The sequence below is a fragment of the Ruegeria sp. AM9 genome (assembly GCF_056540565.1).
In genome coordinates this window covers 224985-335475 of the sequence record NZ_JBQFWY010000003.1, presented here as the reverse complement: position 1 = coordinate 335475, position 110491 = coordinate 224985, and the positions used below count along the sequence as shown (strand labels likewise).

Genomic DNA, 110491 nt, shown 5'->3' with positions numbered 1-110491 from the left:
TCAAAGCTTTTGATCGCAAGGTGGGCCAACACGATAAAGGCGGACAGGAAGATCGGGGCCATCGACGGGATGATGATCGCGGTATAGATGCGCCATGTGGGGATGCCATCGACCTGGGCGGCCTTGATGATCTCACCATCCACCGAGCGCAGCCCGGCCAGGAACAGCGCCATCACGAAGCCCGAGCTTTGCCAGATCGCGGCGATCACGATGGTGTAGATGGCGTAATCGGGGTTCACTAACCAGTCGAATTCGAAGTTTGTGAAACCCCAACCCTGCACCATGGATTCAATGCCCAGACCCGGGTTCAAAATCCACTTCCACGCGGTCCCGGTCACGATCATCGACAGCGCCATGGGATACAGGTAGATCGTGCGGATCGCACCCTCGACGCGGATTTTCTGATCCAGCAGGATGGCCAGCAACAGGCCCAGCACCATCGCGATCACGATGAACAGCGCGCCAAAGATATACAGGTTGTTGATTGCCGTATCCCAGCGGGGCGAGTCGAACAGGCGTTCATACTGGATGAAGCCCTTGATCTCGTATTTCGGCAATAGTTTCGATCGGGTCAGCGACACCCAGGCCGTCCATCCGATAAAGCCGTAGACAAAGATCAATACGGCAATGAACGACGGTGCCAGCACCACCTTGGGCAGGTGGTTTTCCAGCCATTCGGACATTTTTTCCTCCGGGAGAAAAGAGGTTCTGCCCCGCAGTATAGGGGCAGAACCGGTTCGGATCAGTAGCTGTTGGCCACCGCGTCCGCCAGTTGCTGAACCGCGTCAGCCGAGGACATGTCCGAGTTGAAATGCGCGGTCACAACATCGGTGATCGCACCAGCCTGCGACCCGCGCAGCGCCATGCCATGGGCATAGGACGGCAGCAGCGACCCGCCGGCCGAGGTTGTTCCCATGTCTTCGGCCGAGATTTTGGCGCAGATGTCGAACGCATCCAATGCCACGTCCGTCCGGGCTGGGATTGAGCCCTTGTTCAGGTTGAACACTTCCTGAAACTTGGGCGCAACGATCAGCTTGGCCAGCAGCTCCTGACCGGCACGATTGTCGTCACCTTCGACTTCGAACATGGCAAAGCTGTCAACGTTGTACAGATAACCGTCGCCGGGGGTCGAGGCGCACAGGAAGTCTTCGCCGGGGGTCTTGCCCGCCGCAAGGAATTCACCCTTGGCCCAGTCGCCCATGATCTGAAACGCCGCTTCGCCATTCATCACCATCGCGGTGGCAAGGTTCCAGTCACGGCCCGAGAAGTTCTCATCCACGTACCCGCGCAGCGTGCGCATCTGGTCAAAGACCTGAATCATCGTGTCCGAGGTCAGTGCCTCGGGGTCGAGATCGACGAATGCCTTCTGATAGAATTCAGGCCCGCCAAGGCCCAGCGCAACCGCTTCGAACACGGTCGCGTCCTGCCAGGCCTGACCGCCATGGGCCAGCGGGATCACCCCAGCGGCCTGCAGCTTTTCAGCAGCAGCGTTGAATTCGTCCCATGTGGTCGGCATTTCGATACCGTTGGCGGCCAGAATATCGGCGTTGGCCCAGATCCAGTCGATGCGGTGCACATTGACCGGGGCGGCGCACCATGTCCCTTCGCATTTCATATGACCGGCAATGGCGGCTGGCAGCACATCGGCCCAGCCTTCGGCCTCGGCCACGCCCGAAATATCGGCCAGAACGCCCTCTTCATACCATTCCTGAATGGACGGGCCTTTCAGCTGGACCGCGGTGGGCGCATTGCCCGCCAGAACCCGCGCCCGCAGCGCAGTCATCGCTGCATCCCCGGCCCCGCCCGCCACGGGCATGTCGGTCCAGGTGCCGCCATTCGAGGCGAACTCTTCCTGCAGAACGGCCACCGATTTGGCCTCACCACCCGAAGTCCACCAATGCAGAACCTCAGCCTGCGGCTCGGCCAGAACCGACGTTCCGGCCACCACAGCCAGTGTCGATGCTGTAGCAAGTGCAAAACGCTTCATTATGTGTCTCCTCCCTAGAGAACTTGGTGACTGCAAAAGCAGCGATGCCCGACATTCTGCGCCCGGGCGGCTGTCTGGCAACGCGGAATCCGCGCCAAACCCCTGCTAAGGTCCAATTTTTCACCGCTTTTGTTACAGCGTGTTACTTTGACATTGAATCTGTTTCCGTTCGTTACAATGCACGATGCCGGAGGCGCAGAAACTGGGAGGACAAGCCGCGTGAGCATTCCGCGACTACTGGTGGTGGATGACGACCCCGAGATGCGGTCGATGATGACCCAATTCCTGCAGCAGAACGGGTTCATCGCCCTGCCCGCCAGTTCGGAAAACGAAATCCGGTCGCATCTGACCGCGGGCCGGATCGACCTGATCCTGCTGGACGTGATGCTGGGAGATGAGAACGGCGTCGAGATTTGCGCCCGCCTGCGGGCCGAGCAGGATGTGCCGATCATTCTGGTCTCGGCGCTGTCCGCCGATCATCAGCGCATGGCGGGGTATGAGGTCGGTGCCGATGACTATATCGCCAAGCCGTTCAACCCGCAGCTGTTGCTGGCCCGCGTCCGCGCGGTGATGCAGCGTGCCCGCCGCACGCCGTCACTGGCCTATCGCCGCCGCACACGCAGCTTTCGGTTCAATAGCTGGATCTATGATGGCAAGCGGGACGAGGTGCACTCGCCCGACGGCTATCTGGTCTCTCTGTCACAACGGGAAACCGCACTACTCAAGGTTCTGTTGGCCAATCCGCATATCCCCCTGACCCGGGATGAGATTGCCGCCGCGCTGGACGTCACCGGCAGCGCCGACAAGCCCGAGGCGCAGGGCCGCGCCATCGACATGCTGGTCGGGCGGCTGCGGTCCAAGATCGAGGCCAATCCGAAAGACCCGCAAATGCTGCGCACCGAACGCGGCGTCGGCTATGTCTTTGCCGCCGAAGTCTCCGTGGACGAGGACGCATGACAGCGCGCGCGCCGCGCCTGCGCAGCCTGGGCTGGATCTGGACCGGGGCGGCCTTTGCCTCGGGCCTTTTGTCCGCAGGGTTGTGGTTTTCTTCGGCGCGCGCCTGGGACGATTTTCTGACCCGCGCCTATGTCGCGGGCTTTGCAGTCTACGAAGAATTGCGGGTCGGAATAACCCCTCCGCCCGGTGTCACGGTTACAGCCTTGTCGCCACAGGCGGTACACTTGGCCGATGCAGGCCAATTCGAACAACTGCCGGGCCTGTCGGACCGCAGCTTTGTCACCAACCTGTCGATTCTGACCGACAACACCGCCCCTTTGGCCGGGCGCGAGCTGACGCTGGCGGTGATGTCCGACCGGTTGGTCTATCCGGTATCCGATATCCTGTCGCGTATCGATCAGACCGGGGCCGAAAAGATGGGCAACCTGACCCGCCTGCTGGCCACCTATTGCAGCGAACCGATCCTGATCGCCCGGTTCGGGCGCAATGACTGGCGGCAGGTGGACGGCACCGATGTCTGGGGCTGCAAGGCCGCCCCCGCCGATCTGCGCCTGCCCGCCATTCTGGCCGCGGTCGTGGCGCTGGCGGTCATCCTGACCTCGGTCGGCAATGTTTCGGATACCTTTACCCGGTTTGCCAGCGCGCTGCGTGATCGCAAACGCCGGGGCGGACCGAACAGCTATGACGCCGATGGCCCGGCGGAACTGCGCGAGATCGTCTCGGCCGTCAACGATCATCTGGATGCCGAGCGCGCGCAGTTGGAAAAGCGCGCCACTGTTCTGTCTGGCGTCAGTCACGATCTGGGCACGCCCGCCACCCGCGTCCGCCTTCGGGCGGCATTGATCCCGGATGACGAGCTGCGCGAAAAGCTTGAGGCCGACGTGGATCAGATGACCGGCATGATCGAAAGTGTGCTGACCTACACGCGGTCCGAGCTGAGCGTCGAAGAACCGCGCCAGATCTCGCTGACCGCGCTGGTCGAGTCTCTGGTCGCCGATTATCAAGATATGGGCTTGCCGGTGACGCTGAGGAAAATCGCCCCGGTCGCGGTCGAGGGCGCGCCCTCGGTCTTCATGTCGCGGCGCGGACACGGGTCTCTGCCGGAAACGCGGCGGATGCTGGTGATGGCCCGGCCGATCTCGTTGAAACGCGCGCTGACCAACCTGATCGACAACGCCCTGAAATACGGCCGTCATGCCGAGGTGCAACTGGAAACCGATGCCCGCACGGCCACCATAACGGTCGAAGACAAGGGGGCCGATCTGTCCGTTTCAGATATCGAAGCGCTGATGGCGCCGTTCCGCCGCGGGTCCAATACCGGGTCCTCGGACGGGTTCGGCCTTGGCCTGACCATTGTGGCCACGATCGCCGAACAGCATGGCGGTTCGCTCAGTTTCGAGGCCGGGGATCAGGGCTTGCGGGCGCATCTGCAAATCACCCGGCAGTAACTGCTCTAGGTCATGTAACTGCGCACCAATGCTCCGGCGATCAGCGACCAGCCATCGGCGATGACGAAAAATGCCAGCTTGAACGGCAGTGATACGGTCGCAGGCGGCACCATCATCATCCCCATCGACATCAACACCGCCGCCACCACCAGATCGATGATCAGAAACGGCAGGAAGATCAGGAAACCGATCTGAAAAGCGCGGGCGATCTCTGACAGCATGAAAGACGGCATCAGGATCGACAGCGGCGCCTCGGGCGATAGCGCCATGGCATCGCCACCGGGGCGCAGGGCAGCCATGGAGTGAAACGTATCGGGGTCCAGCCGCGCAGCCATGAAGGCGCGGAACGGTTGGATAGCAATCTCAAGCGCTGGCTCAACCTCCATCGTTTCCTCGACCATCGGTTTGATGCCGGTGGTCCAGGCCTCGGTAAAGACCGGTTCCATGATGAAATAGGTCAGGAACATCGCCAGGCTGACGATCAGCATATTGGGCGGCGATTGCTGCAGCCCAATACCCTGCCGCAAAATGGCCAGAACGGTGATCAGAAACGGAAAACAGGTGATCATGATTGCCAGCCCCGGCGCGAGGCTGAGCACTGTGATCAACAGGATCAGCTGGATGGTCCGCGCCGAGATCGAGCCCCCCTCGCCCAGTGACAGCGACAACTCCTGTGCCGCAGCCAAGGATGGCGACAGGGTCGCAAGCGCAACAACCAGCCAAAGCAGAATCCGCATCAACCGATCCCGTTCTGCAAATCCGCGATCTCGGTCAGGCGTACGGCGAGCTGCCCGGCCTGATCGCCCTCCATCTCTTCCAGCAGGCCACGGGCGACCAGTTGATCACCGACATACAGGTCGACCGGATCCTCGATCCGCTTGTCCAGCGTCAGCACGGCGTTTTCGCCCATGTTCAACAGGTCGCGGATCAGGGGCCGTGCACGTCCGACCGAGACCGTAACCTCGATCGGGACGGCTTCGAACGGGTTGGCTTTTTCGGGTTTCGGGGTCTGGGAATCACTCATGGCTCACTGCCTCTTTTGCCTCAAATACATATGCGTCGAATGCCCCGGCGACCGAGGTGAGCAGCCCGCTGCAATCCACCTCACGCTGCGAGGTGCCGACCTGCAATCGCGCCTGTCCGGCCTCCAGCGACGGGTCTTCGATCACGCGCGTGGGTGAGGACAGGTCTTGCGGCAGCAGGGCCTCAACCTCGTCCGTGCGGCCCGCGGGTACGAATATCTGCATCGGTTGGCCAACCTGTTCACGCGCCATGTCGGTCAGTTGCTCAACCAGCCGTACGGCAAAGCCCCTATCCAGCGTCTCGGGCAGAACAACCTGCACCAGACTTTGAAACATCGGCTCCAGCGACAGGGTCATCCGGGTGACGGCCTCGTGATAGGTAAAGGACATGTCCTCCAGCGATTTGGCCAGTTCAGCCGAGACCTGCCCCCGGCTCTGCTCCTGTGCCTGAACCGCGTCTTCCCAACCGGCGCTGTAGCCTTGTTCAAAGGCGGCCAGCCGGTATTCTTCCAGCGCGTCCTCGTCCAGCAGGTGCAGCTTGCCGCCGCCGGCCTGCAGGGTGAAATCCTCAAGAAGATGGGCAATCGACATCAGACACGCTCCTCCCCTTCTTCGAGCCAGCTGCGCAGGATTTCGACGGTTTCTTCCTGTTTGTCGCCGATCATCGCCCGCAGCCGGTCCACAGGATCAGCGCCCTGCTGCGCGGCCAGCGCCGGAACGTCACCAGCAGGTGCCTGCCCCGGCAGCGAAGTGAATTGTCCATTCTCGTCGGTTGCGATTTCGCCGGTCAGATAGGCCTCAGGCTCCGGAGTGGTCTCCGCAGGCAACAGCGCGGTTACCATCGCCGGTTTCGTCAGAATCGGGCGGATCACGAACAGACCGAGCACCAGCGAGACAATCGCCAGAACCGCCATCTGGATCAGCGACATCGCGTCGAAATGCACCTTTTGCCAGATCGAGGCCGAGGCCATCGTGCCCTGCGGCTCAACCACCGGCAGGTCCAGAGATTTCAGGGTAATGACGTCCCCGCGCGCCTCATCAAACCCAACCGCCGAGGCCACCAGCTCTTTCAAAGCGTCCATCTCGGCCTCGGGCATCGGCTTGAATGCCTCAACCCCGGCCGCGTCCACCGTGCGCGTTCCGTTGACCAGAACCGCCACGGTCAAGCGTTTGATCGCACCGGGAGCGTTGTGAACCTCCAATTCAGTCTCGGAAACCTCATAATTCACTCGCTCGCGCGTCTGCGTCGCGTTGGAGTTCGATTCGTCGCCGCCAGCACCATCCCCATCCGGCAGGTTCGACGCCACCGTGACATCGGCAGACTGGTTGCGGGCACTATCCGAGCGTTCTTCGACATCGGTACTGATGGCGACGCGGCCATTGGGGTCAAAGCGGCGTTCGCGGATGGATTCGGTCTTGGTCACCGTATCGACACTGACCTCGACCACAGCATTCCCGGTGCCGACACGCGCCTCGACCAGCCTCATCACCCGTTCGCGCAGCTGTCGCGCCTTGTCATCCGCCGTATCAGCGGCAACGGCCGTTTCCTGCGCCCCTATCACCGCCCCGTTCGAATCGACGACCGTAACATTCTCGGGTGCCAGACCGCTGACGGCCGAGGCCACCAGAAACCGGATCGCCTTGGCCTGATCGGATGTGACCTGCGCCCCCGACGGCACCAGGTAGACCGAAGCCGTCGGCGCCACGCTGCGCTGGAACGGATTGGTCGACCCGTTGGCGATATGTACCCGCGCCTGGCTGACATGAGGGCTGCCGACAATGGTGCGGGCCAGTTCCCCTTCTTTCGCACGCCAATAGGCGGCATCGAACATTTGTGACGTGGTGCCAAAGCCGCTGAGCGAATCCAGCAGCTCATAGCCCTGATTGCCGTTGGCAGGCAGCCCCTCGCTGGCCAGGGTCATGCGCAGCTCATCCCGCTGCGCCCCGGGCACATAGATCGAGCCGCCCCTGATCTCGTACGTAACCCCGCGCTGTTCCAACGAGCGGACGATATCCCCGGCGGCGCCGCTTTCCAGCCCCGCATAGAGCAGGGTCATCGACGGTGCCGTCACAAGGCGCGACATCGCAAGGACCCCAAGAAATACCAGCACAACCGCACCGGCAACGATGATTTGTTTACGCCTGTCCAAACTTGCCCAGACAGTTCCGATCTGCTGCACGCTCACCTCCGACTCGCCGACATTCTGCCCGGCGCATCCCCTGTTTGGACGATTGCCCTTAACAATCGGTTAGTCCCTGCCGGGTTATGACGATTGCAGAACGGACAAATGAGGACGTCATGACTGACGCGACTGCAGAACAGGCAGAAGCCCCGGAAAAGTCGGGGAAAAAAGGGCTGATCATCGGGGTGATTCTGGCCGTGGCCGGGGCCGCAGGCGGGTATTTCCTGACCACGTCCGGACTGCTGCCTTTCGGCGGCAAAGCCACGGTGGAAGAGGCCAAGGAAAAGGATAAGGGCAAGCCGGTCAAGGCATTGCCGCAGGTGGGTTTCATCGACCTGCCGCCGGTGATCGTGTCGGTGAACGCAGGCGATTCGCGGCATCTGAAATTTCACGCTCAGCTTGAGGTGAACAGCGAATACGCCGCCGATGTCGAGAAGATGAAGCCGCGAATCATGGACATCCTGAACGGCTATCTGCGCGCGGTCGAAGTGTCGGATCTTGAGGATTCACTGGCCCTGATGCGCATCCGCGGCCACCTGCTGCGGCGCATTGAAATTGTCGTCGGCGAGGGGCGCGTGCGCGATGTCCTCGTGATGGAATTCGTATTGAACTAGGAGGCGAAGTTGGAGCTGATTGCAGATATTTTGCTGGTCGCCGGCGCGCTGGGTGCGGGTCTTTATTGTTTTGTGCTGTCCCGGCGGCTCAAGCGGTTCACCGATCTGGAAAAGGGCGTTGGCGGCGCGGTAGCCGTGCTGTCGACCCAGGCCGATGAGCTGAAAAAGTCGCTGGGCGCGGCGCGCGAGGCGTCAGATCAGTCCGGCGAGGTTCTGAAAGAGCTGACGCAACGGGCCGAATCGGTCGCTCAGCGCCTCGAACTGATGATGGCCTCGATGCATGACATCGCTCCGCCCGAAGAAAAGGCTACGAAGACGGCCGAATCGGAACCTGCCAAAACCGCAAAAGAGGCAATCGCACAGCCCGAGGCGGAAGAAGAAACAACCGCAGCAGAGACGGAAGATACGCCTGAGTCGAGCAAAAAGTCTGCTGAGACGGAAGACCGTGTTGAAGTGGCCGACAAGCCGGAAGACACCGCTGAAGCGACGGAAAAGCCCGCAGAGGCGGGCAGCGAAACACCTGCCGCAACCCCGGCCAAGCGGCCCGATGGCCTGATGTTTTTCCGGCACGACCGGTCTCGGGGTGAGGCAGCGACATGACCCGCAAGCCAACCGAAAAACGGCCAAAGAGTGGTGTGCTGGCGGTCATCTCATTGCTGATGATCGGGTCGGCCGCGATTCGCATCGGGTTGGAGGCAGGTCCCGCGCTGGCAAAAGGTGCCGAGCCTGCAATGCCCGAGGCCAAGCAGGCACGGGCCGATTTACCCGGTGCACAGGTTTTGCTGACCGAGTTGCTGCGCCGGGAAGAGACGCTGGAACAGCGCGAGGCGGCAGTCCTGGACAAGGAAAAGGCGCTGGCCATTGCCGATCAGGCGATCAAGACCCGTCTGGTTGCGCTGCAAGAGGCTGAAGAAGCCCTGCGCGAAACGCTCGCGATCGCTGAAAAGGCCGCCGAGTCCGACCTGACGCGCCTGACGGATGTTTATCAAAGCATGAAACCCAAAGACGCCGCCGCCCTGTTTGAGACGATGGACCCGAGCTTTGCCGCCGGCTTTCTGTCACGGATGCCGCCGGACGCGGCGGCGGGCGTTCTGGCCGGGCTGAGCCCCGAGTCCGCCTATACGATCAGCGTCATCATGGCTGGCCGCAACGCGGCAGTGCCGCAGGAATAACATTTCAACCCCGCACAGGGCTTTGCTGGAGACCACCCATGATCGGATTAATCGGAATTGTCGTCATTTTCGCCATGGTGTTCGGCGGCTATCTGGCTGCGGGCGGCAAAATGGCCATCATTATGAAGTCACTGCCGTTTGAGATGATGATGATCGGCGGCGCCGCCGTCGGGGCCTTTATGATCAGCAACGACATGAGCGCCGTCAAACACACCCTCAAAGACATGGGCAAGGTGTTCAAAGGCCCGAAATGGAAGCCCGAGGATTATCGCGATCTGCTGTGCCTGCTGTTTTCGCTGATCCGCATCGCCAAGGCCAACCCGGTCGAGGTTGAGCAACATATCGAAGACCCGGAAAACTCGTCTTTGTTCTCGGCCTACCCCAAAATTCAGGCCGACAGAGAAGCCGTTGATCTGATCTGCGACACGATGCGGTCCGCTTCGATGAACTATGACGATCCGCATCAGGTGGAAGAGGTGCTGGAAAAGCGGATGGAGACGAATTTTCACCACGCCATGCACTCCAGCCACGCCCTGCAAACGGTTGCGGATGGCCTGCCCGCCCTGGGCATCGTGGCGGCGGTTCTGGGGGTGATCAAGACGATGGGCTCGATCGACCAACCGCCTGAGGTATTGGGCAAACTGATCGGCGGCGCGCTGGTGGGGACCTTTCTGGGCGTGTTTCTGGCCTATGGTCTGGTCGGCCCCTTTGCGGGCAAGCTGAAAGCGGTGGTGGAAGAGGACAACCATTTCTATCAGCTGATCAAAGAGGTTCTGGTCGCCAACCTGCACAACCACAATGCCGCCATGTGTATCGAGGTCGGGCGTCAGAACACGCCGACCCATAACCGCCCGGATTTCACCGAGCTTGAAGAAGCGCTGAAAGAACTCAAGCAGGCAGCCGCATGACCCGGTTTGCGCTGATTGTTTCCGCCCTGATCACAGCAGCCACCGGCGCCACCGCGCGGGATGTGACCGTGCGCTCGGGCGAGCATGACGGCTATACAAGACTGGTTGTTCAGGTTCCGCCAGACACCGGCTGGGTATTGAAACAAACGAAAAACGGCGCGCGCCTGAACGTCGCGCTTGAGGATGTGGCGTTTCGAACAGGGGCGGTGTTTCAGCGCCTGACCCAGAACCGCCTGGCCACCCTTTCCCAGGCTGAACCCGGCGCGCCCCTTGAACTGGAGTTCGGTTGCGACTGTGTCGCCTCGGCCTTTCTGTTCAAGAATACGATGATCGTGGTGGACATCGCGCCCGGCACTTTCCTGCCACCGCTTACCAGCGACATTCCGGCTCTGGCTCTGCCCAAAGCCCCGAAGGAAAATATAACGCCCGGGCAGGATCAGAGTATCGCGGCACTTGAACTGCCCTTGCTGAACCTGAACGCGAGCGGGTTCGAAGACCAGCTTGCAACGCGCCTGCTACAGGGTGCTGACCGTGGCATCATCGATCTGAACATTGCCCCGGTGGGGCCACGTGCCTCGGTTGGCAACCAAGGCCTGCTCATGCCGGCTGACGTGGAACTGAACGTTCAGGTAACCTCGATTCTGGACACCCTGAACGGGCTTTTGGGTCCGGATGTTCCTCAGCTGGAACGGCGCCCCCCCTGCGTATCCAGCGCCGAGCTTGCTTTGGATGACTGGTCCGGTGAACACCCGTTTGCCGAACAGACGGCACAGCTGAGGGCGGATCTGTTTCAGGAGTTCGACGCCATCGACAAGACCCGCGCGCTGCAATTGGCAAAGCTCTACGCCTATTCCGGGTTCGGTGCCGAAGCCATCAGAGCACTGGATCTGCTAGGTGAGCGGTCTGTGGAAACCGAACGCATCGCTGCCATTGCCCGCGTTCTGGACGACGCGCCACTGACAGAACCAAATCCGTTTACGGGACTGCAGCGGTGCGATAGCGACGCCGCTTTGTGGGCTGCCCTGACCGAGGGCCGCTTGCATGAAGACGCCAATCTGATCGCGATTGAGCAGACCTTTGCACGCCTGCCAAACCATCTGCGCCGTCACGTCGGGCCAAGGTTATCGGACATTCTGGTGGACGGGCAGGAACTGGAAGCCGCCCGCCGTGTCTTGCGCTCGGTGGATCGTGTCGAGACTCTGGCCAGCGCAGACACCACTCAGGCCAAGGCAAAGGTCGCCACGGCCGAGCACGATGCCCCCCGGACCGAAGCTTTGCTGACCGAAGTGATCGGGGCCCCGGACGCCACGCTGGAAGCCCCGCTGGCGCTGGCCCGGCTGGTTGATAAACGCTGGCTGGAGCGTGGGGCTGTCTCACCGCAAGAGCTGGATCTGGCGGAATCCTACACGGTCGAGTTTCGCCGGTCGGATATCGGCCTGATGATGCAACAAACGCACGCGGTTGCCCTGAGCCTTGGGCAGGAATTCGATGCAGCGTTGGACGTGGTGGCAGAGCTGCCCGAGGATGACGGCTCAGCCGAGACGCTTAACCGCGTGGTGTTCGTTCTGACCGAACGGGCCGACGATGCCACCTTTCTGCGCCGCATCCTGAGCCTGCGCCAAGCCCAGACACAGGGGCTGACAACCGATGCGGCAATTGCGGTTGCAGACCGGTTGGCCGAGCTGGGGTTTGCAAGGCAGGCGCAGGCCCTGGCGAAACGCCCTCAGGACAGGCTCAAGCGCGGGGAACGGGCCCGGTTACGAGCCAAGGCAGCGCTGCTGGCGCAACGCCCGCATCAGGCGATGCTTGAGCTGGGCGATGATTCCACGGAGCAGGCCGTTTCACTGCGGGCCGCAGCCCTGCAGGCCGCGGGCGATTTCGCGGCGGCGGGCGAGTTGATGCGCGCTTCGGGACACGTGGAGGAAGCGAACCGGCTGTTCTGGCTGGCCGATCTGACGGAAAAGGCGGATCAAGATGACGGTACGAAATTCAGTCGTGTTGCGAAAGAAACCCAGAGTTTGAAAGCCTCACCGCTGCGCGTTCCTGAAAAACCACTGGCCGACGCGGAAGCCCTGTTGCAGGACAGTGCCGACACCCGACAAAGGATTGCCGACCTCTTCGCGATGTTGAAGGAATTATAAAACAGGCTCTAACACGCTAGAAAACCGGTACCAGAACGTAGTCACCCGGATCAGTGGCCGGTCGCCCACCGCTCAGGGGCCGAAAATAAAGGGCGACAAGTCAGCGTATCGGGAGTTCGGGGTAACCCAGCCCAGAATGACATTGCGGATCGCCTCGGCACGCGCCGCGCCGATGACCGGGGCGGCGAATTCCATGTATTTGGCGATCACCTCATCCCGGCTGATCGGAGCTTCGGGGCCGCCGCGGGCGTGAATGTCTCCGGATTCCAATACCCGCCCATCGGTGGTGGCGATGCTGACATCTGCCCAGCGGCCCTCGGGAAATCGGCAGTTGTGCCGGTCAGATTCAGCCACGCTGATACGCGTCATCAAATCTGCCACGGCCAGGTCAGACAGCCCCGAGCCGGAAATGTGCTCGACACCGATCCGGCCGTATATGGCCTGCACTGCCACGGCAAAGGGCAGAGAATACTGGGCCTGAGACGTCGTATCCGGCATTCCGGCGTACAGGCAGATCGCCTGGTGGAAGCTGTTGATCTGAATGGATTTAATTCGATCATGGGGCAGGGTGTTGTCCAGCATCACTGCCCGGACGCCATCTATCGCCGCATGGGCCCAGCGGCAGATCGGATAGGGTTTCACATATTGATGCTCAACCTGCCAGAACTGCCCCAGATCGGCCCAATAGGGGGCAGCAGCCTGGGCTTCGATTGTGATGGCAGGTGCGCCAGTAAAGCCACGCTCGGCCAGAATTGCGGCAGAAATACCAACCAACGCGCCCCAGCCCGAGCCGTCATGCAGCATCGTCGGGTTGGCAATCTCGCGCATCATCTGGCTGCGGGGGCCGTGGTACTCGGCAATCCCCATCGCCTGCCGCATCTGTTCGGATGTGAACCCCCGCAGCCGCGCCGCCATCGCCACCACGCCCAGCGCGTTCCACGCACCCGAGGTGTGGTAATCGCTGACCGACGCGTGCAACGACAACCCGGCGCGACCGGCGATTTCATAACCGGTGATCACAGCAGCCAGAGCTTCGGGCCCCGTCAGGTCAGGCCGATGTTCCGCCAGAGCGATCAGTGCCGGCAGAACCACAACCCCGATATGCCCTTTGGTCGGGTTATATCCATCATGCCCGTCCAGATTGTCGGTCTGGGTAGCGGCGGCATAGGCCGCACCTGCCATGCTGACCGGGCGGCCGTCGAACATCATCCGCGTGCTGTAGGCCGGATCGGAACTTGCATAGAGCAGCGCCGCCGTGTCGCGTGCAATCACCCCGGCCTCCATCGGGCCCGAGGCGATCAGGATGCCCATCGTGTCCAGCATCATCAGCGCCGCTGCCTCTTTGGCGCTGTCCGGCATCTGGTCAGCCGGGCGTTTCAGGGCAAAATCGGCAACGCGCATCATGGTATCGGTCATGAGGCGCCCTCTGTCACCGGGTGGATGTCGCGCAATCGGTGACCCTTGGGGTCAAAGGGCGGTTCCGCGAGAATTTTGGCCCTGTGCCGCTTGCCCAGGATGAAGATTTCGACCGTATCACCCGGACCAGCCACTTTGGGGTCAGCATATCCGATGGCCAGAGACTTGCCGACCGAATACCCATACGCGCCCGAGGTCACGCGCCCCACGGGTGTGCCGTCGGGGGTAAAAATCGGCTCACCGCCTGAGGCATCGGCAACATCAGCGTCGACCTCGAAGATCGACAGAACCTCGCGCGCCGGATTGTCCTTGATGGCAAGGTAAGCGTCTTTGTGCAGGAAGGTCTTGTCCAGCTTGATCAGGCCAGTCAGCCCCACCTCTTGCGGCCAGTATTCCTGGGAATACTCACGGCCCCATGAGCCATAGCCCTTTTCGATACGCAACGACCCCAGGGCGCGGCCACCGACCGGGCCGCCATTCATTGCCTTTGCGGCCTCTAAAAGCGCAGAATAGAGCCTGATTTGGTCGGATTCAGCGCAGTGCAATTCCCATCCCAGATCGCCGGTAAAGCTGACGCGGATGGCCAGACAGGTGACCCCGGCGACCTCGATCATGCGGGACCGCATAAAGCGGAAGCCATCGCTGCTCAGATCCGCATTGGTCAGCCGCTGCAACAGATCACGCGATTTCGGCCCCGCAACGTTGAAGCCAGCGATGCGGTTGGTAGCAACCTCAAAGGTAGTACCCTCGGGCAGATCGACCATGTTGAAGAAGCGCTGGTGATAGCGCTCGGCCATGCCCGAGCCGATCATCATATACTCGTCGTCAGCGACCTTGGTGATGGTGAAATCACCGGCCACCCCTCCGCGGACCGAGATCAGCGGGGTCAGGCAGGACCGCCCAACTTCGATCGGCACCCGGTTGGCGACCAGACGGTCGAGCCAGTCATATGCCCCCGGCCCCTTGATCACGTAATTGGCAAAGTTCGAGATATCGATGACCCCGACCGCATCGCGCAACATGCGGACTTCACGCCCCACGGGCCCCCACCAGTTCTGGCGGGTGAAACCGTTGGTCTCGGTCACGCCGGGCTGATTGGCAAACCAAAGCGGGTGTTCCCAACCGCAGTTCAGGCCAAAGACGCAGCCCATGTCCTTTTGCATCTGATAGGCCGGGCGCACACGGGCAGGACGACCGGCGCTGCGTTCTTCGTTCGGGAAGTGGATGGCAAAACGGTGTGTGTAGACATCCTCGACCCGTGCTTTAGTGAATTTCTTGTCGGCCCAGTCACCGAACCGAGCCAGATCCCAGGCGAACATGTCATATTGCGGCTCGCCCTCGATCATCCATTGCGCCGACAGCAGGCCAAGACCGCCGGATTGCGAGAATCCGGGGATGATCCCGGTGCAGCAGAAATAGTTCTGCAACTCGGGCACCGGCCCCCAAAGCGCGTTGGAATCCGGGGACCAGATCATCGGCCCGTTGATCACCCGCTTGACGCCTGCAGTCGCGGCCACGGGCACGCGTTCGGTGGCGCGGATGACGTTCTCCATGATCCGGTCCAGATCGTCGGGGAACAGGTCATGGGCAAAGTCCAGCGGCGTGCCGTTTTCGGCCCAGAACCGCATATCTTTCTCATAGGCGCCGATCAGCAGGCCGTTGCCTTCCTGACGGAAATAATACTCACCGTCCCGGTCCGCGATCGAGGGCAGACGGCGACCCAGATTGGCGACCTCATCAATGGCCTCGGTGACAAAGTACTGGTGTTCGGTCGGTTGCAGCGGCAGCTCGATCCCGGCCAGCGCGGCCACCTCGCGCCCCCAGAGGCCACCTGCGTTCACCACCCATTGCGTTTGAATGTCACCCTTTTCGGTGCGCACGATCCATGAGCCATCAAGCTGCTGATCAGTGCCTATTACAGGGCAAAACCGCTCAATCGTGGCCCCCAGAGCACGCGCACCGGTGGCATAGGCCATGGTCACACCGGACGGGTCCACGTTGCCGCCATCGGGTTCGTACATGATACAGCGGATGTCGTCGAACTGCGCCAGCGGGTGCAATTCCTTGGCCTGTTCCCGGCTGATCTCATAGAAGTTCAGACCGTAGAACTTCGCCTTGGCCTCTTGCAGGCGCAGCTGGTGCTCGCGATTTTCGGTCTGTGCCAGATACAGCGATCCGGGCTGGAACACACCGCACCCCTGCCCGGTTTCCTTTTCCAGCTCTTTATACAGGTTCATCGTATAATGCTGGATACGGGTGATGTTGTTGTTGTCGTGCAGCCCATGAATGTTGGCCGCCGCGTGCCAGGTCGAGCCCGAAGTCAGCTCATCCCGTTCCAGCAGGATCACATCGGTCCAGCCGAGCTTGGCTAGATGGTAGAGGATCGAACAACCAACAAGACCGCCTCCGATCACAACGGCCTGAGCGTGGGTTTTCATGGGCGGACCTCCTGCTTGCGAACTAAGCGCTTGTTGGAAAGTCAGCCACAGGTCAGGGGCAGCTTATGCTCTGTTCCCGACGCGAAATGTCGGGAACAGAGCGTGGATCGCCGGTTTTGATCAGTAAGGTGCCTCGACATCGTTCATCGAAACGTAAACCGTCTTCATCTCGCTGAAGTGGTTGATCGCCAGTTTCGAGTTCTCACGGCCAACGCCCGACATCTTGGACCCGCCGAACGGCGCCTCAACCGGGGCGAGGTTGTAGGTGTTGATATAGCAGGTGCCCGCCTCGAAACCCGCCACGATACGGTGGGCGCGGGTCAGGTCGTTGGTAAAGACGCCTGCGGCCAGGCCGAATTCGGTGTCATTGGCGCGGGCCATGACCTCTTCTTCGGTGTCGAAATCCAGCACCGACATGACCGGGCCAAAGATCTCCTCGCGTGCGATGGTCATGTCGTCGGTCACATCGGCAAAGACGGTGGGCTGCATGTAGAAACCATCGCCGTCGATCCGCTCGCCACCATAGACCAGACGAGCGCCCTCGGCCTTGCCCTTTTCGATATAGCCCAGCGCGATGTTCATCTGGTTTTCGCTGACCATGGGGCCAAAGTTGACCTCTTCATCCAGCGGATCGCCGATTTTCGCGGTTGCCAGACGTTCGGACAGGCGGGCAAGGAAGGCTTCTTTGATGCCTTTCTGCACGAACACGCGGGTACCGTTGGAACACACCTGACCCGAGGAATAGAAATTCCCCAGAATCGCGCCCGACACGGCGTTTTCGATATCGGCATCATCAAACACGATCATCGGGGACTTTCCGCCCAACTCCATGGTCACGTGCTTCATGCCATCCGCTGCGGCAGTATAGACCTTGCGGCCCGTCGGCACCGAGCCGGTCAGCGAGACCTTGGCGGCGCGCGGGTCGGTCACCAGCGACGCGCCGACATCGCCATAGCCTTGTACGACGTTATAGACGCCTTTGGGTGCGCCAGCCTCGATCAGAATCTCGGCCACCTGCAACGCGGACAGAGGCGTGGTTTCCGACGGTTTGAAGATCATCGTGTTGCCGCAGGCCAGCGCAGGCGCCCCCTTCCAGCAGGCGATCTGGGTCGGATAGTTCCACGCACCGATACCGACGCAGACGCCCAGCGCCTCGCGGATCGTGTACACGAAGTCGCCGCCGCCCAGCGGGATGTGCTCGCCGGTCAGCGAGGCCGCCAGACCGCCGAAATATTCCAGCGCGTCCGCGCCGCTGGTCGCGTCGGCCACCAGCGTTTCCTGAAGGGGTTTGCCGGTGTCGTGGGTTTCCAGAACCGACAGCTCGTGGTTGCGCTCACGCATGATGTCGGCGGCACGGCGCAGAACGCGGCCGCGCTCGGTTCCCGACATGGCCGCCCACTCAGCCTGCGCGGTTTTCGCACTGTTTAGAGCCTGATTTATGATCTCAGGCGTGGCGGAATGCAGCCGCGCGATGACCTCTCCGGTGGCCGGATAGATGACGTCGATCGGGGCGCCATTGGTGTCTTCGACATATTCGCCATTGATGAAATGGCTGGCCTTGGGCTGAAACTTCATGCCGCGTCCTTTTCTGTTCGGATGTCCCTTTGAGACAGGGAAATGAGTGCGTTGCGCACGGGAATATCTTTTATTGATTGGCCAGTCAATAAACGCGTAGGCAGGCGTGTTCTTGCTTAGCCAAAAGGGTCTACTCTTGAAATGAAAGGTTAATGTTCTATTTATGTTCTACACAGTCAGAGGATCACCCGATGACCCGGAACATGCGAAATTCTGCCTCAAGCGGCCCGACAAACGACTATCATCTGCTGCCCGTCACCGACCGGCAGATGCGCTATGCCCGCGCCATCGCGGAACAGTCGGCGCTGGATATTCCGGTCGAGGCACAGCGCGACCGGCGGTCGATGTCAGCCTGGATATCGGCGCAAAAACCGAATGATCCGTCGCCCTTTGCAAATTACCCGACGGGCAAGCAGATCGCTTTTGCCGAGCGTATTTCACGCAGCAAGCGCAGGCCGATCCCGTCCGAGTGCTTCCGCGACAAACAGATGATGTCGCGCTGGATCGATCACAACAAATAACCCTTGATCAGAGTCTATTCCTGGCTGTGTGTGCGGGCGTACAAAGCAACGGCAGCGGCGACAAACATGCCCAGCAGGATATATCCGGTCACGGCCTCGGCCACAGCCAGCCCGCGGCACAGGCCGGTGGGGGACATGTCCCCGTACCCGACCGTGGTGAAGGTGACATATGAGAAATAGAGGATATCCGCAGGCCCCTTCGCCCCAAGCACGCAATTGTCGGTGTATCCGAACGCGCCATAGACGGCAGCAAACAGGAAGGGAACAACCTGGATGAAGGACACCCCCATCAGGAACAAAAGCCGCCGCGGGGATTTCACCTGCGTCATGTAGAACCAGGATTGCGAGACGATCCACAGCACAAGCCCCACCGATGCGAATGTGCCGATCGTGTCCCCGGCGGCGGCCTCACTCAGACGCGACAGGCCGAACCACGCAAGGAAGCTGGCGACGACCATGCCTGCGGCGGCCAGAAACGTCGATTTCCATTCTGCCAAAGTCGTGGGCTTGCGGGCCATGGGGCCTCCAACACGCTGATATCGCCTGAATTATCCAGATTCCAATGCGTCGCTGCAACCGGAATTGCGAACAGGCCTAGCCGGCGCCCAGATGCTCTTGCCCGCGCGACCGCGCCAGCTGGATCTGTTTCTGCCGCTCACGGAACCGCATCTTGTCAGCCTCGGAGGTCTCGTTGATGCACTGATGGCAGGACACGCCATGTTCATATTCGGGGCGTTTCATGTCCTCGGGCAGGATCGGGCGGCGGCAACCGTGACACAGGTTGTGTGGTCCTGCGACCAGCCCGTGACCGACGGACACGCGGTTGTCGAACACGAAACACTCCCCCTGCCAGGTGCTGTCCTCGGCGGGCATCTCCTCGAGATAGCGCAGGATGCCGCCCTTCAGGTGATAGACATCCTCGACCCCCTGCCCCAGCAGGAAATTGGTGGATTTCTCACAGCGGATACCACCGGTGCAGAACATGGCGACGCGCTTGTTGTGGAAGCGGTCCTTGTTTTCCTCCCACCAGGCCGGGAAATCGCGGAAACTGGCTGTTTCAGGGTCTATTGCGCCCTCGAATGTGCCAATCGCCACTTCGTAATCGTTGCGGGTGTCGATCACCACCACATCATCCGAGCGGATCAGATCGTTCCAGTCCTCGGGCTCGACATAATTGCCGACACGGGCGCGCGGATCGATATCCGGCTGGCCCATGGTCACGATCTCTTTTTTCAGGCGCACTTTCATCTTGCCGAAGGGCGGGTGGTCGGCGGTGGCCTCTTTCCAGTCCAGATCGGCACAGCCCGGCAGCGCGCGGATATGGGCCAGCACCGCGTCGATCCCGGCGCGGGGGCCTGCGATGGTGCCATTAATCCCCTCTTGCGCCAGCAGCAGCGTGCCTTTGACCGATTGCGCGCGGCACAGGTCAAGCAGCGGCTCGCGCAGTGCGGCGGGATCGGCGAAACGGGTGAAATGGTACAGGGCAGCGATCGTATACATGCCTGTGATCTAAACCTGCAGGTCCAGTGCCGCAAGCCATCGGGTGACTGCCCGGCGCAAGATTGACGATCCCGCCCCCGCCCCGTACCGATAGAAAGCCCGAGGAGAGACCGCGATGACCCATGCCCTGATTGTAATCGACGTCCAGAATGATTTCTGCCCCGGCGGCGCGCTGGCCGTACCCGCAGGGGATGAGATCGTCGCCCCGATCAATGCGATGATGGGTGATTTCGACACCGTGATCCTGACGCAGGACTGGCATCCGGCGGGGCATTCCTCATTCGCCAGTTCGCATCCGGGCAAAAACCCCTATGACGTGACCGAAATGCCCTATGGCCCACAAGTGCTGTGGCCGGACCATTGCGTGCAGGGTACGCCGGGCGCGGCGTTTCATGCCGATCTGCGCACCGATGGCGACCTGATCATTCGCAAAGGGTTTCGCAGCGCCATCGACAGCTATTCGGGGTTTTTCGAAAACGACCAATCCACGCCAACGGGCCTTGAGGGATATCTGAGAACACGGGGCATCAACAAACTGACCCTTGTTGGTCTGGCGACGGATTTCTGCGTCCATTTTTCGGCCATGGACGCCGCGCGGCTTGGGTTTGACGTGACTGTGCGGATGGAGGCCTGCCGGGCCATCGATCTGGACGGGTCCCTGGCCGCGGCCGAAACCGCAATGCGCGCGGCCGGCGTGACACTGTGCTAGGGCGCGGTGCCCGCCGACGCCAGATATCTCAGAACCACGATCACAACCACCGCCAGCCCAAGTGCGAATCCGATTCTCCCCTGGATCGAACGCCTTTTGGGTTTCGGCCCGGAGGAGCCTCGTGGTTTGCTTATCAGCTCCTGAACTTCGGATGGCACGTCGTCCTGTGGCCGGGCTGTTTTCACGTCATCGATAAACTGCCGGATGTCGAAGGCGCCACAATATTCGCCCTTCACACCCACCGCCCTGATATTGGCGAACAGCGCCCGCAGGATGCGTTCCCGCTCGGCCGTGTCCTGCGGGCGGAAATACCCGTGTGCAAGATTGCTGTTGGTGGGTTCCAGGCCGAACCCGGCCTCTTCGAAAATCATACGGATTTTGGGAGAAGCCGCGCGCAGGGCCTCGGCGGTGCTGGCACGACGAAACTGCGCACGCGTTGCCCTGTCCGCGGGCGCTGCGAGCTTCGCTGATCCAGAATTCGTTTCGTCAGCATCAATCGTTACAATATCAAAGTCGTACTCGAGACCCATTCACCGACTTAACCTTGTTCTTCCATCCCCTTTTTCTACTAACCAATGAAAAGATCAAACAATATGCTCGTATTGTGTTCTGACCTTGTCATTGTCTTCAATCTAGCGACTCTTGCCAATCCACGCACCTATTGATCTAACAACGGAAATCGCAGGAGTTCCACAATGGTCGATATTGCGACACGCGTGTACAATCATAAATGGAAGATTGACCCGATTGTCCGGTCTTTGATCGACACTGACTTCTACAAACTGCTGATGTGCCAGTCAGTGTTTCGAAATAAGCCCCAAACGGATGTGGTGTTTTCGCTGATCAACCGATCGAATCACATTCCGCTGGCCCAGTTGATCGACGAAGGCGAACTGCGCGAACAGCTGGATCACATCCGATCGCTCAGCCTCAGCCGGGGCGAAAGCACCTGGCTGCGCGGCAATACGTTCTACGGCAAACGACAGATGTTCCGCTCGGATTTCATGGAGTGGTTTGAGAACCTGCGCCTGCCGCCCTATCATCTGGAACGCAAGGGTGATCAGTACGAGCTGACCTTCGAGGGCAAGTGGCACGAGGTCATGCTGTGGGAAATCCCCGCGCTGGCGGTGCTGATGGAGCTGCGATCCCGCGCGGTTCTGAACGACATGCGCCGGTTCGAGTTGCAGGTGCTCTATGCCCGCGCCATGACCCGCGTTTGGGAAAAGATCGAGCAGTTGCGCGACATCGATGGCCTCGGCATTGCTGATTTCGGCACCCGCCGTCGGCATTCCTTCCTGTGGCAGGACTGGTGCGTACAGGCGATGATCGAGGGGCTGGGTCCTGCGTTTTCCGGCACCTCGAACTGTCTGATCGCCATGCGCCGCGAGGTCGAAGCGATCGGCACCAATGCACATGAACTGCCCATGGTCTATTCCGCGCTGGCCGAAACCGACGAGGCGCTGGCACAGGCGCCCTATGAGGTCCTCAGCGACTGGCATGACGAACATGACGGCAACCTGCGCATCATCCTGCCCGACACCTATGGCACGCAGGGGTTTCTGGACAATGCGCCCGACTGGCTTGCGGGCTGGACCGGTATCCGCGTCGACAGCGGCGATCCGGCGGCCGGGGCCGAAATTGCGATCAACTGGTGGAACTCGCGCGGCGAAGACCCGACGCAGAAACGGGTGATTTTCTCGGACGGGCTGGACGTGGACAAGATCCGCGAGCTTCACGGCCAGTTCGCCCATCGCACCAAGGTCTCGTTCGGGTGGGGCACTTTGCTGACCAATGATTTCCGTGGACTGGTCCCCGACGACGCGCTGGCGCCGTTCTCGTTGGTCTGCAAGGCGGTGTCGGCCAATGGCCGCCCGACCGTGAAACTGTCGGACAACCCGGAAAAGGCGATGGGGCCGCAGGACGAAATCGAACGCTATAAAAGGGTGTTCGGTGTCGGTGCGCAGGAACCGATCGAGGTGATCGTTTAGACCCTAACCATGGAAGGCCGCGACGGTTTTCAGTTGCGAGAACCCGTAAAGGGCCTCGAACCCTTTTTCGCGGCCGTGACCTGATTTACCCACGCCGCCGAACGGCAACTCAACACCCCCGCCGGCGCCGTAATTGTTGATGAACACCTGACCCGAGCGCAGCCGTTTCGCAAGCCGCATCTGCCGCGCGCCGTCGCGGGTCCAGATGCTGGCGACCAGCCCGTAATCGGTGCTGTTGGCGATCTGGACGGCCTCTTCTTCGGTGTCGAAGGGGATCAGAACCTGAACCGGGCCGAAAACCTCGTCACGTGCCAGAACGTGGTCGGGTGGAACATCGGCAAACAAGGTTGGCCGGACATACGCACCCTGCGCCGGGGCGTGATCAACGATCCGCCCCTGCCCGGCGATGCTCAGATCAGAGCCCTTGGCCAGAAACCCGGTCACGATCTCTTTCTGCCGGGCCGAGATCAGCGGGCCAACCCGCAAATCCTCGTGCGCCGGACCAACGGTCAGATCGACATAGGCCGCCGCCATCCGGGTTTTGACCTGCTCATACACCCCCCGCTGCACCAGAATGCGCGATGAGGCCGAGCAGGTCTGCCCCGCGTTCTGAATGCCCGCATTGACCAGAAACGGCAGCGCGGCGTCCAGATCGGCATCGTCGAACACCAGTTGCGGGGATTTCCCGCCCAACTCCAGCGTCACCGGCACCACATTACGCGCCGCCGCCTGCTGCACCAGCGCCCCTGTCGCCACCGAGCCGGTGAACGAGATATGGTCGACGCCCGGATGCCCGGACAGTGCCGCCCCGGCCTCGGCCCCCAAACCGGGCACCACGTTCAACGCGCCCGCAGGCAAACCGGCCTCCTGCGCCAGATGGGCAAAGGCCAATGCGGTCAGACAGGCCTCTTCCGCCGGTTTCAACACGCAGGCATTACCCATCGCCAGCGCTGCCCCGACCGAACGACCGATGATCTGCATCGGATAGTTCCACGGCACGATATGGCCGGTCACCCCATGCGGCTCGCGCAGGGTATAGACGGTGTAGCCGTCCAGATAGGGGATGGTCTCGCCCATTACCTTGTCCGCTGCACCCCCGTAGAATTCGCAATACCGCGCCAGGGCTACCGCATCCGCCCGCGCCTGGGTCAGCGGTTTGCCTACATCCATCGCCTCGATCCGCGCCAGATCATCTACGCGCTCCAGAACCAACTGGCCCAACCGGGTCAGGATGCGGCCCCGTTCCAGCGCGGTTTTTTGCCCCCAATCGCCTTGCAGTGCGGCGCGCGCGGCCTGCACGGCGGTGTCGATATCCGCCGCGCACCCCCGCGCAATCCGGCAAATCTCGGACCCGTCCGACGGGTTGATCAATGGAATATCCGCCTGAGAGGCAGGGCTGACCCATTTGCCGCCGATCAGACACAGGTCGGGATTGAACCAGAGGGGGTTGGACATTTGGGCCTCCTTTCAGGCTCTAACAAAAGGATTTATGCGACGTTTTTGCCGATACCGGGCAAGATGGGCGCAGCTTCGATCAGGGTTTGGGTATAGGGGTGCTGCGGGTTGGCAAAGACCTGTTCGGTTTCGCCCTGTTCTACGATCCGGCCCGCCTGCATCACCATCACCCGGTCCGTGATCGTGCGCACTACGCTCAGATCATGGCTGATGAACAGATAGGTCAGGTCATAAGCGGCGCAAAGCTCGGCCAGCAGGTCGAGGATCTGCGCCCGGACCGAGACGTCCAGCGCCGAGACCGCCTCATCGAACAGGATCAGTTCGGGGCGTATGATCAGGGCGCGGGCGATGGCGATGCGCTGCCGCTGCCCGCCCGAGAATTCGTGGATGTATTTGCCCGCGTCGTCGGGGCTGAGGCCCACGGCGGTCAGTATCTCGGCGATGCGGTCCTGCCTGTCCGAACCTGCAGGCGGTGCGTCCAGCAGGTAAAACGGCTCGGTAATCAGCCGCGCGACTTTGTGGCGGGGATTGAAGCTGCCATAGGGGTCCTGGAACACCACTTGCATCTTGCGCCGCACCTCCGGGTTCGGCTTGTGGCTTGAAAAGACGGGGTGTCCATCCAGGCGAATATCACCGCTTTGCACCTCTTCCAGCCCCAAAATTGCCCGTGTTAGGGTCGATTTTCCACATCCGGACTCTCCGACCAACCCCAGCCGCTCACCGCGATTAAGGGTGAAGCTGACGTGATCCACAGCGCGATGCAGGCCCGGTTTGTCGAACATTCGCTTTCGCGGAAGGCGGTAATCCCGGACAACCTTTGTGACCGTCAACAGCGGAGTTTCAGCCGCCGTCTCGGGCAGCGCCACCTGATGGCCCGAAGCCTCAAACAGCATCCGCGTGTAAGGGTGCTGCATGTTGCGCATCAGGTCGATGGTGGCGCCGCTTTCGACCACCTCGCCGCGGCGCATCACCACGATCTGATCCGCCATATCCGCCACCACGGCCAGATCATGGGTGATCATCAGCAAGCCCATGCCGTATTCGCGCACCAGCCCTTTGAGCAGATCAAGTATCTGCGCCTGAGTGGTCACGTCCAGCGCAGTTGTCGGCTCGTCCGCGATCAACAGCTTTGGACGCAATGCGATGGCCATGGCGATCACCACGCGCTGGCGCTGGCCTCCGGACAGTTCATGCGGATAGCGGGACAGTGGGAAGCGGTCGGGCGGCAGACCGACGCGGGTCAGAACCTCCTGCGCGCGCGCCTGCGCTTGCGGGCGCGGCAGGGCCTTGTGGATCAGGATCGTCTCCATCACCTGATCGCCAATGGTCTTGACCGGGTTCAGCGCCGTCATCGGCTCCTGAAACACCATGCCGATCGCGGCACCGCGCAAGGCGCACATCTCAGCCTCAGAGCGGTTCAGCAGCTCCTGCCCCTCCAGCCGGATCGCGCCTCGCGTTTCAGCCCCGTTTGGCAGCAATTGCATCACGGCAAAGGCGGTCATCGACTTGCCCGAGCCGCTTTCCCCGGTCACGGCCACGATCTGACCGGGGTCGATGGACAGGCTGACCTGTTTCAGGATGTCCGCATCGTGGATCGACAGAGAGAGGTTTTCGATCTGCAACAAACTCATGCGCGCGCCACCCGTATCCGAGGGTCCAGCCAGTCGCGCAGCCCGTCGCCCAACAGGTTCAGGCCCAGCACCGTGACGATGATCGCCAGACCCGGAATCAGAGCCAAATGCGGGGCAAAACTGACCATTGTCTGCGCGTCGGCCAGCATCCTGCCCCAGCTGGGCGTGGGCGGTTGGGCGCCAAGGCCGACATAGGACAAGCCGGCCTCGGCCAGTATCCCCAGCGAGAACTGAATGGTGCCCTGCACGATCAGCAGGTTGGCAACATTGGGCAGGATATGTTCCGCCGAAATCCGCGCCGCGCCCTTGCCCGAGACGCGGGCGGCGAGGATGAACTCGCGCTCCCACAGCGACAGGGCCGCGCCGCGGGTGATGCGGGCGAAAACGGGGATGTTGAAGATGCCGATGGCGATGATGGCATTGATCGCTCCGGCCCCGAAAACAGCGGTGATCAGGATGGCGATGACCAGCGACGGGAAGGCAAAGACGAGATCATTGCCGCGCATGATCACCTCATCCAGCCACGACCCCTTGCGCGCCGCCGCGGTCAGGCCCAGCGGCACGCCAAAGCCGATGCCGATACCCACCGCCACCAGCGCCACCGCAATGGACGTGCGCGCGCCCACCATGATCATCGAGAACATGTCGCGACCGAAATGATCCGTTCCGAACCACTGCTGCGCATTGGGTGGCTGCAATTTGTTGGGGATATCCAGCGCCGCATAGTCGTAAGGCGTCCAAACGAAAGATACCAAGGCCGCCAGCAGAACCAGCGAAGACAGCACCGCGCCAAGGATCAGGTTGCGGCTCATGTCCGGCTCCTCAGGCGGGGGTCAACGGCGGCATAGGCCAGATCGACCAAAAAGTTCACGGTGATGACGGCGAAGACCAGCAGCATGACGACAGACTCGACCACAATCAGGTCACGAGCGGAAATGGCCTGAAACACCAGCCGCCCGAGGCCCGGCAGGTAGAACACCTGCTCGATGATGATCGACCCCGCCAGCAGGAACGAGAATTGCAGCCCGATGATGGTCAGTACCGGGATCAGAGCATTGCGCACCCCGTGCCGCCACAGCGCCTGACGGCGCGACAGGCCCTTGGCGCGGGCGGTGCGCACGAAGTCCTCTCCCAGAATGTCCAGCAGCGAAGACCGCATCACCCGCGCCAGAATGGCCGCTTGCGGCAGGGCCAGCGCAATGGCGGGCAGGGTCAGGGAATGCAGGCCGACCCAGGCCCCCTTGTCCCAGCCCGCGAACCCACCCGCATTGAACCAGCGCAGATTGATGGCAAAGATCAGCACCAGCATCATCGCAAACCAGAAATTCGGCACCGCGATGCCCAGTTGCGTCGCCCCTATCACCGTCAGGTCTCCGGGTTTGCCCCGGCGCGCGGCGGCGTAAATCCCGGCGGGAAAGGCGATCAGGGTAGAGAGCGTCAGCGCATACAACGCCAGCGGCAGCGAGACCCACATCCGGTCCGCGATCATCTGCGATACCGGCGTGCGATAGGTGTAGGAGGTGCCGAAATCCCCCATCAGCATCCCGCCGACCCAGTTGAAATACCGCTGCGCCTTGGAAACATCCAACCCCAGCTCGACCCGTAACGCCGCCAGTGTATCCTCTTGCGCATTAACGCCCAGCATGAACGAGGCCGGATCACCCGGCGCGACCTCAATCACCGCAAAGATGACAACCGAGGCGACGGCAAGGCTGATCAGCAGTGAAATCAGACGTTTGAGGGCATAGCGCAGCATCGAGGCCACGTTAGGCACACAACCCGCGCGGGTCCAGCGCCTAGGGCACCAGAAGATAGATGAATATCGCGTAGGCCACGATGGCGGCGTAGCCCAGCGGGTAAATCCACTTGATCGCGTAATTGTCCAGCTTTCTGGCCGCATCCTCGCGCCCGGACACTTTCAGTTTGCGCAGGGCAACGTTGAACACGATCAGCGCCCCGGTCATCAGGAACATGCATTGCAGGATGAAATCCAGAAAGGTCAGATAGCCCAGCTTGGGCAGATCGGCAGAGATCGCCCAGTTGAAGGCCACAAATACCAGCAGATTGCCCCCGGCGATTTCAATCCGGCGGCGGTATTCGTCCAGAAAGAACAGTGCCCAGCCGACGGTGATCAGAACCAGCATCGGCAGGAACACCCGGATCACGTAATAAGTCAGGTGCCGCTTGCCCTCGAAGGCCAGCGCGATCTGATCGCTGTCCCGGCCGGACAACCCGATCACGGTCGAGCGTTCGACCCGGGGGTTGTCCAGAATCCACTCTTCCTCGCCCAGCATGTCGCCAAGGCCCGAGTATTCGTCTAGCGGGTAGTAAGACACGTAGTCGGACGGGAAGACCGACACGACCTCGAAAAAGAACTCCTGCGTGTCGAACGGGTATTTGCGGAAATCGAAATGCGGCGCCTGCAAGGTCAGCGAGGATTTCTCGACATAGACCACATGCCCGTCATGGCGCAGCGAGGCCGCGGATTCGTGGATCCATTTGTTGGATTGCTGGTTGTGGATGACAAACGCAGGGACAATCGCGCCCAGCCCCCGCGCGTGATCGGCCATGGCCGGCGGGTTGAAGACCTGAAACTCGCGCCCGACCTCATCGCGATCAAAGGCCAGCGCAGGATCGGTCCATTCGGCCCGCAGAACAACGACGGCGCCATAATTCTCGGCCTTTTGATCGACGCTGGTGACCTGATCGATGCGAATGCCGATCCCCACCTGCAGCGGGTTTTCCGGCGTGCCGACCAGCGGTCCCACCCCGCCTTCCAACCCAATTTGCGCCTGCGCCTTACCACCAATGGCAAAGAGACAGGCAACAACAAGACAGAGGATGCGGACCAGGTTCATTGTCGGACTTACTCGGAAACAGGAAACCGGGGCCGGCTGCGGCCCCGGAACGGGTTACTCGGACCAGCTGATCTGGGTCAGGTCAATCGCGGCGGTCGGCGCGTTCTTCCACAGACCCTGCACACCGGCCTTGGCCACCCCCAGCTTGGGCAGTTGGAACAAATAACCGTTAACGTAGTCTGTCGAGATCAGCCGCTGCATGTCGCCCAGCAGTTTCTTGCGCTCATCCGGGTCGGTGGTGGCGTTCAGTGTCTCCATCAGCGTCTGGGCGTCCAGACTGTCATACTGGAAATAGTAATCCGGGCGGGCATAGATACCGATATCCATCGGCTCGGTGTGGCTGATGACGGTCAGGCCGTAATCCTTGCCCTTGAACACCGATTCCAGCCATTGCGCCCATTCCACGTTGATGATCTCGGCCTTGATGCCGACCTCGGCCAGTTGCGCGGCAATGATTTCACCTCCGCGCCGTGCATAGGATGGCGGCGGCAGGTGCAGCGTGGTTTCGAACCCCTCTGCATAGCCCGCATCGGCCAGCAGCTTGGCCGCCTGTTTCGGGTCATGGGCCGAAGTCCCGGTCAGATCGACATAAGCCGGGTTATGTGGTGCGAAATGGGTGCCGATGGGGGTGCCATATCCGAACATCGCCCCGTCGATGATCGCCTGCCTGTCAATGGCATGGGCCAGCGCCTGCCGCACTCGGATGTCATCAAACGGAGGCTTCTTGTTGTTGGTCGACAGGATCGTTTCTCCCTCGGTCGAGCCAACCAGCACCTGAAAGCGCGGATCGGCCTCGAACTGAGCCAGATTTTCCGGCGCGGGAAAGTTGTCGAACACATCCACATCCTCGGCCATCATGGCGGCGAAGGCGGCGGTCGGGTCCGAGATGAACTTGAACGTTGCAGTCTCTAATGCGGGCTGATCGCCCCAATAGTCCGGATTTTGGTTCAGCGTGATACTGTCGCCCTGAACCCAGTTGCCAAAGGTAAACGCCCCGGTCCCCACGGGGCTGGTCTTGATGTTCTCGATACTGTCGGGAGAGACGATCACCGCATCCCCCCAGGCCATGTTGAACAGGAAATTGCCGTTCGGCTCGGACAGGGTGACCTTGACGGTCAGCGGGTCGATCACCTCGACGGCTTCGATCCCGGCAAACAGCGGCTTTTGCGCGTTGGCACTGTCTTCGGCGCGGGCGCGGTCGAGGCTGAACTTGACGTCCTCGGCATCCATCCCGGTGCCATCATGGAAGGTCACACCATCCCGCAGCTTGAAGGTATAGACGGTGCCGTCCTCGGAAATTTCCCAGCTTTCGGCCAGCCCGGGCACGACCGAGCCATCGCCCATGAACCGGGTCAGCCCCTCGAAGATGTTGGTATAGACCACCGAGTCAATCGCCTGCGCCGCAGCACTTGTGGGGTCCAGATGCGGCGGTTCAAGCTGCATCGCAATGGTGATATCGGATTTGGCCAACGCCCCGGTGGCAAAGACACTGACCCCCAGCGCCAGGGCCGATGCAAAGGATTTCAACATCTGATTTGTCATAAAAATCTCCCACCGTTTTTATGGCTGAACCCGCTGTTTTACGGGCTATTCTGCGGTTAATGTCCCTTTAAACCTCGGGTCAATCAAGGAAATGTTCGCGCAACCGGGGTTTCTATGACCTTGTTCAATCTGCTATGCCGCGCTGCAACATGAACCCCGGAGGAGCAATCATGAGCGCCACCGCCCACAAAAAAGCCCCCAATGCCGAGGACATCCGCGCCCGCAAAGGCGGCACGCCGCTGGTCAGCCTGACCGCTTACACGACCCCGATGGCGCGGCTGATGGATGCCCATTGCGACTTTGTTCTGGTGGGCGACAGCGTGGGCATGGTGCTGCACGGGCTGGAATCGACGCTGGGCGTGACGATGGAGATGATGATCCTGCACGGCCAGGCCGTTGCGCGCGGGTTGGGCGAGGCGATGATGGTCATCGACATGCCGTTTGGCAGCTACGAACACTCTCCGGCGGACGCCTTCCGCAACGCCGCCCGCCTGATGGCGGAAACCAGCGCAGGGGCGGTCAAGCTGGAAGGCGGGGTCGAGATGGCCGAGACCATCCGCTTTCTGGTCAAGCGCGGCATCCCGGTGATGGCGCATATCGGCCTGACGCCGCAATCGATCAATACGCTGGGCGGCTACAAGGTGCAGGGCCGGGATGAGCAGGCCGAGGCCGTGCTGGCCGACGCCCGTGCCGTGGCCGAGGCGGGCGCGTTTTCGGTGGTGCTTGAGAAGGTGCCGCAAGGTCTGGCTGACCGGATCACGTCCGAGGTCGCCATTCCGACCATCGGCATTGGTGCCTCTGCCGGATGCGACGGGCAGATTCTGGTCGTCGATGACATGGTGGGTTTCTTCACCGCCTTTAAACCGAAATTTGTCAAACGCTATGCCGAACTGGGCCCGCAGGCCGAAGCCGCCATTGCCGAATATGCCGCCGAAGTGCGCGCCCGCGCCTTTCCGGCTGACGAGCATGTGTTCGCGGATCAGGCACCCTCCAAAGGATCCAAGACATGACCGCCCCCATCCTGCGCCGCTTGGCCGACCTGCGTGCGCTGACGACCGAATGGCGCCGCACCGGTGAAACCATCGGCGTAGTCCCGACCATGGGTGCGCTGCATCAGGGGCATCTGTCACTGGTCGAGGCTGCAAAGGCCGGTACCGACCGGGTGATCGTGACCATCTTTGTGAACCCCAAACAGTTCAACAACCCCGAGGATCTGGCCAAATACCCGCGCACCGAACACGAAGACGCGCAGAAACTGGCCCCCTTCGGTGTCGACGCGATCTACGTGCCCGAACCCGAAGAGATCTATCCGCAGGGCTTTGCCACCAACGTATCCGTCGCCGGCCTGACCGATGTGATGGAGGGCGAATTCCGTCCCGGTCATTTCGACGGCGTTGCCACCGTGGTCGCCAAGCTGTTCCTGCAGACACAGGCGGATCGAGCCTATTTCGGGGAAAAAGACTTCCAGCAACTGATGGTGGTCCGCCGCATGGCGCGCGATCTGGATATTCCCGTCGAGGTGATCGGCTGCCCCACGGTGCGCGAACCTTCGGGGCTGGCGATGTCGTCGCGCAACCTGCGTCTGTCGCCGGATGGGCTGGCGATTGCCGCCAACAAGCACCGGATCATGCAGGGCGTGGCTCAGTCGCTGAAAGCCGGTGCCGCCTTTGATCCGCTGGCCGCAAAGGCCGAAACCGATCTGCTGGCCGCAGGGTTTAGTCAGGTCGAATATATCCACCTGCGCTGCGCCGACACGCTGGAACCTCTGACACATGCCGACCGCCCAGCGCGGCTGTTTGCGGCGGCATGGGCGGGCGGGGTCCGGCTGATCGACAACATTCCGGTCTGAACGCTCTGGCCCCCGCGCCGATGTTTGCGCTAAAGTCCCGCAAAACCAACGGGAGGGGCGCGGGGAATGACCTATATTCTCGCCATTGATCAGGGCACCACATCATCGCGGGCCATTTTGTTCGACGCAGAATTGCAGCGCGCAGGCACCGCGCAGCATGAATTCACCCAGCATTTCCCGCAGGAAGGCTGGGTTGAACATGATGCCGAGGAAATCTGGGACAGCGTCCTGCGCGTCTGCCGCGAAGTGATGGAGACGACCGGCGTTACCCCCGATCAGATCGCGGGCATCGGCATCACCAATCAGCGCGAAACCACCGTGGTCTGGGACCGCGCCACCGGCAAGCCGATCCACAACGCCATCGTCTGGCAGGACCGCCGCACCGCCGAGATCTGCGCACGCTACAAGCAGGTGGGGTGCGAGGATGACGTCACCGCCCAAACCGGCCTGCTTCTGGACCCGTATTTCTCGGGCACCAAGGTGAAATGGCTGCTGGATACCGTACCCGGCGCCCGCGACCGTGCCGAGGCCGGAGAGCTGATGTTCGGCACCATCGACTGTTTCCTGATCTGGCGTTTGACCGAAGGGCGCAGCCACGCCACCGACGCCACCAACGCCGCCCGCACCCTGCTGTTCGATATCCACAAGGGCGAATGGAGTGCCGAGATCTGCGACCTTCTGGACGTGCCAATGAACATGCTGCCGGAGGTGCATGATTGTGCGTCGGATTTCGGAAATACGACCCTAATTGGCGGAAATATCCCGATTCTGGGCGTGGCCGGAGACCAGCAGGCCGCCACCATCGGGCAGGCCTGCTTCCAGCCCGGCATGATGAAATCAACCTATGGCACCGGCTGTTTTGCCCTTTTGAACACCGGGGACCAGCCGGTTGAATCGAAAAACCGCCTGCTGACGACCATTGCCTATCAGTTGGACGGCAAGCGAACCTATGCGCTGGAAGGCTCGATCTTTGTCGCCGGGGCCGCGGTGCAATGGCTGCGCGATGCGCTGCAGATCATCGAGTCCGCCCCCGAAAGCGGCGAGTTGGCGCAGCAGGCCGATCCGAACCAGCATGTGGTGTTGGTTCCCGCCTTTACCGGCCTCGGCGCGCCCTATTGGAAGCCGGACTGCCGCGGCGCCGTCTTTGGCCTGACCCGCAATTCAGGCCGCGCAGAATTCGCCAAGGCCACGCTGGAAAGCATCGCCTACCAGACCCGGGACCTGTGGCACGCCATGCAGGGCGACTGGGGCGCGGATACTGACGTGACCCTGCGCGTGGACGGAGGTGCCAGCGCCTCGGATTGGGCGATGCAGGGCCTGTCAGACTATCTGGGGGCCGAGGTTGACCGCCCCGTCATGCAGGAAACCACAGCGTTGGGTGCGGCCTGGCTGGCCGGGATGCGGGCGGGTGTTTATCCGGACCAACAGGGATTCGCGGAAACCTGGGCACTGGACCGACGGTTTGAACCGGAACTGTCAGCCGAGGACCGCGACGCCGCCTATGAGCGCTGGAAACGCGCCGTTTCGGCGGCAATGGCGTTCTGAGCCAGGGGAAGGATCAGCTGTGATCCTTCATCAGCCGCTGCTTCTGACGTGACCAGTCACGTTTGGCCTGGGTCTCACGCTTGTCGTGCAGCTTTTTGCCCTTGGCGATGCCGATCTTCAGCTTCGCCCGGCCCTTGTGGTTGAAATACAGGACCAGCGGCACCAGCGTCATGCCCTTGCGCTGGGTCGCATTCCACAGGTTGGCCAGTTCCTTGCGCGACACCAGCAGCTTGCGGCGGCGGCGTTCTTCGTGTTTGAACACCTTCGCCTGCTCGTAGGGCGCGATGTAGCTGTTGATCAGCCACAGCTCTCCGTCATCGACCGAGGCATAGCTTTCGGCGATGTTCGACCCGCCCGCGCGCAGGGATTTGACCTCGGACCCCTCCAGCACGATGCCGCATTCGATATCGTCTTCGATCGCATAGTCGAAACGCGCACGCCGGTTTTCGGCGATGACTTTGTAGTTCGGGTCTGAGTTCTGCTTTTGCTTGGCCATGACGCGTTGATTTAGGCGGCTTGGGCGGCCCTTGCAAGCCGTACCGTCAGGTCTTGGCCGAGATGATCAGATCGGGACCGAAAATCGTGTCGGCGTGATTGTGCAGATAGATCTTGAGCCATGGCGTGAACCGCGTCGGGTGACGCTGCACCTCGGCCAGCAGATCGTGATAGTCGATCCAGCGGATATCCATGACTTCGTCCGGATTAGGCTCGATTTTCAGCGGGCTGCGCACATGGGCCAGAAAGACATCGACCACCTCATGCTCGACCATGTTGTTGCCGACATCGGCGTGGTATTCCAAGCGGTGACGGTATTCGGGATACAGGCCCGTGATTCCAAGTTCCTCGCGCAGACGGCGCACGGCACATTCCGAGGGCGTCTCACCCCAATCGGGATGGGTGCAGCAGGTATTCGCCCACAGACCCGGCGTGTGGTATTTGCCCATCGCCCGGCGCTGCAGCAGAATCTCGGTGCCGCGGACGACAAAGACGGACACAGCCTTGTGTCTGAGGCCCTTTTCATGCGCCTCAAGCTTGTCCACGGGGGTCAATTCGCCATCAACCCAGGCCGGGATCATGATTCCCATCTGTCGTCTCCTGCTGCCGATCTGCCTGAAGGGCCATTAATTCGAAAGTGACTTGGGCCGGATCGGCGTGGCTTTGCGCAATCATGCGGGCAAGGCATGACGGATCGCGCATACCCAAGGTGGCGCTGATCTTTCCTGTGATCAAGCGCACGAAAGGCCGCAGGGGCTGCGGCCTTTTGTAACCTTAAGCGACGCGTGGCGTCAGATGTTATTCGCCAGAAACGCTGACGATATAGGCATAGACGTCTTCGCCGCCCTTCTTCAGCTTGAAGGTCATCTTGGATTTGGCAGCGGTGTCATCCAGATAGGTTTTCAGGAATGTCTTGGGGTCCTGAGCGTATTCGACAAAGGTGGCTTCGTCCCAGACCAGACCGTTTTCACCGGCTGCAACAATGCTGTCGCCATATTTGAAGCCTTCGACAGTGCCCGCAGTGCGGCCCGCGATGCCATAAAGGTTCGGACCGGTCTTGCCGCCTTTGACGATTGCCTCGCCGTCGGGGGTGGCGATTTGGTGACAGGATTTGCATTTGTTGAAGGTTTTCTTCCCGGCCTCGGCGTCGCCTTCGGCGTAAACGGGTGCGGCCAGAAGGCCGATAATTGCGGTAGCGAGGATGCGATTCATAGCTTGTGCTCCGATACAAATTGGCTGCGCCGAATGGACCGTCAGCGCAAGAAAGAGTCAACGCGCAGATTGCCGCGCGCCGGCACTGTGCCACTGCGGCATATTGGTCGTCCTTAACTTAAGTCATGTGGCGCCGACCAACAGGGCAAAAGATCGCCCGCTGCCGGAGTGGCCAGATAGATCGCGCGCGCGATCGCCCGCGCAAGGCAGACCGAGGCCGCATGGCCGATCAGCCCCAATTCCGATTCAGCCGTGACCGGACGTGCGCCTGTGCTGACCCCAAACACCAGATCGCCGTCGCCCGGCGTGTGGGCAGGCAGGATCGCCCGGGCAATGCCATCATGGGCCGCCACCGCCAGCCGCTGGCATTGCGGTTTCGACAGCGCGGCATCGGTGGCCACGATGGCGATGGTGGTGTTGCCTTTGTCCGGCTCGGTTAGGCGCATGGCCTGAGCCTTGAGGCTGGGCGCGGGTTGGCCCCGGCCGGCGATGGTATCAGGCCCTAATCCGCCGAATTCACCGTCAAATTCAAAGGGTGCGGCCCAGAAATGGCGGTCTCCGGGCGTGGTGACGCTGCCCAAGGGGTTGGCCGCGACCAGTGCGCCGACCGTAATCCCGTTGTCCAGCACCAACGAGGCAGAGCCCAGCCCGCCCTTGTGTCTGGAGGTCAAAGCGCCGGTGCCCGCCCCTGCCGTGCCCAGCGCGAAATCTTCGGCGGCGGTTTCAAACGCGGCCCGGCCCAAAGCGCGATAGGGGTTGTCGTTCCAATCCTTGTCACCGCCATTCAGCAGATCGAACAGGATCGCGCCAGGCACGATCGGCACCACGGTGTCGCCGACCCGATACCCCCGGCCCTGCGCGCGCAGCGCATCCGACACCCCGGAACAAGCATCCAGCCCGAAGGCCGACCCGCCGGACAAGGTTATCGCGTCCACCCGTGTGACCGATTTGTCCGGCGCCAGCAGATCGGTTTCCCGCGTTCCTGGTGCTCCGCCCATCACATGAACCGAGGCGGCAAAGGCCTGATCTGCTGCCAGCACGGTTGTGCCGGATTTCAGCGCTTGGTCCTGCGCATTTCCGACCAACAAGCCGGGGACGTCGGTGATCAGATTTCTGGGTCCGGGGGTCATTGCGGTCTTTGATGTTGAGGCCGGAAAGCGCGCAGGCGCGCTGCCTTCGGCGAAAGTATTTTGGAAAAGATGAAGCGCGGGTCAGATGCAGCGGCCACCGTCGACCTCCAGAGCTGCGCCGGTGATCATGCTGGCCTCATCCGAGCACAGGAAGCAGGCCGCGTTGGCCATGTCCTCGGGGGTCGAGAACCGGCCCAGCGGAATGGTCGACAGGAACTTGGCGCGCATTTCCGGGGTGTCTTCGCCCATGAAGGATTTCAGCAGCGGCGTTTCCCCTGCCACCGGGCAGATGGCATTCACCCGGACGCCCGAGGGGGCCAGCTCTACCGCCATGGTCTTGGTCGCGGTGATCATCCAGCCCTTTGAGGCGTTGTACCAGTTCAGGTTGGGGCGCGGCGACAGGCCCGCCGTCGAGGCCACGTTCAGGATCGCCCCCGCCCCGCGCACTTTCATTGCAGGCACCAAAGCGCGCGCGGTCAGGTAGACGGATTTCATGTTCACGTTGAAGACACGGTCGAAATCGTCCTCAGCGACCTCTTCCAGCGGCATCGGCATATGGGTGATGCCGGCATTGTTCACCAGAATGTCCAGATGCCCGAACCGATCCCGCACAATGTCCGCCATGGCCTGTACCGAAGCTGCGTCCGCCACGTCCACCAGTTGCGCAATCGCGTTGGGTCCGAGCTGCTTGGCCTGAACCTCGGCCGCGTCGCCGTTGACATCGGCAATCATCACACGCGCGCCTTCCGACAGGAATTTCTGCGCGATCCCGGCGCCGAACCCCGACGCGCCGCCGGTGACGATTGCGGTTTTTCCCTCCAACCTCATGATCTTGCTCTCCCTTGCGGGATCAGACTAGCAAGGCGCGACGAAACTGCCAGTTCAATCTTCGGACACCTTGCCGCGCAGCGCTTTGACGTCCCCGCGCGCCTTTTTCGCCGCCAGCCGCCGTTTGACCGACCCATAGGTGGGTTTCGTCGCAATGCGCCGCTTGGGTTTGACCAGCGCGCGGGTGATCAGTTCGACCAGACGGGCACGAGCGATCTCGCGGTTGCGGGCTTGCGAGCGGGTTTCTTCGCATTGGATGATGATCGCGCCGTCCTTGGTCCAGCGCCGCCCGGCTAGACGTTTCAGCCGGTTTTTCACCGGATCAGGCAGGGAGGGCGAGCGCGCGGCTTCGAACCGCAGCTCGACCGCAGTAGACACCTTGTTCACATTTTGCCCGCCGGGACCGGAGGACCGCACGAAGCTTTCCGTCATTTCCCAATCTTGCAGGGCGATATCGTCGGTGATGCGCAACATGGGGTGGACCTTATCCGGCACAGACAGAAACAAAAAGGGCCGCCCCGGCGGGACGGCCCTTCGAAAGTATAAGGAGGTCGGGTCGGTTAGATCAATCGACCAGCCGGAGCGAGTGCTCCGCCAAGGGCTGCCTTAACAGGCGATCCCCCCGGTTGTTCCGACACCTCTCTCCAATCTCTTTCTCGACACTGGATCACCTCCTTTTCTATCTGTTGCGGTTAACTTTGAGCCTGACACAAGATGCGCCATTCTCAAAGCGTTTTTTTACGCGGGCTGTGCAGACAGGCGTGCAACGATCACTTTGAACGGGATCAAGGCGATCAGCGCCAGCGACAATTTCACCAGCCAGTCGGCAAAGGCCAGCGTCACCCAAAGCGGGGCCATCGGGCCGGACAGCATGAAGGGCACGGGCTCCCACGCCCAGTTGATCGCGGCGTCTGCATTGGCCCCAAAGACCGTGACCGAGGCCGAAAACGCGATGGTGAAGAACAGCGCCGTATCCAGGGCCGAGCCGATCAGGGTCGAGACCAGCGGCGCGCGCCACCAGCGGCCACCGCGCAGGGAATTGAACACGGTCACGTCGGTCAATTGGGCGATCAGGAAGGCGGTACCGGACGCAACAGCGATCCGCAGCGGCACGGCGGCATAGGTGAAGCCGTCACCCTGCAGCATGATCTGGCTGCCGATCAGCGAGCAGATGATGCCGGTGATGAAACCTGCAAACACCACCTTGCGGGCGGTGGCCACGCCATAGACGCGGTTCATGATGTCAGTGACCAGAAAGGCCAGCGGATAGGTGAAGGCACCCCATGTCAGCAGCCCGTCAAAGATCAGGAACTGGACCAGGATGTTCGAGGCCACAACAATGGCGGCCATGGCAAGAATGCCGGGGATGTAAGCGCGTTGCATGTTCAGATGCCCGTTTTGACAAGGTAGCGGCGACTTGGCCAAGGGACCGTCCCAAGGCAAGCCGTGCGTTTAGACCCTTGGATGCCGCATGTCAATCCGGCAGCAGATATTCCACCAGTTCGGTGCGTTGCAGGGCCAGAAAGTTGTCGTCCGAGATCATCGTGGCCCGCAGACGCCCCTGATCGTCGCGCCAGACCGACAGCCCTTCGAGGTTGTCATGGGCGCCGGTGCCGCTGGTGAACAGGGTTTCCTCATCCCCGGGCACGTCCCCCGTGATCTGCCAGCGGCGCAGGCGGGTACGGAACCCTGTCAGCGACAGGCTGCGCTCCAACAGATAAAACCGGCCGTCAGGTCCGAAATCGGCAGAGACGGGCAGGAACTTGCCCCGCTGCGGCAGCACAAAAGGCGTCGACCAGCCCTGCCCGTCCCAGCGATAGACGGGGATGTCACCCTGCCGGGTGCGGCTTTTCTCGGGCAGGGTATAAAGCTGCCCCCGGTTGTCGATGGCCAGCGCCTCGAACGAACCGTTCTGTTTCAGGTCTTCAAACGCCTTGGGGCGCGGCAGCACCCGCGCATTGGCATCGGGGGATGTATAGCGGGCCACGCGATGCAGCCATTCGAATGAGATGTAATAGCTGCCATCCGGCGCGACCGCGATGCCCTCGGAATCCCCGGTACCGCCCGACAAGGGCCGACCCTTGCTGGACAGAACCGGCCAGTTTCCGATGATCCGAACCCCAGTGATCTGATCCCCATCCCGCGCGATGGCCGCGCGGACAAGAACCGCCCGGTCGCTAAGCGCGATCATCTGGCGCCCGTTATCCGAGACATGCAGCGCCGAAAACCCGCCGAACCACTCGGCCTTGTGCCGCCACGCAAAGCTGTTCAGTTGGGTAGCCGTCTTGACCTCGACCGCCCAGACCGATCCGGCCAGCAGAACAGCAATCAGTTGGACTGCAAGACGGCTGCGCATTGTTGCGGCAAATCAGTCAGAACATATTCCCGGCGTTTCTTCGGCGGCGGCGCGTTCGGATCGGGCGGCGGCGGGTTGAGGATATTGCGCACCCATTGCTGCGCCTCGGCACAGCCATCCCCCTTGGGCGGCGGGTCCTGATTGACACAACCGCGCGAGCCCCTGGGACAATTCAGGCGCACATGGAAGTGATAGTGATGGCCCCACCACGGCCTGATCTTGCGCAGATAGGCGCGATTGCCCTTCTCATCATTGCACATCTGAACCTTGGCACCGGGAAAGACGAAAATCCGCGCCACGCGCCTGTCCTTGGCGGCCTCGCGCAGCACTGCGTGGTGCTGTGCCGTCCAGTTACCATTCACATAGGCCCCGTTGGCGCGACGCAGGGACACAGACGAAATTTTCTCGCGCGCCTTTCGGCTGAGACGCATGTTGTCACCGGGCAGCATCCAGATATCGATATCCAGACCCAGTTGATGCGAGCGGTGGCCCGAGGTCATCGGCCCGCCCCGCGGCTGGCTGATATCCCCGATATAGAGACCATTCCACCCCGGCTGCCGCGCCGCAAACCGGCTGAGGTCCTGCACATAGTCGATCGCCACCGGATGGCCCCAGTTGCGATTGCGCGACAGACGCATGGCCTGCCATGTCGGCCCGGTTTCGGGCAGTTGCACCGACCCGGCGGCACATCCGCGCGAATAACTGCCGAACGCGGCCGGTTTTTGTTGTGAACTTTGCTTTTGCGCTCCGAACAATTGCTTGGCCAAGGGTTGCGCCCCGGCCGTTCCTGCCAATGTCATCGCGGCAATTAGTGCCAAAAAACGTAGTAAAATCATCTGCTCTGATCCCCTTCCGGTTTCACCCAGCGCATTAGGAACAGGCCCAGAATAAACAACAGAATGATCGGTGACACCCCTAGCCGTGCGCTACCGGTGGCAGCTGTGGCAATCCCGATCAGCAAGGGCGCAGCAAAGGCGGTGGCACGGCCCGAAAGACCATAAAGACCAAAGCTTTCGACCGGCGCCTTGGGATCGGTGTGGCGCACCATGAGCGAGCGGCTGGCCGATTGCAGAATGCCCCCCATACCGCCGATCAGAACGCCGCAGCCAAAGAACACGATGTCCGGCAGGCCCGAGCCTTCCGGCAGCGCGATGCCGTAAATCTGCGTCCGGTCCATCGACACCACGGTGATGCAGACAAAGATCAAAACCCAGATCGCCACCAGAATGACCGGTTTAGGGCCGTATTTCTTGTCCATCTTGCCGCCGATCCAGGCAAAGATGGCCGAGGCCAGAACGCTGACAATTCCGAACACGCCGATCGTAATCTCGTCCCACTTCAATACAAGTTTTGCATAGATGCCACCAAATGTGTAAAGCCCGTTCAACGCATCACGATAAAACATGGAAGAGCCGAGATAGCTGGCCAAACTGCCCCGATGGCGCAGGTCCGAGATCGATTTTCCCAACAAGCGCAATGCCGTTCCAAGACTGCCGGTTTTATTGCTGTCTGGATCGTCCCGCACCCACAGGAAATAGGGCACCATAAATAGAATGAACCACCCGGCGGTTAGTGGGCCTACAAAGCGCGTGCCTTCGCGGTCCACCGCATCGAGCCCGAACAGCGGTTCTATTCCAACTAGAGTTCTACCATCCGCCCGCTCCATAAATAATGCCAGCATAATCGCCAGCGAGATCAGCCCGCCGAAATAGCCAAAGGCAAAGCCCGAGCCCGAAATCTCTCCGACCTCGTTGTCATCGCCCAGATCCGGCAGCTGCGAGTTGATGAAGATCAGCGCGTATTCCGCACCCACAAAGCCCAGCCCAAAGGCCGACAGCATCAGCCACATGTTCGAGCCATCCGGCATCGTGAACCACAGCGCTGCCGAGCCCACCGCATACATCACCGAAAACGCAAATATCCACGGGATACGCCGCCCCGACACATCGGCCATTGCGCCCAAAAGCGGCGCCCCGAACGCGATGATCAGCCCGGTGATCGTCAGGCAGTTGGCCCAGACCGTCTGCGCCCGCGCCGCTGCCGCCTGCGGCTCTAACCCGGTGCCCGAGAAATACCCCGCCGCAACCCCGGCGAAATAGGGACCAAAGACAAAGGTGACCAGAAGAGTGTGAAAGGGTTGGCTGGCCCAGTCGAAAAACCACCAGCCCCAAATGCGCTTGCGCTTGGAAATCTCTGCCATGACCGCCCCTGATTATCGTTGCGTTCATAAGACGGGCCTTTGTCCCGTTTCGCAAGCGTTCTGTTGGCACGGGCTTGCTCTTTGACGCGGGGGCGCTTAGGTCTCGTCAAATCAATACTCCGGAGGCCCCATGCTGTCGCTGATCCAAATTCTGCTGCTGATCCTGGACATTGTCTGGTTCATCATTCTGGCCCATGTGATCATGAGCTGGCTGATCAACTTTCAGGTGCTCAACCTGCATCAACAGCTGGTCGCGCAAATCTGGTACGGCCTGAACCGCATTCTGGAACCGATCTATGGCCCGATCCGCCGCTTTCTGCCCGCGATGGGCGGGCTGGACCTGACGCCTCTGGTCGTGCTGGTCGGCGTTTACGCGCTGCGGATAATCCTGATCAACAATATGGTCTATTTCGCCTGACCTCTTGTTCACCGAATCCTAGTATGTGATTGTCCTGTCTTAAGAGCAGATAAACCTTAAAACAGGGCAATCCCCACATGTTCGACGCCGCGCCTTTGCTGCGAGATGTCTTTGGATTCGACGACTTCCGCCCCGGTCAGGAAGAGATCGTCGATGCCGTGACCGCAGGCGAGAACGTGCTGGCCATCATGCCCACGGGCGGCGGCAAATCCCTGTGTTTCCAACTGCCTGCCCTGCTGCGCGACGGGGTGACGGTGGTGATTTCCCCGCTGATCGCCTTGATGCGCGATCAGGTGCGCGGGCTGCAAGAGGCCGGTGTCGAGGCCGGCGCCCTGACATCCGGCAACACCCCCGAAGAAACCGATGCCGTGTGGGAGGCGCTGGAGGCCGGGCGGCTGAAACTGCTCTACATGGCCCCCGAACGGCTGGCCGCCGGGTCGGCTTTGGGGATGCTACGCCGGATCAATGTCAACCTGATCGCCGTGGACGAGGCCCATTGCGTCAGCCAATGGGGCCACGATTTCCGCCCCGATTACCTGCGGATCGGAGAGCTGCGGCGCGCATTGGGCGTGCCTCTAGCGGCCTTCACCGCCACGGCAGATGCGGAAACGCAGGACGAGATCGTCGAGAAACTGTTCGACGGCACCGCGCCGCGCAAGTTCCTGCGCGGGTTTGACCGGCCCAACATCCATCTGGCCTTTGCCGCCAAGGACGGGCCGCGCAAGCAGGTGCTGGATTTCGCCGCCGCCCGCAAAGGGCAGTCCGGCATCGTCTATTGCGGCACCCGCAACAAGACCGAGGTGCTGACCCAAGCCCTGCGCGCCGAGGGCCACGTGGCCTGCCACTATCACGGCGGCATGAACCCCGAAGATCGCCGCATAGTCGAGACCCGCTTTGCCCGCGAGGACGGTCTGATCGTCGTTGCCACTGTGGCCTTTGGCATGGGCATCGACAAACCCGATATCCGCTGGGTCGCCCACGCGGACCTGCCCAAATCCATCGAGGCCTATTACCAGGAAATCGGCCGCGCCGGACGCGACGGCGGCCCGGCCGAGACGCTGACCTTGTTTGGACCCGATGATATCCGCCTGCGCCGGTCTCAGATCGACGAAGGGCTGGCCCCGCCCGAACGGCGCATGGCCGACCACGCCCGCCTGAACGCCTTACTTGGGTTGGCCGAGGCGCTGGTCTGCCGCCGTCAGACCCTGCTGGGTTATTTCGGAGAACAGGCCGCGCCTTGCGGCAAATGCGATCTGTGCGACACCCCGCCCGAGGTGTTTGACGGCACCACCCCCGTCCGCATGGCCCTGTCTGCGATCCTGCGCACCGAGGAATGGTTCGGCGCGGGCCATCTGATCGACATTCTGCTGGGCAATGAGACCGATAAGATCCGCGCCCGGCGGCATGACAGCTTGTCCACCTGGGGCATCGGCAAAGAGTGGTCGCGCCCGCAATGGCAGGCGATCTTCCGGCAGATGATGGGCCATGATCTGGTCCGCCCCGACCCCGAACGCCATGGCGCCCTGCGTATGACCGAGGCGGCCAAGCCGATCCTGAAAGGCGAGGAACAGATCAACCTGCGCAAGGACACGATCCGTAAGGCAACCCGCCGCCCCGCCGTCAAAATGATGGTGTCCGAAGAAGACGCGCCGCTGCTGAGCGCCCTCAAGGCCAAACGCCGCGCGTTGGCAGAGAGCGCGCGGGTGCCGGCCTATGTCATCTTCCCCGACCGCACCCTGATCGAGATGGCCGAAAACCGACCCGTCACACTGGACGACATGGCCCGCATTGGCGGCGTTGGCGCGAAAAAGCTGGAACGCTATGGCGATACCTTCCTTGAGGTGATCGCCGGTGCGGTCGAAACCGTGCACCCTGCCCGCCGCAAATTGGCCGGGCGCGATCAGGGCGAGATTTATGACCGGCTGCTGGAAGTTCAATCGCAACTTTCGCGCGGCCCCGACGGGATCGACAAGCCGCTGACCTGCTCGGCCTCGCAATTGGCCAAGGTGGCGCAATTGCGCCCCGGCGATCAGCGCGGGTTGGAACAAGTGCTGGGCGATCGTCGTCACGAAAGGTTTGGGGCCGCTTTTCTGGACGTCTTGCAACAAGCGGACTAGATACCCCGAACAGGCAAGCGAAGAGGGCGGATATGCTGGTAGTGATTTCCCCGGCCAAGCGGCTGGACTGGGCAGAACGGGACGTCAAGGTCACGCAGCCAGACTTTCAGGACGACGCGATCCGGCTGTCGAAAACCGCCCGCAACCTGACGCTGGGCGATCTCAAGAAACTTATGGACCTGAGCGATGATCTCGCGCGTCTGAACCGCGACCGCTATCGCGCCTTTTCCGATGCGCCGGAAGCAGACGTCACCCGCCCCGCCGCGCTGGCCTTTGCAGGCGACACCTATCAGGGTTTGGAAGCGGCCTCGCTGGACGCCGAGGAAATGGCCTGGGCGCAGGATCATCTGCGCATTCTATCCGGCCTCTATGGTGTGCTGCGCCCGCTGGACGCGATTCAGGCCTATCGGCTTGAGATGGGCAGTAAACTGAAAACCCGGCGCGGCAAGAACCTGTATGAATACTGGCGCGATCAGCTGACCAAAGCCCTGAATGCGCAGGGCACCGAGATTGGCACAGACGTGCTGGTGAACTGCGCCAGTCAGGAATATTTCGGCGCGGTCGATCCCAAGGCGCTGAAACTGCGGGTGATCACTCCGGTCTTTATGGAGGACAAGGCAGGCACCCCCAAGATTGTCAGCTTCTTCGCCAAGAAGGCCCGCGGAGCCATGGCGCGCTACATCATCCAGCACCGCCTGACCGATCCCAAAGGCCTGCTGGATTTCGATACCGGCGGCTATGAATACCGCCCCGACCTGTCAGAAGAAGACAAACCCGTCTTCCTGCGTCCTTATCAGGCCTGATCCAGCATCGACCGGTCATAGGCGACCAGTTCGACCGTGTTGCCTTCGGGGTCTTCGGTGAAGATGCCGCGCCATCCGATCCAGCCGAACTGTTCGACGCGGTAAGGCTGGCCGATTTTGTCATACCAGCGCATCACAGCCTGTTGTTCCTCAAACGGCAGGGACAGCGCGATGTGGTGCAGCGAGGATCCGGCCCCGGTCGCGGGCCTGTTGGCACCGTTCGGGTGCAAACCGGGCCGCGGGGCAACCATATGATGAAACAAGGCCAGCACCTGCGTGTGGCCGCCAAACCCTTCGGCAATGCGAAAGAATGTGATGGCGCTGTTGTGATCGCCGGTCAGGCGTTCCAGCCCGATTACATTCTCATAAAATTCGACCATCGCACCCATATCGGCGCACCGGATGGCAATCTCGCCCAATCCACGGGGCTGAAATCCACGATCTGACATGGGATCAGGCTAGCTGGCGGTGGCGTCTTCGGCAATGACGGGCAAGGCCTCCTCGGGCTGGTGATCCAGAATCATCTGATGGATTTTCCGTTTCTGCAGCGGCTTGGTCAGATAGTGGTCCAACCCCGCCGACAGGATACCCTGATCATCCCCGGCCATGGCATGCGCGGTCAGCGCAACAATCGGCACATGGCGCCCCGTTTCGATCTCGCGCCGCCGGATTTCTGCCGTGGCCTGTTTGCCATCCATTTTGGGCATCGAGATATCCATGAAAATCAGATCCGGATCGAAGTCCTGATGTTTGTCCACCGCCTCGACTCCGTTGCCCGCGAATTGCAGGTCGATATTCAGGTCCTTGACCATCTTTTGCAGGATCAACTGATTGGTCCGGTTGTCCTCGGCGGCCAGCACGCGCATCTGCCGCTGGCGTTCGCTGGGCTGCGCAGGCGGGGTTTCTGGCGCCTCCGGTTCCGGTGCGGCAGAGGCCCGCCCCAGCGTGGTCAGGCGCGCATACAGCTCGGCCCGGGGGATCGGCTTCTGCAATACCCCTTCGATCAGGTGGCGGGCCGGGTTGGCGTGGATAACGCCCGGGTTGGCCGACATCACCACCACAGGCAAATCGCCCCAGCCCCTGTCCTTGAGCGTGGCCGCCAGCTCAAGCCCGTCCATGTCGGGCAGGTCATGATCGCACAGCAGCAGATCGACACTGTCATCGACGGCAGCCAGCGCCTCCCCCCCCGAGGCACAGACGGTAACCCGGGACCCCAGCCGCCCCAGCTGTTTCGAAAGGATGGCGCGGTTCACGGCCTGATCCTCGACCACGATCACATGACGCAGGCGATCCGCCAGATCGGGCGGCAAGGGTTGCGGGCCTTCGACGGTGGGCAGCGAAACCCGAAACCCGAAACACGACCCCTGCCCCGGTTCGCTCTCGACCCAGACCGTTCCGCCCATCAACGTCACCAGCCGTTTAGTGATGGCCAGCCCCAGCCCGGTGCCCTCGAATTCGCGGTTCTTCTCGTCTTCGACCTGATTGAATTCACCAAAGATATGCCCGATCTTGTCAGCCTCGATCCCGATGCCGGTATCCTCGATCGCCACATGGATATCGCAAGTGTTGGTGTCTGAATTCGGCACCCCGGTCACGCGGATCAGCACATGCCCCTCAGCAGTGAACTTGACCGCGTTGCCCACCAGATTGGTCAGCACCTGCCGCACGCGGCCGGGATCGCCGACAAACAGGGTCGGCAGGAACAGGTCATAATCCACCAGCAGCGACAAACCCTTGTCGCGCACGCTGGGCTGCAACAGCATCGCGACCTCAAGAATGCAGCGTTCGAAATCGAACTGTTCGGGGTGCAGGATCAGCTTGTCGGCCTCGATCTTGGAATAATCCAGCACATCGTTGATGATCACCAGCAACGCCTCGCCCGAGTTGCGGATGGTGTTGAGATACAGGCGCTGCTCCTCGTCCAGCGGGGTTTCCGACAGCAATTCCGTCATCCCGACAATGCCGTTCATCGGCGTCCTGATCTCATGGCTCATATTGGCCAGAAAGGCGGATTTGGCCCGGTTTGCGGCCTCGGCCCGTTCGCGGGCGGCGTTCAGTTCGGCCTCATGCCGGACCGAGGCGGTGATGTTCAGGCCCAGGCTGACCACGTCGCCGCCATTGCCGCGCTGGTCGATCATCTTGAAATATTCACCGTTCCACAGCTTGATCACCACCGGATCCGGATGCGGTTGCGCCCAGCGCGCCTGCATTCTTGCCTGCCAGTCCGCCGCCTTTTCCGCCCCGGTATCGACCAGCCCCTCATCCGTCAGAATTTCGAGGATACGGGCGTAGGTGATGCCGGGCTCTACCTCATCCAGACCGTCAAACAGGCTGAGGTAAGTCGCGTTGGCCCCGATCATGCGGTTTTGATGGTCAAAGAAGGCAAAGCCGTCCTGAATGGTCTGCATCGAATGCCACAAGCGGCGTTCGGCCACCTCGATCTTGGCATTGGCCTCGGTCAGGTCGGATTTGACCTTTTCATTCTCGTCCCGGACGGTTTCAACCTCGGCCTGGGTTTCGCCGATGCGTTTGGTCAGCGCCACCGCGTGCAGACCCAGCTTCCGATTGGCCGAGGAAAGCTCGGCCTGTTTCATCGCCAGCAGACGCTCGGCCACCAGCCGCGCGCGCCGTTCCTGTGCCAGTTTGTTTGCAAGACTCATCTTTGGTGATCCCGGACCGTTCCGCGACCAGCATCCGGGCAGAGCGTGAAAAAGTGTTTAAGCCGTTGCCGGACCCGCGCGCCCCGTGTCAAAGTTTCAAAACCGGAGGTCTGCCATGCGCATTTCTCTCGCCACATCGGCACTTTGTTTTCTTGCCTCAATCGCATCGGCGACCGATTGCGCCACGGATGCGCAGGTGGATCAATACGTGCAGGACTATCTGGCCAACACCCCTACGCCCGCCCTTTCTGCCGGTGGCAGTATAGAGGACGCGTTGTGCACCCAAGCCAAGATTATTGCCGCGTTAGAGCCACATCTAGGCCCGGTCATCGGCTACAAGGCAGGCCTGACCAGCGCCCCGGCGCAGGAGCGTTTCGGGGCATCCGAGCCGGTTCAGGGCGTCCTGTTCCGCGACATGATGCTTGAGGACGGCGCAACGGTGCCGATCACATGGGGCGCCCGTCCGGTGTTCGAGGCCGATCTGGTTCTGGTCGTCGGGGACGCGGGCATCAATCAGGCCACGACACCCGCCGAGGTCATGCCACACATCTCGGCCATCCGCCCCTTTATCGAACTGCCCGACCTGACACTGGCCGAGGGCGAACCGATCACCCCGGTGACCCTGACCGCCATCGCGGTTGCACCAAAACTGGGCGTGTTAGGCTCTGAAATACCGGTTTCTGACCCTGTGGCGATGACACAGGCGCTGGCGGACATGACCGTCACGCTCAGCGCCGCGGATGGAGAGGTTCTGGCACAGGCCCCCGGCACGGCGGTTCTGGGGCACCCGGCCAATGCAGCCCTGTGGCTGATGTCCAAAGGGATCGCGTTCAAGCCCGGAGACATGATCTCGGTTGGATCCTTCGGACCGCTTGTGCCGCCTGCCAAAGGCAAGGGCGGCGCATCGGCCACCTATTCCGGATTGCCCGGCGATCCGACAGTCAGCGTGATGTTCGAGTAATCAGCGCCGCCCCTCGCGCAGCCAGCCGGCCAGCAGGAACCCTCCGGCCAGCACCAGCACCAGCCACGGCGGCAGCAGCCCGGCCTGCGTCACGTCGCGCGTTTCATAGGCGTTGCGCGGGGTCAGGCCGATCCAACCGCGACCCGAGGCCGGACGCCCGGCGCGGACATTGCGGATTGACGGCAACCCGTCCTCCAACCGCATCGCACCGCCGCGCAGCTCGTCCAGCAGGGGCTCCAAAACCTCACTGGTCGCAATGGTGCGTTCAAATTCCTTCGGCGCGGCGGGGCCCAGCCCGATCACCGCCATCTGGTCACCTTCCTGCAGACGGTAAAGGCCGATCTCGGGACCGTAATACAGCGACTCGAACCGACCCGGCGACACCTCATCCAGCGTAATCTCAAGCGTTTCGCCATTCGGGCGGGTGATGGTGACCGGCCCAACCTGATCCTCAAGCGTCTGCCGGATGATACGCATGAATTGGCCGTTGGCCTCGGCCCACAGGGCTTCTTCCTCCAACTCGGGCTCTTTCATCATCCAATGGGCCAGACGGCGCAGCAGTTCCAGCTGCGGGCCGCCGCCCTCAAAGCCCCGGCTCCAGAGCCAGGCGTGATCCGAGGCCAGCAGCGCCACGCGCCCTTCGCCCACACGGTCCAGCACCAGCAGCGGGCGGTCATCCACGCCGGTCATCAACAGCTCGCCCGTGCGGTGGTTCACGTCGATCTGGCGCAGCCACGCGCCCCAATCCTCGGAATCGCCCAGATTGGTCGTCACCGGATGGCGATGTCCCAGATCGGTGACCATCGGCACAAAGCGTTCCTCGATCACCCGCGCGGTAGGTTGCGCCGGCAGGATCGACGCCAAGGGCGAGCGGAAAATACTGTCGGCACTGGCGAAATCCGGCCCGGCAGCAATCAGAACCGCGCCGCCTTCGTTTATGTAGTTGGTGACATTGTCCAGATAGATCGCTGGCAGGATGCCGCGCCGCTTGTAGCGGTCAAAGATGATCAGGTCGAAATCGTTGATCTTCTCCAGAAACAGCTCACGCGTGGGGAAGGCGATCAGCGAGAGTTCGTCCACTGGCACACCGTCCTGTTTCTCGGGCGGGCGCAGGATGGTGAAATGCACCAGATCGACCGAGCTGTCGGATTTCAACAAGTTGCGCCAGGTCCGCCCGCCGGGATGCGGCTCGCCCGAGACCAGCAGCACCCGCAGCCGGTCGCGCACGCCGTTCATCTGGATCAGCGCGGTGTTGTTGCGGTCGGTCAGCTCGCCTTCGGCCTGCGGCACCGTGAACTGGATGACGTTGCGGCCACCATGGGGCAGCGTGATGGGCAGCTCGACATCAATGCCGATGGGGATGTTCAATTGTCCCGGCTCGGCCCCGTCGACCGACAGCTCAAGCGGTGCGGTCACGGCCCCGGCGGGCGCAGCCCCGCTGTCCTCGATCCGCAGGGTCAGGGTCACGGGCTCACCGATAATGGCAAAGGCGGGGGCGTTTCGGACGATCAGGCGACGATCCCAGTCGCTGTCGCGCCCGGTCTGCAGCAAGTGCAACGGCGCGGGTAGGTCCGGGGCCTGATCGACGTCATGCACGATGCCATCCGACACCACCAGAATACCGGCGATCCGGGCACGCGGTTCCTCGGCCAGCGCCTCGTTCAGCGCGGCCATGACCTGCGTGCCTTCGTCGCCGTTGCCATCACCCACCCTGATCCGGCGCAGTTCGGTATTGTCGCGGGATTCGATTTCGACGGCTAGATCCTCGGCCGCCCGTGCTGTCTGATCCGCCCGGTCCGAAAGGGTCTGGCTGGCGCTTTCATCCTCGATCATCAGCACGATGTCGGTCAGCGGCGCGCGGTCTTCGACCTGATAGACCGGTCCCGCCAGCGCGGCGATCACGACCAAAGCCGCCAACCCGCGCAAGGCCCAACCGGACAGGCCGCGCCACAGAGCCAGAATGACACCCGCAACCGCAATTGCGGCAACGATGGCCAGAACCGGCCACGGGATCAGCGGATCGAAGATGACGGTTCCAGTCATTGTCCCAACCTGTCCAAAAGCGCAGGCACGTGGACCTGATCGGATTTGTAATTCCCGGTCAGCACATGCATCACCAGATTGACGCCAAAGCGATTGGCCAGCTCGCGCTGACGTTCACCCGCGTAACCACGCCCCACCGGCAACAGCGCCTGCCCGTTGCGGTCCACCGCCCAGGCCGACGCCCAGTCGTTGCCGCCGATCACCACCGGGGTCACATTGTCATTGAGATTGCGGAAGGGCATCCCTTCGATCTGTTCCGCATCCAACGGAGCGGCCTCGACCCAGACCTCAGTGCCCGCGTAACGGCCCGGGAAATCCTGCAGCAGATAGAACGCGCGGGTCAGCACGTGGTCGCGGGGAACAGGCTCTAACGAAGGAATATTCAGCGGCCCGGCCAGTTGTTGCAGCTTGCGACCATTTGGGCTGGCGGCGCCATACCGCGCCACATCCGCATCCCGCGTGTCGAACAGGATCATGCCGCCCGAGCGCAGATAGGCGTTGAGCTTGGCATAAGCCTCAACCGAGGGCTGCGGCTGGTCCGGTGTGATCGGCCAGTAGAGCAACGGGAAGAAGGCCAGCTCATCACGCTCCAGATCCACCCCGATGGGTTCGATCGGCTCCACCGAAGTACGATAGAACAGCGTTTGCGACAGGCCGCGCATCCCCGCGCCTGCCACTTCGTCAACCTGCGCATTGCCGGTCAGCACATGGGCCAGCACCAGTTCCTGCGTGGCGCTCAGGGCAAATTCGGTCTCTTCCGGCGTCTGCGCCTGTGCCTCGGGCACCAGCAGCACCGCGCCCAGCGCGACCGCCGCCGCTTTGGCCAGACCGAGACGACCGGACAGGGCCAGCGAGGCGATCACGTCCAAGGTCAGCAGCAACAGTGCAAGGCTGAGCAGCAGCCCCCCGATCGGTGTCTCGTTATTCACTTCCTGCCCCTTGATCGGCACATCCGAGGGCCAGGTCACCGGGTTCAGCACCGCATCCTCGGGCAGAACATTCAACGCCAGTTTCTGCTTGCCGCTTTCATAAAGGCCGGGCTGCAAATCCGGCCCGATGGAACCCGAAATCAGGTCAGAGCCCTCAACACCCGCCAGATTGCCCGCATCCGAAAGGGTGCCAAACCCGTTCATGACCTGTATCGGCTCCCACGTGGTGCCTTGCAACTGAGCCTCTTGCCGGGATTTAGCGGCCGAAGCCACGGCAAGGCGATCCAGCATTTCGACAAACAGACCGGACAGCGGCAGGCTGGACCATTCTGCATCGGCGGTCACGTGGAACAGCACCACCTGCCCCAGCCCCAGCGCCTTGCGCGTGACTAGAGGCGTGCCGTCCGATAGTGACGCAATGACCCGATCCGCCAGGTTAGGGTCTGGTTGCGCCATGACCTGCGTGGTCACCGTGACATCGTCGGGCACCTGCAGCCCGTAGAAAGGCGAGTTTTCCGGGAACGGCGCCAACCCTTTGGCCTCACCCCAGCTCATCGCGCCACCGACCGAGCGGCCACCACTGCGCAGACGAACGGGCAGCAGGGGATCCGCGGCATCGCGACCCATATCGCTGGCGGCCATACGCGGGCCGGCAAAGCGCAGCAGCAGCCCGCCCTGTTCCACCCATTCGATCAGCGTGGCCTGTTCGCCGTCGGACAGTTTTGCCACATCGGCCAGAACGATCACATCCGGGTTGGCGGGCAGAACCTCCAGCAGCCCGCCTTCGACAAAATCCGCCGTGGGTTTCAGAACCTGCGTCAGGTAATGCAGCGGCGACAGCAGCTCCAGCCCCTCGCGGTTCAGGGTTCCGGCGATCAGGGCGACCTCGCGCCGACGCAGGCTGTCATCGGTCAGCGTCACCGCTCCGGCGGAACGCTGGCCTTGAATTTCGAACCGAGTGATCCGGGCGCGCAGTTCGGATGGCAGGGCCAGATCCACTTGCGCCAGGGTTTCTCCGCTGGGGAATTCCAATTCAGCCGATTGCAGGACACGCATCGCACCGGCCGGATCGCGGCCCTGCGCCAGCACGGTAATTCGGTCGGCAGGCCCCGGCACCGCGCGTTGCGCGGTCAACTGGATCACGCCGTCCTGATAGGCAGCAGGCAGAATCGCAACCACCGGTGCCGCGGATTGATACACCGTCACCGCGCCCCGCGCCTGCGCCGCCGCCAGAAACCGGTCATGGCCTTCAAAGGCCAGGCGATCACTGAACCAATGGGTATCAAAGCCTCCGTCCAGTTGACCCAGCGCGGCCAGCGCCTGATCGATCTGAATTTCGGTGGGCTGCCACGGGGTCGGCGTCAGGCCCGGCAGGCGTCCGCGCCATGCCTCGGCGGCCTGGAACACCGGCACTTCGGGTTCGGTCAGGCGCAGGATGGCCACGGTGCGCCCGGCCCGCCCGGCCTCGGTCAACTGCACGTCGATCTGATCCAGCGTCGAAGACCACCGCGTCGCCCCCGCCCAGCTGGCATCCAGCACCAGCAAGAGTGGCCCTGTCCCGGTTTCATCCCGCGAGGGGTTCAGGACCGGACCGGCCAGCCCGATGATGATCGCCGCCGCCGCCAGCATCCGCAGTAACATCAACCACCACGGGGTGCGGTCCGAGACGCTTTCATCATCCTTCAGCCCCAGCAGCAGCGTCACCGCCGGGAACAGGCGGCGGACCGGGGCGGGCGGGACTGCGCGCAGGATCAGCCACAGGATCGGCAGTGTCAGCAGACCCAGCAGCACCCATGGGGCGGTAAAGCCAATGCCCGCCAGAATCGTCATCGCGTACCCCCGTCCAGCGCCCGATAAAGCCACAACAGAGCCGCTTGTGCGCTGTCCTCAGTATGGTGCAGACCCAACTGCCAGCCGGTCGCGCGGCACAGCTGCGTCAGCGCGTCCTTGCGCTTGGCAAGGCGTTCCAGATAGCGCTCGCGCAGGTCTCCGGCCTTCAGGGTTTCGTGCCGGACCGAGCCGCCAACGCTTTCAAAGATGGTCCGGCCGCGATAGGGAAAGGTCTCTTCGCCGGGATCGAGAACCTGCAATAGAACACCCCGAACACCACGGTCGGCGGCTTTGGTCAGGGCAAGTTCGACCTCGTCCAAAGGGCCAAGAAAATCGGAAATGAACACGGCGCGGGCATGCGGGATCATGGCCCGATGTTCGGGCGGGGTATAATCGGTGTCGGAATCTTCGGACCAGGCCTGCGCCAGACGGATGACCTGCGCATTGCCGCGCCGGGGCGGCAGGGTGGTGCCGGTCAGGCCGACCCTCTCGCCGCCACGCACCAGCAGGATGGCCGTGGACAGGCCCAGCAGCCGCGCGCGGTCGGCTTTGGTGGGCAATGACTTATCGGAGGCAAACCGCATCGACGCGCCCTGATCCACCCACAGCATCACCGATTGCGCAATCTGCCATTCGCGTTCCCGCACAAACTGCTGATCCCCGCGGGCCGAGCGCCTGTGGTCGATCATCCGGCGGCTGTCACCGATCTGCGCCGGGCGGTATTGCCAGAAATCGTCACCAAGCCCCGAGCGTCTGCGCCCGTGATCGCCCAGCAGCACCGTTCCGGCCAGATGTTCAGCCCGCGCTAAAAGGGGCGGCAGCCGGGACGCCTCGGCCTCGGATCTTTCGCGAAGGGTCAGCGCGGCATTCACGCCGCAGCCTCGGTGCGGATCAGCCCGGCCGCGGTCGAGTCGATCAGATCGGCCAGACTGTCACCGCGCGCCCGCGCCGCAAAGTTCAGCGCCATCCGGTGGCTGAGCACCGGGCGCGCCATGTCCAGCACATCCTCGGCATTGGGCGCCAGCCGCCCTTGCAGCATCGCCCGTGCCCGCACCGTCATCATCAGCGCCTGCGCCGCACGGGGGCCGGGGCCCCAGGCGACAGTTTCGGCCACCCGTTCGGACACGCCCGCCTCTTCGGGGCGGAAGGCGCGGACCAGATCGAGGATCAGTTCAACAACCGACTCTCCCACCGGCATCCGGCGCAGCAGGACCTGCGCGGCCAGCAATTCCTCTTTGGTGAAAATTTCGTGCGCGTCGTCTTCTTCGACACCCGTGGTCGCCAGCAGGATATCGCGTTCGGTCTGACGATCCGGGTAATCCACGTCGATCTGCACCAGAAAGCGGTCCAACTGCGCCTCGGGCAGCGGATAGGTGCCTTCCTGTTCAATAGGGTTCTGCGTGGCCAAAACATGGAACGGCTCACCCAACGAGCGATCCTCACCCGCCACGGTCACCGTGCGTTCCTGCATCGCCTGCAGCAGCGCCGACTGGGTGCGCGGGCTGGCGCGGTTGATCTCATCCGCCATCAGCAGCTGACAGAAGATCGGGCCGGGAATGAACCGGAAATGGCGGCTACCGTCATCGGCGGTGTCCAGAACCTCGGACCCCAGAATATCGGCAGGCATCAAGTCGGGCGTGAACTGGATGCGGTTGCCATGCAGGCCCATCACGGTCGAAAGCGTCTCGACCAGTCGCGTCTTGCCCAGACCCGGCAGACCGATCAACAATGCGTGACCACCGCAAAGCAACGCGGTCAGGGTCAGATCCACGACCCTTTCCTGCCCGATAAAGCGGCGGGTGATCGAGGATTTGGCCTCTTGCAGCTTGTTTTCCAGCGCTTCGATCTCGGACACGAGGTCGGCAGGTTCGGTCATGACTTTCCCTTCCGTGGACTATTATGATTGAAGTGTATCGCGCTGAGAGGAAATGGCAAAAGCAATGAGCGGACAAAAACCTGTGACACCTTCGCCTGATGGCCTGGCTGCATCAGTTCAAGCGGCCAAATCCAGGGGATTGCCCCCCGTTCACCTGTGGAATCCTCCGTTTTGCGGCGATCTGGACATCCGGATCGCAAAAGATGGCACATGGAGTTATTTAGGCTCGCCCATCAACCGGTTCGAGCTTGTGAAGCTTTTTTCCTCAATTCTTAAGAAAGAAGACGGAAAATACTATCTGGTGACCCCGGTCGAAAAGGTGGGAATCACCGTCGAGGACGCCCCCTTTGTTGCCGTCGATTTCGATATCAAGGGCGAAGGTGAGGCGCAAAACCTGAGTTTCACCACCCATGTCGGTGACACGGCCGTGGCCGGGCCGGACCATCCGATCCGCATTGTCATTGATCCCGAAACAGATGAGCCGTCACCCTATATATTGGTGCGCGCAAACCTTGAGGCGCGGATTGACCGCAAAAGCTTCTACCGCCTCGTGGACATCGCCGAACACAGTGGCGATTGGTTTGGTGTCTGGTCCGGCGGGCAGTTTTTCCCCCTGATCAAGTCCGACGACCTGCCGGGTTAAGCGGGGTTCGCGACCTTCCGGTCCTGCGCCAGCACAACCGCCATCGCCACGATCCCCGCGCCCAGCGCTCGGGTCCAGTTCCACTCCTCCCCCAGCACCAGCATGATCAGCATCACGTAAAACGGCGCGATGTTGATGTGGAACGAGGCCAGCGCCACGCCTAGCCGTCCGACGGATGAGATGAACAGAACCTGACTAACGCCCATCGCCACCAGCGCGTAGATGCCCAGCATACCGATCTGCTGCACATCGATGGGCGCGGTCGGCATGACCTCCAGCCCCAATTGCCCGGCCACGAAAAACAGCAGCAACGCTACAACCAGTCCACCGGCAAAGGTGATGGTGCTGCGCCCGGTCTGGCTGAGTTCGGGAAAGTCCCGCGCGGTCGCCATACAGGCCCAGCAGAACAACCCGGTGGACACGATGGCACAGGCCGCGCCCATCCCCAATTGCGCCGGAGCCACGGCGCTGGTGGCGATCAGGCCGCCAATGATCGATACGACCACGCCAAGGGCAAAGCTCCACCGCAACCGCCGCGTTCCCGTCGCCAGCTCAATGAGCGTCGCAAACAGAGGCGCGCAGGACGCGATGATCGCCACGGTCACCGGGTCGGTCATCTTTTGCGCCAGAATGATCAGGAACATGCCCGCGCCCAGCATTGCGCCGACAAACAGCGCATGCCCCCAGCGCGCCCGCAACACACGGTCCCAGCCGTCGATCAGAAACCAGACCGGCAGCATGACCGCGACCGCCAGCGCCAGCCGTGCAGCAAACAACGCGACCGGAGGCCAGCTTTGCAACAACACCTCAGCCGCCGGGAACCCTGCTGCCCATGTCAGCATCGAGGCCACGGCCAAACCATTGCCGGACAAGGCAGAATTGCCGCCACCAGACACAGAGAGAGTGGTCCCGCGCGCGGGGTCAGGGCTCATTGCCATGGGGTTCATACCTTCTGTTGGCACGGCGTCGTTGAAATGATTCGCCGTCTAATTCGGACCGTCTCTGATTCACGCGGGGCGTTCTGGCCGATTTTCGACAATCTGTCGTTTTTGATCCTCTTTCACTGAAAACGCCTCGCCGCTAATCTCCGCGCAGAAACCGACCGAGACCGCCCATGCCCAGATTTGCCGCCAATATTTCCCTGCTCTTTACCGAGCTTCCCTATCTGGAACGCTTTCAGGCGGCGGCCGAAGCCGGGTTCAAAGCGGTCGAGATTCTGTTCCCTTATGAACTGGCCGCCAAGGAAACCCGCCGCGCGCTGCTGGCCAACGGCCTGGAATTGGTCCTGATCAACGCCCCGCCGCCCAATTACACCGGAGGGCAGCCCGGCTATGCCGCCATTCCGGGCGGCGAGGCGCGGTTCCAATCCGATATCCGCCGCGTGCTGCGCTATGCCGATATCCTGCGGCCGGGGCTGATCCACATCATGTCCGGCTATGCCTCCGGACCGGATGCGTTGGAAAGCTTCGTGCGCAACCTGCAATGGGCCGCCGACTTCGCCCCACAGCAACAGTTCACCATCGAACCGCTCAACCCGGTGTCCCAACCCGGCTATTTCCTGAATGACTATGATCTGGCAATGCAGGTGCTCGACCGGGTGGAGCGCCCGAATATCGGCCTGCAATTTGACAGTTTCCACGCGCATATGATCCACGGCAATGCGCAGTCGGTATGGGACCGCTTTCACCCTCGGGTCGTCCACGCCCAGATCGGTGCCGCCCCGGATCGCCGCGAACCAGGGCACGGGCCAACAGATTTCGGTCACCTGTTCACCGCCATGGACGCCGCAGGCTATGTCGGCTGGGTCAGCGCCGAATACGCGCCCTCAACACCCCGCACCCCCGACAGTCTTGGCTGGATGCGGGTCTAGCTCTGGCCTTTTGGCGGAAAATGCAGCACATCTGGGGCAACTCGACCCTTAGGATGTCCAAAATGATTTCTGCCCGTTATGCCCGCGCCGTGTTCAGCCTGATCATGTCGGGTCTGATGTCTTGTATCGTGACCGGTATCGCGACCGTGAAAGCCATTGGATTTGGCCCCAACACCCTGGCGGACTGGTTGGCGTCCTGGGCCTTTTGCTGGCCCATCGCCTTCATCGTCATCCTGTCGCTTGGCCCATCGGTGCAACGGCTGGTGAACCGCATGGTCAGTCCGCAGGGCTGACCCGCTGCGAAGAGGGCCCGCCGGGCCTGATGAGCGGCGCCCCCCTAGTGCGCCTCGGCCCAGTTCGCACCCTGGCCTGCATCCGCGACCAGCTTGATGTCCAGCTTCACCGCTGGGTCCGCCGCGCCCTCCATGACATCGCGCGCCACGCCGATCACCTGATCCACCGCGTCTTCGGCCACTTCGAACAGCAATTCGTCATGTACCTGCAAAAGCATCTTGGCGGGCAGCCCGTTGATCGCATCGGGCATCCGCACCATCGCCCGCCGGATCACATCCGCCGCCGTGCCCTGAATAGGAGCGTTGATCGCCGCCCGGCGCGAAAAGCCCGCATGCGGCCCCTTGGCATTGATCTCGGGCGTGTGGATTTTGCGGCCGAACAGGGTCTGCACGTAGCCATGCTCTTTGGCAAAGGCGACCGTGTCATCCATATAGCGCCGGATGCCGGGGAAGCGTTCGAAATAGCGGTCGATGAACCCCTGCGCCTCGGCCCGCGGAATGCGTAGGTTGCGCGCCAGGCCAAAGCCCGAGATGCCATAGATCACACCAAAGTTGATCGCCTTCGCCTGCCGCCTGATTTCGGGCGTCATCTCATCCAGCGGCACGTCGAACATCTCGGAGGCGGTCATGGCGTGAATGTCCAGCCCATCCGCAAACGCCTGTTTCAGAGTCGGAATATCCGCGATATGCGCCAAAATCCGCAGTTCGATCTGGCTGTAGTCGAGGCTGACCAGCACATTGCCCGGCTCGGCGATGAAGGCCTCACGAATACGGCGACCCTCCTCGGTCCGCACCGGGATGTTCTGCAGGTTCGGATCGGTCGAGGCCAGACGCCCCGTGTTCGCCCCAGTGATCGAATAAGAGGTATGCACCCGGCCCGTGTCGGGGTTGATATGCGTCTGCAGCGCATCCGTGTAGGTCGATTTCAGCTTGGACAGCTGCCGCCAGTCCAGCACCCGGCGCGGCAGTTCATGCTCGGTCGCCAAGTCCTCAAGAATATCGGCCCCGGTCGAGTATTTCCCGGTCTTGCCCTTCTTGCCGCCCTCAAGCCCCATCTTGTCGAACAGGATTTCCCCCAGCTGCGCGGGGGAGCCGACGTTGAAATTCTCACCGGCCAGTTCGTGGATTTCAGCCTCTAATCCGGCCATTTTTTGCGCGAAAGCGTTGGACATACGGCTCAGCACATCGCGGTCGACCTTGATGCCATGCATCTCCATCTCGGCCAGAACCGGAACCAGCGGACGTTCCAACGTCTCGTAAACGGTCGTCACCTGCACCTGATGCAGCTGCGGTTTGAACAGCTTCCACAGGCGCAGGGTGATGTCCGCATCCTCGGCGGCATAGGCGGTGGCCTCGTCAATCGGCACCTTGTCAAAGGTGATCGCCGATTTGCCCGACCCCAGCAGCGGTTTGATCGGGATCGGCGTGTGGCTCAGATAGCGTTCCGAGAGCGTATCCATCCCATGCCCATGCTCTCCGCCATGCATCGCGTAGGACATCAGCATCGTGTCATCGATGGGGGCCACGTCGACGCCATAGCGCGCGAAAATCTTGGCGTCGTATTTCATGTTCTGCCCGATCTTCAGGATCGACGGGTCTTCGAACATCGGTTTTAGCAGTGTTAGAGCCTGTTCCACCGGCATCTGTCCCTCGGCCAGCGCGTCCGAGCCGAACAGATCATCGCTCGCGCCCTCGCGGTGGGTCAGAGGGATATAGCAGGCCTCACCGGCCTCAACGCACAGCGAAATGCCCACCAGATCGGCGATCATTTCGTTCAGGCCGGTGGTCTCGGTATCGACGGCGATCCAGCCGCGCTCATAGGCCCGGTCGATCCACTTTTGCAGGGCACCGGCGTCGCGCACACAGTCGTATTTCCCGGCGTCAAACGGAATGTCCTCGGCTTGCGGCTCATCCACCGGCGCGGGGGCGTCGGCGATCACCGGAGCCTCGGCCCCCAGCTTGTCGGCGATGCGTTTGGTGAGGGTGCGGAACTCCATCTCGGCCAGAAAACCCAGCAGGGTTTCGGCATCGGGGTCTTTCACCTCAAGATCGTCCAGCGTGAAATCCAGCGGCGTCTGTTCGTCCAACTGCACCAGTTTCTTCGACAGCTCGATCTGATCGCGCTTTTCGATCAGGGTCTGGCGGCGCTTGGGCTGCTTGATCTCGTCCGCGCGGTCCAGAAGCGTTTCCAGATCGCCATATTCGTTGATCAGCAGAGCCGCCGTCTTGACCCCAATCCCCGGAGCGCCCGGCACGTTATCCACGCTATCCCCGGCCAGAGCCTGCACATCGACCACCCGTTCCGGGCCGACACCGAATTTTTCGAACACGCCATCCCGATCGATACGCTTGTTCTTCATCGCATCCAGCATTTCCACGCCGCCGCCGACCAGTTGCATCAGGTCCTTGTCGGAACTGACAATGGTCACTCGCCCCCCCGCCTCGCGCGCCTGCACAGCCAGAGTGGCGATGATGTCGTCGGCCTCGTACCCCTCCAGCTCTTTGCAGGCGATGTTGAAAGCACGCGTTGCCTCGCGGGTCAGAGGCATCTGCGGGCGCAGGTCCTCGGGCATCGCCTCGCGGTTGGCTTTATACAGGTCATAGAGGTCGTTGCGGAACGTGTGCGATCCCTTGTCAAAGATCACCGCCACATGGGTCGGCGCATCGGGGCCCGCGTTATCCTCGACATATTTCTGCAGCATGTTGCAGAACCCCGACACAGCGCCAATCGGCAACCCGTCGGATTTCCGCGTCAGCGGTGGCAGCGCGTGATAAGCCCTGAAAATAAAGGCCGATCCGTCGATCAGATGCAGGTGACACCCTTTTCCGAAATTGCTCATGCGCGCTCTCCCTGTCGGTCAGGAATGGTTCTGCCACAGGGCCGGACGGGTGGCCAGCCAAGAACGCGCCTCGCCATCATTGCGGCGGGCGGTTTCTGCGTTCCGTCAGGCGATGCTGAACGCGCGCCGCACCTTGTCCCAGTGCAGCCCGGTCCGTCCGGCGATCAGTTGCATCTGCTTGTTCAGCGAGCGGTCGTTCAGCCGGCGATTCAGCGACCGCAGCGGGATGAGGTTGCGCTCTCCGTACCCGTCGATCAGGAGGAACATCCGGGCCTGGCCGCGAACACCGTAGACAATGTTCTGTTCGTGAATGTCCCGGCCGACGATCTGAAGCTCGAACAGCTTTCGCACAAAACTGTTGAGGTCGGCCAGCGTCTCGTCGTTCAGCAGGTGCTGTTTGCTCATCCATAACAGGTGATGCGCAAGTTGGCCGTCATCGGATTGTATCCGTTCAACCACAACCCCCGGCCCGACATCCGTCTGCACCACGCCAAAGGACCGCGCCAACGGCAGCTGCGCAATATCACCGCCGCTTTTCAGCGCCGCCTTCATCTCGCACTCAAGCTCTTTCAACGCATTGCGAAAGGCCGAATCCGGTAGGATCCGCCGTATCAACCGCTTGGAGAAGGAACGATTCGGGCGTGTGCGTGGCCGTGTCACCTTGATCAGAAGCTCTGGCTGGCCCGGACAGGCATACACGTTTCTGTGGCCGCCTTTTGCCAGCAGGTCCTGATCGGATAACCGCAAAAGCTGTAGTGAAAAAAACATCCAGCCTCCGCGCTGTATCAGGTCATCGACACCCCGCGGGCTTTGACGGATCACACGCCAGCCGGGAACATGTCACTCTATCAGACTTAGGCCTCGGCCCCAGCCAGCACATATTTGCAGTCGCAATAGGGGCACTCGACCCAGCCGGTATCCTCGGGGATCTGCAGCCAGACGCGCGGATGGCCCAATGCGCCTTCGCCGCCATCACAGGCGACACGGGCGGTTTCGACGGTCTTGGTTTCCGGCGCTTCGATTGTCACGGCTTGCGATCCTTCTTCGGTTGTCGGCCTCGCGGGCATGTAATAGGTGCGTTTATGAGCGATGAGCAAACCGGGGGCAAGAGCCACATGAGCGATGCGGCAATCAGGATCGACGGGCTGCGCAAGACCTATCGGGGCGGCAAGGGTCAGCCCGAGAAACAAGCGCTGAAAGGCATTGACCTGACAGTTCCGCGCGGTTCGGTCTTTGGACTGCTGGGGCCGAACGGGGCCGGGAAATCGACCCTGATCAACATTCTGGCCGGGCTGGTGGTGAAATCTGCGGGCAAGGTGTCGATCTGGGGCTTCGATCAGGACCAGAACCCGCGCTCGTCCCGCGCCGCGATCGGTGTGATGCCGCAAGAGCTGAACCTGGATCCGTTCTTCACCCCGCGCGGCGCGCTGGAGGTTCAGGCCGGGCTTTATGGCGTGCCCAGGGCGCAGCGACGCAGCGATGAGATTCTCGAACTAGTTGGCCTCAGCGACAAGGCCGAGGCCTATGCCCGTACGCTCTCGGGCGGGATGCGGCGGCGGTTACTGCTGGCCAAGGCGCTGGTGCATCACCCCAAGATCCTGGTTTTGGACGAACCCACCGCGGGCGTGGATATCGAGCTGCGCCAGATGCTTTGGACCAATGTGCGCAAGCTGAACGAACAGGGGATGACCATCATCCTGACCACCCATTATCTGGAAGAAGCGCAGGAGATGTGCGACGAGATCGCCATCATCAACCACGGCGAAAAGATTGCGCAGGACAGCACCGCCAACCTGCTGGGCCGCATGGACAGCCGCACCATGGTGATCGCCCCGGACAGTCCAGTCACCGATCTGCCTGCAACTGAAGGCGTCGAAGCCACGCTACGCGATGATGGCAGCCTGGTGCTACAATACCGCAGCGCCCAGACCAGCGCCGAGCAGGTGCTGGAATCCGTCCGCGCCGCCAACATCCGCATCCGCGACGTTCGGACCGAGGAAGCCGACCTTGAGGATGTATTTCTCGCGCTGACCTCGCCCCGTGCCGCGGACGCCCCGGTGGATGATCAGAACCAGCCGCGCCGGGGGTTGCACCGGGTCAAGCTCTAGACCCGGTCGATCCGCGCCTGATAACAGTTGTTTCGGGCCGAGCGGACGTGGATATAGGCCACGTCCGAGCGGGTGAAGATATCCCTGACCTTTGCACCGATCTGGTCCGTTGGCGTGATTGCCCCGGTGCCATAGACGATCCGGTCATCCTGCCCATACCCCTTGATCAGATAATCCGGTGACGTGGTCAGAATCTCGGGCAGCTCAGCGCCGTCATACCGCTCACACGGCGCAGCGCACAGGAATATCGGGCCGGTTTCAGCGTAGGGATGTGTCTCTAAAAAGGGGCGATGCGCCAAAATCAGCATCTCTTCGCCCTCGGGAATATTCCTCAAACAATGACGGCAGGGATTGCCTGTCCCCGTGGAAACGGCACGCTCTGGCGCGGCACCATAGGCATCCGGCTGACCGACCTGAAAGGCGCGCACCTCGTCGGTTGGCAATGCGGTGATCTTGAACATGTCGGGTCTCCTTTTTTGCCAACCATGCGCATCTGGAAAAACCCAAGCGACCCGTTTCCTGCGCAAAGGACTCGGAAAAAGAACAAAACGTGAATATAATATGGAATCGCCATGTATGCCGAGCTGTCGATCACGTCGAACTTCACCTTCCTCACCGGGGCCTCGCACCCCGAGGAATACATGAAACGTGCCGTCACCCTGGGCCTGCCCGCCATCGCCATCGCCGATGACAACTCGGTCGCCGGAATCGTGCGCGCCCATACCCAAGGGCGCGAGATCGCCCGCAAGGTCCGCGAACGGCAGGCGTGGGAGGCGCAGAACACCCCCATAGGCCCGCCCTGCCCCGATCACATCCCGAAACCGCCGTCATACCCCATCCGCGCCGTGCCCCGCCTGATCCCGGCGGCACGGCTGATCTTCACCGATGCGCCCACCGTCACCGCCCTGCCGCTGAACCGGCAGGGCTGGGCCAACCTGTGCCGCATCCTCTCCAAAGGCCGCCTGCGTGCCGCGAAAGGCGACTGCATTCTGCATCTGTCGGACCTGCTGGAGTTTTCTGACGGCCTCCACCTGCTGCTCTGGCCACAGGCGACCCCGTCGAAGGGCGGCGCGAGCGTGTGGCGGTCACAGGCGCAACAGCTGACGCGCCGCTTTGCCGGGCGGATGCATCTGTTGATGCACCCTCGGTATGACGGTGCAGGCAGTGCTTACTTCTCTTTATTAGAGACTGAATCACAGCAACTCGGCATCCCCACCCTCGCCAGCGCCGCACCGATGATGCATCACGGGGCCCGCCGCAAACTGGCCGACGTCCTGACCGCCATCCGCCTGCGCCGCAAAGTCGACGATCTGGGCCGAGACGCGCTGGCCAATGGCGAACAGCGCCTGCGCTCGGAACCCGAGATGCTGCGCCTTTTCAAAGGCCATGAAGGGGCGGTCACCCGCGCGCATACGCTCAGCGAGGACCTCACATTCTCATTGGACGAACTGCGCTATGAATACCCCAATGAAGGCAGCGAACAGGAAACCCCGGCCGAACGCCTGCACCGACTGGCGCATGAGGGGTTGAACTGGCGCTATCCCGAAGGGGCGTCAGACAAGGTGAAGAAAATGCTGGCGCATGAACTCAATCTGATCGGCAAGCTGAAATATGAACCCTACTTCCTGACTGTCCGCGACATCGTCAAATTCGCCCGGTCCCGTGATATTCTATGTCAGGGGCGCGGCTCGGCTGCCAATTCCGTGGTTTGCTACTGCCTCGGCATCACCGAGGTCAGCCCCGAAAAAGGCACGATGGTCTTCGAACGCTTCGTGTCCGAGGCGCGGGACGAGCCCCCTGATATCGACGTCGATTTCGAACACGAACGCCGCGAGGAAGTCATCCAATGGATCTATGACCACTACAAACGCGAATGCGCCGGTCTCTGCGCCACCGTGATTCATTATCGCGGCAAACGTGCGATCCGCGAAGTGGGCAGGGCGATGGGCCTGACTGAAGACACCATTGCGGGCCTCAGCTCCCAGCTTTGGGGATTCTTCTCAGCCAATGGGCTGGAGGCGCAGCGGATGCGCGAGATTGGCCTCGACCCCGAGGACCGTCGCCTGAAACAGACTCTAATGCTGGTCTATGAGATCGACGGCTTCCCCCGTCATCTCTCACAGCATGTCGGCGGTTTCATCATCACCGAGGGGCGCCTGGACGAGCTTGTCCCCATCGAAAACGCCGCGATGGAGGATCGCACGGTCATCTGCTGGGACAAGGACGATATCGACAGTCTGGGCATCCTCAAGGTCGATGTGCTCAGCCTTGGGATGCTGACCTGCATCCGCAAGGCGTTCGACCTGATCCAACGCCATCACCACACCGGCTATACGCTGGCCACCCTGCCACCCGAGGACCCGGTGGTTTATGACATGCTCTGCAAAGCGGACACGATTGGCGTGTTTCAGGTGGAAAGCCGGGCACAGATGAACTTTCTACCCCGGATGAAGCCGCGCGAATTCTATGACCTTGTCATCGAGGTCGCCATCATTCGCCCCGGCCCCATTCAGGGCGACATGGTGCATCCTTACATCCGGCGACGAAATGGTGAGGAAGATGTCGACTTTCCTTCGGACGCCTTAGGAGAGGTTCTGGGAAAGACAATGGGGGTGCCGCTGTTTCAGGAACAGGCCATGCAGATCGCCATCATCGGCGCAGGTTTCACCCCTGAACAGGCCGACCGGCTGCGGCGATCGCTGGCGACCTTCAAGAAACACGGCAATGTCAGCGAATTCCGCGCGTTGTTCCTGCGCGGCATGAAACGCAACGGGTATGAGGACGACTTCGCCGAACGCTGTTTCTCGCAGATCGAAGGCTTCGGATCGTACGGCTTCCCCGAAAGCCACGCGGCCAGCTTTGCGCTGCTGGTCTATGCCTCGGCCTGGATCAAATGCCACCACCCGGGCATTTTCGCCTGCGCCCTGCTGAACTCGCAGCCTATGGGATTCTATGCGCCCGCCCAGATCGTGCGGGACGCGCGCGAACATGGGGTGCAGGTGCGCCCGGTCTGTATCAACGCCAGTTTCTGGGACAATGTGATGGAGCCCGACGGCTGCGGCGGGCTGGCCCTGCGGCTGGGCTTCCGCCAGATCAAAGGCCTCAGCGAAGAGGATGCCGGCTGGTTAACGGCAGCGCGCGGCAACGGCTACACCCAAGTCGATGACGTCTGGCGGCGCGCGGGGCTTGGGCCTGCGGTGATCGAGCGGCTGGCCGAGGCCGACGCTTTTGCCGCCTGCGACCTGACCCGGCGCGAGGCCTTGTGGCAGGCCAAGGCGATTGCCACCGCGAAACCTCTGCCGCTGTTCTCGCAGGATCTGGAGGGCGAGGCGCTGGACGAGCCCGAGGCCTGGCTGCCGCAAATGACCTTGGGCGAGCAGGTGGTCGAGGATTATGTCGCCACTCGCCTCAGCCTCAAGGCGCATCCGGTGGCCTTGATACGGCACCTGCTGACGCCAGAGCCGCGCGACAAAACCACCCCTGTTGGGTAAAAGCTGGACGGGGTATTGCCCAGGAACAGAGTCGAATTTCGGGACCTTCATGACCAGACCAACCCTGCCGCCGCGCTTTCCGGCCACGCCGGACCAGATCAACGCGCAGGTCCGCGCCTTTTATGCCCGCGTGCGCGAGGACGCGGTGCTGGGCCCGGTCTTCAACACCCATGTCACCAACTGGCCCGCGCATGAGGACAAGATCGCCGCCTTCTGGCGCAATGCGATCCTGTTTGAACGCAGCTATGACGGCAACCCGCAGCGGGTCCATGCCGAACGGCCCGACGTGAAACCCGAAATGTTCGCCCATTGGCTGGACCTGTTCGAAGAGGTCGCCACCCAGACCCTGCCCCCGGAAACAGCCACCCCGTGGGTCGCTCTGGCCCGGCGGATCGGGGTGGGGATGAAGGCCGGTGTACAATCGGCGCGCCAACCCAAGGACGCCCCGCCGGTCTTGCGATGATCTTGGATCATGGCAGCCATGCGATGTTAGCGATAAAATAGGGGCTATGCGCCCTGCCAAATTCGGTTTACTTCAGGGCAAGACAGCCCCTCTCGCGCTGCGCACCTACACCGACACATCACCCGAGGCCGATCCATGAGCACTCAGAACACCACCCTTAGGGGTCTTGGCTATGCGTTTGCGGGCTTTGCGGTCTTTGCCAGCCATGACGCGCTGATCAAGGTATTGGGCGGCACCTATTCGGTGATGCAGATCATCTTTTTCGCCACGTTGTTTTCCTTTGTGCCGATGGCTGTCACGATACTGGCCGACCGCACGACCGGGAACTTCCTGCCGCGCCACCCGTGGCTGGTGCTGCTGCGCTCGGCCCTCGTGGTCACGTCCATGGTCTGCGCCTTCTATGCGTTTTCTGTGCTGCCGCTGGCCGAGGTCTATTCGCTGCTGTTCTCCTTCCCGCTGATCGTCACAGTGCTGTCGATTCCCATATTGGGGGAGATCGTCCGCGCCCAACGCTGGGCCGCCGTGGGGGTCGGCCTGATCGGGGTGCTGATCGTCCTGCGCCCCGGCGCGACCGAGATCACACTGGGCCACCTCGCCGCGCTGACAGCGGCGTTTTGCAGCGCATTAGGCTCTGTTTTGGTGCGCAAGATCGGCAATGAGGAACGCTCGGCGGTGCTGATCCTCTATCCGATGCTGCTGGCCATTGTGGTGATGAGCCTTGCGCAGCCCGCCGTATATCTGCCCCCTTCACTGCTGCATCTGGCGATGATGGCACTGGTGGGTGTGTTCTCGGTGATCGCGCAGCATCTGATCATTCTGGCCTACCGCGCAGCCGCTGCAGGGGTTGTGGCCCCCAGCCAGTACAGCCAGATCATCTGGGCCACGCTGTTCGGCATGATCTTCTTTGACGAGCGCCCCGACGCTTGGGTCGCAGTCGGGGCTGGCATCATCATCGCATCGGGTGTGTTCGTGGTCTGGCGCGAGAGCCGCTCGAACGCCTCGGTCAATACACCGGTTCTGCGGGTCCGGTCGCCGCGCTCAGATACCGGAGCGTCGCGGCCGGGCAAATGAAAACGGCGCGCCAATCAGCGCGCCGAATAAGCAATTTCAGCTGATTTAGAGCCTCAGTAAACCACAACCGAGCGGATGCTTTCGCCCTTATGCATCAGGTCGAAGCCGTGGTTGATATCGTCCAGACCCATGGTGTGGGTGATCATCGGGTCGATCTCGATCTTGCCTTCCATGTACCAGTCGACAATTTTCGGCACATCGGTCCGGCCCCGCGCGCCGCCAAAGGCCGTACCGCGCCATGACCGGCCCGTGACCAGCTGGAACGGGCGGGTCGAAATTTCGGCGCCCGCAGGCGCCACGCCGATGATGATCGATTCACCCCAGCCCTTATGCGCCGATTCCAGCGCGACGCGCATCACGCCGACATTTCCGGTGGCGTCAAAGGTATAATCACCGCCGCCCTTGGTCAGATCGACCAGATAGGGGACCAGATCGCCCTCAACCTCGGCCGGGTTGACGAAATCTGTCATGCCGAATTTGGTGGCCATCTCGACCTTGGCGGGGTTCAGGTCGACACCGACAATCTGGTCGGCCCCGGCCAGCCGCAGGCCCTGGATCACGTTCAGACCGATACCGCCTAGGCCGAACACGATGGCGCGGCTGCCGATTTCCACCTTGGCGGTGTTGATGACGGCTCCAATGCCGGTGGTCACACCGCAACCGATATAGCAGATCTTGTCGAAGGGCGCGTCCTCACGCACCTTGGCCAGCGCAATCTCGGGCAGAACCGTGTGGTTCGAGAAGGTCGAACAGCCCATGTAGTGCAGGATCGGGTCACCATCCAGCGTCGAAAAGCGCGAGGTGCCGTCGGGCATCAGCCCTTGGCCTTGGGTGGAGCGGATCGCCTGACAGAGGTTGGTCTTGGGATGCAGACAATATTCGCATTCCCGGCATTCGGGCGTGTAGAGCGGGATCACGTGATCGCCCGGCTTCAGGCTGGTCACGCCCGGGCCGACCTCGACCACGACACCGGCGCCTTCGTGGCCCAGAATGGCCGGGAACAGGCCCTCGGGGTCGGCACCCGACAGGGTGAATTCATCGGTGTGGCAGATGCCGGTGGCCTTGATTTCAACCAGAACCTCGCCCGCCTTGGGGCCTTCGAGGTTCACATCCATCACTTCCAAAGGTTTGCCCGCCTGAACGGCGACGGCGGCACGGGTACGCATGGTGCTTGTCTCCCAGTCAAATTTGCCCCGACCCTGCGTCAATTGCAGGGTGTTTTCAACTGCCGTTTCGTGACAGATTGGCTAATGACTTGATATTGCAGAAACGACATTGCCGGAAAGAGGAACGCCAATGCACCGTTTTATCCCGATCCTGATCCTGCTGGCCGCCTGTGCCGAGACACCGCCCGCACCCGAAGACGCCCGCCTTGCACCCGAGGCCGCTCCGGTCGATCTGGCCTTTTGCGAGGGCGAGGCCTTTGCCAGTTCCATCGGTCAGCCGGTCTCGACCATTCAGGCTTCGCTGCCCGAACGTGCGCGGGTGCTGGGGCCGGACGGGTTGGCCACGCAGGATTACCGCATCGACCGGTTGAACGTGTTTGTTGACGAGGCCGGGATCGTTCAGCGCCTGACCTGCGGGTAAGCGTGGACTCTGCAGGTGATTCTACGGTAAGAACAAAGCGGGAACATTTTGATGTCTGCCGATGCCCAAACGCCGAATACTCTCACTGTGGTTCCCCCGTCTGGGGGCCGAACGGCTGGTCCGCGCCGCGCGGGGCCTGCAGGATGGGCCTTTGGCCGTGGTGGCCGAACAATCGAACATGCAGGTCATCACCTCGCTGAATGCTGAGGCTCAGGCCGCCGATCTGCGCGTCGGTCAGCCGGTGCGCGATGCTCATGCCATGTGTGCGGCGCTGGTGACGCGCCCCCGCAACGCCCCGGCCGAGGCCGCGTTTCTGACCGCGCTACGTCGCTGGGCGGGCAAGTTCAGCCCATGGGTGGCCGAAGAGGCGCCGGACGGGCTGATTGTCGACCTGTCGGGCTGCGCCCATCTGTTCGGCGGCGAAGAGGCACTGATGCGCGTGCTTGAAACCGACTGCGCCGATATGGGGCTGAGCATTCAGATGGGCATTGCCGACACGCTGGGCGCGGCCTGGGCGCTGGCGCGGTACGCGGGGCAAGAGGCCATATCCGACCGCAATGGCGACGCCATCAGCCAGGAGGCCCGCGCCACCCGCGCCCGGGCTACCAAGCGGCGGCACTGGACCAGGGGCGGCGCCGCGCCGCAGGTGGTGGCGTTGGGCGGCGGCGCACGCATTGCGGCGCCGGGGCAATCCTATGGCGCGCTCAGCCCGCTGCCCATCGCGGCGCTGCGGCTCGAGGATCAGGTGGTCGCGCAGCTGAACCGTCTGGGCCTGCGCCGGATCGGCGATCTGCTGGGGCAGCCGCGTGCGTCTCTGGCGCGGCGGTTCGGTCGCGGGCTGGTGCTGCGGCTGGATCAGGCGATGGGCAGCGCGCCCGAGCCGGTCTCGCCCGCGCGCCCGCTGCATCATTTCGCGGTGCGGATGACCCTGCCCAACCCGATCGGGTTGACCGAGGACGTGATGGCCGCCATCGACCGGGTGTTGCCGACGCTCTGCACCAAACTGGAAGACAAAGGCCGCGGCGTCCGCACCCTGCGGCTGGAGGCGCATCGCGCCGATCAGGCCGCCGAGATCATCGAGGTCGGCCTGGCCCGCCCGACCCATGACAAATACCGCATTCGCCCTTTGTTAGAGATGAAAATCGACCAGATCGATGCGGGTTATGGCATCGACATGCTGCGGCTGGAGGCGATCCAGACCGAACCCATCCACGCCCGCACGGTGGCAGGTCACGCCGAGGCCCGCCGCGCCGTGCAGGACCGGTTAGCGGGCAACACCGCCGTCGAAGACCTTACGGCCAAGCTGGGCGCGCGGGTGGGGCTGGATGCGATCACAAGGCTGCACCCCGCAGCCTCGCATATCCCTGAGAAAACGGCGCAGGTTCTGGCGGCGGCATGGTCGGAACCGGCGCGCGACTGGCCCGCCCCGCCGCGTCCGCGCCCCCTGCAGATGTGGCAGCCCGAGCCGGTGATGGCCCCGGAAACTCCCGATGTTCCAACCGCCTTTCGCTGGCGTGGCCGCGACTGGCAACTGGCACAGGCCACCGGCCCCGAACGGATCGCGCCGGAATGGTGGCTGGACGATCCCAACTGGCGCAGCGGCGTGCGTGATTATTGGGTGGTGGTGACCGAACAGGGCGAACGGCTGTGGCTGTTCTACGGCCACGGAGGCACCCTGTCGGCGGGCTGGTTCTGTCAGGGGCAATTTGGTTGAAATGACCTGATTAGGGTCTATTTTCCACGATAGATCAGCCAATCTGGCAGGTAGTCAATCAACCGGACAAACCACGAAAACGGCGCCGGGAAATCGGTGCGAAAGCGGCGGCGTGACATCGCCTTGACCACCCGCTCTGCCGCGTCTTCGGGCGTCATCAGCATCGGCATCTTGAACGTGTTCTTCTCGGTCAGGCGGGTCTTGATGAAGCCCGGATTGACGATCCGCACCGTCACCCCCGTGCCCGCCAGATCGAACCGCATGGTCTCGGCCAGAGAAATCAGCGCCGCCTTGCTGGCCGCATATCCCACCGCAGCCGGCAGGCCACGATAGCCGGACAGCGAGCCGATCAGCGTGATATCCCCCCGGCCCGCACGCACAAACCGCGGCACCGTCTCGCCCAGGACCCGCAACGCGCCGGTGTAATTCACATCGGTCATCGCCAGGACGGCATCGGTTTCCCAATCACCCGAGCGCATCGGCTCATAAGCCCCGGCATTGTAGACCAGCCCATCCACCTCTCCGGCCTCAACTGCGGCGCGGCGCACCGACTCCAGATCGGTCACGTCACAGGGCACCGGCTGCGCATTGGGCAGCGCGGCGCAGATCTCGGCCAGACGATCGGCATTTCGAGCGGACAGGATCAGATGCACGCCCTGACGGCTCAGCGCCTCGGCCAACGCCCGGCCCAGCCCTTCGCTGGCACCGATGATCCAATAGGTTTTTCCGTCAAAACTGCTCATGCGCCCATTCCAGTTGCGTTTGATCTGTTACGGGCGGGGCAAAGGGCTGGATCACTTCACCAGACTTCACGACATAGTGCCTTTGAGAAAAACTTCTAACCAGATTGATCCACCCCGGCCCATCCTGCGTATCCTATTGTAAAATGTCGCACAAAGAGGATGGCATGTTCGACGAAACCCGGGGCGTACGCAAGAAAATCGCAGTCGTAGGGGCAGGTATCTCTGGCCTGTCGGCTGCCTACTATCTCTCTGACAAAAACGATGTCACCGTGTATGAGGCCGAACCCCGACTGGGTGGCCACGCACGCACTGTGATGGCGGGCAAGACCGGGGATCAGCCTGTCGATACCGGCTTCATCGTCTTCAACTATGGCACCTACCCTTATCTGACGCGACTGTTTGATGAGTTGAACGTACCTGTCATCAAGTCCGAGATGAGCTTTGGCGCCACCATTGACGATGGCCGTATCGAATACGGCCTGAACAACCTGCGCACTCTGACGGCGCAGAAACGCAACCTCGCGCGCCCGGCCTATTACAAGATGATCGCCGACATCCTGCGCTTTGGCAAAGAGGCCCCCGAGGCCGCGCGGGATGACGACACCACGATCGGAGAACTGGTCGACCAGCTGCGCCTGGGTCACTGGTTCCGCCACAACTACCTGATGCCGATGTGCGGCGCGATCTGGTCGACCCCGGTTGAGTTCGTGGATCAGTTCCCGGCGCGCTCGCTGGTGCAGTTTTTCAAGAACCACGCCCTGCTGGCCAGCGGTCGCGCCAATCAGCATCAGTGGTACACGGTCAAAGGTGGCAGCATCGAATATGTCCGCCGCATCGACGCCGCCTTGCGCACGCGCAGTAGCGAAATCCGTCTGGCATCGCCCGTCGACCGCATTCAGCGGGATGAAACCGGCGTGACCGTTCACAGCCAGGGGCAGGCCGACCTGTATGACGAGATCATCCTCGCCACCCATTCCGATCAATCGCTCGCCATTCTGGGTGAGGCCGCGACACAGGCCGAAAAAGCCGCGTTAGGGTCTATTCGCTATCAACCCAACACTGCCATCCTGCACTGCGATCCAGGCCAGATGCCACGCAGGCGCGCCTGCTGGTCCAGCTGGACCTATCGCTCGCAAGCCGGGAATGTCGGGGTCACCTATTGGATGAACCGGCTGCAGAATATCCCGGACAGCGATCCGTTATTTGTGACGCTGAACGCGTCGTCAGAAATCCCCGCGGACAAGATCTATGATCAGGTCGAATTTGCCCATCCGGTGTTCGACAAGGCAGCCCTGAAGGCCCAGGGGCAAATCCGCGAGATGCAGGGACAGAACCGAACATGGTTTGCCGGTGCGTATAATCGGCATGGGTTTCACGAAGACGGGATTGCCAGCGCGATGCATGTTGTCGAGCGCCTGAGCGGCACCCCGCAGACACTCGGAGCTGACAATGACATTCTTGCACAAGATCCGGTCATCCCGGCCTCGGCCGACATCTAATCCCGTTCGGGCGGCACTTCTGTCGCTTGCGCTGCTGGCCCCGGACGGGCTGGTGGCGTCTTCGGGCCTGAACGCGCTGGACGGCGCTCAGCTGCGCGGCACCGCGACGTTTCGCTATCTCGGACTTCCTGTCTATGACGCGCAGTTGTTCACTCCGGGTGGTGCGGCGTTCAGTTGGAGCGAGGATTTCGGGCTGCAACTGCAATATCGCCGCAACGTGAGCCAAAAGGCATTGGTGAATTCGACCCTTGATGAAATGCAGCGCATTGGCCGCGCCGCGCCCGTACGTGATCAGCTTCAGACCTGTTTCAAGGCGGTCAAAAAGGGGGATCGGTATCTGGCGGTGTCCGAGGGGCCGGACAAGGTGTCCTTCTGGCTGAACGGGCGCAAGACCTGCACGATGTCTTATCCCGGCATCAAACGCAGCTTCATGTCGGTTTTTCTGGGTGAAAACACCCGCTCTGCCGCCTTCACCCAGAGATTGCGCGGGCAGTGATGCTGTATCCGCGGGTCAGTCTCTACGCGCTGATGCTGGCTGCGGCGGGTATCCCGCTGTATATCCACTTGCCGCGCTTTGCCGCCGTCAATCTGGGCATCGGGCTGGGGATGATCGGGACGGTTCTGCTGATGATCCGGATCGTCGATCTGGTGCAGGACCCGCTGATTGGCTGGGCCATCGACCGCTGGCCACGGGCGCAACTTATGTTCGCCGCAGCCGCAGCGATCGGGCTGGCCATCGGGTTTCCCGCGTTGTTCGGCCTGTCAGAAGGGGCAAGTATTGCCGCATTAGTCTCTGTTTTGGTGGTTTTGTTCTCGGCCTACAGCCTAGGGACCATCCTGCTTTATGGTCGCAGCGCGACGCTGGCAAAGCAGGCAGACGCCAAGGAACTGATGACGCTGGCCGCGTGGCGCGAGGGCGGGCAGTTGACCGGGGTTATCCTTGCCGCCAGTGCACCCGCCCTGTTCGTGGCCTTCGGGGCCAGTGCGCAGGGTTATCCGGCCTTTGGGTTGTTTCTGGGGCTTCTGTCGATCTTCACCCTGATCCTGACCATTCCGATCTGGCGTCGGACCCCGATCACCGGGCAAGGGTTGTCTTTCGCCGGGCTGGGTCAGGCCGGGGCGCTGCGCCTGTTGTTTCTGGCGCTGGTCAACAGCCTGCCTGTGGCGATCACCTCAACCCTGTTTCTGTTCTTTGTCGAGGACCGGCTGCAATTGCCCGGAAAAGCCGGGCCACTGCTGATCCTGTTCTTTCTCAGCGCCGGGGCAAGCGTGCCGCTCTGGGCCAAGCTCAGCAACCGGATTGGCCCGAAACAGACCCTGATGATCGCCATGCCGCTGTCGATTGCTGGCTTTATCGGGGCGGCCACATTGTCGGCTGGCAATCTGACCGGATTTGCGGTGATCTGCCTGACCTCCGGCGCGGCGCTGGGGGCGGATATGGTGGTGTTGCCCGCGATGTTCTCGGTGGTGCTGACGCGCGCGGGGCTGAACGCCTCGGCCGCTTTTGGCATCTGGTCCTTTGCAGGCAAGCTGGGCCTTGCGCTGGCCGCCTTTTTCACTCTGCCGCTGCTGGAACGCAGCGGGTTCACTCCGGGGCAGACAAACTCGGCCGAGGCGTTGCGGACACTCAACCTCGCCTATGCCGTGCTGCCCTGCATCCTGAAACTCGGCGCGTTCGGGCTGGTCCTGACGCTGCCTACCGAGGTCTCAGCCAAATGACTGTCATAACCATCCTTCTGACCGCCATCCTTGTCCTGATCATCGCCCAGCGCCGGTTCCTGAGCTTCCGCTCGCAGGCACCAACGGATTACGCGGGCACCGGGCCTGCCTTCAACATGAAGGAAAACCTGAACGGAGAGATCCTGTCCGAAGGGCTGATTTACGGACCCAATGGCAAGATGTCGAACAGCTTTGTTGCCCGCATGGTCGGTGAATGGGACGACAATACCGGCACATTGGCCGAGTATTTCACTTATTCCAATGGCAAGCAGATGACCCGCAAATGGTACCTGACACTGGGCACCGGCAACACCTTCACGGCCACGGCGGAGGATATCGTGGGCGAGGGCAAAGGCATCATTTCGGGGTCGACGGTGAAACTGACCTATCGCATCACCCTGCCCAAGGACGCGGGCGGGCACACTCTGGACGTCACCGACTGGATGTACCTGACAGAAAACGGCGTGATCATGAACCGATCCGAGATGCGCAAATTCGGCCTCAAGGTCGCCGAGCTGGTCGCCACGATGCGCCCGGCGCCCGAGGCCAAGCCCGTGCATGTCAGCGGCTCGAACGGCTATGACGCCACGGCGGAGACGAGGACATTGCAATGATCACCCGCCGGTTTCTGATCGCGGCCCTCGCCGTTCTGGGGCTTGCCGCGCTGGCAGCCTGTTCGGCCAAGCCGCGCATCCCCAAGACCTTCCTGTCCGACCGGCAACTGAACCTTGAGGAGTTCTTTGAGGGCAAAACCGTCGCCTATGGTCAGTTTCAGGATGTGCTGGGCAATGTACCCCGCCGCTTTACGGTCGAGATCGATGGCACTTGGGATGGCGAAACCCTGACCTTGGTCGAGGATTTCGTCTATGACGACGGCGCCACCGAACAGCGCATCTGGAGCCTGACCAAAACCGGCGAGGATAGCTGGACCGGCACCGCGCCGGGTGTGTTGGGCACCGCCAGCGGGATCGAGCGCGGGGATACGTTCAACTGGACATACAAGATCGACCTGCCTGTGAAAGACGGTACCATGCGGGTAAATTTCGATGATTGGATGTGGTTGCTGAGCGACGACCGCCTGCTGAACCGGGCCTATGTCTCGCGCTATGGCATACGGCTGGGCGAGGTCATCTTGTATTTCGAAAAACTGTAAGTCGCCGTCGCTTCAGTTGCTGGAATAGACAAAAGACAGCGACCGGCTGACCCCGCCCGGTGGTTTCGGGAAGGGAGAGGCTGCTTGGACCTGCGCCTTGGCCGCCCGTTCAAGATCCGGTGAGCCATTGGTGTCCACGACCTCGACATAGGCCAGGGTTCCGTCCGCGTTGATCACGAAAAACACCACCGCAAAACCCCGCGCCGCCGTGTAAACGACTCGGGTGCGGTTCAGATGCACCAGAACCTTCCCGGCATAATTGGTTCTGTCAGAGTTTCCGGGACCCCGCCCGCCCGAACGCGTGCCGCTGTTGCCCGAGGTGAACAAATCCCTGCCTTGGCGTTGATAGGTGGTCAGGGGCGACTCGACCTCTTGGGCCGGGTATTTCAGATCACTGAAATCCCGTGCTCCGCGCAACGTGCCTTGCGGTTCAGGCTGCGTAGTCCGGTCCGGCAGACGTGGCCGGATCGAGGAGGTCAGGGCCTGCTCCGGCTCCTCGCTGTTTTCCTCGGCATCGGGCACCGGTTCGGCCGGGGCGGCGGGGATATCGGCCTCGACCGTGTCACTTTCAGCAGGCACGACCGGAGCAACCGATGGCACCGAGTTTTCCGTTGGCTCCGGCAGGGCGGCAATCTGCTCGGCCTCGGTGGGCTCGGGCGCGGTCGGGGTTTCTTCGGCCGGTTCCGTGGCTTCGGGGCTGCCTTCTGGCGTTTCGGCAACCTCTGCCACTTCGGCAGGTGGGGTCTCATCCACCTCATCGCTGGCGGATTTGTCGCCATCGGTGGTGTCCTGCGTTTCGGGGGCCTCGACCGGATCGGGCGCGACCGGTTGCAGGATTTCGGACGTGCCGGTATCGGGAGAAAAGGTTTTCTGCGGATCGTCCGAGGCCACATGCACCTCGCTGGTCGGAATCTCGGCCGGTTCGGGCGCAGGTTCCGGGGCCTCTTCCACCGGCGGTTCCGGCGCCTCGGGCGGTTCGGGTTCCACCGGTTCGGCGACTGTGTCCACAAGATCCTCGAAACTGTTGCTCAGCTCAACCGAGTCCCCTCGGCCTGCGTCATCCGGCTGCTGTATCAACCTGGGTGCGGTCAGGCCCAACCCCATCAGGTGCAGCAGCAGCGACAACAGCGCTGCAAGGACCGCGACGACAATCGAACCCCGGATCATTCCAGCGCCTTCTCGGTCACGACAAAGACGGAATCCGCCCCCAGGCGGCGCAATTCGCCAGTGACCTCGATCAGCCGCGCGCCCGAGGCCTCGCGATCCGGCACGATCCGCACCGGCCCGGGGTCGCGCCCGGCCATATAGGTGTCCGGGTCCATCGGCGCACCGCGAAAGCTGAGCGTGCCGTCCCGGTGCAGCACCAGCGCATCCGGCGGCTCTTGCCCGTCCAGTTCCGAGGTGTCGACCAGATCCAGATCGGGGTCCAACGGCGTGGCCACGGTGCCCGCGATCAGAAAGAAGATCAGCATCAGAAACACGACATTAATCAACGCTATGGTCGAGTCGCGTTTGCGGCGGGGGCGGCTGCGGCGGATCATTCCAGCACCAGCACGCTCAGGCCCTCACGCCCGCGCAGCAGGACAAGCAGGTCCACCAGCCGCTGCGCCGTCGTGTCGGCATCGAGGCTGACCAGAACCTGCCCTGTGGTCACCTGCGCCGTCAATTCATCCAGCGTGACAGGCGCACCGTTCAGCACCAGCCGGTCTTCGCTCAACTGGACAAAGGCGCGGTCCTGCGGTGCGTCCGTCGATGCACCTCCGGTCGTGGCGTTGCTCAGCTCGATCTCACCATATTTCGAAAAGGTCGAGGTCAGCATGAAGAACAGCAACAGCAGAAAGATCACGTCGATGAGCGGTGTCATCGCCATGGGCCGCCTGACGAAGGGTGCAGGGTTACGCATGTCCGGGCGTGGCCGCCATGGGTTGCGCGTCCTCCGCCAACGGAACAGCCTGCCCCGGCACCAGCACCGTGCGCAGGGCCTTGTCGGCAAATACCCGTTCGCGCGCGGTGCGGCTTTCGAACCACGACAACACCATCGAGGTCGGCATCGCCACTGCCAGACCCACAGCCGTGGTCACCAGCGCCACCCAGATACCGCCCGCCAGCAGCGACGGATCAACCGAGGATCCGGCGGATTGCAGGCTGCGGAACGCCTCGATCATGCCCAGAACAGTACCGAACAGACCCAGCAAGGGGGCGAGTTGTGCCACTGTGTCCAGCAGGCGGAAACCGCGTTCCAGACCGGCCAGCGCCAGCCCTGCCTCGGCATCCAATCGCTGATCCAAACCGGGCGCATCCGGCGCATCCATTGCCACCCCGACCAGCGGCGCAAGGTAACTGTGGCTTTTGGACAGACGCGCGCGGGCGGTCTGCTTGTCACCGGCATCCCAGGCCTCCAACGCCTGCGACAGCACCCGGTGCCGCCCGACGCCCGAGGCCGCGAATTGCCAGAGCTTGTAAAGCGTCACCGCCAGCGTCACCACGGACATGGCGATCAGGATGGCAACCACCGGCCCGCCGAGGGCCAGGATTTCACGCAGGGCGTCAAGAAAACTCATCCCAAAAGCTCCACTTCTGTTCGGCTGTGCAAGGTTGGTGTCCGGTCGCAGATGCCGCTGTCGGCGCCCCCGACGGTGCAGCTGCTGACGCCATTGATCAGAACACGCCCGAGGTTTTCGCAGGTGATGCCCCGTATATCAAATTGCCTGACCCGCGGGCGTTCTGCTGGCAGATCCCGAAATCCGAACAGGGTGATCCGTTCGAACACACCCTCGGCATCGAAAATCACCACCTGATAGCTGGCGCTGTCGATCGACGTTGTGGTTTGATTTTCGACCAGAAAGGTCAGGCGGCAGGCGCCTTCGACCTCTTCCACCGCATTCAGCTCGACCATAAGGCCCGGCGCGTCTTGCGGGGTTTCAGCCAGAGCCACAAAAGGCAGCGCACAAAGGATGGCGGCAAGGGCCGGACGGCGAAACTTCATGGATGCGCTCCCGATTGTTCAACGCAGGCAGGTCTTTGGCGGCGTTCCACCCGTCATATCCAAGACCGTTGGGGCGCGAAAGGGTTGCCGACACCTTTGTGATAAAGGGCGATTTACGGCCCGTTCAACCCTGCCGTTTCGTGAAGACCGGTGCAGATGCGTGCTATTGCAAGGGCTCGGGGCTGGTCTGATTGACCATCGCGCAGGCCACCAGCCATTCCAGAGCGTTGGATTTGATCCCGTGTTCGGCGCAGATCGCGATGCTTCGGCTTTCGAAAATCTGCGCATAGATGGGCCAGTCCTATTGCTCGGCCGGGAATATCGCGTCGGCGGTCTTGCGCTGTTCCCACTGATGCAGCTTGCCGCCCGCCACACCAAAGCTGATCTGCCCCGGAATCGGAGGATCCTGGTTCGGGTCCAGCATCAGCGGATCCGAGAAATCCCGGTGCCCCAGCCCCTGAACAAAACTGGTATTGGACGGGTTGCAGCCCGCCCGATGAACCCTCCGGTTCCCGCGACCATCACTGTTGTTTTTTTCGTCTTCGAACTCGTCATGGGAAAGTCGTCTTTCCTTGGAATCGCGGCGGGCTCAGCGCTGGATCAGCGGCCACCCCGCGTCTTTTTTGGAAACAATCGTTACAGATTGCGGCCATTGCATATTCAGCGCCGGATCATCGTATCGCAATCCATGCTCGACCCCGGGGGTGTAGACCTCGCTGGCCGAATAATAGGCCTGTGCCCCGTCAGTCAGTGCCAGATAGCCGTGGGCAAACATCTCGGGACGTAGAGCGCACGCCGGTTCTCGGCCGACAGCTCGATCCCGAAATGCTGCAGATAGGTGGCACTGTCCGGACGCATATCCACGATCACGTCGTAGATGGCACCGGTGATGCAGCGCATGAACTTGGCCTCACGCGCCGGGGCCTGCTGGTAATGCAAACCACGCATCGTTCCTTTTCTTTCATTGAATGAAAGGTTTATCTGCGCAATGGCAGGTTTCAGGCCGTGTTTTTCAAACTCGTTTGCGCAAAAGGCACGGGCAAAAAACCGCGATCATCGGAAATCTCGTGCAGATCGACAACATAGGCGCCCGGCAAATGCGTTTCAGTGAAAATTATTAAAAAACCGCCTTCTGAACGGCAACCAGTTAACCACACCGACCCTCGTTTACAAAACGTGCCGTGGCGCAGCCGGTCAAACTCCGCTGCGCCGTTTTCGGCACGTGAAGGCATATCGAAAGCTAACCAGACAATTGGTCGGTTTCCATGATTCTCGGGCTTTTCTGCCGAAATCGCGGATTTTGGAACCTTCTGCCAAAGCGCGTCGACGGATCAATTTTGCGAACGCCCTGCAGAAACATGACTGGCTGAACCGCTGGGCGGATATTCTGCAACACCTGAACCTGCCGGAAACCGTGGCAATGGCAGTGCGCAGGCAAAACCTGTCCCGAATGGCCGCAGGGTTGACGGGCGAACACGCCTCGCACCCGAATTCGGTGGAACCCGCGTCAGTGCCTTGAGGCCAGTTGCCCGGGCTCACCCGGCGCTTGCAACCGAGTCGTCCGACAACAGCCCAAGATGGGACAACTGGTTGCCGCAGCTGTTTTCGACCGGATGGAAAATCCCGACATACTCAAGCTCGGCCCCGGTTTCCGCGGACAGCACAACATTGGCCGAGGTCGCGAATTTGACCACGATGGACCGGTCCAGCTTGGCCTTTTTGCCCTCGATATAGGGCAGATTCCCGGCTTTGAGGTTGAAGATCGCATTCGCCACCTGTCCCGACAGATCTTTCTGAATCACGAAGGTCTCATAAGCGTCGCAAAACGCCTGCGCTGCGGGCCGCGATCCCGCCCGGTTGCAGGGCATACCCAACCCCGCCCGCAATAGCGGCCAGACATACCCCCCCAGCAATGCGTTTCGTCTGGATATCATCATCGGACCACCTCGACCGCGCGCAGCGACATTGCCGACAGGGTTAGGGTCGGATTGGCGGGCGAGCAGGCCGGGAACGCCCCCGCCCCCAAGGCAAAGACATTCGGAACCTCGTGCAGGCGCAGATACTCATCCACTACCCCTTCGGCCGGGTCGGTACTGATCCGGTGCGTGCCCTGAATATGGGCCTGACTTGGAAGGAAACCGCCAGCGGTCACGCCGTCCAGCACATCCGGAATGATACCCGGCAACCCGTCCAGCGCGCGCTGCAATCCCCGATAGGCATAGGGGTGGTGCTTGGTCCATTCGATCACCGGTGCGTCACCCTCCAACAGCACCCGATTTTCGGCGACGGGCAGGTCCTCGGCTGCAAGGGTCAGGACCAGACGGTTGGTCCACTTGCCCGGCTCTTCGCGGATATTGGGGGGCGAATTCGAGCTTTCGATCAGCACCGCCGCCGCCTCGGACCGGTCTATGTCGTGATAGAAATGATAGCCATGGCTGGTTTCAGACGTGCCGCCGAAATAGTTCTTTAACGTGGCCGTATCGACAAGGACGGATTGCGAGGGTTCTTCGTGCAGGAAACGCCCCAGCGCCGGTGAGGTGACACCCGACCGCAGCAGGATTGCCGCGTGCCGCCATTTGCGCGCGTGGAAGGCAGCGGAACCCAGGACTTGCTGTGGTTCTACAACGCAACATCCGCACGGGACTTGGCGTACTCGGGGTAGGGAAACGGCGTTTTGCGGGGCAGGATATGAGCTGACCCGCCGCCTGCGATCTCCATCAACGTTTCCGCCCGCTCGTAATAGGGCGCCAGATCGTCATACCCGAACGGCCAGTTCATTCCGACGCCAAACCGGGACTGCAGCCGGAAGTCACCGGGATGAAATCGCGGAGTATCGCCCCACCAGAAATTCGAGTTTCCGCCAAAAACAACGAAGCTGAGCCAGTCTTTCCGAAAACCGGACGAGTTGCGCTGAGTAATCTCCTCTCCGGTGCGCCAGCCATCGCGAAGCTGCGCCTCATGCGGGCGGAACCCGCCTTTTTCAATGATGAGAATGTCCAGATCCTGCGGCAGGGCATGCGCAAAAAACATAGATGCAAAGCTGCTGCCAACAAGCACCACATCCCATTCCCGGGACGCGACCTCTGTTAGGTCAATGCGGTTCATCTATTCACCCGGGCCTCTGAAGAGGCTCAAACCAACGTCACTGATACACTTAAATAGGATGATATAGGGTACCCCGAGACCGGGGTTTGTCAAATCACCAAAGATGATCGGTTTCTTCCGGAACCAATCTACAAGCCATTCCGCAGTGTCCCGATCCGGCGGCCGCGTCACTCAGAGGCCTTCGCCCCGCCGGTCTTGCGGTTGCCCGCCGCGCGGATGCGATCGGCAATGCTTTGCGTCCACTCCAGCCGCTCGCCCTGTGTTTCCAGGGTTTCGACACTGTCGGCGTCCAGCCGGAACGTCGCCCGCATGGGCAAAAACCCGTCGACCACCATCATGTTCTGCTCTGACGGATCGATGGTCAGCCTTCCGGTCAGCCGCACGGGTTCATGGACATAGCTGGGCGCCCAGTCACCGTTCAGCCGCACCCGGATCATCTGATTGGGCGGAGGTGGCGGCATATGGCTGCACATCCCGCGCTGGGGCACCAGATAAGCGATGGCGTTCCCGTCCGCATCGGGCGGCGCGGGAATGGCAAACCCCGCCAGCGTCACCGTCTGACCGTCAAATTCAGGGTTGCCCGCAGCGCCGGCGCGATCCCGGTTCCGGGCCACGGCATGCCGTTGCTCCAGCAGCCAGTCGATATCAATGCCATCGGCGGCCAGGGCGTCCTCGGTTTCGAACAGAAGCTCCTGCCAATTCAGCCGCTCTTCGGGGCTGCCCGCATCCTGATGCAGCCTGCTGCGCAGGCGTACGGCAAAAAGCACATCGTCGAACTGTTCCGGGCTCAGGTCGCGATACGGATCGTCGAAGACCTGAACGGACGGATCCGGCAAGTCAGACCAGTCCAGTGCAGCCCCCGGAGCCGCCAGCACGGACGGACCGCACAGGGTCAACGTCAGAATCGTCGCAAGGGGAAACCAATATCGCATGACCGGACTCTATCGCCCTGCCGGGATCATTCCAGTAGGTTTTTTGCAGATGCCGCTCTTTGCAGAACCCCCTGCAATTGCAGGGCTGCACCGGCAAACAAACGTAGAGGATATAACTTTATGATTGACGCACCGGGTCATCTCGGGCAGTCAATCTGGTGATGGTTCCCCCAAAAGGGATGAAAAGGGAATACGGTGCGGCCCTGTCAATTGGCCAACTCCGTGACTGCCCCCGCAACTGTAAGCGGTGAGCGACGCCATACACCCACTGGTCCTTGGGCCGGGAAGGATGGCCAAGCATCGACCCGCAAGTCAGGAGACCTGCCATCATATGTTCAACCAACCCGGGGCGGGGCGTCCTGGAAGGAGGCTATGATGACACGACTGACACGTGTTCCCATGATTGGCACCTTCTCTGCGCGTTTGAAAACGAGCGGAGCGGGCAATGCCGGAAACACCTGATCACTTCATTCTGATCTGCGAGACCTGCAAAGGGCCTGAGAATGCGGATGCCTTGCGCAACGCGCTGACGGGCAGTCTGCCCGCGGGGTTTGCGGTTCGGACCGTCACGTGCATGGCGGGCTGCGAACGACCGACTACCGTTGGATTTCAGGCCGTTGGCAAAGCCCAGTACCTGTTCGGCGATATCCGGACGCAACGTGACATCACTGCAGTGGCCGAGTTTGCGCGGCAGTACCGCCACAGTGCAGATGGCTGGACCAACGCCTCTGACCGACCGCGGCCGCTGTTTACCAAAACCCTGTCCCGGATGCCCCGGCTGAACGTAGAGGAACACTCATGACAGACCCCGCGTTTCTGGTCGCGCGTGACCTGGAATACTATGCGCTGAACGGCGATGTTCTGCTGCAGGGTGCATCGTTTGAACTGGACAAGGGCGCAATCCTGGCCATTGCCGGGCCGAACGGGGCCGGGAAAACGACACTTCTGAACCTTCTTAGTGGCGCCGCCGAGATGGTTCTGGGCGATGTTCTGGTCAACGGGCGCAGCCTGAAACAAATGCCTGCATCAGAGCGCGCGCGCATGATCGCCGTGGTCAGCCAGCAGGAGTTTCCGGACGGTCGGTTGCTGCTGCGCGATTACGTTGCGCTGGGTCAGATTCCGATCCGCTCCGACCGGTCCGCCGAAGCCCATGCGGCCGAGCTTGACCGAATACTGGACCTGACCGGGCTGAGCGCTCTGGCGGATAAACGGATGGCGCTGCTGTCCGGCGGCGAACGCCAGCGGGCACATATTGCGCGCGCCCTGGCGCAGAGCCCGTCGCTTCTGTTTCTGGACGAGCCCACCAACCATCTGGACCCGGACGCCAAGGGCCGGATGCTGTCACTGGTGGCCGAGCTGGGCATTACGGTGGTGATGATCGTGCACGATCTGGTCATGATCCCCGAGTTTGCCACCCATGTGGCGCTGATGAAATCCACCCGCCTGACCAGCTTTGGCCCCGTGGCCGAGGTTCTGACGCCCGCGCATGTGCGCGACACGTTTGGCGTCGACTACCTGTGTTTCCAGCACGAAGGCCGGGTGATCCCGGCGCTGGATATCCGAAGAACCCCCGTTTCAAACTAAAGCAAGGAAACACCCCCTATGAAACACATCTGGTCTGCGGCCCTGATCACCGCCATGGCAGGCGGCGCATCTGCAGGTGAAGTAACCGTTGATAACTGCGGCGAACCATTGGTTTTTGAAACTCAGCCCCAGCGGCTGGTCGTGCACGACATGAACATGACCGACATGGCCTTTGCGCTGGGTCTGCAGGACAAGATCGTCGGTCTGACCGGCATCACCGGCTGGTACAAGACCAGCCCCGAGTTTGACACGCTGCGCGGTGACATCCCCGAGCTGGCGCCAAAATACCCGACCGTTGAAAACCTGGTTGCGGTTGAACCCGACCTGTTCTTTGCCGGGTGGTATTACGGCATGAAACCCGGCGGCGACGTCACCCCCGACACGCTGGAACCTTTTGGCATCAAGACCATGATCCTGTCTGAGAGCTGCGTGCATCTGGACAAGGATCGCCCCGAGGCCAGCATGGACCTGCTGTTCGACGACGTGCTGCGCCTGGGCAAGGTCATGCATGTCGAAGGCAAGGCCGAAGAACTGGTCGGCGGCTGGAAAGAAGAGCTGGCAGCGATCGAAGCGCAGACTGCCGATCTGCCGAAACCCCGTGTCTTCCTGCTGGATGGCCCAGCGGATGCGCCCTTCACTGCGGGCAAATTCGCCATCCCCGATGCGATGATCGCTGCTGCGGGCGGCGAGAACGTCACCCATGACATGGATACCAGCTGGGGCCGCACCTCGTGGGAGGCCGTGGCCGCCGCAAACCCGGAATTCCTTGTGTTGCTGGATTACCAGACCGGAAATGGCGCAGAAGATACGTTCAAGTTCCTGCAGGACCATCCGGTGATGTCGCAGATCGACGCGGTCAAGAACGAACGCTGGATCGGCCTGCGCTACGAGGAACTGACCCCCGGACCGGCAAATATCGAGGCGATCTCGAAAATGGCCCAAGCCATGCATCCGGGCCTCAACTGATATGGGCCGATTGGGCCTTGAGCTAATCTTGGGGGCGGTCATTCTGGCCGCCCTCTTGCTGATTTCGACCGTCTACGGCACCACGCCCATCCCCGCGCGGGATGCGTTTGACGCCGTCTTGCTGGGCACCGGCCTGACGGACGGAGACATGTCCCCCCTGCACCGGATCGTCTTCGATCTGCGCCTGCCCCGCGCCCTGTTCGCGGCCGTCATTGGCGCCGGGCTGGGTATTGTTGGCGTGGTTCTGCAAACCACGACGCGCAACGATCTGGCTGACCCTTTTCTTTTCGGTCTGTCCTCGGGCGCCGCCGCCGGAGCCGTGTTCGTCATCACCGTGACCGGCGATATTCTGGGGTTCTGGACCCTGCCGCTGGCGGCGTTTTGCGGTGGCCTCGTGGCGTCAGGCATCGTGCTGGCGCTGGTGCACGGGCTGCGAACGAGTGCGCCGGAAAAACTGATCCTGGCCGGTTTGGCAGTGTCTTTCCTGTTCTCGGCCATCACCAATTATCTGATCTTTGCGGGCGACAGCCGTGCGGCGCATTCGGTGATCTTCTGGATGCTGGGCGGTCTGGGTCTGGCGCGGTGGGAGACCTTCCCGCTGGTCTGCGCCGGGTTGCTGCTGATCCTGTCCTATTCGCTCTATCGCAGCCGCTGGCTGGACGCGCTGCTGACCGGAGACCTGACCGCCGCAACACTGGGCGTGCCCGTTCAGGGGCTGCGATTCAGCATGTTCTTTGCCGCCGCCCTTGCCACCGCTGTTTTTGTCTCGGTCGCCGGGGTAATCGGCTTTGTTGGCCTGATGGTGCCGCATATCGCGCGCGGCATCGCCGGGCCGCTGCACAACCGGCTTCTGCCCACGGCCGCAATTGTCGGCGCGGCTTTGCTGACGGGGTCGGACATCCTCAGCCGGCTTCTTCTGGCGCCGCAGGAATTGCCGGTGGGGATCGTGACAACCTCGATCGGTTCGGTGTTCGTGTTTCTGCTGCTGTTCAGAACCGCACGGGCGCGGCACTAGAGCCGGGCATTAATTCTGCCTCGGCCCATTGTCTCGCCACCGGAGCAGAAACCGCCAACAGATCGATCGCGCGACCTGCAATCTGAGTGACGATATCCGACACGCATTGCGGTTTCAGATAGAAGGCCGGGACCGGCGGCAGAACAATCGCACCCATCTCGGTAACCGTCGTCATGTTTCGAAGATGCACCAATGTCAGCGGCGCCTCGCGGGTCAGCAGGACCAGGCGCCTGCGTTCCTTGAGTTGCACGCTGGCGGCGCGGGTCAGCAGGTTGTCATCCAGGCCATGCGCGATGGCCGCCAGGGATCGCATGGAACAGGGGGCAACGATCATCCCGGATACCGGGACTGACCCTGAGGCGATACTGGCACCAATGTTGCTGATGGAATGATGGCGGGTGGCCAATCCCCTGAGGGTGTCAAACGCATCCTCCCCGCATTCTTCAAGCAGCGTGCGCTGTGCTGCGTCGCTGGTGACAAGGTCGATCTCAACGCCCAGATCCGACAACTGCCGCGCCACCGACAGCCCGAGCGCTGCACCCGACGCCCCGGCTACGCCCAAAATCACGCGGTGTTGGCTCATGACGTCCCTCCGGCCATCAGGCGCGAAACAAGATTGGCGGCGAAATCCGCGTCCTTGTCCGCCGTTTTCATCACGGTTCCCCATTCCCGGCTGGTTTCGCTTTCGATCTTGGTCGTGGCGTCGATGCCCATTTTTCCGGACAGTCCCGGCTGCGGAGACGCAAAGTCCAGATAGTCCATCGGCGTGTTTTCCAGCGTCATCACATCCCGACCCGGGTCCATGCGCGTGGCAAGCGCCCAGGCGATGTCATCCCAGTTCGTGGGGTCGATATCGTCATCCACCACCACAATCATCTTGGTATAGCTGAATTGCGGCAGCATCCCCCACAGCGCCATCATCACCCGGCGCGCCTGACCGGGATAGCGTTTGTCGATGCTGACAACGGCCATGCGGTAAGAACAGGCGGCAGGTGGCAGCCACAGATCGCGGACCTCGGGTATCTGAGCGCGAATGGTGGGCAGCGCGAGGCGGTTGAAAACCTCGCCAATGATCGCGGGCTCATCCGGCGGGCGTCCGGTATAAGTGGACAGGTACAGCGGGTCCTGCCGATGGGTCACGGCCGTGACCTGCATGACCGGAAATGGCTCGGCCCGGTTGTAGTACCCGGTGTGATCTCCGAACGGTCCCTCGGGCGCGGTTTCGGTGGGGGAAACCCAGCCTTCCAGGATGATCTCGGCCTCGGCCGGAACCATCAAGGGTACGGATTTGGCAGCTACCATGCGAGGACGCACTCCGTTGAGCGCGCCTGCAAAGGTCATTTCCGACACAGTCTCGGGCAAGGGCAGCGCGGCGGACAGCAGCGTCGCCGGATCTGCCCCCAGAACGATGGCGACCGGGGTCTTTTCCCCGTTCTTCGCCCAGCTCCGGTGATGGGCCGCGCCACCGCGATGGGGCAACCACCGCATGATCAGCTTGTCCCGGTCCAACACCTGAGCCCGGTAGATGCCCGCGTTGTAGGACGTGACATTGCCCGCGTCGGACCCGTGCGGTCGGGTGATGACCACCGGCCAGGTCACAAGCGGCGCCGCATCGCCCGGCCAATGCGTTTGCACCGGAATTGACGCCAAATCGATATCCGCCCCTTCCAGAGCAACCTGCTGGCTGGATGCGGACTTGGTGATCTTGGGTCGCGTGGCCAGGGCGGCCTTCAACATCGGCCAACGCGAAAGGGCATCCCGCAACCCGTCCGGAGGTGCCGGGGTTTTGAGCGCGGCAAGAAACGCGCCCATCTCGTCCAGTTCCTCCGGTTTAATACCAAGCCCGGCGCACACGCGTTCAGTTGTCCCGAACAGGTTGGTGACAACCGGCATTTTCGAAGGGATACCACCGTCCAACACCGGAAAATCGAACCGCACCACCGGGCCGGCCCGCTCCAGCACGTTGCGGTGAACTGCTGTAATCTGATGGCGGACCGAGACGGGCTCGGAAACTGTCAGCAACTGATTGGTGTCCCCACACCAGTCAAGGAAACTGCGCAGGCTGGGGAAAGAGGGCAACGATCGCACGGGAGATCCTGTTCAAGAAAGCCCGGCCTGCCTATCAGCGAAATTCCACAGCGAAATTGACCATCGTCAAACTGCGACCGCGTGCGACCCCTTATGAGTTCCGACAGAAGACATGTCGACCGTGCCAAAGGAGCCCTGCTTGTCCCAATCGCCCGCCATGATTCCGCACTTCCCGCAGGTGGCCACCCTTCCGTTGCGCATTTTGCCATATGCCCCTTTGTCGGCCATCCTGTCCGCCTTTTCCCGCAAGATCGCGCAAAAACACCCGGGCATGTTCCGCCGTCTGGGCGAGCATGACCACACGCGGTTCATCCTTGATCCGACCGACCTGCCGTTTGTGATCTGCCTTGATCCGAACGGCGGCACCCCGCGAGTGACAGTCACGCGCGGCCGCGCAGAAGGCGCCGCCCGGATCGCCGGGCCGCTCGCTGCCTTATTGGGTCTTGTTCACGGCGCCTATGACGGGGACGCGCTGTTCTTTTCCCGTGATCTGGTGATCGAAGGCGATACGGCCGCAGCGCTGGCCCTGCGCAACGCAATCGACGACGCCGAGCTGGATTTCGCACAGGAGCTTTCGGACCTGTCCGGCCCCTTGGCGCATTCCATGCAGAGGGTTCTTGCACTGATCGAGCGAAGAACCGGCGTTAACCTGAGCAGACCCGAAGAGGCAGACCTATGGTAATGGAAATTGTCTGCCCCGCTGGCACCCCCGCCGCGTTGCGTGCGGCAGTAAAGGCGGGCGCGCATACGATTTACTGCGGCTTTGCCGATGAAACCAATGCCCGGAACTTTCCCGGCCTGAACTTCGATCGCGCCGAAATGCGTGAAGGCGTGGCCTTTGCCCACCAGCATGGCGCCAAAGTGCTGGTCGCCATCAACACCTTTCCCCGCGCCGGGCACGAGGCCATCTGGCACCGCGCCGTAGCCGATGCCGAAACCTGCGGCGCCGATGCGGTGATCCTGGCCGATGCTGGCCTTCTGGCGCATACCGCGCGCCATCATCCCACCCTGCGCCGCCACCTTTCGGTTCAGGCTGCCGCCGCCAATGCGGATGTCATCAACTACTATGCCGAGACCTTTGGCGTGAAACGTGTGGTGCTGCCGCGCGTGCTCTCGGTGCCGGAAATCGCCGCGATCAACGCTGAAACCGAGGTTGAAACCGAGGTGTTCGTCTTTGGCGGCCTGTGCGTGATGGCCGAGGGCCGCTGTTCGTTGTCATCCTACGCCACCGGCAAATCGCCCAACATGAACGGCGTCTGCTCTCCGGCCAGCCATGTGGAATACCATGAGGAAAACGGGGTGCTGGATGCGCGGCTGGGCGGCTACATCATTCACCGCGTCGACAAGGGCGAAGCCGCGCCCTATCCGACCCTGTGCAAAGGCTGTTTCAGCGCGGGTGAGAAATCCGGCCACCTGTTCGAAGACCCGGTCAGCCTGAACGCCGAGAAACTGATCCCGCAGTTGCAAAAGGCAGGTGTTACCGCTCTCAAGATCGAAGGCCGCCAGCGGTCGCGGTCCTATGTGGCGCAGGTGGTGCGCAACTTCCGCGCCGCCGTGGATGCGCTGGATGCGGGCCGCCCGCTGCCCGAGGGCATGTTGGCTCGACTGTCCGAGGGTCAGGCCATGACCACCGGCGCCTACAAGAAAACCTGGAGATAAGCCATGGATCTCACTGCTGGGCCGACCCAGTTCTTCTGGTCCAAAACCCGTTGGCTGGAGTTTCATACCTCGCTGGCGGATACCCCTGTTGCTCGCGTTGTATTGGGCGAGTTGGTCTGTTCCAAACGCCTGCCGTTTTATCAGGAGCACATCGCCGAGGCGATCGACACGCTGCAAACCACAGGCAAAGAGGTCGCCCTGACCAGCCTTGCGCTGGTCACCCTGAAACGCGAACGCAAGCTGACCGCCGATCTTGTCGAAATGGGCCTACCGGTCGAGGTCAACGATCTCTCGGCCTTACCGCATCTGCCCAAGGGCACGCCGTTCTGGGTTGGCCCGTTGGTCAATGTCTATAACGAAGGCACGTTGACATGGCTGGCCTCGCTGGGCGCCACTCGGGTCTGCCTGCCCCCCGAGCTGCCATTGGAAAGCGTTGAGGTGCTGGCCAAAACCGCCGCCGATCTTGGCGTTGCTGTCGAGGTCTGGGGCCATGGCCGCCTGCCCCTGGCGATCTCGGGCCGCTGCTATCACGCACGCATGCACGGTCGTACCAAAGACAACTGCCAATTTGCCTGCGAAGACGATCCGGACGGGCTGGAGGTTGAAACACTGGAAGGTCAGCCGTTCATGACCATGAATGGTGTGCAGACCCTGTCGGACACCCATGCAGCTTCCGTTTACCAGGCCGACACGCTGGCGCGCGCAGGCGTCGCCGCCCTGCGCCTTTCACCGCAATCACAGGGTTTCCCTGCCATCTGCGCAGCCTATCACGCCCTTCTGCAAGGAGATGCCACAGCACAGACGACGGCCATAGAGCTTCAAGCCCTCACGCCGGACGCCCGCTTTTCTGATGGGTTCCTGCAAGGCGCGTGTGGCGCAGACTGGTCCGCTGACCGGGCCATCCCGGCAGAGTGACCCTGCATTCGTTCTGGGCCGCGCCTTATCGCCCCATGTTCGGCGGCGCGGCACTTTGGGCGCTGGTCTGCATGGGATGGTGGCCGTTGGGCGTACGTCTGGGCCTGCCCGCCCCGGCGTTCGAGCCAATCGTGCTGTGGCACGTGCATGAGCTGCTGTTCGGCTTTGCCGCACTGGCCGTGGGCGGCTACCTGCTGACCGCGCTGCCCAATTGGGTGGCCAAGCCCCCCGAACAGGGCGCGATCTTAAAGCTCCTGATGGGCTTCTGGGCATTGGGCCGTCTGACAACGGCCATGGCGGACCACCTGCCCCTTGGCCTGATCCTGATCTGCAACGGGCTTTATTTCATCGCTTTGTTTGGCCTGCTGGTATGGCGCATCGTAGCCGCAGGCGCCTTCGCCAAAACCCCGTTTGCCTTCGCAATGCTGGCTCTGGGCCTGATCGAAGCCACCTTCATGACCGCCGCGAAATCCGGTGATGTCGCCGCCAGCCTGTCCCTTGCGCGCGCGGTGCTGATCGGCTTTGCCATCCTGATCGCCACCATCGGCGTTCGTGCCGTCCCGGCCTTCACCACCATCTGGCGTCAACATCAGGGCCTGCCTGCTCTGGATTTGCCCTGCAACGAAAAGCTGCGCCGGGTCATCCTTGCTGTGTTGGCCTGCGCCGCTCTTGCCCTGCTTCTCAACACGCCCGATGTCGCAAACGCGTTGCTGATCCTTTCGGCTCTGTTCCTGCTTGCCGCGATGTCCCGCTGGCGCAGCTTCGGCACGTGGCGAAACCCGCTTCTCTTTGGTCTGCACGCGGCCTTTCTCTGGCTGCCGCTGGGGCTTTTGTTGATGGGATCACTGTGGTTGTTCCCGACGGTCTACCCTATGAGGGACGCCCTGCACGCGCTCACCATTGGGGCAATCTCTGGCATGATCATGGCCTTCACCGGTCGCGCCGCATCCCACACGTCAGAGGGTCCGCTGCGCGCGCCGCGCAGCCTGACCTGTGCCATGGCGTTGCTGTGGTGCGCGATCGCAACCCGCCTTGCCGCACCAATGACCGACAATCACGAGCTTTTGGAGAACACCGCCGCCCTGTTCTGGTGCGTCAGCTGGATATGCTACCTGATCGCCCTGCGCCCCGTACTGTTGGGACCAGCCGTCCGACCTGTGCTCAGCGGCAGGAATCCCAAGACCCGGTACAAAGCGTGAATCTGTGCACCTAACGCAAGGCATTTGACGAAGTAAACCTCAGTAGGTTTCCCGGTCATTTGCAACGAGAAAATTGGATAATGCGGTGTAACTGAGCGTACTATCCCTGCAGTCCGTGTTTCTTGATTTTGTTGTAAAGTGTGCGGGTTGTCATGCCCAATTCCTCGGCCGTTTGCGCGCGGCGGAAGCCGTTTCGTGCCAGCGCTTCGGCAATCCAGTCCCGCTCGGACACCGCGACCCGCGCCGGGGTTTCATCCGTCTGCGCCTTTGGAGCGCCCGCCGGTTTTCGCCGCAGAAAGTCGATCGCCTTGAGGTCAATCGTCCCCCCGCCCGATTTGCGAACCGCGCGCTGCACGGCGTGGTGCAGCTCTCGCACATTGCCGGGCCAGTCGTGTTCCAGCATCAGCCGCAACGCAGCGTTCGAGAATTTCGGAGGCTCACCGCTGACCTGTCGGCCCAGATACATGGCCAGTTCGGGGATATCGTCCACACGGTCACGCAACGGGGGCAGGGTGATTTCATGGCCGGAGATGCGGTAGTACAGGTCCTGACGAAACGCGTCCCTCTCGATCTGGCCAAGCAGATCCTGCGTCGTGGTCGAGATGATCCGGGCATCCGCGCGCCTGAGCGTATGGTCCCCGATCCGCTGCACCGTCTTTTCATCGGTGAATTTCAGAATCTTGCCCTGATGCTCGGGCTGCAAGGCGGTGATTTCGTCAAAGATGATGGTGCTGCCGGACGCTTGCTCCAACGCGCCGCGCTGGGTGCCAGTGCTGCCCAACGCACCGGGCGCTTTGCCTAGCAAATGCACGCCGCCTTCCTCGCCGCCCAAGGCAGGGCAATCCACGACCACGGGTTGCCGCCGGGCCGCCGGGCCTGCCTCGTGCAGCCTGAGGGCCGCGCGGCTTTTGCCTGTCCCGGTCTGTCCGATCAGCAGGACGGGGATGTCTTCATAGGCCAGATCGTCCAATTCTTCGCGGATCGTCTGCATAGCATAAGACGAACCGACCAGATCATTTCTGGTGTTCGAGGGGGCCTGCTTTATGCGCGTCAGGCTGGGGATCGCGGTAAAGCCCTTAGTGACTTCGCTAAGGGTTTGTTCAACCGGCAGCCGGTCAAGTGTTGAGCCTGCAACAAATCCCTGCACACCGCAGATACGGGTGATGGCCAGCGCCTCTTCGGGTGAGGTGATGGGGCCGCCGTGGCACAGTTTGTCGACCGAGGCTGGTACGCCTTCGAGCACCCGCTCGATCTGCGCCGCTGCGGTTTCCAGCGTCAGGTGTGTGCTCACGCCCGTTCCGCCGCTGGTAAAGCCCACGTTGACACAGATGGCCGTTGCACCCGCATCGACCATCCTGCGGGCCTGCGCGTTGGTGTGGACATAAACGAAGGTGCCCAGACCGGCCGCCGTCGCCTCTTGCACCAGCGCGATTTCGCGGTCGAACCCCAACCCCTCGCGCTCCATCAACGCGCCCAGCCGTCCGTCGATCAGTGTCGTCGATGGAAAGTTGCAGACGCCAGAGAAGCCAAGCGCTTTGGTTCTTTGCACCAGCTCGCCGATTTCCAGATCGGGATCACTAACCGAGAACCCCGCATAGATCGGCGCAGAGCAGCGGCCCAGCATCTCGCGTTCGGCAAATTCGACGACCCAATCATTGGCGGCCCGGACCGGCAGAAAGCTGGTCAGGGATGATGCCCCTTGCACCCGGAAACGTCCTGCGTTCAGGGCCAGCAGATAATCGGCCCCGGCCTTGTCTGCAGCCTTTGCGGTCAGGCCCGACCCAACGACGGCAGCAAACAGAAAGTTCTTGTCGCGGTTTGTCATGCCGCACCCTCGCACCAGATCAGACCATCCACATCAAGCGTGCTGAGCGGAACCATGCGTTCGTGCCAAGCCGAGGTATAGGCAAAAACGCTGACCTGTTCAGCCTCGTCCCGGATCGTTTCGATCACCCTTTGCAATGAGCCCAAAACAAGCGCGCCGCTGTCTGGGCTGTCTACATTCAGCAGGCCGGGGTGTAGGACAAGTTGGTCCAGCCCGGCCTTTACCGCAGCGCGGGCCTGCGCGAGCGAGATGAAGAAAGCCAGCGTCTGAAACCCGGCGGCCTTGGCGCGGGCCAGAAACGCGTATTCGAACTCGGGCGAGGCCGGGATTGTCGACATCGACTGGCGCAGACTGCCATCCAGCAGGATCGAAGAGGGCCAGTTCACCACACCGCGATACCCTTTCTCATAGAGTTGCGAGAGCATGGTTGCCTCGGACCCGAACGGATCGCTAGCCAATATCGCAGCCCAGTCGCCTTGTTTCGGCGTTTCGCGTAGCACGCGGTTGTGGTCGAGCCGGGGCATTACAAAGGCGAGGTCCGCCTGAGAGACGCTCAACCCACCCAAAGCAGGGCAGTAAATCCGGTCGGCCTGGTCAGGGCGGGCAGACGGTGTGCCGGTCAATGTCAGGTTCTGCATGTCTCTGTATAAGAAAAGTTTTCCGCATTTGAGAAGCAAATTCTTATTTCTTCTTCTTTTTTGAGAATCTTTGATCCCCGAGAAATAATAACTTATTGATAATATAAAATATTTTTCTTCATCGGAAATGAACCCAGAGCTGTGGGGATTCCTGAAATTCGGACATGGTCGTCTCAACGGGAGGAATCATGACCTTATTTCTGATCGTCACCCTGAACGGGCTGACGCTTGCAGCACTCTACTTCTTGGCGGCCAGCGGCTTCAGTCTGATCTTCGGGTTGATGCGGACGGTGAACATGGCCCATGGCGCGTTGCTGCTGCTGGGCGGCTATGTCGGATACAGCATTGTTGATGTCACTGGCTCGTGGGGGCTGGGTGTCCTTGGGGGCGGATTGGCGGCGGCGTTGGCTGGTGCCATCGTGCAGGCTGGCATTCTGGGCTGGATGCAGGGGGACGAACTGCGTCAGACCCTGGCATCGATTGCAATTTCAATCATCATGGCCGATCTGATGCTGTGGTACTGGGGCGGGCTGACCTATCAGGTTGAGTTGCCCGATGCTCTGGCCGGAGGGCAGCGTCTGCCGGTTCTGGGCGTGGGGTATGCGAATATCCGTCTGGCGCTGATGGGTTTTGCGCTGGTGGTCGGGATTGGCCTGTGGTTCCTGATCCAACGGACGCGCTTTGGCGCGGTGATCCGGGCGGGTGTGGATGATCAGGACATGCTGCGGGCGTTGGGCTATCCGATCAACCGCATCTTTGTTCTCGTGTTTGCCTTGGGCGGCATGCTGGCCGGAATGGCTGGAGTGGTCGCAGCCAGCGCGCTGTCGATTGCGCCGGGGACGGACCTGCAATTCCTGCTGTCTTCGCTGGTGGTGGTGATAGTTGGCGGCATGGGCTCGATCGGAGGGGCCGCCTTGGGCGCGCTGCTGGTTGGTCTGGCCGAGCAATACGGGCTGGCCTATGCGCCTACCTACGGCGTGGTGTTCACCTTTGCGATCATGGTGCTGGTGCTGGCGGTGCGGCCGCAGGGCCTGCTGGGAAAGGCCGAGCAATGAAACAGGCGCTGATCCTTATCCCGCTTTTGATCCTGCCCTTTGTGCTGAACGACTTCTGGCTGACGCAGGTCGCCACACGGTCGCTGATCCTTGGCATCATGGCGCTGAGCCTCAGTTTTCTGGCGACTTATCTGGGCGTTGTCTCGTTCGCGCAGGCCACCATGGCCGGGATCGCGGGCTATACCATCGCGTTTTTCGGCCCCAATACCGTAGGCATAGGGGCTCCGCTGCCGTTCTGGGTCTCGATCCCGCTGGCGCTGATTCTTGCAACCATTTCGGGCGCTCTGGTTGGCCTGATCGCGCGCAGGTCGCGCGGCATTTACGCCATCATGATCACGCTGGCGATTGGCGTGGCGTTCTTCTACTTCACCCGGCAGAATTACACCTTCTTCAATGGCTGGACCGGCTTTTCCGGCGTCCGTGCTCCTGAGATTGCAGGGCTCAGCCTGCGCAACCCGCTGCCGCTGTACCTGTTGTCTCTGGGCATGGCCGCGCTTGCGTTGGCGCTGGTCAGCGGCTTTGTCCGCTCACCGCTGGGCCTGACCATTCAGGCGGTGCGCGACGCGCCCGGTCGTGTGCTGGCACTGGGGATTTCCGTCACCACGCCCATCGTTGCCGCCTTTGCTTTCTCGGGCCTGCTAGCCGGGGCCGGTGGCATCCTGAACGTCTGGTATCAGGAACGTATCTCATCCTTTTCGGTCGGCCTTGGGCCCATCATCGACATCCTCATCATCTCGGTCATCGGCGGGTTGCGTCATCCGGGCGGAGCCTTTGTCGGCGCGGCGGTCTTTGTCCTGCTGGACACCTTCGCCGTCGACCTGATCGACCGCGAGCGGTTCAACACGCTGATCGGTGGCGTGCTGCTGCTGATCGTCATCGTGGCACCGGGCGGGCTGCAACAACTGGCAAGCGACTGGATGGCGCGGCTGCGCCGTCCAGAGGTCAAAGAAAAATCAACTGTCTGAGCACACTCATAGGGAGGAACCTGAAAAATGAATAAGCTCAAAATGGCTGCATCCGCGCTGGCGCTCTGCGCAATGGCGGTCCCGGCATCTGCCGAAGACGTCAAGATCGGCGTGATCTCGATCCTGGAAGGTGCGTTTGCCGCGCTGGGTCAGGATGGCATCCGTGGCGCGGAACTTGCGGTAATGGAAGCCGGCGGTGAGGTTGATGGCAACAAGATCGAAGTGATCACCATGTCGTCCGACGCCAGCCCCGACAGCGCTGTGAACGCGGCGCGCAAGCTGATCGAGCAGGACGGGGTGGATATCATCGTCGGCCCGCTGTCCGGTTCGGAAGGCCTGGCGTTGCGTGACCTGTCGAAATCCTATCCCGGCGTGACCTTCCTGAACGGCTCATCAGCGGCGCAGGATACCACCCTTCGCGACAGTTCCGACAATTTCTACCGCTTTGGCGGCGACGGTGCGCAGTGGATGGTTGGCGTGGGTGACTATGCCTTCAACGACATGGGCTATAAATCCGTGGCCGTCATCGCCGAGGACTATTCCTTCCCCTACACCCAAGTGCTGGGCTTCATGACCGAGTTCTGCGAGGCCGGCGGCAAGGTGCCCGAGAAGTTCTGGACGCCGATCGGCAACAAGGATTACTCCTCGGTCGTCTACTCGATTCCACAGGATGTCGATGCGCTGTTCGTGGCGCTTGGTGGTGCAGATGCGGTCAACTTCCTGACCCAGTACAGCCAGGCGGGCGGTGACAAGCCGATCATTGGCGGCTCGATCACCATCGACCAGTCCATTCTGGACAGCAAAGGCCCGTTCAAGAAACTGCTGGTGGGCGCGCCTGCCGGTACGCCGACCGTTGGCGATTATGACGGCGACGAGTGGAAAGCCTTCACCGCCAGCTATACCGAAGCCTTCCCCGACGGCTTCTCGGCCCCCTCGATCTTTGCGCATCATTACTACATGAGCGCAAAGGCTGCGATGCTGGCACTGGACGAGGTCGACGGCGACCTGTCCGACGATCAGGCGGCCTTCCGCGCGGCGCTGAACGACCTGACCTTTGTTACCCCGACCGGTGGTACCATGCGTCTGGACAAGAACCGCAACGGTATCGTCGATAACTTTGTCACCGAGGTCTACGAGCGCGAAGACGGCTCGCTGGGCAACCGTGTCGTCAAGGTTGTACGCGATGTGAATCAGCTGCTGGGACAAGACGAAGAGGTCTTCCTGGCCTCGGGTCCAGTTAGCCGGGACAACCCCTCGTGCCCGTAAACCACTCACATAACACCGCCAATGCCCTGGAAGTCCGGGGCATTGGCAAACGCTTTGGCGGGTTCTGGGCGGTGCAGGATATCGACCTGACCGTCCGCCCCGGCGAGCGGCGCGCGATCCTCGGGCCGAACGGTGCGGGCAAAACCAGCCTGTTCAACGTCCTGACCGGGGATACCAGCGCCACGACCGGCCAGATCACCCTGTTTGGCGACAAGGTGACGCGCGAGCCGATCAACAAGAGAATTCAACGCGGGCTGCGCCGGACCTATCAGCACGCCCACCTGTTCAACGGCCTGACCGTGCGCGACACGCTGTTTCTGGCTGTGGCCGGGGTGCGCGGCGGCTGGCGGCAGGTGCTACCCTTGCGGAGCGGCGATGACCGGTTGGCCGAGGCCGAGCGCCTGGCCGAAGTGGCTGGTGTAACCGATGTGCTGGACCGCGAAACCTCGGAACTCAGCCACGGGCAGCGGCGGCAGCTTGAGATCGGGATCGCGCTGGCCGAGAACCCGAAGATTCTGTTGCTGGACGAACCGGCGGCGGGGCTTTCGCCCGCCGAGCGTCCGAAACTCAGCGCATTGCTGATGTCGCTGCCCAAGGATGTGACGGTTGTGCTGATCGAGCACGATATGGATATCGCCTTGCAGACCTCGGAAAGCGTTTCGGTCCTCTATAACGGGCGAATGCTGGCGGAAGGTTCACCAGACGACATCATGCGCAATGAAGACGTGCACCGCGTGTATATCGGAGGCGCTCATGGCCACTGATGATCTGCTGGACATTCGCGGGCTGGACCTGCGCTACGGCTCAAGCCATGTGCTGCATGAGGTCGCTCTGAACGTCGGTAACCGCCCGCTGGGCATTCTGGGCCGTAACGGCATGGGCAAAACCAGCCTGTGTAATGCGATCATGGGCCTGCATCCGCATTCGGCGGGAGAAATCTGGTTCGATGGTGTCGATATGACCGGCTTGCCGCCCGAAAAGCGCGCGCAGATGGGAATTGGTTACGTGCCGCAGGGACGGCGGGTGTTCCGGTCTTTGACGGTTGAAGAACATCTGAAGATCGTCGAACGCAAAGGCGGCACGTGGTCTGTTGACCGGGTGTATCATACCTTTCCGCGTCTTAAGGAGCGTCGCCGCAATCTGGGCAACCGCCTGTCGGGCGGGGAACAGCAGATGCTGGCGATTGGCCGGGCCTTGCTGTTGAATCCGCGTCTGATGGTGCTGGACGAACCGACCGAAGGGCTGGCCCCGGCCATCGTCTCGGACGTGATCGATTTGATCGAACTGATCGCAAGCGAAGGCATCGCCGTGTTGCTGGTCGAACAGAACATGCACGCGGCGCTGGCCGCCGTGCAAGACGTCGCCATCATGGTCGGTGGAGAAGTTGTCGAGCGGATGACAGCAGAGGCCCTTGAAAACGACCCGGCGATGCAAAAGCGCCATCTGGGGCTGGAACCCGGGCAGTCGGGCTAACGGGAGGGAGAGAGGATGACAAAAAGAGCTTACGTGATCGGCACTGCCGACACCAAGGGGCCGGAACTTCGATATGTGCGCGACCTGATCGATGCGGCGGGGATAGAGACCGTGCTGGTCAATGTCGGCACCAAAGGCGGTGAGACCGGCGTGGATGTAACAGCCGCCAGCGTCGCTGCTTGCCATCCCGACGGCCCGGCATCGGTGTTCGTGAACGACCGGGGGCAGGCCGTGACTGAAATGTCGCGTGCCCTGACCGCATTCGTACTGGGTCGCGACGATCTGGGCGGCATCATCGGGCTGGGCGGCTCGGGCGGGTCAGGGATCATTGCACCCGCGATGCAGGCTTTGCCGATCGGCGTACCCAAGGTGCTGGTCTCGACTTTGGCCTCGGGCGATGTCTCGGCCTATGTCGGCGCGTCGGATGTGAATATGTTCCATCCGGTGACGGATGTCTCCGGTCTGAACCGGGTATCGCGGAAACTGCTGGGCAACGCGGCCCATGCATTGGCGGGCATGATGGCCAATGCTGTGCCAGAGGCTGCCGACGATCGCCCTGCGCTGGTTCTGTCGATGTTCGGCGTCACCACCCCTGCCGTGCAGGCCATCACCGAAGGGCTGGCGGACGATTACGATTGCCTTGTCTTCCACGCTACCGGCAGCGGAGGCCGCTCGATGGAGCAACTGGTCGATCAGGGCGATGTGGCCGGGGTGCTCGATATCACCACGACCGAAATCTGTGACCTGATCGTGGGCGGGATGCTGAGTGCGGGTGAAGAACGGCTCGACAGCATCGCGCGCAGCAGACTGCCCTATGTCGGCTCGTGCGGCGCACTGGACATGGCGAATTTCTGGGCCCCCGAGTCAGTGCCCGCGCAGTTCAAAGGCCGTAAATTCTATCACCATAACGCGCAGGTCACGCTGATGCGCTCGACACCCGAAGAATGCGCGCAGATCGGTACTTGGATTGGCCACAAGCTGAATGCCTGTGACGGACCGGTGCGGTTCCTGCTGCCGCTGCGCGGAGTGTCGGCTCTGGATATTGAAGGCGGCGCCTTCCACGATCCGGCAGCCAACGATGCTCTGTTTCAGGCGCTGGGCGACACGCTGGTCCAAACCCCTGACCGGCAGTTGGTCGAACTGGACCTGCACATCAACGATCCCGCCTTTGCCGAGGCCGCGATCAGCAATTTCAACGAAATCTATGCAAAGAAGGATACCTGAGATGGCAGTCACAGGACGCGCAGAAATCCTTGGCCGCCTGCGGGCCAAAATCGCAGCAGACAAGGTGATCGTCGGCGGCGGAGCAGGCACCGGCTTGTCCGCCAAATGCGAAGAGGCTGGCGGTATCGACCTGATCGTCATTTACAATTCAGGCCGCTATCGCATGGCTGGACGTGGGTCTTTGGCGGGGTATATGTCCTATGGCAATGCCAACGAGATCGTTGTGGATATGGGGCGCGAGGTGCTGCCCGTTGTCAAAAACGTGCCCGTTCTGGCCGGTGTGAACGCCACGGACCCGTTCTGTATCATGGACAAGTTTCTGGACGATCTGGCCGCGATGGGCTTTGCCGGGGTTCAGAACTTCCCCACGGTCGGCATCATCGATGGACGTTTCCGGCGCGAGCTTGAGGCGACCGGCATGTCCTATGACATGGAGGTCGAGATGATCGCCAAGGCCCGTGAACGCGACCTGCTGACCACGCCGTACGTATTCAGCGCTGACAACGCCGCCGAAATGGCCAAGGCGGGCGCAGATGTGATCGTGGCGCATTTCGGACTGACCACCGGCGGATCAATCGGCGCGGGGGACAGCGCACCGGATATCGCAGAATGCGCGCGGCTTTATGACGAATGGGCCGCAGCGGCGCGGGCCTATCGCGATGACCTGATCTTTATCTGCCACGGCGGTCCGCTGGCCGAGCCGGAGGATGCGCAGAAATTCCTTGACCTCTGCCCTGATTGCCATGGCTTTTATGGTGCGTCATCCATGGAGCGTCTGCCCACCGAGCGGGCGATCACAGCCCAGACCGCCGAGTTCGGCAAGCTGCGCCGCGGCGTCGAACGCTCCAAAGGGGTCGCTTGACGACAAAGCGCCGACGTTCAGAACTATTGCACAATCAAAACACTACCGGAGAATTGGGATGATCGGAAAATTCATGCTTTCGGCGGACACATCGCAGGAAACGCTCGATTGGGGCAAGTTGAAATGGATGAGTAATCCGCCGGCGACAGGTGCCGGGCAGCTTACTGTGATCGAGGTCAGCCTTGCGCCCGGTCATGGCCACGATTTTCACAAACACCCCGATCAGGAAGAAGTCATCTACTGTGTCGCCGGGCAGGTCGAACAGTGGCTTGGCGAGGAAAAGCGTGTGATGGGACCGGGGGATTCGGTTTTCATCGGCGCGGATGTGGTTCACGCCACGTTCAACATCGGCGATTCCAATGCAACGCTTCTGGCCATTCTGGGACCATGTGTCGGAGAAATGGGGTACGAGATTGAAGACGTCGCGGACAAGGCGCCCTGGAACGGTCTGCGGTAGACCCGTATGAAAAAAATGCGCCAGCTACATTCACATGTGCACGCTACCCAAAAAATTCTGGATTTGGCAATCTGGCTCAGACGCTGGATGGTGACGGGAAGCTTGGTTTCTCTTTTGGGCGGGATCAGTGTTGCTCAACTGGGTGTCCGTTGCCAGGTCATTAGGGCCATTTGGAGATTGGACGCTGTGCACCTGCCGGGCTGACAACAGGGCTGGGTTGTTCCGACCGAGAGTGTCAACGCTGCCCGTTTTTCGTCTCCGATCAATCGGTGTCAGTGGACCATAAGAGTGCGAGCTTTCCAAGCTCTCGAAAACCATAACCCGCAAACCTTTACATCTAAATGATAAATTGGCCTCAAATTTCGTTGGGACCAAAAGCATGCGAATTTGACACAAAAGCATGCGAAAATCGCTGCTCCGAAAAAAGAAGAAAGCCCACAACAAATGCGGGCTTTCTTATAGGTCGGGATGAAATTTTCCGGATGGTTATGGCTTATTCCAAAGCTCAAACATCTTTTTGGCTAGAAACATCTCTTCGTAGTCGTCCACCGAAAAAGGCGAGAAGCCGAGGTTTTTGGCCAGCCTTGCAGCCCGGGCCGTGCTGGTTCCATATGCTTTGGCGAGTGTAGAAGTATTGTGGATCTTTCTCTCGGGGCATACGGAATTCAGAAACCGCTCCCCTTTTTCAAAGGGATAGGTTCTGAAGGCAAAATCGGTCACGAGCTCAACAAACCCTGAATATCTGGGGTTGTCCAAGTCTACGCGCACAAGCCATCGGGCGAATGCGCCGAAATCTGTATAAAAACCCGGCACAATCGTTGTAGATGCATCCCGGATCTTCCTGAAAGCGGCATTCAAACCAATCGGGCCCTCCAGGAATGCCTCAAATTCGGACGACCGGCCCCGAACAATCAAACACGCCAATTAAAGGAGAACAGAAGTGACTGCTCAACCAACCCCAGACCAACTTGCAACGCTCAAAGCGGTGGCCCGTGGCTACGTGTCCATTGATGGCGAGCGCGCACCTATATTGGAGACGCCCAAGGACTACGGGATGGAATATGAAGATGTCACGTTCACTGCCGATGACGGCATCAAACTGGCGGCTTGGTTTATCCCAGCTGAAGGCTCTAACAAGCTCATAATTTGCAATCATCCGGCCACCCTCAATCGCTATGGATTTCCGGGCCATATGAACCCCTGGAGCGGTTTTCAGAATGTTGAAGTGAAATTCGGCAAAGTGCACAAAGCATTGCATGACGCGGGCTACAACGTTCTAGCTTACGATCTTCGCAACCATGGTGAAAGCGACTCCGCCCCGGACAACGCTTGGGGTCAGGGCTTTGCAGATGAGTACAAAGACGTCTTGGCGGCATTCGACTACGTCAAATCGCAAGACACGCTGAAGGACATGAAAGTGGGTCTGTTCAATCCGTGCGCCGGTGGTGGTGCTGCGATCCACGCGATGTCTGAGAACCCAGAATACTTCGAGGATGTGAAAGCATTTGTTTGCGCTCAGCCTGCATCAATCAATGTCATGTCCAAGGTAGCCCTTGATGGCATGGGTTTGGGAGAGTTTTACGACACGTTTGTGCAAGAAGTCGAAAATGTCAGGGGGCTGAACCTGAATGAGATGACGCCTCATCTTTTCGCCAAGAACATCAAGATGCCGACCTATATTGTGCAGAACAAAGATGATGTCTGGACGGTCCCGGAAGACGTGCAGACCACCTTTGACCTGCTGCCGAACCCAGACAAGAAGCTGCATTGGATCGAAGACGGCGATACGCGCCGCTTCATTGGCTACAACTTCTTCGGTGAACACCCCGAAACGATGATCGAGTTTTTCGACAAGCACATGGGGTGACGGCAAAGCTCCTGCGGTTGCGGTCAGTTTGTCCAGCTTACGATCAATTGAATTTGGCAGAGGTCATCGAGTGACCTCCGCCCTAAAGGATCACTGATTGAAGAATTCGGCGGCTGCGTCGCAGGACGCTTTCACGGCTTCTGGCTTCCAGTAGAAGTCAACGTGGCTGAACTCATCGAAAGCCCGAACATCTGGGTTGTTCGTCAGCCGATCAATGAAGTTCGTAGAACAGATTGCCGTCGCGGCGCTTGTTCCATAGATGACCATCGTCGGTTGCGTGATCTTATCTGCATAATGCTCGGCAATGGAAATCAGCGACTGCATGGGTTGATCGCCAATATGCTCAGCGGTGAAGTTCTTGACCTTGCCATGGCCAGCAACGCCATCCTTGCCGTAGTAGTTATAGGTGTCGTCTGACATTGGAATGCCCAAGGCGTTGAACTCTTCGCGCGTCATCGTGTCGTTCAGTACAATCGGCCAAGTGTAGTCTGCCTCTCCCGTTTCATACATCTTCTGTTTGGAAGCATTGGCCGCCGCGATTGTTTGGTCGGCAATGCCACGATCCCCCCACTGGAACGCATCGGCTGCCATCATGCCGGACACTGTGACGATCTTCTTGATCCGATGATCGGTAACAGCGGCTGAGGAAATGATCGAACCACCCTGACACACCCCGAGACCATAGATTTCCTCCACGAAGGGAAGCGTGCCGAGGTACGACACCGCGTCCCATGTGTTTTCGATCAACCGGAACATATAGCGGCTTTTCTTGTACTCACCTGGCAAGGCCGGAGAGTCGCCCATACCCAAGTAGTCAAAGCCCAAATAGATGAAGCCGCGCGCTGCCATCTCGGGGCCGTAGGTCGCAGGGATTTGCCCTCTGACTTGAGGGAATGGGCTCGCGCCAACGAGCGTCTTGTATCTCTTGTTCGGATCAAAGTCTTCGGGAAGGTACAGGTCACCAACCAAATCCACACCGAACGATTTGAAGGTTACTTGGTTTTTGCCTGCGCTAAGAGTTTGGGTTGTCATAGTCTTGGTCCTGAGCTGGGTTGAAGGCGGTTTGCCTTGCAAAAGTAAATCGTACAGTTTACTTATTGATGGGAGAGGCTTTTGTAAACAGATCTTTTTACTTATTGAGGCGAAATCCGTGAAGCGTACTGAAAAGAAACGAAAAGATATCATCGACGCAGCCATCGATGAATTCAAAGAGCAGGGATTTCTGGGGGCAAAGACCACCTCAATCGCGAAAAAAGCGAACGTATCGAGTCGCACGCTCTACAATCACTTTGAAAGCAAAGAGGCGCTGTTCGACGCGATCTCAGAGATCATGTTGGAACAAAACCGCAGCATGGAGCCGGTCGCCTACGATCCGGATCGCGACTTCGCTGAGCAACTGAAGGATGCGCTGTGGCACTACGTAGGTGTCATAACAGAAGAGACAGCCATCGGGCTAAATCGCATGGTCTTGTCGGAGCTGATCCGCGATCTCGACCGGTCTCGTAAGTTCTTCACAGAGACCGAAACCCACGATTATCCGATGACACGGTTGATCGGCGAAGCCATGGACGCAGGTGTGATCCGCAAAGCCGATCCGGTTTTTGCGACCAACCAGCTTCTGGGGCTCGTGAAAAACTTCTTCTTCTGGCCGGAGTTCTTTCTTGGCGAGAACCCGACGCCCAAGGACGTACTGGACGATTGCGTCGCCATGTTTCTGGCGCACTACAAAGCGGACGTTTGAGTGGTCGTTACGAAGGGCAGCAAAGTCCGCGTCTTGTCTGTTCATGCTGTGAGCAGAGAACGTCGTTCATACCGAGGCTTCACTTGGTACATGTCGCGGCAAAGGTGTAAAGAGAGCCCCCAAGCGAACATTTTTGAATTTCACCGGGAAGGGCCGGAAAGAGTCCAACCCAACGTCTCTATTTTACTGGATTAGCGCTTCATACTCATCGTGCACGTGGTCGTCGATCAAACCATCATTCCGATAGATCACAGACAAATGGTGCACCAACAGTCAAATTGGATCAGTCAGATGAGACTGTTCAACGGTCTCTGGGCGATTGGGGTAAGTTAAGCGTGATATTTATGGTAAACGCTGTGACATGGATTTGTGCTTTGTTCGTTGCACCATTTGACATTGGCTACCTTTGGTTAAGATAAAGAGGATCTTAGAGGTTCGATGAATTACGATAGACTGGGTTTGATTGTTGCATTGGGAGGCTTGGCTGTCTCCATCTGGGTTGGTGTTGATCAGGCAGCAAAGTCAAGAGATGAGATCTACCAATCACGTGTTCAGGCGAGAGCCAGCACCTGCACAAATCTGGCCGCCCATTACGCTGCTCAGTCTTGGCAGTATGCTGCCGTGGAACCTGACGAATTTGAGCTATATGGCTTGGCACCTGAAACAAAATTCTATGGCGAGGATAATCACGAGCGCCCGCAACCGAACCAACTACTCGAAGTCTTGAGCAACAAGGCCATTGCTGCAGCGCGGGCCATTCAGATTTGTATTAATAGCTACGACGATAAGCCAACCATCGATTTTTGTCTGTCAGCTGCAGTAGACTCCAAAGAAAGCGGCTACTGGGTTGATGACGACACTCCCCCAGATCAGGTTCTTGATCGACCAATCTGTTAATCTAGGCTTTCGACTGGGCCTAGGACAACCTCGTGCTAGTGAACTAGCAACTGTCTGAGAACCTCAAATCAACAAACTGAACCAATACAACGCCCCAAAGCCCATGACGGCACCGATCGAGGTCGACATCACTGGAAAAGAACGAATGTTGGCAGTCATTTGGAACCAGGCAAGCAGATAGAGGGCATTCATCATCCTTGCAGTATTTGCCATGCCTCCAACTGTTCCAGCGAGAAGATTGCTGCCAACCAATCCCTCTGTCCTTCAATCGGCAGCTATTGCTGACCTCTAGCAGCGCCAAGTATTCAGACGGGCTGTTCACTCAACCGGAGATCGCTTCACATAACCGCTTGGGAAACTATGGGATTAATCGCGCACTTGGGTCGTTTCGCGCTTTGGATAAAGATCGTTTCCGCGGAAATATCATAAACAATTCAACCGGCTGTCTCACGTGAGTCGGCATTTCAGTGCCCAAAAAGGGAAGCTTATTTCGAGCAAACTTGAGATTCTCTAAGCTCAAGGTCTAGCGCTATACTAGACACAGTCATTCCAGAGGTGACTACTACTCCAAGAAGAGTGGCGAGAACCGAGATCCTTAATACCGGCAAACGATGCCTGTGCTTTATCCCATAGTAGTTGAGAGCCATGGCAGCCAAAAACAGGCCTACGAAACTATTCCAGATCCACAAAATCGCGCCCAATACGTAAAATATGATCCCGGAAAAAGAATCAGTCCAATCATTCCCACATTTGAGCGCTAAAGAACCTGCAAAAATGAGGGCTGACGCCGCAGCAAAAACCGAAATGTACGCAGCTACACTGTTAATGCGCTTTCCATCCAACCATGGCCCGTACTTCTGACGAAACTCTCGATTCTTCGCTACAGCATCCGGGTTCCACTTTCGCTTCATGTTGGTTTTACCTGTTTGACCGTATCCCTGACAGACTTGGCAAACCATTGGCTCAAGCCGATGTCTAACGCTAACCTATAGAATTCTTCATCTTCTCCCTGCAGACCAAACTTTCGGACGATTGCCCGCGTTCCCTTTGTTATGTCAGTTAAATCACCTGACGATACCCATTCAGGATCTCCGACGACGCCTTCGAACTCTGCTATTGCTGCGCCGGGCAGCTGCGCCCCAAAGAGGAGGTAGCGAAGATACTTTAAGAAATGTGGGTGAGTGTAGATTTCTTCACCTTTTCGACCATTTCTTTCGAAGAGTCCTTTGTGAGAAGCTTTGATCCGCCCAATCTGATATTCGGGTTCGAACCAGTACTTCAGGCGTATGTCTGGGATCGCATTTCGCTCAGTGAGAGAGCTAAGCAGCTCCAGTATAAGTGGACCTTGCTTCTTGTACTGTGCATGGTCCAACTTCGTCTGATCGAACTCTATGCCGGCCAACAGCTTGGTTTCTTTATCTGTGGTTTCAATTTTGTAACTCACGTTATCACCTCGTTCACAAGTTCTAGCTAGCCCGCTGAAATTTCATGCTACAAAACCCTTCAGTAGCGTTTCTTGCTTCGTGTCCCCCTAGGTAGCTTGTTGGATTTCCTTTGGTTCGCGCCAGTTTGCAAAGCCTGAAGATTGCGCGTTGAATCTGAACCGCCTTTCGAACGGGGCATGATGTGATCAACTTGCCACCCCATTCGGCTGTTTTTCCCATAAGACGATTTGTAGATCAGATTCCCTTCACTATCTCGCCTGTATTGGTTCGGGTTCTTACCCCTAACTTTTCGTGCCTTCCGCCAGGCAATCTGTGCTTTTGGGTTTGTTGAGTACGGCATCTTATCTCTTTCAGCTGGATCTCACTTAGTTGGTGCTGTCACGCAGCCAGCACGGCTGCGTGATCAATTCAGACCGGCGTACATGTCATGCCGTTGCGTTTCGCGTTGGAAATGCAGTCGCTTTTGTTCATGTAACCTTCGCTTGATGCGCCGACGATGCGGCCGTTCGAGGCGGTACGGCGCCAGCGCCAATTGCTCGCGTTGTCGCGATAGATTTCCCATTTGTCACCGTAGACAGTGCAACTCTCAGTCATAGCAAAACTCCTTTTCATAACGTTTGCTGTTACTTTTTCTGTAGCCCCCATTCGATTCTGTCAACACCTTTTCATAACCCTTGGTGTTACTTTTTATTTTTGACATCTGATTCGCTTTCCATTACACGACGCGTTATGGAAAAGGTGGACAACCACCATGACGCTTAGAGGTTTTTGGATGCAGGTGGCGTTTGAGTCCCGCTCGTTAGGGGACTTGTGCAACAGTGGTTACCGTTTAGTTCGTACTTTGGGAGAAGACGCAGCCGAGAACGTCAAAGACCTTTTGTACTACCTGGATGCAGCGCCAACATTGGCCGACCTTAGCAAATCGCCTCCGGTGCTTAGAAATCAAGTTGTCGAACAGAAAAGACCAATGTTTACAGTTGGTAAGGCTGGAACAGGGCAGATACTGTTCATGCCGTTCGAGCATCGGCCAGACCAAGGTTTAGACAGTATCCGAAGCGTGAGCGTCATTTCTGTGGGAGGAACAGTATGACAGACAGCGCTATTCAGAGCTTTAAGCCAGATTACGCACCGCGTGCGCCAGGTGAGCATTTGCGTCGCTTTCTAGAGGCGCGCGGGATTAAGATCGTTGATTTCGCGCGCCGAACCGGTCGCCCGACAAAGACCATCAGTGAGATTATTTCTGGAAAGGTCGCAATAACTCCGGAGACAGCGCTGCAGTTTGAGCGCGTTCTAGGTGAGAGCGCAGGTTTCTGGTTGGCCCTTGAGGCCAACCATCAGCTTGCCAAAATTCGTGATCGTGAAACAGAAGCCGCAACATCGAAGGACGCGATTGAATGGGCAAAGAACTTTCCAATCGCAGAAATGCTCAAGCTTAAGCTCTTAGACGCAAAACCTAAGGGCTCAGAGATCGTAGATGCCGTCTTAAGAGCATTTAGCGTTAGTAGTATTTCGGCTTGGGATGAGCATTGGCAAAAACGATTGGATCTTTCTCGGTTCAAGCAACAAGGACACAACAGGATCGATCCATATGCCGTAGCGGTTTGGCTTCGACGTGCTGAGGTAGCCGCTGATCGAATAGATACAGCTCCTTATTCCGAGCAAGAATTCAGAAGCAAACTACCTGTTTTGCGGAAGCTTTCGCTCGAACCCTGGGACAATATCTCTGAGAAGTTGATGTCTGAGTGCGCCGAGGCTGGCGTTGCCGTTGCGCTCGTACCTATGGTTTCCAATACTGGCCTTAGGGGAGCAGCATATT

The 110491-nt window shown here is 61.1% G+C and carries 114 protein-coding genes, 1 pseudogene and 1 riboswitch (2 of these 116 only partly in view); of the genes and pseudogenes, 52 read left to right on the top strand and 63 right to left on the bottom strand.

Annotated elements, in window-relative coordinates:
* Positions 1-683: the 5' portion of a carbohydrate ABC transporter permease gene (locus ACR0DO_RS08895; RefSeq protein ID WP_170401214.1), read on the bottom strand. It extends 190 nt beyond the left edge of the window; the window shows 683 of its 873 coding nt (coding positions 1-683); it begins with the start codon at positions 681-683; its stop codon lies beyond the left edge, outside the window.
* Positions 684-742: 59 nt separating this feature from the next.
* Positions 743-1987, bottom strand: coding sequence for an ABC transporter substrate-binding protein (locus tag ACR0DO_RS08890; protein ID WP_480558028.1), 1245 nt, complete (start codon positions 1985-1987; stop codon positions 743-745).
* 219 nt (positions 1988-2206) lie between these two features.
* On the opposite strand from ACR0DO_RS08890, the gene ACR0DO_RS08885 reads away from it, so the two are divergent.
* Together ACR0DO_RS08885 and ACR0DO_RS08880 are read left to right on the top strand one after the other, a co-directional pair.
* Positions 2207-2944 (top strand): response regulator transcription factor, encoded by a 738-nt coding sequence (locus ACR0DO_RS08885; RefSeq protein ID WP_480558026.1) that lies wholly within the window; start codon positions 2207-2209, stop codon positions 2942-2944.
* Positions 2941-4392, top strand: a complete 1452-nt coding sequence (locus tag ACR0DO_RS08880; protein ID WP_480558024.1) for a sensor histidine kinase — start codon at positions 2941-2943, stop codon at positions 4390-4392. Before ACR0DO_RS08885 ends, ACR0DO_RS08880 begins: the two co-directional genes overlap by 4 nt.
* Before the next feature lie 5 nt (positions 4393-4397).
* Here the strand turns inward: ACR0DO_RS08880 and fliP are convergent, their stop codons facing one another.
* The 4 genes from fliP to fliF are packed head-to-tail and all read right to left on the bottom strand — an operon-like array spanning position 4398 to position 7594.
* Complete coding sequence (gene fliP / locus ACR0DO_RS08875) at positions 4398-5129, bottom strand: flagellar type III secretion system pore protein FliP (protein WP_480558022.1); 732 nt, start codon at positions 5127-5129, stop codon at positions 4398-4400.
* Positions 5129-5416, bottom strand: a complete 288-nt coding sequence (locus tag ACR0DO_RS08870; RefSeq protein WP_170401225.1) for a FliM/FliN family flagellar motor switch protein — start codon at positions 5414-5416, stop codon at positions 5129-5131. Before ACR0DO_RS08870 ends, fliP begins: the two co-directional genes overlap by 1 nt.
* The gene (locus tag ACR0DO_RS08865; protein ID WP_480558020.1) at positions 5409-6005 is read right to left on the bottom strand and encodes a FliH/SctL family protein; all 597 of its coding nucleotides are present in this window, start codon (positions 6003-6005) and stop codon (positions 5409-5411) included. The genes ACR0DO_RS08870 and ACR0DO_RS08865 overlap by 8 nt, the downstream gene beginning before the upstream one ends.
* Entirely contained in the window at positions 6005-7594 is a 1590-nt protein-coding gene (gene fliF / locus ACR0DO_RS08860; RefSeq protein ID WP_480558018.1) for a flagellar basal-body MS-ring/collar protein FliF, read from the bottom strand. Before fliF ends, ACR0DO_RS08865 begins: the two co-directional genes overlap by 1 nt.
* A gap of 119 nt (positions 7595-7713) precedes the next feature.
* Here fliF and ACR0DO_RS08855 point away from each other — a divergent pair, with 119 nt between their 5' ends.
* The 5 genes from ACR0DO_RS08855 to ACR0DO_RS08835 are packed head-to-tail and all read left to right on the top strand — an operon-like array spanning position 7714 to position 12432.
* Entirely contained in the window at positions 7714-8211 is a 498-nt protein-coding gene (locus ACR0DO_RS08855) for a flagellar basal body-associated FliL family protein (RefSeq protein WP_480558016.1), read from the top strand.
* Positions 8212-8220: 9 nt separating this feature from the next.
* Positions 8221-8811, top strand: coding sequence for a hypothetical protein (locus ACR0DO_RS08850; RefSeq protein WP_480558014.1), 591 nt, complete (start codon positions 8221-8223; stop codon positions 8809-8811).
* On the top strand, positions 8808-9383 hold the full coding sequence (locus ACR0DO_RS08845; RefSeq protein WP_480558012.1) for a MotE family protein: 576 nt from the start codon (positions 8808-8810) through the stop codon (positions 9381-9383). Before ACR0DO_RS08850 ends, ACR0DO_RS08845 begins: the two co-directional genes overlap by 4 nt.
* Positions 9384-9421: 38 nt before the next feature.
* Positions 9422-10291, top strand: coding sequence for a flagellar motor stator protein MotA (motA, locus tag ACR0DO_RS08840; RefSeq protein WP_480558010.1), 870 nt, complete (start codon positions 9422-9424; stop codon positions 10289-10291).
* A complete protein-coding gene (locus ACR0DO_RS08835; RefSeq protein ID WP_480558008.1) occupies positions 10288-12432 on the top strand; it encodes a hypothetical protein in 2145 nt (714 codons plus the stop codon). Before motA ends, ACR0DO_RS08835 begins: the two co-directional genes overlap by 4 nt.
* Positions 12433-12504: 72 nt before the next feature.
* On the opposite strand, the gene ACR0DO_RS08830 is transcribed toward ACR0DO_RS08835, so the two are convergent.
* The 3 genes from ACR0DO_RS08830 to betB form a co-directional block, all read right to left on the bottom strand.
* Positions 12505-13848 carry an MmgE/PrpD family protein gene (locus ACR0DO_RS08830; RefSeq protein ID WP_480558006.1) on the bottom strand — a complete coding sequence of 448 codons (1344 nt, stop codon included), beginning with the start codon at positions 13846-13848 and terminating at the stop codon, positions 12505-12507.
* Positions 13845-16286 carry a GcvT family protein gene (locus tag ACR0DO_RS08825; protein WP_480558005.1) on the bottom strand — a complete coding sequence of 814 codons (2442 nt, stop codon included), beginning with the start codon at positions 16284-16286 and terminating at the stop codon, positions 13845-13847. Before ACR0DO_RS08825 ends, ACR0DO_RS08830 begins: the two co-directional genes overlap by 4 nt.
* Before the next feature lie 120 nt (positions 16287-16406).
* Positions 16407-17861, bottom strand: coding sequence for a betaine-aldehyde dehydrogenase (gene betB, locus ACR0DO_RS08820; RefSeq protein WP_480558003.1), 1455 nt, complete (start codon positions 17859-17861; stop codon positions 16407-16409).
* A 191-nt stretch (positions 17862-18052) separates the two neighbouring features.
* Here betB and ACR0DO_RS08815 point away from each other — a divergent pair, with 191 nt between their 5' ends.
* On the top strand, positions 18053-18382 hold the full coding sequence (locus ACR0DO_RS08815) for a hypothetical protein (RefSeq protein ID WP_480558001.1): 330 nt from the start codon (positions 18053-18055) through the stop codon (positions 18380-18382).
* 14 nt (positions 18383-18396) lie between these two features.
* Here the strand turns inward: ACR0DO_RS08815 and ACR0DO_RS08810 are convergent, their stop codons facing one another.
* Together ACR0DO_RS08810 and trhO are read right to left on the bottom strand one after the other, a co-directional pair.
* Positions 18397-18900, bottom strand: a complete 504-nt coding sequence (locus ACR0DO_RS08810; protein WP_480557999.1) for an ion channel — start codon at positions 18898-18900, stop codon at positions 18397-18399.
* A gap of 76 nt (positions 18901-18976) precedes the next feature.
* Positions 18977-19882 (bottom strand): oxygen-dependent tRNA uridine(34) hydroxylase TrhO, encoded by a 906-nt coding sequence (gene trhO, locus ACR0DO_RS08805; RefSeq protein ID WP_480557997.1) that lies wholly within the window; start codon positions 19880-19882, stop codon positions 18977-18979.
* A gap of 115 nt (positions 19883-19997) precedes the next feature.
* Here trhO and pncA point away from each other — a divergent pair, with 115 nt between their 5' ends.
* On the top strand, positions 19998-20591 hold the full coding sequence (gene pncA / locus ACR0DO_RS08800) for a bifunctional nicotinamidase/pyrazinamidase (protein WP_480557995.1): 594 nt from the start codon (positions 19998-20000) through the stop codon (positions 20589-20591).
* Here the strand turns inward: pncA and ACR0DO_RS08795 are convergent.
* The gene (locus ACR0DO_RS08795) at positions 20588-21121 is read right to left on the bottom strand and encodes a hypothetical protein (protein ID WP_480557993.1); all 534 of its coding nucleotides are present in this window, start codon (positions 21119-21121) and stop codon (positions 20588-20590) included. The genes pncA and ACR0DO_RS08795 overlap by 4 nt on opposite strands.
* Before the next feature lie 165 nt (positions 21122-21286).
* On the opposite strand from ACR0DO_RS08795, the gene pncB reads away from it, so the two are divergent.
* Complete coding sequence (gene pncB / locus ACR0DO_RS08790) at positions 21287-22579, top strand: nicotinate phosphoribosyltransferase (protein WP_480557991.1); 1293 nt, start codon at positions 21287-21289, stop codon at positions 22577-22579.
* Between the two features lie 3 nt (positions 22580-22582).
* Here pncB and ACR0DO_RS08785 read toward each other — a convergent pair whose 3' ends face one another.
* Genes ACR0DO_RS08785 through ACR0DO_RS08760 form a run of 6 tightly spaced genes read right to left on the bottom strand, consistent with a single transcriptional unit; the run spans position 22583 to position 30065 of the window.
* Positions 22583-24034, bottom strand: coding sequence for an aldehyde dehydrogenase family protein (locus ACR0DO_RS08785; protein WP_480557989.1), 1452 nt, complete (start codon positions 24032-24034; stop codon positions 22583-22585).
* A 32-nt stretch (positions 24035-24066) separates the two neighbouring features.
* Positions 24067-25665, bottom strand: coding sequence for an ABC transporter ATP-binding protein (locus tag ACR0DO_RS08780; protein WP_480557987.1), 1599 nt, complete (start codon positions 25663-25665; stop codon positions 24067-24069).
* On the bottom strand, positions 25662-26477 hold the full coding sequence (locus ACR0DO_RS08775) for an ABC transporter permease (RefSeq protein ID WP_480557985.1): 816 nt from the start codon (positions 26475-26477) through the stop codon (positions 25662-25664). Before ACR0DO_RS08775 ends, ACR0DO_RS08780 begins: the two co-directional genes overlap by 4 nt.
* A complete protein-coding gene (locus tag ACR0DO_RS08770) occupies positions 26474-27421 on the bottom strand; it encodes an ABC transporter permease (RefSeq protein ID WP_480557983.1) in 948 nt (315 codons plus the stop codon). The genes ACR0DO_RS08775 and ACR0DO_RS08770 overlap by 4 nt, the downstream gene beginning before the upstream one ends.
* Positions 27422-27461: 40 nt before the next feature.
* Entirely contained in the window at positions 27462-28523 is a 1062-nt protein-coding gene (locus tag ACR0DO_RS08765) for a ligand-gated ion channel (RefSeq protein WP_480557981.1), read from the bottom strand.
* A 54-nt stretch (positions 28524-28577) separates the two neighbouring features.
* Complete coding sequence (locus tag ACR0DO_RS08760; protein ID WP_480557979.1) at positions 28578-30065, bottom strand: ABC transporter substrate-binding protein; 1488 nt, start codon at positions 30063-30065, stop codon at positions 28578-28580.
* Positions 30066-30235: 170 nt separating this feature from the next.
* On the opposite strand from ACR0DO_RS08760, the gene panB reads away from it, so the two are divergent.
* The 3 genes from panB to glpK all read left to right on the top strand — a co-directional run bounded on the left by panB (position 30236) and on the right by glpK (position 33459).
* On the top strand, positions 30236-31075 hold the full coding sequence (gene panB / locus ACR0DO_RS08755) for a 3-methyl-2-oxobutanoate hydroxymethyltransferase (RefSeq protein ID WP_480557977.1): 840 nt from the start codon (positions 30236-30238) through the stop codon (positions 31073-31075).
* Positions 31072-31914: a pantoate--beta-alanine ligase gene (gene panC, locus ACR0DO_RS08750; RefSeq protein WP_480557975.1), complete on the top strand. Its 843-nt coding sequence runs from the start codon at positions 31072-31074 to the stop codon at positions 31912-31914. Before panB ends, panC begins: the two co-directional genes overlap by 4 nt.
* A gap of 66 nt (positions 31915-31980) precedes the next feature.
* The gene (gene glpK / locus ACR0DO_RS08745; protein ID WP_480557973.1) at positions 31981-33459 is read left to right on the top strand and encodes a glycerol kinase GlpK; all 1479 of its coding nucleotides are present in this window, start codon (positions 31981-31983) and stop codon (positions 33457-33459) included.
* Between the two features lie 13 nt (positions 33460-33472).
* On the opposite strand, the gene smpB is transcribed toward glpK, so the two are convergent.
* From smpB to ACR0DO_RS08695, 10 genes are all read right to left on the bottom strand, one after another.
* Positions 33473-33955 (bottom strand): SsrA-binding protein SmpB, encoded by a 483-nt coding sequence (smpB, locus tag ACR0DO_RS08740; RefSeq protein WP_170326303.1) that lies wholly within the window; start codon positions 33953-33955, stop codon positions 33473-33475.
* 46 nt (positions 33956-34001) lie between these two features.
* Positions 34002-34544 (bottom strand): isopentenyl-diphosphate Delta-isomerase, encoded by a 543-nt coding sequence (gene idi / locus ACR0DO_RS08735; protein ID WP_480557971.1) that lies wholly within the window; start codon positions 34542-34544, stop codon positions 34002-34004.
* Between the two features lie 208 nt (positions 34545-34752).
* Entirely contained in the window at positions 34753-35166 is a 414-nt protein-coding gene (locus tag ACR0DO_RS08730; RefSeq protein WP_170326301.1) for a c-type cytochrome, read from the bottom strand.
* 113 nt (positions 35167-35279) lie between these two features.
* Entirely contained in the window at positions 35280-36296 is a 1017-nt protein-coding gene (locus tag ACR0DO_RS08725) for a P1 family peptidase (protein ID WP_480557969.1), read from the bottom strand.
* Positions 36297-36377: 81 nt separating this feature from the next.
* Positions 36378-37124, bottom strand: a complete 747-nt coding sequence (locus tag ACR0DO_RS08720) for an SDR family oxidoreductase (protein WP_480557967.1) — start codon at positions 37122-37124, stop codon at positions 36378-36380.
* Between the two features lie 54 nt (positions 37125-37178).
* Entirely contained in the window at positions 37179-37598 is a 420-nt protein-coding gene (gene arfB / locus ACR0DO_RS08715; protein WP_480557965.1) for an alternative ribosome rescue aminoacyl-tRNA hydrolase ArfB, read from the bottom strand.
* A 264-nt stretch (positions 37599-37862) separates the two neighbouring features.
* Positions 37863-38507, bottom strand: a complete 645-nt coding sequence (locus ACR0DO_RS08710) for a queuosine precursor transporter (protein WP_480557963.1) — start codon at positions 38505-38507, stop codon at positions 37863-37865.
* 91 nt (positions 38508-38598) lie between these two features.
* A complete protein-coding gene (locus ACR0DO_RS08705) occupies positions 38599-39480 on the bottom strand; it encodes an esterase-like activity of phytase family protein (protein WP_480557961.1) in 882 nt (293 codons plus the stop codon).
* On the bottom strand, positions 39453-40280 hold the full coding sequence (mepA, locus tag ACR0DO_RS08700; protein ID WP_480557959.1) for a penicillin-insensitive murein endopeptidase: 828 nt from the start codon (positions 40278-40280) through the stop codon (positions 39453-39455). The genes ACR0DO_RS08705 and mepA overlap by 28 nt, the downstream gene beginning before the upstream one ends.
* Before the next feature lie 32 nt (positions 40281-40312).
* Positions 40313-41680, bottom strand: coding sequence for an MFS transporter (locus ACR0DO_RS08695; protein WP_480557957.1), 1368 nt, complete (start codon positions 41678-41680; stop codon positions 40313-40315).
* 130 nt (positions 41681-41810) lie between these two features.
* On the opposite strand from ACR0DO_RS08695, the gene ACR0DO_RS08690 reads away from it, so the two are divergent.
* The 3 genes from ACR0DO_RS08690 (at position 41811) to yaaA (ending at position 45018) form a co-directional block, all read left to right on the top strand.
* On the top strand, positions 41811-42098 hold the full coding sequence (locus ACR0DO_RS08690) for a YggT family protein (RefSeq protein ID WP_480557955.1): 288 nt from the start codon (positions 41811-41813) through the stop codon (positions 42096-42098).
* A gap of 77 nt (positions 42099-42175) precedes the next feature.
* On the top strand, positions 42176-44215 hold the full coding sequence (gene recQ, locus ACR0DO_RS08685; protein ID WP_480557953.1) for a DNA helicase RecQ: 2040 nt from the start codon (positions 42176-42178) through the stop codon (positions 44213-44215).
* Positions 44216-44247: 32 nt separating this feature from the next.
* Positions 44248-45018 carry a peroxide stress protein YaaA gene (yaaA, locus tag ACR0DO_RS08680; RefSeq protein ID WP_480557951.1) on the top strand — a complete coding sequence of 257 codons (771 nt, stop codon included), beginning with the start codon at positions 44248-44250 and terminating at the stop codon, positions 45016-45018.
* Here the strand turns inward: yaaA and ACR0DO_RS08675 are convergent.
* Together ACR0DO_RS08675 and ACR0DO_RS08670 are read right to left on the bottom strand one after the other, a co-directional pair.
* Positions 45009-45467 (bottom strand): VOC family protein, encoded by a 459-nt coding sequence (locus tag ACR0DO_RS08675; protein WP_480557949.1) that lies wholly within the window; start codon positions 45465-45467, stop codon positions 45009-45011. The two genes, yaaA and ACR0DO_RS08675, sit on opposite strands and share 10 nt — an antisense overlap.
* Positions 45468-45476: 9 nt before the next feature.
* Positions 45477-47678: a response regulator gene (locus tag ACR0DO_RS08670; RefSeq protein ID WP_480557947.1), complete on the bottom strand. Its 2202-nt coding sequence runs from the start codon at positions 47676-47678 to the stop codon at positions 45477-45479.
* A gap of 115 nt (positions 47679-47793) precedes the next feature.
* On the opposite strand from ACR0DO_RS08670, the gene ACR0DO_RS08665 reads away from it, so the two are divergent.
* Complete coding sequence (locus ACR0DO_RS08665) at positions 47794-48639, top strand: 2-keto-4-pentenoate hydratase (RefSeq protein WP_480557945.1); 846 nt, start codon at positions 47794-47796, stop codon at positions 48637-48639.
* Here ACR0DO_RS08665 and ACR0DO_RS08660 read toward each other — a convergent pair whose 3' ends face one another.
* Genes ACR0DO_RS08660 through ACR0DO_RS08645 form a run of 4 tightly spaced genes read right to left on the bottom strand, consistent with a single transcriptional unit; the run spans position 48640 to position 55317 of the window.
* Complete coding sequence (locus ACR0DO_RS08660) at positions 48640-50682, bottom strand: hypothetical protein (RefSeq protein ID WP_480557943.1); 2043 nt, start codon at positions 50680-50682, stop codon at positions 48640-48642.
* Positions 50679-53441 (bottom strand): DUF4159 domain-containing protein, encoded by a 2763-nt coding sequence (locus tag ACR0DO_RS08655; RefSeq protein ID WP_480557941.1) that lies wholly within the window; start codon positions 53439-53441, stop codon positions 50679-50681. Before ACR0DO_RS08655 ends, ACR0DO_RS08660 begins: the two co-directional genes overlap by 4 nt.
* The gene (locus ACR0DO_RS08650) at positions 53438-54313 is read right to left on the bottom strand and encodes a DUF58 domain-containing protein (RefSeq protein ID WP_480557939.1); all 876 of its coding nucleotides are present in this window, start codon (positions 54311-54313) and stop codon (positions 53438-53440) included. The genes ACR0DO_RS08655 and ACR0DO_RS08650 overlap by 4 nt, the downstream gene beginning before the upstream one ends.
* Positions 54310-55317, bottom strand: a complete 1008-nt coding sequence (locus ACR0DO_RS08645; RefSeq protein ID WP_170444176.1) for an AAA family ATPase — start codon at positions 55315-55317, stop codon at positions 54310-54312. Before ACR0DO_RS08645 ends, ACR0DO_RS08650 begins: the two co-directional genes overlap by 4 nt.
* A 64-nt stretch (positions 55318-55381) precedes the next feature.
* Between ACR0DO_RS08645 and ACR0DO_RS08640 the strand changes: the two genes are divergently transcribed.
* Positions 55382-55960 carry a DUF1285 domain-containing protein gene (locus ACR0DO_RS08640; protein ID WP_480557937.1) on the top strand — a complete coding sequence of 193 codons (579 nt, stop codon included), beginning with the start codon at positions 55382-55384 and terminating at the stop codon, positions 55958-55960.
* Here the strand turns inward: ACR0DO_RS08640 and ACR0DO_RS08635 are convergent.
* Positions 55957-56898 (bottom strand): DMT family transporter, encoded by a 942-nt coding sequence (locus ACR0DO_RS08635; RefSeq protein ID WP_480557935.1) that lies wholly within the window; start codon positions 56896-56898, stop codon positions 55957-55959. The two genes, ACR0DO_RS08640 and ACR0DO_RS08635, sit on opposite strands and share 4 nt — an antisense overlap.
* A 176-nt stretch (positions 56899-57074) precedes the next feature.
* Between ACR0DO_RS08635 and ACR0DO_RS08630 the strand changes: the two genes are divergently transcribed.
* Both ACR0DO_RS08630 and ACR0DO_RS08625 read left to right on the top strand, forming a co-directional pair.
* Positions 57075-57830, top strand: coding sequence for a hydroxypyruvate isomerase family protein (locus ACR0DO_RS08630; protein WP_480557933.1), 756 nt, complete (start codon positions 57075-57077; stop codon positions 57828-57830).
* A gap of 62 nt (positions 57831-57892) precedes the next feature.
* On the top strand, positions 57893-58123 hold the full coding sequence (locus tag ACR0DO_RS08625; protein ID WP_170672805.1) for a DUF2798 domain-containing protein: 231 nt from the start codon (positions 57893-57895) through the stop codon (positions 58121-58123).
* A 44-nt stretch (positions 58124-58167) separates the two neighbouring features.
* Here ACR0DO_RS08625 and polA read toward each other — a convergent pair whose 3' ends face one another.
* The 3 genes from polA to ACR0DO_RS08610 all read right to left on the bottom strand — a co-directional run bounded on the left by polA (position 58168) and on the right by ACR0DO_RS08610 (position 61991).
* Positions 58168-60963 (bottom strand): DNA polymerase I, encoded by a 2796-nt coding sequence (gene polA / locus ACR0DO_RS08620; RefSeq protein WP_480557931.1) that lies wholly within the window; start codon positions 60961-60963, stop codon positions 58168-58170.
* Between the two features lie 105 nt (positions 60964-61068).
* A complete protein-coding gene (locus ACR0DO_RS08615) occupies positions 61069-61731 on the bottom strand; it encodes a YrbL family protein (RefSeq protein ID WP_480557929.1) in 663 nt (220 codons plus the stop codon).
* Between the two features lie 86 nt (positions 61732-61817).
* Positions 61818-61991 (bottom strand): zinc-finger domain-containing protein, encoded by a 174-nt coding sequence (locus ACR0DO_RS08610; RefSeq protein WP_170444201.1) that lies wholly within the window; start codon positions 61989-61991, stop codon positions 61818-61820.
* 87 nt (positions 61992-62078) lie between these two features.
* Here ACR0DO_RS08610 and ACR0DO_RS08605 point away from each other — a divergent pair, with 87 nt between their 5' ends.
* Positions 62079-63071, top strand: coding sequence for an ABC transporter ATP-binding protein (locus ACR0DO_RS08605; protein ID WP_480558175.1), 993 nt, complete (start codon positions 62079-62081; stop codon positions 63069-63071).
* On the opposite strand, the gene ACR0DO_RS08600 is transcribed toward ACR0DO_RS08605, so the two are convergent.
* Positions 63068-63532: a DUF1203 domain-containing protein gene (locus tag ACR0DO_RS08600; RefSeq protein WP_480557927.1), complete on the bottom strand. Its 465-nt coding sequence runs from the start codon at positions 63530-63532 to the stop codon at positions 63068-63070. The genes ACR0DO_RS08605 and ACR0DO_RS08600 overlap by 4 nt on opposite strands.
* Before the next feature lie 111 nt (positions 63533-63643).
* On the opposite strand from ACR0DO_RS08600, the gene ACR0DO_RS08595 reads away from it, so the two are divergent.
* The 3 genes from ACR0DO_RS08595 to ACR0DO_RS08585 all read left to right on the top strand — a co-directional run bounded on the left by ACR0DO_RS08595 (position 63644) and on the right by ACR0DO_RS08585 (position 68096).
* Positions 63644-66562 (top strand): error-prone DNA polymerase, encoded by a 2919-nt coding sequence (locus ACR0DO_RS08595; protein WP_480557925.1) that lies wholly within the window; start codon positions 63644-63646, stop codon positions 66560-66562.
* A gap of 49 nt (positions 66563-66611) precedes the next feature.
* Entirely contained in the window at positions 66612-67025 is a 414-nt protein-coding gene (locus ACR0DO_RS08590; protein WP_170672796.1) for a group III truncated hemoglobin, read from the top strand.
* A 135-nt stretch (positions 67026-67160) separates the two neighbouring features.
* On the top strand, positions 67161-68096 hold the full coding sequence (locus ACR0DO_RS08585) for a DMT family transporter (protein WP_170672794.1): 936 nt from the start codon (positions 67161-67163) through the stop codon (positions 68094-68096).
* Positions 68097-68149: 53 nt separating this feature from the next.
* Here ACR0DO_RS08585 and ACR0DO_RS08580 read toward each other — a convergent pair whose 3' ends face one another.
* A complete protein-coding gene (locus tag ACR0DO_RS08580) occupies positions 68150-69262 on the bottom strand; it encodes an S-(hydroxymethyl)glutathione dehydrogenase/class III alcohol dehydrogenase (protein WP_480557923.1) in 1113 nt (370 codons plus the stop codon).
* 130 nt (positions 69263-69392) lie between these two features.
* On the opposite strand from ACR0DO_RS08580, the gene ACR0DO_RS08575 reads away from it, so the two are divergent.
* A complete protein-coding gene (locus tag ACR0DO_RS08575) occupies positions 69393-69683 on the top strand; it encodes an I78 family peptidase inhibitor (RefSeq protein ID WP_480557921.1) in 291 nt (96 codons plus the stop codon).
* A gap of 61 nt (positions 69684-69744) precedes the next feature.
* Positions 69745-71397 (top strand): DUF6504 family protein, encoded by a 1653-nt coding sequence (locus tag ACR0DO_RS08570; protein WP_480557919.1) that lies wholly within the window; start codon positions 69745-69747, stop codon positions 71395-71397.
* Between the two features lie 17 nt (positions 71398-71414).
* Here the strand turns inward: ACR0DO_RS08570 and ACR0DO_RS08565 are convergent, their stop codons facing one another.
* Positions 71415-72140 (bottom strand): SDR family NAD(P)-dependent oxidoreductase, encoded by a 726-nt coding sequence (locus ACR0DO_RS08565; protein WP_480557917.1) that lies wholly within the window; start codon positions 72138-72140, stop codon positions 71415-71417.
* A gap of 164 nt (positions 72141-72304) precedes the next feature.
* Here ACR0DO_RS08565 and ACR0DO_RS08560 point away from each other — a divergent pair, with 164 nt between their 5' ends.
* From ACR0DO_RS08560 to ACR0DO_RS08540, 5 genes are read left to right on the top strand one after another with little or no spacing between them, the layout of a single operon-like run.
* Positions 72305-73639 (top strand): NAD(P)/FAD-dependent oxidoreductase, encoded by a 1335-nt coding sequence (locus tag ACR0DO_RS08560; RefSeq protein ID WP_480557915.1) that lies wholly within the window; start codon positions 72305-72307, stop codon positions 73637-73639.
* The gene (locus tag ACR0DO_RS08555; RefSeq protein WP_480557913.1) at positions 73590-74135 is read left to right on the top strand and encodes a hypothetical protein; all 546 of its coding nucleotides are present in this window, start codon (positions 73590-73592) and stop codon (positions 74133-74135) included. The genes ACR0DO_RS08560 and ACR0DO_RS08555 overlap by 50 nt, the downstream gene beginning before the upstream one ends.
* A complete protein-coding gene (locus ACR0DO_RS08550) occupies positions 74135-75358 on the top strand; it encodes an MFS transporter (RefSeq protein ID WP_480557911.1) in 1224 nt (407 codons plus the stop codon). The genes ACR0DO_RS08555 and ACR0DO_RS08550 overlap by 1 nt, the downstream gene beginning before the upstream one ends.
* On the top strand, positions 75355-75972 hold the full coding sequence (locus ACR0DO_RS08545) for a DUF3833 domain-containing protein (protein ID WP_480557909.1): 618 nt from the start codon (positions 75355-75357) through the stop codon (positions 75970-75972). The genes ACR0DO_RS08550 and ACR0DO_RS08545 overlap by 4 nt, the downstream gene beginning before the upstream one ends.
* Positions 75969-76511 carry a DUF3833 domain-containing protein gene (locus ACR0DO_RS08540; RefSeq protein ID WP_480557907.1) on the top strand — a complete coding sequence of 181 codons (543 nt, stop codon included), beginning with the start codon at positions 75969-75971 and terminating at the stop codon, positions 76509-76511. The genes ACR0DO_RS08545 and ACR0DO_RS08540 overlap by 4 nt, the downstream gene beginning before the upstream one ends.
* Before the next feature lie 12 nt (positions 76512-76523).
* Here ACR0DO_RS08540 and ACR0DO_RS08535 read toward each other — a convergent pair whose 3' ends face one another.
* The 8 genes and pseudogenes from ACR0DO_RS08535 to ACR0DO_RS08500 all read right to left on the bottom strand — a co-directional run bounded on the left by ACR0DO_RS08535 (position 76524) and on the right by ACR0DO_RS08500 (position 80729).
* Positions 76524-77678 (bottom strand): energy transducer TonB family protein, encoded by a 1155-nt coding sequence (locus tag ACR0DO_RS08535; protein ID WP_480557905.1) that lies wholly within the window; start codon positions 77676-77678, stop codon positions 76524-76526.
* Complete coding sequence (locus ACR0DO_RS08530) at positions 77675-78052, bottom strand: ExbD/TolR family protein (protein ID WP_170672776.1); 378 nt, start codon at positions 78050-78052, stop codon at positions 77675-77677. Before ACR0DO_RS08530 ends, ACR0DO_RS08535 begins: the two co-directional genes overlap by 4 nt.
* Entirely contained in the window at positions 78049-78375 is a 327-nt protein-coding gene (locus tag ACR0DO_RS08525) for a biopolymer transporter ExbD (protein WP_170672774.1), read from the bottom strand. The genes ACR0DO_RS08530 and ACR0DO_RS08525 overlap by 4 nt, the downstream gene beginning before the upstream one ends.
* A 31-nt stretch (positions 78376-78406) precedes the next feature.
* Complete coding sequence (locus tag ACR0DO_RS08520; RefSeq protein ID WP_480557903.1) at positions 78407-79072, bottom strand: MotA/TolQ/ExbB proton channel family protein; 666 nt, start codon at positions 79070-79072, stop codon at positions 78407-78409.
* Complete coding sequence (locus ACR0DO_RS08515) at positions 79069-79497, bottom strand: hypothetical protein (protein ID WP_480557901.1); 429 nt, start codon at positions 79495-79497, stop codon at positions 79069-79071. The genes ACR0DO_RS08520 and ACR0DO_RS08515 overlap by 4 nt, the downstream gene beginning before the upstream one ends.
* 301 nt (positions 79498-79798) lie before the next feature.
* A complete protein-coding gene (locus tag ACR0DO_RS08510) occupies positions 79799-79921 on the bottom strand; it encodes a hypothetical protein (protein WP_480442926.1) in 123 nt (40 codons plus the stop codon).
* A 165-nt stretch (positions 79922-80086) separates the two neighbouring features.
* Positions 80087-80487, bottom strand: a pseudogene (locus ACR0DO_RS08505) (dTDP-4-dehydrorhamnose 3,5-epimerase family protein).
* A gap of 8 nt (positions 80488-80495) precedes the next feature.
* A complete protein-coding gene (locus ACR0DO_RS08500; RefSeq protein WP_480557899.1) occupies positions 80496-80729 on the bottom strand; it encodes a hypothetical protein in 234 nt (77 codons plus the stop codon).
* A gap of 68 nt (positions 80730-80797) precedes the next feature.
* On the opposite strand from ACR0DO_RS08500, the gene ACR0DO_RS08495 reads away from it, so the two are divergent.
* Positions 80798-81016 carry a hypothetical protein gene (locus tag ACR0DO_RS08495; protein ID WP_480557897.1) on the top strand — a complete coding sequence of 73 codons (219 nt, stop codon included), beginning with the start codon at positions 80798-80800 and terminating at the stop codon, positions 81014-81016.
* A gap of 16 nt (positions 81017-81032) precedes the next feature.
* On the opposite strand, the gene ACR0DO_RS08490 is transcribed toward ACR0DO_RS08495, so the two are convergent.
* The 4 genes from ACR0DO_RS08490 to ACR0DO_RS08475 form a co-directional block, all read right to left on the bottom strand.
* Positions 81033-81431 carry a hypothetical protein gene (locus tag ACR0DO_RS08490; protein WP_480557895.1) on the bottom strand — a complete coding sequence of 133 codons (399 nt, stop codon included), beginning with the start codon at positions 81429-81431 and terminating at the stop codon, positions 81033-81035.
* Positions 81431-81883: a GMC oxidoreductase gene (locus ACR0DO_RS08485; RefSeq protein WP_480557893.1), complete on the bottom strand. Its 453-nt coding sequence runs from the start codon at positions 81881-81883 to the stop codon at positions 81431-81433. The genes ACR0DO_RS08490 and ACR0DO_RS08485 overlap by 1 nt, the downstream gene beginning before the upstream one ends.
* A 233-nt stretch (positions 81884-82116) precedes the next feature.
* The gene (locus tag ACR0DO_RS08480) at positions 82117-82602 is read right to left on the bottom strand and encodes a hypothetical protein (RefSeq protein ID WP_480557891.1); all 486 of its coding nucleotides are present in this window, start codon (positions 82600-82602) and stop codon (positions 82117-82119) included.
* Positions 82603-82769: 167 nt separating this feature from the next.
* Positions 82770-83534 (bottom strand): DUF3299 domain-containing protein, encoded by a 765-nt coding sequence (locus ACR0DO_RS08475; RefSeq protein WP_480557889.1) that lies wholly within the window; start codon positions 83532-83534, stop codon positions 82770-82772.
* Positions 83535-83679: 145 nt separating this feature from the next.
* A riboswitch (cobalamin riboswitch) is annotated at positions 83680-83877 on the top strand.
* A 102-nt stretch (positions 83878-83979) separates the two neighbouring features.
* Here ACR0DO_RS08475 and ACR0DO_RS08470 point away from each other — a divergent pair.
* The 4 genes from ACR0DO_RS08470 to ACR0DO_RS08455 are packed head-to-tail and all read left to right on the top strand — an operon-like array spanning position 83980 to position 87099.
* Entirely contained in the window at positions 83980-84336 is a 357-nt protein-coding gene (locus ACR0DO_RS08470) for a DUF1636 family protein (RefSeq protein ID WP_480557887.1), read from the top strand.
* The gene (locus ACR0DO_RS08465) at positions 84333-85118 is read left to right on the top strand and encodes an ABC transporter ATP-binding protein (RefSeq protein ID WP_480557886.1); all 786 of its coding nucleotides are present in this window, start codon (positions 84333-84335) and stop codon (positions 85116-85118) included. Before ACR0DO_RS08470 ends, ACR0DO_RS08465 begins: the two co-directional genes overlap by 4 nt.
* Before the next feature lie 18 nt (positions 85119-85136).
* A complete protein-coding gene (locus ACR0DO_RS08460; RefSeq protein ID WP_480557884.1) occupies positions 85137-86084 on the top strand; it encodes an ABC transporter substrate-binding protein in 948 nt (315 codons plus the stop codon).
* A 1-nt stretch (position 86085) separates the two neighbouring features.
* Positions 86086-87099, top strand: coding sequence for a FecCD family ABC transporter permease (locus ACR0DO_RS08455; protein WP_480557882.1), 1014 nt, complete (start codon positions 86086-86088; stop codon positions 87097-87099).
* Here ACR0DO_RS08455 and ACR0DO_RS08450 read toward each other — a convergent pair.
* Both ACR0DO_RS08450 and ACR0DO_RS08445 read right to left on the bottom strand, forming a co-directional pair.
* Positions 87074-87682, bottom strand: a complete 609-nt coding sequence (locus ACR0DO_RS08450) for a UbiX family flavin prenyltransferase (protein WP_480557880.1) — start codon at positions 87680-87682, stop codon at positions 87074-87076. The two genes, ACR0DO_RS08455 and ACR0DO_RS08450, sit on opposite strands and share 26 nt — an antisense overlap.
* Positions 87679-89187 (bottom strand): UbiD family decarboxylase, encoded by a 1509-nt coding sequence (locus tag ACR0DO_RS08445; protein WP_480557878.1) that lies wholly within the window; start codon positions 89185-89187, stop codon positions 87679-87681. Before ACR0DO_RS08445 ends, ACR0DO_RS08450 begins: the two co-directional genes overlap by 4 nt.
* Before the next feature lie 139 nt (positions 89188-89326).
* Between ACR0DO_RS08445 and ubiT the strand changes: the two genes are divergently transcribed.
* From ubiT to ACR0DO_RS08425, 4 genes are read left to right on the top strand one after another with little or no spacing between them, the layout of a single operon-like run.
* On the top strand, positions 89327-89869 hold the full coding sequence (ubiT, locus tag ACR0DO_RS08440; protein WP_480557876.1) for a ubiquinone anaerobic biosynthesis accessory factor UbiT: 543 nt from the start codon (positions 89327-89329) through the stop codon (positions 89867-89869).
* Positions 89869-90846 carry a ubiquinone anaerobic biosynthesis protein UbiU gene (gene ubiU / locus ACR0DO_RS08435; RefSeq protein WP_480558173.1) on the top strand — a complete coding sequence of 326 codons (978 nt, stop codon included), beginning with the start codon at positions 89869-89871 and terminating at the stop codon, positions 90844-90846. The genes ubiT and ubiU overlap by 1 nt, the downstream gene beginning before the upstream one ends.
* A 3-nt stretch (positions 90847-90849) precedes the next feature.
* Positions 90850-91761 carry a ubiquinone anaerobic biosynthesis protein UbiV gene (ubiV, locus tag ACR0DO_RS08430; RefSeq protein ID WP_480557874.1) on the top strand — a complete coding sequence of 304 codons (912 nt, stop codon included), beginning with the start codon at positions 90850-90852 and terminating at the stop codon, positions 91759-91761.
* Positions 91758-92960 (top strand): NnrS family protein, encoded by a 1203-nt coding sequence (locus tag ACR0DO_RS08425; protein ID WP_480557872.1) that lies wholly within the window; start codon positions 91758-91760, stop codon positions 92958-92960. The genes ubiV and ACR0DO_RS08425 overlap by 4 nt, the downstream gene beginning before the upstream one ends.
* 100 nt (positions 92961-93060) lie before the next feature.
* Here ACR0DO_RS08425 and ACR0DO_RS08420 read toward each other — a convergent pair whose 3' ends face one another.
* Positions 93061-94785, bottom strand: a complete 1725-nt coding sequence (locus ACR0DO_RS08420) for a phosphoenolpyruvate hydrolase family protein (RefSeq protein ID WP_480557870.1) — start codon at positions 94783-94785, stop codon at positions 93061-93063.
* Positions 94782-95423, bottom strand: a complete 642-nt coding sequence (locus ACR0DO_RS08415; protein ID WP_480557868.1) for a phosphoenolpyruvate hydrolase family protein — start codon at positions 95421-95423, stop codon at positions 94782-94784. Before ACR0DO_RS08415 ends, ACR0DO_RS08420 begins: the two co-directional genes overlap by 4 nt.
* Before the next feature lie 188 nt (positions 95424-95611).
* Here ACR0DO_RS08415 and ACR0DO_RS08410 point away from each other — a divergent pair, with 188 nt between their 5' ends.
* The 8 genes from ACR0DO_RS08410 to ACR0DO_RS08375 are packed head-to-tail and all read left to right on the top strand — an operon-like array spanning position 95612 to position 102725.
* Positions 95612-96478, top strand: a complete 867-nt coding sequence (locus tag ACR0DO_RS08410) for a branched-chain amino acid ABC transporter permease (protein ID WP_170444300.1) — start codon at positions 95612-95614, stop codon at positions 96476-96478.
* A complete protein-coding gene (locus ACR0DO_RS08405) occupies positions 96475-97443 on the top strand; it encodes a branched-chain amino acid ABC transporter permease (RefSeq protein ID WP_480557866.1) in 969 nt (322 codons plus the stop codon). The genes ACR0DO_RS08410 and ACR0DO_RS08405 overlap by 4 nt, the downstream gene beginning before the upstream one ends.
* Positions 97444-97470: 27 nt before the next feature.
* Positions 97471-98709 (top strand): ABC transporter substrate-binding protein, encoded by a 1239-nt coding sequence (locus ACR0DO_RS08400; protein ID WP_480557864.1) that lies wholly within the window; start codon positions 97471-97473, stop codon positions 98707-98709.
* On the top strand, positions 98700-99473 hold the full coding sequence (locus ACR0DO_RS08395; RefSeq protein WP_480557862.1) for an ABC transporter ATP-binding protein: 774 nt from the start codon (positions 98700-98702) through the stop codon (positions 99471-99473). Before ACR0DO_RS08400 ends, ACR0DO_RS08395 begins: the two co-directional genes overlap by 10 nt.
* Complete coding sequence (locus tag ACR0DO_RS08390) at positions 99463-100182, top strand: ABC transporter ATP-binding protein (RefSeq protein WP_480557860.1); 720 nt, start codon at positions 99463-99465, stop codon at positions 100180-100182. Before ACR0DO_RS08395 ends, ACR0DO_RS08390 begins: the two co-directional genes overlap by 11 nt.
* Before the next feature lie 15 nt (positions 100183-100197).
* Positions 100198-101406, top strand: a complete 1209-nt coding sequence (locus ACR0DO_RS08385; RefSeq protein WP_480557858.1) for a Tm-1-like ATP-binding domain-containing protein — start codon at positions 100198-100200, stop codon at positions 101404-101406.
* A 1-nt stretch (position 101407) separates the two neighbouring features.
* Positions 101408-102268: a phosphoenolpyruvate hydrolase family protein gene (locus ACR0DO_RS08380; protein WP_170672753.1), complete on the top strand. Its 861-nt coding sequence runs from the start codon at positions 101408-101410 to the stop codon at positions 102266-102268.
* 58 nt (positions 102269-102326) lie between these two features.
* The gene (locus ACR0DO_RS08375) at positions 102327-102725 is read left to right on the top strand and encodes a cupin domain-containing protein (protein ID WP_480557856.1); all 399 of its coding nucleotides are present in this window, start codon (positions 102327-102329) and stop codon (positions 102723-102725) included.
* 486 nt (positions 102726-103211) lie between these two features.
* Here ACR0DO_RS08375 and ACR0DO_RS08370 read toward each other — a convergent pair whose 3' ends face one another.
* On the bottom strand, positions 103212-103583 hold the full coding sequence (locus ACR0DO_RS08370) for a hypothetical protein (RefSeq protein WP_480557854.1): 372 nt from the start codon (positions 103581-103583) through the stop codon (positions 103212-103214).
* A gap of 82 nt (positions 103584-103665) precedes the next feature.
* Between ACR0DO_RS08370 and ACR0DO_RS08365 the strand changes: the two genes are divergently transcribed.
* Positions 103666-104592: an alpha/beta hydrolase gene (locus ACR0DO_RS08365; RefSeq protein ID WP_480557852.1), complete on the top strand. Its 927-nt coding sequence runs from the start codon at positions 103666-103668 to the stop codon at positions 104590-104592.
* A gap of 90 nt (positions 104593-104682) precedes the next feature.
* On the opposite strand, the gene ACR0DO_RS08360 is transcribed toward ACR0DO_RS08365, so the two are convergent.
* Positions 104683-105624: an alpha/beta hydrolase gene (locus tag ACR0DO_RS08360; protein ID WP_480557850.1), complete on the bottom strand. Its 942-nt coding sequence runs from the start codon at positions 105622-105624 to the stop codon at positions 104683-104685.
* A 118-nt stretch (positions 105625-105742) separates the two neighbouring features.
* Here ACR0DO_RS08360 and ACR0DO_RS08355 point away from each other — a divergent pair, with 118 nt between their 5' ends.
* On the top strand, positions 105743-106333 hold the full coding sequence (locus ACR0DO_RS08355; RefSeq protein ID WP_480557848.1) for a TetR/AcrR family transcriptional regulator: 591 nt from the start codon (positions 105743-105745) through the stop codon (positions 106331-106333).
* A gap of 438 nt (positions 106334-106771) precedes the next feature.
* Complete coding sequence (locus tag ACR0DO_RS08350; protein WP_480557847.1) at positions 106772-107230, top strand: hypothetical protein; 459 nt, start codon at positions 106772-106774, stop codon at positions 107228-107230.
* A 63-nt stretch (positions 107231-107293) separates the two neighbouring features.
* Here ACR0DO_RS08350 and ACR0DO_RS08345 read toward each other — a convergent pair whose 3' ends face one another.
* From ACR0DO_RS08345 to ACR0DO_RS08330, 4 genes are all read right to left on the bottom strand, one after another.
* Complete coding sequence (locus ACR0DO_RS08345; RefSeq protein ID WP_480557845.1) at positions 107294-107443, bottom strand: hypothetical protein; 150 nt, start codon at positions 107441-107443, stop codon at positions 107294-107296.
* Between the two features lie 694 nt (positions 107444-108137).
* On the bottom strand, positions 108138-108674 hold the full coding sequence (locus tag ACR0DO_RS08340; RefSeq protein WP_480557843.1) for a hypothetical protein: 537 nt from the start codon (positions 108672-108674) through the stop codon (positions 108138-108140).
* A 59-nt stretch (positions 108675-108733) separates the two neighbouring features.
* The gene (locus ACR0DO_RS08335; protein WP_480558171.1) at positions 108734-108877 is read right to left on the bottom strand and encodes an HNH endonuclease domain-containing protein; all 144 of its coding nucleotides are present in this window, start codon (positions 108875-108877) and stop codon (positions 108734-108736) included.
* A gap of 206 nt (positions 108878-109083) precedes the next feature.
* Positions 109084-109269: a YegP family protein gene (locus tag ACR0DO_RS08330; RefSeq protein WP_480557841.1), complete on the bottom strand. Its 186-nt coding sequence runs from the start codon at positions 109267-109269 to the stop codon at positions 109084-109086.
* A 492-nt stretch (positions 109270-109761) separates the two neighbouring features.
* On the opposite strand from ACR0DO_RS08330, the gene ACR0DO_RS08325 reads away from it, so the two are divergent.
* Positions 109762-110491: the 5' portion of a HigA family addiction module antitoxin gene (locus ACR0DO_RS08325; RefSeq protein WP_480557839.1), read on the top strand. It continues 404 nt past the right edge of the window; only the first 730 of its 1134 coding nucleotides appear in the window; it begins with the start codon at positions 109762-109764; its stop codon lies off the right edge, out of view.

What these genes read in the sequence shown, in the direction of transcription:
- recQ (WP_480557953.1), top strand. Translation starts at nt 42,176, where the DNA reads ATGTTCGACGCCGCGCCTTTGCTGCGAGATGTCTTTGGATTCGACGAC.
- mepA (WP_480557959.1), bottom strand. Translation starts at nt 40,280, where the DNA reads ATGACATTGGCAGGAACGGCCGGGGCGCAACCCTTGGCCAAGCAATTG.
- ACR0DO_RS08640 (WP_480557937.1), top strand. Translation starts at nt 55,382, where the DNA reads ATGAGCGGACAAAAACCTGTGACACCTTCGCCTGATGGCCTGGCTGCA.
- panC (WP_480557975.1), top strand. Translation starts at nt 31,072, where the DNA reads ATGACCGCCCCCATCCTGCGCCGCTTGGCCGACCTGCGTGCGCTGACG.
- ACR0DO_RS08645 (WP_170444176.1), bottom strand. Translation starts at nt 55,317, where the DNA reads ATGACCGAACCTGCCGACCTCGTGTCCGAGATCGAAGCGCTGGAAAAC.
- ACR0DO_RS08375 (WP_480557856.1), top strand. Translation starts at nt 102,327, where the DNA reads ATGATCGGAAAATTCATGCTTTCGGCGGACACATCGCAGGAAACGCTC.
- glpK (WP_480557973.1), top strand. Translation starts at nt 31,981, where the DNA reads ATGACCTATATTCTCGCCATTGATCAGGGCACCACATCATCGCGGGCC.
- ACR0DO_RS08865 (WP_480558020.1), bottom strand. Translation starts at nt 6,005, where the DNA reads ATGTCGATTGCCCATCTTCTTGAGGATTTCACCCTGCAGGCCGGCGGC.
- ACR0DO_RS08460 (WP_480557884.1), top strand. Translation starts at nt 85,137, where the DNA reads ATGAAACACATCTGGTCTGCGGCCCTGATCACCGCCATGGCAGGCGGC.
- ACR0DO_RS08795 (WP_480557993.1), bottom strand. Translation starts at nt 21,121, where the DNA reads ATGGGTCTCGAGTACGACTTTGATATTGTAACGATTGATGCTGACGAA.
- ACR0DO_RS08890 (WP_480558028.1), bottom strand. Translation starts at nt 1,987, where the DNA reads ATGAAGCGTTTTGCACTTGCTACAGCATCGACACTGGCTGTGGTGGCC.
- ACR0DO_RS08585 (WP_170672794.1), top strand. Translation starts at nt 67,161, where the DNA reads ATGAGCACTCAGAACACCACCCTTAGGGGTCTTGGCTATGCGTTTGCG.
- ACR0DO_RS08830 (WP_480558006.1), bottom strand. Translation starts at nt 13,848, where the DNA reads ATGACCGATACCATGATGCGCGTTGCCGATTTTGCCCTGAAACGCCCG.
- pncB (WP_480557991.1), top strand. Translation starts at nt 21,287, where the DNA reads ATGGTCGATATTGCGACACGCGTGTACAATCATAAATGGAAGATTGAC.
- ACR0DO_RS08590 (WP_170672796.1), top strand. Translation starts at nt 66,612, where the DNA reads ATGACCAGACCAACCCTGCCGCCGCGCTTTCCGGCCACGCCGGACCAG.
- ACR0DO_RS08870 (WP_170401225.1), bottom strand. Translation starts at nt 5,416, where the DNA reads ATGAGTGATTCCCAGACCCCGAAACCCGAAAAAGCCAACCCGTTCGAA.
- ACR0DO_RS08855 (WP_480558016.1), top strand. Translation starts at nt 7,714, where the DNA reads ATGACTGACGCGACTGCAGAACAGGCAGAAGCCCCGGAAAAGTCGGGG.
- trhO (WP_480557997.1), bottom strand. Translation starts at nt 19,882, where the DNA reads ATGTATACGATCGCTGCCCTGTACCATTTCACCCGTTTCGCCGATCCC.
- ACR0DO_RS08510 (WP_480442926.1), bottom strand. Translation starts at nt 79,921, where the DNA reads ATGCTGGACCCGAACCAGGATCCTCCGATTCCGGGGCAGATCAGCTTT.
- ACR0DO_RS08605 (WP_480558175.1), top strand. Translation starts at nt 62,079, where the DNA reads ATGAGCGATGCGGCAATCAGGATCGACGGGCTGCGCAAGACCTATCGG.
- ACR0DO_RS08880 (WP_480558024.1), top strand. Translation starts at nt 2,941, where the DNA reads ATGACAGCGCGCGCGCCGCGCCTGCGCAGCCTGGGCTGGATCTGGACC.
- ACR0DO_RS08455 (WP_480557882.1), top strand. Translation starts at nt 86,086, where the DNA reads ATGGGCCGATTGGGCCTTGAGCTAATCTTGGGGGCGGTCATTCTGGCC.
- ACR0DO_RS08330 (WP_480557841.1), bottom strand. Translation starts at nt 109,269, where the DNA reads ATGACTGAGAGTTGCACTGTCTACGGTGACAAATGGGAAATCTATCGC.
- ACR0DO_RS08710 (WP_480557963.1), bottom strand. Translation starts at nt 38,507, where the DNA reads ATGCAACGCGCTTACATCCCCGGCATTCTTGCCATGGCCGCCATTGTT.
- ubiV (WP_480557874.1), top strand. Translation starts at nt 90,850, where the DNA reads ATGGATCTCACTGCTGGGCCGACCCAGTTCTTCTGGTCCAAAACCCGT.
- ACR0DO_RS08615 (WP_480557929.1), bottom strand. Translation starts at nt 61,731, where the DNA reads ATGTTTTTTTCACTACAGCTTTTGCGGTTATCCGATCAGGACCTGCTG.
- ACR0DO_RS08515 (WP_480557901.1), bottom strand. Translation starts at nt 79,497, where the DNA reads ATGAAGTTTCGCCGTCCGGCCCTTGCCGCCATCCTTTGTGCGCTGCCT.
- ACR0DO_RS08465 (WP_480557886.1), top strand. Translation starts at nt 84,333, where the DNA reads ATGACAGACCCCGCGTTTCTGGTCGCGCGTGACCTGGAATACTATGCG.
- ACR0DO_RS08665 (WP_480557945.1), top strand. Translation starts at nt 47,794, where the DNA reads ATGCGCATTTCTCTCGCCACATCGGCACTTTGTTTTCTTGCCTCAATC.
- ACR0DO_RS08420 (WP_480557870.1), bottom strand. Translation starts at nt 94,785, where the DNA reads ATGACAAACCGCGACAAGAACTTTCTGTTTGCTGCCGTCGTTGGGTCG.
- ACR0DO_RS08480 (WP_480557891.1), bottom strand. Translation starts at nt 82,602, where the DNA reads ATGAACCGCATTGACCTAACAGAGGTCGCGTCCCGGGAATGGGATGTG.
- ACR0DO_RS08535 (WP_480557905.1), bottom strand. Translation starts at nt 77,678, where the DNA reads ATGATCCGGGGTTCGATTGTCGTCGCGGTCCTTGCAGCGCTGTTGTCG.
- ACR0DO_RS08595 (WP_480557925.1), top strand. Translation starts at nt 63,644, where the DNA reads ATGTATGCCGAGCTGTCGATCACGTCGAACTTCACCTTCCTCACCGGG.
- ubiU (WP_480558173.1), top strand. Translation starts at nt 89,869, where the DNA reads ATGGAAATTGTCTGCCCCGCTGGCACCCCCGCCGCGTTGCGTGCGGCA.
- ACR0DO_RS08635 (WP_480557935.1), bottom strand. Translation starts at nt 56,898, where the DNA reads ATGGCAATGAGCCCTGACCCCGCGCGCGGGACCACTCTCTCTGTGTCT.
- ACR0DO_RS08575 (WP_480557921.1), top strand. Translation starts at nt 69,393, where the DNA reads ATGCACCGTTTTATCCCGATCCTGATCCTGCTGGCCGCCTGTGCCGAG.
- betB (WP_480558003.1), bottom strand. Translation starts at nt 17,861, where the DNA reads ATGAAGTTTCAGCCCAAGGCCAGCCATTTCATCAATGGCGAATATGTC.
- ACR0DO_RS08825 (WP_480558005.1), bottom strand. Translation starts at nt 16,286, where the DNA reads ATGAAAACCCACGCTCAGGCCGTTGTGATCGGAGGCGGTCTTGTTGGT.
- ACR0DO_RS08540 (WP_480557907.1), top strand. Translation starts at nt 75,969, where the DNA reads ATGATCACCCGCCGGTTTCTGATCGCGGCCCTCGCCGTTCTGGGGCTT.
- ACR0DO_RS08530 (WP_170672776.1), bottom strand. Translation starts at nt 78,052, where the DNA reads ATGATCCGCCGCAGCCGCCCCCGCCGCAAACGCGACTCGACCATAGCG.
- motA (WP_480558010.1), top strand. Translation starts at nt 9,422, where the DNA reads ATGATCGGATTAATCGGAATTGTCGTCATTTTCGCCATGGTGTTCGGC.
- ACR0DO_RS08625 (WP_170672805.1), top strand. Translation starts at nt 57,893, where the DNA reads ATGATTTCTGCCCGTTATGCCCGCGCCGTGTTCAGCCTGATCATGTCG.
- ACR0DO_RS08525 (WP_170672774.1), bottom strand. Translation starts at nt 78,375, where the DNA reads ATGACACCGCTCATCGACGTGATCTTTCTGCTGTTGCTGTTCTTCATG.
- ACR0DO_RS08410 (WP_170444300.1), top strand. Translation starts at nt 95,612, where the DNA reads ATGACCTTATTTCTGATCGTCACCCTGAACGGGCTGACGCTTGCAGCA.
- fliP (WP_480558022.1), bottom strand. Translation starts at nt 5,129, where the DNA reads ATGCGGATTCTGCTTTGGCTGGTTGTTGCGCTTGCGACCCTGTCGCCA.
- ACR0DO_RS08730 (WP_170326301.1), bottom strand. Translation starts at nt 35,166, where the DNA reads ATGAATCGCATCCTCGCTACCGCAATTATCGGCCTTCTGGCCGCACCC.
- ACR0DO_RS08690 (WP_480557955.1), top strand. Translation starts at nt 41,811, where the DNA reads ATGCTGTCGCTGATCCAAATTCTGCTGCTGATCCTGGACATTGTCTGG.
- ACR0DO_RS08675 (WP_480557949.1), bottom strand. Translation starts at nt 45,467, where the DNA reads ATGTCAGATCGTGGATTTCAGCCCCGTGGATTGGGCGAGATTGCCATC.
- ACR0DO_RS08490 (WP_480557895.1), bottom strand. Translation starts at nt 81,431, where the DNA reads ATGATATCCAGACGAAACGCATTGCTGGGGGGGTATGTCTGGCCGCTA.
- ACR0DO_RS08815 (WP_480558001.1), top strand. Translation starts at nt 18,053, where the DNA reads ATGACCCGGAACATGCGAAATTCTGCCTCAAGCGGCCCGACAAACGAC.
- ACR0DO_RS08385 (WP_480557858.1), top strand. Translation starts at nt 100,198, where the DNA reads ATGACAAAAAGAGCTTACGTGATCGGCACTGCCGACACCAAGGGGCCG.
- ACR0DO_RS08780 (WP_480557987.1), bottom strand. Translation starts at nt 25,665, where the DNA reads ATGAGTTTGTTGCAGATCGAAAACCTCTCTCTGTCGATCCACGATGCG.
- ACR0DO_RS08580 (WP_480557923.1), bottom strand. Translation starts at nt 69,262, where the DNA reads ATGCGTACCCGTGCCGCCGTCGCCGTTCAGGCGGGCAAACCTTTGGAA.
- ACR0DO_RS08630 (WP_480557933.1), top strand. Translation starts at nt 57,075, where the DNA reads ATGCCCAGATTTGCCGCCAATATTTCCCTGCTCTTTACCGAGCTTCCC.
- ACR0DO_RS08415 (WP_480557868.1), bottom strand. Translation starts at nt 95,423, where the DNA reads ATGCAGAACCTGACATTGACCGGCACACCGTCTGCCCGCCCTGACCAG.
- yaaA (WP_480557951.1), top strand. Translation starts at nt 44,248, where the DNA reads ATGCTGGTAGTGATTTCCCCGGCCAAGCGGCTGGACTGGGCAGAACGG.
- ACR0DO_RS08405 (WP_480557866.1), top strand. Translation starts at nt 96,475, where the DNA reads ATGAAACAGGCGCTGATCCTTATCCCGCTTTTGATCCTGCCCTTTGTG.
- ACR0DO_RS08765 (WP_480557981.1), bottom strand. Translation starts at nt 28,523, where the DNA reads ATGAACCTGGTCCGCATCCTCTGTCTTGTTGTTGCCTGTCTCTTTGCC.
- ACR0DO_RS08565 (WP_480557917.1), bottom strand. Translation starts at nt 72,140, where the DNA reads ATGAGCAGTTTTGACGGAAAAACCTATTGGATCATCGGTGCCAGCGAA.
- ACR0DO_RS08785 (WP_480557989.1), bottom strand. Translation starts at nt 24,034, where the DNA reads ATGTCCAACCCCCTCTGGTTCAATCCCGACCTGTGTCTGATCGGCGGC.
- ACR0DO_RS08775 (WP_480557985.1), bottom strand. Translation starts at nt 26,477, where the DNA reads ATGAGCCGCAACCTGATCCTTGGCGCGGTGCTGTCTTCGCTGGTTCTG.
- ACR0DO_RS08600 (WP_480557927.1), bottom strand. Translation starts at nt 63,532, where the DNA reads ATGTTCAAGATCACCGCATTGCCAACCGACGAGGTGCGCGCCTTTCAG.
- ACR0DO_RS08500 (WP_480557899.1), bottom strand. Translation starts at nt 80,729, where the DNA reads ATGCCTTCACGTGCCGAAAACGGCGCAGCGGAGTTTGACCGGCTGCGC.
- ACR0DO_RS08555 (WP_480557913.1), top strand. Translation starts at nt 73,590, where the DNA reads ATGACATTCTTGCACAAGATCCGGTCATCCCGGCCTCGGCCGACATCT.
- ACR0DO_RS08335 (WP_480558171.1), bottom strand. Translation starts at nt 108,877, where the DNA reads ATGGGGTGGCAAGTTGATCACATCATGCCCCGTTCGAAAGGCGGTTCA.
- ACR0DO_RS08655 (WP_480557941.1), bottom strand. Translation starts at nt 53,441, where the DNA reads ATGACGATTCTGGCGGGCATTGGCTTTACCGCCCCATGGGTGCTGCTG.
- ACR0DO_RS08760 (WP_480557979.1), bottom strand. Translation starts at nt 30,065, where the DNA reads ATGACAAATCAGATGTTGAAATCCTTTGCATCGGCCCTGGCGCTGGGG.
- ACR0DO_RS08570 (WP_480557919.1), top strand. Translation starts at nt 69,745, where the DNA reads ATGCCCAAACGCCGAATACTCTCACTGTGGTTCCCCCGTCTGGGGGCC.
- ACR0DO_RS08845 (WP_480558012.1), top strand. Translation starts at nt 8,808, where the DNA reads ATGACCCGCAAGCCAACCGAAAAACGGCCAAAGAGTGGTGTGCTGGCG.
- polA (WP_480557931.1), bottom strand. Translation starts at nt 60,963, where the DNA reads ATGAGCAATTTCGGAAAAGGGTGTCACCTGCATCTGATCGACGGATCG.
- ACR0DO_RS08770 (WP_480557983.1), bottom strand. Translation starts at nt 27,421, where the DNA reads ATGCTGCGCTATGCCCTCAAACGTCTGATTTCACTGCTGATCAGCCTT.
- ACR0DO_RS08720 (WP_480557967.1), bottom strand. Translation starts at nt 37,124, where the DNA reads ATGAGGTTGGAGGGAAAAACCGCAATCGTCACCGGCGGCGCGTCGGGG.
- ACR0DO_RS08520 (WP_480557903.1), bottom strand. Translation starts at nt 79,072, where the DNA reads ATGAGTTTTCTTGACGCCCTGCGTGAAATCCTGGCCCTCGGCGGGCCG.
- ACR0DO_RS08360 (WP_480557850.1), bottom strand. Translation starts at nt 105,624, where the DNA reads ATGACAACCCAAACTCTTAGCGCAGGCAAAAACCAAGTAACCTTCAAA.
- ACR0DO_RS08550 (WP_480557911.1), top strand. Translation starts at nt 74,135, where the DNA reads ATGCTGTATCCGCGGGTCAGTCTCTACGCGCTGATGCTGGCTGCGGCG.
- ACR0DO_RS08345 (WP_480557845.1), bottom strand. Translation starts at nt 107,443, where the DNA reads ATGGCAAATACTGCAAGGATGATGAATGCCCTCTATCTGCTTGCCTGG.
- ACR0DO_RS08670 (WP_480557947.1), bottom strand. Translation starts at nt 47,678, where the DNA reads ATGAGTCTTGCAAACAAACTGGCACAGGAACGGCGCGCGCGGCTGGTG.
- pncA (WP_480557995.1), top strand. Translation starts at nt 19,998, where the DNA reads ATGACCCATGCCCTGATTGTAATCGACGTCCAGAATGATTTCTGCCCC.
- ACR0DO_RS08380 (WP_170672753.1), top strand. Translation starts at nt 101,408, where the DNA reads ATGGCAGTCACAGGACGCGCAGAAATCCTTGGCCGCCTGCGGGCCAAA.
- ACR0DO_RS08835 (WP_480558008.1), top strand. Translation starts at nt 10,288, where the DNA reads ATGACCCGGTTTGCGCTGATTGTTTCCGCCCTGATCACAGCAGCCACC.
- panB (WP_480557977.1), top strand. Translation starts at nt 30,236, where the DNA reads ATGAGCGCCACCGCCCACAAAAAAGCCCCCAATGCCGAGGACATCCGC.
- ACR0DO_RS08450 (WP_480557880.1), bottom strand. Translation starts at nt 87,682, where the DNA reads ATGAGCCAACACCGCGTGATTTTGGGCGTAGCCGGGGCGTCGGGTGCA.
- ACR0DO_RS08350 (WP_480557847.1), top strand. Translation starts at nt 106,772, where the DNA reads ATGAATTACGATAGACTGGGTTTGATTGTTGCATTGGGAGGCTTGGCT.
- ACR0DO_RS08560 (WP_480557915.1), top strand. Translation starts at nt 72,305, where the DNA reads ATGTTCGACGAAACCCGGGGCGTACGCAAGAAAATCGCAGTCGTAGGG.
- ACR0DO_RS08390 (WP_480557860.1), top strand. Translation starts at nt 99,463, where the DNA reads ATGGCCACTGATGATCTGCTGGACATTCGCGGGCTGGACCTGCGCTAC.
- ACR0DO_RS08705 (WP_480557961.1), bottom strand. Translation starts at nt 39,480, where the DNA reads ATGCGCAGCCGTCTTGCAGTCCAACTGATTGCTGTTCTGCTGGCCGGA.
- idi (WP_480557971.1), bottom strand. Translation starts at nt 34,544, where the DNA reads ATGGGAATCATGATCCCGGCCTGGGTTGATGGCGAATTGACCCCCGTG.
- ACR0DO_RS08475 (WP_480557889.1), bottom strand. Translation starts at nt 83,534, where the DNA reads ATGCGATATTGGTTTCCCCTTGCGACGATTCTGACGTTGACCCTGTGC.
- smpB (WP_170326303.1), bottom strand. Translation starts at nt 33,955, where the DNA reads ATGGCCAAGCAAAAGCAGAACTCAGACCCGAACTACAAAGTCATCGCC.
- ACR0DO_RS08695 (WP_480557957.1), bottom strand. Translation starts at nt 41,680, where the DNA reads ATGGCAGAGATTTCCAAGCGCAAGCGCATTTGGGGCTGGTGGTTTTTC.
- ACR0DO_RS08810 (WP_480557999.1), bottom strand. Translation starts at nt 18,900, where the DNA reads ATGGCCCGCAAGCCCACGACTTTGGCAGAATGGAAATCGACGTTTCTG.
- ACR0DO_RS08725 (WP_480557969.1), bottom strand. Translation starts at nt 36,296, where the DNA reads ATGACCCCCGGACCCAGAAATCTGATCACCGACGTCCCCGGCTTGTTG.
- ACR0DO_RS08545 (WP_480557909.1), top strand. Translation starts at nt 75,355, where the DNA reads ATGACTGTCATAACCATCCTTCTGACCGCCATCCTTGTCCTGATCATC.
- arfB (WP_480557965.1), bottom strand. Translation starts at nt 37,598, where the DNA reads ATGTTGCGCATCACCGACGATATCGCCCTGCAAGATTGGGAAATGACG.
- ACR0DO_RS08470 (WP_480557887.1), top strand. Translation starts at nt 83,980, where the DNA reads ATGCCGGAAACACCTGATCACTTCATTCTGATCTGCGAGACCTGCAAA.
- ACR0DO_RS08400 (WP_480557864.1), top strand. Translation starts at nt 97,471, where the DNA reads ATGAATAAGCTCAAAATGGCTGCATCCGCGCTGGCGCTCTGCGCAATG.
- ACR0DO_RS08660 (WP_480557943.1), bottom strand. Translation starts at nt 50,682, where the DNA reads ATGACTGGAACCGTCATCTTCGATCCGCTGATCCCGTGGCCGGTTCTG.